Raw genomic sequence first — 115,034 nt, 5'->3', positions numbered from 1 at the left:
CCAATGCTACGGACGCGCAAACAGGCAAACAAACGATGGATTTAGCGCACAACTGATTAGAGGAACTTATCGATATGCTCAAGCACTGGCCGCCACTCAGCTCCCTGCGCGGTTTTGAAGCCGCCGCCCGGCTGGGCAGTTTTCACAAGGCTGCCGACGAGTTGAACCTCACTCAATCGGCGATCAGTCAGCAGATTCGCAGCCTTGAGGCTTACCTTGAGCAGCCGTTGTTTTTTCGCAGCGGTCGCAGCGTCGCGTTAACCGATGCCGGGCACGATTTGCTCAGCACCACGCAAGCGATGTTGCAGCAATTGGCAGTGGGGATTCGGCGCCTGGGGCAGTATCAGAAACCCAATCAACTGGTGCTCAACACGACGCCGGCGTTTGCCCGGCATTGGTTGTTGCCAAGATTGGCGGACTTTCGCGATCAGCATCCCGACGTGGATCTGTGGATCTACAGTACCGACGAGGTGCCGGATATGGCCACGCAGACCATCGACATCGCGATTCGCGACGATATCAGCGCGCAGGCTGAGTGCAGTTTCAAAGTGCTGCAAAGCGATCGACTTTATCCGGCGTGCCATCCGCGCCTGCTGAACACGCCGGCAGCGCAACGCAGCACCTTGCATGGCGAGCGGGAAATGGACTGGAGCCATTGGGCGGTCGAGGCCGGTATCGATGTCGGCCAGCAGGCTCAGGGGTTGAATTTTTCCGACCCGGGGCTGCTACTGGACGCGGCTTGCGCGGGGCTTGGGATTGCGCTGGTGAGTCAGTTGCTAAGCCGTCAGGCGCGAGCTGACGGCTTGTTGCAACCGCTGGTCGAGGCGACTATTCGCGGGCCAAACTGGGCACTGCTGACCCACCGCGACAGTGAAAATGACCCCATGGCCAGGTCTTTTATCGATTGGTTATCCGCCAACCTGAGCCTTGGCTCAAACAGCCGAGAAAACCCCGGCGCCTAAACGCCCCTCGAGACGCCCACACAGCACGTAGTGCTGATAACCGCTGGAGAACGATCCCTGGGAAATCGCGATCCTGACATCGTCATTCAATCGAAGGTACTGGGCTTCATCAAAGTTTTCTGCGCTGACTTCGCCCGCACGCCCGAGACGCTCGCTGTCCACCGTGAGACCCTGGCTGGCGAAGTGCTCGAAATCGATGATGCGATTCACCGCGTGCCGCTCCAGCACACCCTGATTGGGATGCATCGAGTAGATATGCAGGCCTTTATTGGCGCAGCGGTCGCACATGTCGACACAGTTTTTCTGCGTCGATTTACGCCGCGTCAGCTCTTCAAGCGGCATGTCGAGGTACTTGCCAACCTGATACTCGGTCTGATTGAAGATCGTGCAGCAAAGCACCGTGTTGCCATTGCAGTCGATGACCAGCCAGTCATCCTTGAGCGTGCACGCCATCTTGGGAAATTGCTGGATGACGTTGACGAGATCGTCGTACGGCGGCAATGCGAGGCGTTTCAGGGTGTCAATGTCCGTAGCCGTGACAGACGGGTCACGCTCGACAATGGCCAGTGTCTTCTCCAGCGGCATCATCACCGAATACCCGGTGGTGAAGATGAAGCCAAGACGCTCACTGAACGCGCGCATCAGTGATTCTTCTTCGATGTTATCCAGGTAGCGGTGATAGTAAACATCCACACGGGTTCTCAGACCCAGGCGCTGTTTGATCTCCTGCAGGGCGATCATGTTTTGTTTTACAACTTCGATATCGCCGCCGACATGGCCCTTTTCGTAGGTCTCCTGGTAAAAACCCGAGAGCGAAATACGGAAGTAACTCGGCTCGGCCATCAGGGCCTTTTCCATATTCTTGGCGAGATTAAGGTTGGTGCTGATACCGCTGCCCATGCCGGCAGCATTAATGATCTCGATAAATTCGCCAATTTTTGGATGAATCAGTGGCTCGGTCCAGTTATAGAGGTAGATCGTGTCGACGCCCTCTGTCTTGGCCTTATCGACAATCTGCTTGAACATGTCGAGCTGCATGGCTTTTTTGAAATTGAGATTTTCCGAGTTGCCCATTGGGCAAGACGGGCAGCTCAGATTGCACGCACCGACGATATCGATGTACATATTCATGCGGGTGAAGCTCCTAGAATTGAAAGCCATGCATCTCATCACTACGGGCTTTCAAGTCGCCTGATTGTGTTGGTATTTTGACGGCACTGGCACAGCAGCTAGCAATAACTGCACCACAATGCTTCTACGCCATTAGCTCAACGACCCAATCGATAAACACGCGCAATTTCAGGCTGACATGCCGGTTCGGCGGATAAGCAATGTAGAGCGGCATCGGCGCGAGTTTCCAGTCTTCGAACAGCGGCACCAGCTCGCCACGCGCTTGATGGGCGGCAGACATGTACTTGGGCAGCCACAGCACGCCCATGCCCGCCAGGCCTGCCGCGAGGTAGGCGTTGCCGTCATCGACTGCCAAAACGTGCCGTCCCTTGATTTGCAGGTTTTCGCTGGCGTTGTGCAAGGCATATGGCACCGGTTTGCCGGTGCGTGCCCAGAGAAAACCGACCACTCGATGGTGGCTGTCTTCCAGGTCTCTCGGGTGCGCGGGAATGCCCGCGCGCGCCAGGTATTGCGGTGCGGCAAACACCCCCAACTGCAGATCGGCGACCTTGCGTGCCATCAGCGACAGGTCCATGAGTTCGCCGCCGCGCACCACGCAATCGACGTTCTCATCAATGATGTCGACGATACGGTCACTGACGCCCATGTCGATCTGAATATCCGGATAACGCGCGTGAAACTCAGGCAGGGCCGGCACCAGAATCAACCGTGCGAGCGGACTCGGGACGTCCACTCGCAGCCGGCCCGAAGGTGATGCCGCCGCGCCGGGCAGGCTGGTTTCGGCATCATCGAGGTCGGCGAGCAAGCGGATCACGCGTTGGTAATACGCCGCGCCATCGGCGGTGACATTGACCTTGCGCGTGGTGCGATTGAGCAACTTGACCCGCAGGCGCGCCTCCAGTTGCTGAACCAGTTGGGTCACGGTGGTCTTGCTCATGTGCAAGGTTTCCGCCGCTTTGGTGAAACTCCCCGCCTCGACCACCCGGGCGAAGGCCTGCATTGCGTCAAAACGGTCCAAGGTCTGCCCTCGATTGTTTGGATTTCACAAACAGTGAACGCCAAGCTTGCGCGTTTATCGCTGGCCTGCAAATACCTACAGTGGCTCCATCAACTCAAATGAAGGAGACACTCCCATGACTCAGCGCGATGTTGTTTTTCCATCCGCACGCCGCACGCTTTACGAACGCCACCGTTACTCGCCAGCCATTCGCTCCAACGGTTTTCTGTTTGTTTCGGGACAGGTCGGCAGCACCGAGGACGGCACGCCAGAGCCGGACCTGAAAAATCAGGTGCGTCAGGCGTTCACTAACCTCAATGCAATCCTTGCAGAGGCCGGTGCCAGCTTCGATGACGTGGTCGATGTAACCGTATTCATCGTTGACCCCCAGTCGAAATTCGAGACGATCTGGGATGTGGTGCTGACCGAGTTCTGGGGCGAGGCGCCGCATCCGACGGTGACGGCGGTTGGTGTGACGTGGCTGTATGGGTTTGATTTCGAGATCAAGGTGATTGCCAGGTTGCCGTAAATATCCGGACACACCCATTCGTTTGCCATTTCAGAGGTCGTCTGTTTGCATGCTGCCCCACATCAGCATTCAGATCAGGGAGAGGATCGATGAACATTTTGGTGGTGGGTGCCAGTAAAGGCTTGGGCCGAGCTTTTATCGAAGGCTTGGGTAACGCGGGAGACACGCTGATTGGTGTGTCCCGCACGCGTCCCGAAGGTTTGGTGTGCGAGGCAGAGCATCCAGTACGCTGGGTGGAAGCCGATCTGATGAACCCGGCCAAATCCGCGCACGCCATCGAGCATGCGGTCGTCGACGATGGGCTGGATACGCTGATCTACAACCTCGGTATCTGGGAAGAGTCGGCTTTCGATCCAGCCTATGACTTTCTCGACAGTCCGGACGACGAATTGCAAGCCATCGTCAGTTGCAACATCAGCGCAACAATCCTGCTGATCAAACGCCTGCTTCCGCTTCTGCTGAAAAGCCCCCACCCCAGAATCATCCTCACCGGATCGACTTCAGGCCTGCCGCAAAGCGGGCGTCCGGAAGTCGCCTTCGGCGCCTCCAAATTCGCCCTGCGCGGGATTGCCGGTACGCTGCGCGAAGGCTACCGACAGCAGCGTCTGGCGGTGACTTGCCTGAATCTGGGGTATCTCAACACCGAGGATCGGCTGAGCACGCCGCGAGATCTGGCTGCGCAGCGTGGCGAGGGTCAGCTGATTCCAGTTCACGATGTCGTTCAGGTGGTGCGCATGATTCTGAGTCTGTCTTCGGCCAGCTACGTCAAGGAGCTCACCCTGCCGGCAATACTCGACGAACGCTTTTGACCATTCCTGCCCTGATGGCGCTGGCCTTTACGCGTGCGAATACGTATAACCTCGCCGATTCGTCTACCCTCACGTAGCGCCCTGGTTCAGCTCTTCACACTTTTTGACGCTCACGAAACGGAGAATTCCATGCTCAAACGAACACTGGCACTGACCGCCGGCCTGGCCCTGTCCTTTTCTGCATTCATGGCCCAAGCGGCCGACGTTTTGCGCGTCAGCGCGATTCCCGATGAAGCCCCGACCGAGTTGCTGCGCAAGTTCGAACCGCTGGGTGCTTATCTGGAACAACAACTGGGCATGAAAGTGCAGTTCGTCCCGGTGGCGGACTACCCGGCAGTGGTTGAAGCACTCGCGACCGATCGCCTCGACATGGCCTGGCTCGGCGGTTTCACTTTTGTGCAGGCACGTTTGAAAACTGACGCAACGACGCCAGTAATCCCGTTGGTACAACGCGAACAGGATGCACAGTTCACCAGCAAATTCATCACCGCTGACCCGAATGTGCATAGCCTCGCCGACTTGAAGGGCAAGACCTTCGCCTTCGGTTCGGTGTCGTCGACCTCCGGCAGCCTGATGCCGCGTTACTTCATGCTGAAAAACGACAACATCAAGCCTGAGGGCTATTTCAGCCGTGTCGCCTACTCCGGCGCCCACGACGCCACCGTGGCCTGGGTGCAGGCTGGCAAGGTTGACGCCGGTGTGCTGAACGCCAGTGTCTGGCAGAAACTGGTCGACGCCGGCAAGGTCGACACCAACAAAGTGAAAGTCTTCGCCACCACCCCGACCTACTTCGATTACAACTGGACCGTGCGCGGCACCCTCGACCCGGCGCTCGCGGCGAAGATCAAAAAAGCCTTCCTTGATCTGGACCCGGCCAACCCTGAGCAGAAGAAGATTCTTGATCTGCAAGCGGCCAGCCGCTTCATCGACACCAAGCCCGAGAACTACAAGGGCATCGAGGAAGCCGCCCGCGCCGCCGAACTGCTGAAATGACCCTACGCCTCAAACAAGGCAGCCTGCGCCACGCCAATGGAGTCGACGCCCTGCGCGGTGTCGACTTGCAGATTGGCGTTGGTGAACAGGTCGCCATCATTGGCCCGTCCGGGGCCGGTAAGTCGAGTTTGCTCAACCTGCTGGCCACCGCCCTGCGGCCCAGCAGCGGCGAGATTGAAGTGCTCGGCGAACGCGCCTGGCACTTGTCTGCCCGCCAGCGTCAGCGTCTGCGCGCGCGGATCGGCCTGGTGCATCAGGCGCCGCCGTTGCCGCCGCGTCAGCGCGTGGTCACCGCCGTGCTGGCCGGCAAGCTGGGGCAGTGGAGTCTGGGTAAAAGTCTTTTGAACCTGTTGCATCCGCTGGATGTGGCCGGTGCGCGCGCGGCGTTGGCGCGACTGGACCTGGGCGACAAACTGTTCGCCCATTGCCAGCAATTGTCTGGCGGCCAGTTGCAACGCGTCGGTATCGCCCGCGTGTTGTATCAGGCGCCGGAAATCCTCTTGGCCGACGAACCGGTGTCAGCCATGGACCCGGTCATGGCCGGGCACACGCTGTCGATCCTCTCGCGGCATGCTCGCGAACATAACGTAACGCTGGTGGCGAGCCTGCATGCGGTGGATCTGGCGCTGTCGCACTTCCCGCGAATCATCGGTCTGCGCGACGGGCAGATTCTGTTCGACAGCCCTTCTGATCGCGTCACCCCGGAAATGCTCGACGCGCTTTACGCCAATGAAAAACTGCAATCACCGACCATTGCGGTGGCGCCTCTGACTGTGCAGATTCCACGATGCTGAAAGCCGATTCACGCGATCCCGCCGCATGGCCGCGTCTGCTGCTGACGTTGCTGGCGATTGCTTTGCTGTGGCCGGGCATTCAGCTCAGCGAGCTGAATCTGGGCGTATTGCTCCCCGACAGCCAGAATGAAATGGGCCGTTTTGTCGCGCAATTCTGGCCACCGGCGCACGACGAAGCGTTTCTGCAGTTACTGTTCAAAGCCACCCTGCAAACTCTGGCCATCGCCACCGCCGGCATGGCTTTGGCGCTGGTGTTGGCGATACCGGCGGGCCTGGTCGCCAGTCGTGCGCTGTCGCTGTCTGCCGCGTCACGCGGTGGCGTGCCGAGCCGACTGGGGCGTCTGTTGCGCTGGCCGGTGCGCGGACTGTTGATTTTCCTGCGCAGCGTGCCGGAAATCGTCTGGGCGCTGCTGTTTGTGCGCGCCGTAGGGTTGGGGCCGGCGGCCGGTGTGCTGGCCATCGCCATCACCTACAGCGGCATGCTCGGCAAAGTCTATGCGGAGATTTTTGAATCGACCGATCAGCGTCCGGCGCACGCACTGTTGCAGGCTGGCAGCGGCCGTCTGGCGGCGTTTGCTTACGGCACGTTGCCCAACGTCGGGTCAGAACTGCTCTCGTACACGGTCTATCGCTGGGAATGCGCGATCCGCGCGTCAGTGGTGATGGGATTTGTCGGCGCCGGCGGCCTGGGTCAGCAGATCGACCTGTCGATCCGCATGTTCGCCGGCGGTGAGGTCGCCAGTATCCTGCTGTGCTTCCTGGTGTTGGTATTGGCCGCCGACCAACTCAGCCGCTTGCTGCGCTGGAGGCTGACATGAATCGTCTGATCAACTTGCTGCTGATCGCCGGCATCGCGCTGGCTGTCATCGCGTCCTTCACTTATCTGGGACTGGATCTGGGCGAGGTGGGCAGCGCCACCAGCCTCAAGCAGATGGGCGCGTATGTGCAGCGTTTTCTCAGCCCGGACTTGAGCGCGGATTACCTGAAAGCCATCTTGCATGGTTCGATGGAAACTCTGGCGATGTCGGCCCTCGGCACCCTGCTCGCCGCTGTGTTCGGCATCGTTCTCGCCCTGCCCGCCGCCGGACGGTTCGGCTGGCCGCTGCAAAGCGCCTCGCGCCTGCTGCTCAATGCCTTGCGGGCGATTCCGGAACTGGTCTGGGCCGCGCTGATGGTGCTCGCCGCCGGCCTCGGCCCGAACGCCGGCACCCTCGCCCTCGCCCTGCACACCACTGGCGTGCTCGGTCGCTTGTTCGCCGAAGCGCTGGAAAATACCCCGCCACAACCGGCCGAAGCCATTCGTTTACAGGGCGGCAATCCGCTCCTCGCCTTTTGCTACGGCACGCTGCCGAACCTTGCGCCGCAACTGCTCGCCTACGTTCTGTACCGCTGGGAAAACAACATCCGCATGGCCAGCGTGCTCGGCTTTGTCGGCGCTGGCGGATTGGGGCAGATGCTCTATGTGAGCCTCAGCCTGTTTCAGGAAGCGCAAGCCAGCACGGTGATTCTGGCGATGCTGGTGCTGGTGTTTGTGGTCGACTGGTTGAGTGCGTGGAGCCGGCAACGCTGGGTCAAAGCGTAGTGCGCAGGCTTGTGGGTGGATATCTGACAAAAGCTGATTATGCTTCAGGAAACCTTGCAGCGATGCGAGGCGGTCAGACTGTGCAAGTTTCACGCGGGAGCAATGGCGGCATATGCCACAAGGCCAGAGTGCGACAAGCAGTAACGAGGGACTCCGGCCTACAACAATAAGCACGACGGAGAACACCCATGGCCACAATCGACACAGCATCCACCGGCAGTCCACCGCGCAGCGGCGGCATCACCAAGGAGGAGCGCAAGGTTATCTTCGCTTCATCCTTGGGCACGGTTTTCGAGTGGTACGACTTTTACCTTTATGGCTCTCTGGCAGCGATCATCGCCAAGCACTTCTTCGCTGGCGTTAACGAAACCACCGCGTTTATCTTCGCCCTGCTTGCCTTCGCCGCCGGGTTCGCGGTGCGGCCGTTCGGAGCCATTGTGTTCGGCCGTCTCGGCGACATGATCGGGCGCAAACACACCTTCCTTATCACCATCGTCATCATGGGCGTCTCCACCGCAATTGTCGGCATATTGCCCGGTTACGCGACCATTGGTGTTGCCGCGCCGGTCATCCTCATCACTTTGCGCTTGCTCCAAGGCCTGGCGTTGGGCGGCGAGTATGGCGGCGCCGCGACCTACGTGGCCGAACACGCGCCGCGCAACAAGCGCGGCTTCTTCACCTCGTGGATTCAAACCACCGCGACCCTCGGCCTGTTTCTGTCGCTGCTGGTGATCCTCGCCTGCCGCACGGCGCTGGGCACTGAAGCCTTCGAAGCGTGGGGCTGGCGGATTCCGTTTCTGTTGTCGATCCTGCTGCTGATCGTCTCGGTGTACATCCGCCTGCAGCTGAGCGAGTCACCGGTGTTCCAGAAAATGAAAGCTGAAGGCAAGGCGTCGAAAGCGCCGCTGACCGAATCCTTCGCGCGCTGGGACAACCTCAAAGTGGTGATCATGTCATTGCTCGGCGGCACGGCCGGGCAAGCGGTGGTCTGGTACACCGGGCAGTTCTACGCGTTGTTCTTCCTGCTGCAGACGCTGAAGATCGACCCGCAAACCGCCAACCTGTTGATCGCCGGTTCGCTGCTGATCGGCACGCCGTTCTTCGTGATTTTCGGCAGCCTTTCCGACCGGATCGGGCGCAAGCCGATCATCATGGTCGGGTGCATGCTGGCGGCGCTGACGTACTTCCCGATCTTCCACGCGCTGACCCAGTACGGTAACCCTGATGTGTTTATCGCCCAGGAGAAGAACCCGGTCAAAGTGATCGCCAACCCGGATCAGTGCTCGTTCCAGTTCGACCCGGTGGGCAAGGCCAAATTCACCAGTTCCTGCGACCTGGCGAAGACCCTGCTGGCAAAACGGGCGATCCCGTATGAGAACGTGATTGCCGAGCCGGGCACCGTCGCACAAGTGCGCATCGGCGATAAAGTCGTCGAGAGTTTCGAAGGCAGCGCCCTGCCGGCCGCCGACTTCAAGACCCGCAACGATGCGTTCACCGCGACCCTCGGCACCGCGCTCAAGGAAGCCGGTTATCCGGAGAAAGCCGACCCGGCGAAAACCAACTACCCAATGGTGTTGCTCCTGCTGACCGTGCTGGTGATCTACGTGACCATGGTTTATGGCCCGATTGCCGCGTGGCTGGTCGAGCTGTTCCCGACCCGCATCCGCTATACCTCGATGTCGCTGCCGTATCACATCGGTAACGGCTGGTTTGGTGGCTTCCTGCCGACGGTGGCGTTTGCCATGGTCGCCGCGACCGGGGATATCTACTACGGCTTGTGGTATCCGATCGTGATTGCGGTGATGACAGCGATACTGGGCACGTTCTTCCTGCCGGAAACCAGGGATCGCGACATTCTCAAGGATTGAACCCGATGCGTCGCCCTCCCCGTCAGTGGAGGGCGACGCGCAGGTTTCAACGCAGCAACCAGCGCGCCGTCAGCCTAGCGCTCAACGGCAGCATCCAGTAGACCATGTTGAAAGAGATCAACCCGGCCACCACCACTTTGAACAGCCATGCTGGCCATTGCAGGTTCGCCACCTCCAGCAGCGCCGCCAATCCCCAGGGCATGCTCACCGACAGCGGCAAAACGATCAGCCATGACAATACCCACTGCTTCCAACGGGCCCCCGAAGGGCTGCTCATCGTTGCTGTCGCCGGAGTACCGCGCGCTGATAGATGCGATCCCGCGCCAGTGTCATTGGATCGGCACTGAGGCTGATGCCGTCAAGCAAACGTCCCGGACTGAAGGCCAACTGCTGCTGGGCGCCGAACTGCGCATCGGCCGGCGCCAGTGAGTCGAGGCTGAAAATGCCCAACTCGACCTCCTGATGCTGACGCGACCACGCAACGGAGCCGTCTTCGATAGCATCCTCCGCTGACGCCAATTGCAACACCAGACGCAGCGTCAGCGATCCTTTGGCCAGTTGCTCTGCCATTTCCGACTGCAAGTAATCCGCCGGCTTCGCCGCTGCCTCGGCGTCACTCAATAGCGGCTGCATGAGCAGTGGCTCGATACGGTAACGGCCGATTGTTTCAACGCCCCGATGATTACTGAATACCAGAGCATTGACCGCGAAGTACTCGAGCCCCGCATAACTGCGCGGCGCCGGTTTCGGTGCATCGAGGAAAGCCCGCGCCCGTGGATGACTCGCCAGAAAGCTGTGCAGGGGCAGCGGATCGGGAGGTGTGGCGACATTAGCGGCAATGCCTTGCAGGAAGATCAGAAAATCTTCGGGCGTGGCCACCGGAAAGCCGTCGAACGAGTGCGTCACGATATCGGTGACCTCGCCGCCGGCCAGGGTAAACCGAACTGCCAGACCACGCGGGCTGGCCAGCGGATCTCCGTCAGCGGTGGCGGGTACGCCACTGAAGTTGGAGAACCGCAGTACCACCGGCACCGTTTGCCCCTGCAAATGCGCAGCCCGGCTGAGGGTGCTGGCGTTCGGCGAAGCCTTGAATGTACCGTTTACCAACAGGCCTTTGGCATGGGTCGCACGAAACCCCGGATGACGGCCGAAGGTGGCATTGAGCGCATCAAGCAAAGCGTCGTACAACGGCTCTGGGGCCATCGTGTCATTCCTTGTGTCGTTGGCAGACAAGGCTGAGGAAGATGCCAGCGTCCCGGCCAGCACGGCGCCGATCAGCAAGCGTTGCAAGCACACGGCATTCATGCCTGACGCAGACCGGGATTGAGTGCGATGTGTTTGTACTCGATGAAATCATCCATGGCCGCCACACCGTTAAGCCTGCCCTGCCCCGATTGCTTACAGCCACCCTCTTCGAATTCGTCGAACACCATGGCCCAATCGTTGATCCAGACGGTACCGACCTCCAACTCGCGGGCAACGCGTAACGAGCGATCGACATCACGGGTCCAGACGCTGGCCGCCAGACCGAACTCACTGTTATTGGCCAACTCGATTGCCTCGGCTTCGCTGTCGAATACCTGCAAGGTCAGCACCGGCCCGAAGGTCTCTTGCTGGACAATAGCCATGTTTGGATCACTGACACGCAAGAATGTCGGTCGATAAAACGCGCCTTTAGCCAGTGGCCCTTCCACGACCGGCCCACCGCGCACAATCACTTGCGCTCCGTCGACAATTGCCTGCTCGACCACTTGATTGACCCGTTGCACATTGGCTTTGTCGATCAACGGCCCCATTTCACTGGCCGGATTTGCTGCGGGCCCCACGCGCACGGCCTCAAGAACGGCCGCCAGACGATCAGTCAGTGCCTTGGCAATATCGCGCTGCACCAGCAGTCGCGAACCGGTCATGCAGAACTGGCCGGCGAACACCGTCAAAGCTTTGAGCAGCACCGGAGCGGCCGCCTCGAGATCGGCATCGTTGAACACCAGCATCGGCGTTTTACCGCCCAGTTCCAGACCAAAACGCTTGAGGTGTTGCGCCCCTGCCGCCGAGATCGCCCGGCCAGTGCCGGTACTGCCGGTAAAACTGATCACCGGCACCTTTGGCGACTCGACCAGATGTATAGACCCCGCCGCACCCGCTTCGCTGAATAGATTGATCACACCGCGCGGCAGTGACCGCGCCTCGCTCATGATGCGTGCGACCAATGCATTGGTCTGGGCGGTCTGCCCCGGCATTTTGATCACAGTTGTACAACCGGCGGCCAACGCCGGTGCCAGCGAACGAATCATCAACACCACCGGTGAATTCCACGGCACGATGATGCCTGCCACACCGACAGCCTGGCGCAATACAAGGGAAATCCGCCCCGGTGTCGGCTCCGCTGCGCGCCCATACTCGGTACGCGCCAACGCCGCGTAATAACGCAACTTGGACGGCACCATGCGCACTTCAAATTCCGCTTGCGGACGGATCTTGCCGTTTTCCAGCGCCAGTGTGTCAATCAACGCTTCGGCGTTACGTTCGAAGGCCTCCGCCAGCTCCAGCAGCACCGTGCCACGCAGGGCGCGATCGTCTTTCCAAGAGGACTGCGCAAACGAACGCAGGGCAGCTTCAATGCCCCGTTGCGCGGTATCCGCGCTCCCCTCGGCATAACAACCAATCTGCTCATACGTCGCGGGGTCAATCGAGTCTTTGTAAATACCGGAATCGTGCCATTGGCCATCGATCCAATTCAAAACGGGAGTGTTGTTCATAGCAGCATCGTCCTGACAATTAGGCGTAAAGCGCGGCGATTTTTTCCGCAAAAGCAATCACAGTGATGTTGGTGGCTACCGACGGCACATCGGGGAAGATCGACGCATCGACCACGCGCAGCCCGTGCAGACCAAGGACCCGGGCCTGCAAATCCACCACGGCATGCTTGTCACCGTGCACGCCCATCGGAGCGGTTGAAGTTGGATGGTGATAGGTGTCCAGGCTCGCCCGGACGCTGGCCAACAGCGCTTCGTCCGACGCAACCCCCGCCCCCGGATTGAGTTCGCTGTGAATCAGGGCGTTCAACGGTGTTGTGCCACCGATCCTGCGGGCCAGGCGAATGCCGTCGAGCAGGCGCTGACGGTCCTCGGGTTCGGCGAGAAAATTCAGATCGATGATCGGCGCTGTAAGCGGATCGCGACTGGCCAGAGTGAGCGTGCCTCGGGACCGTGGCCGCGTGAGCGCAACCGCCAGCACGAAGCCGATGTTGGTCGGGCTCTGTTCGTGGGGAAACAGGTGCGTCGCAGTGATGTGCAGGTCCAGATCGCCGGACTCCGCGCTGCGGCTGTGGGACCAGAGTTTGGCGCCGATGGCCGGGGATTGACGGCCAATCAAGCGTGGATTGGCCGCGTAGGCGTTGTAGTAAAACGGATGATCCTGCAGTTGTTGGCCGACTGGCAGCGTTGCCACCACGGGAATCTGCAATGCCCGCAGATCGGCATCCGGACCAACGCCGGAACGCAGCAGAATCGCCGCACTGCCATAGCTGCCCGCGCTAAGAATGACCTCAGCGGCGCGCAGTTGCGTGCCGTCGCTCAATTGCACTCCGATCGCGCGTTGACCGTCGAACAAGACCTTATCCACCAGGCTGTCAGGGCGGATGTGTAAGTTGCCACGAGTGCGCACCTCATCGTTGAGGTAGGCCATACCGGTGTTGATGCGCACACCGTCGACGACGTTCATCGGGTACGGACCAACCCCGTTGGCATCGGCGCCATCAAAGTCGTCGATGATTTTATAGCCGTAGGAGAAAGTCGCCTGAATAAATGCCCGCTGCATTGGCGTGACATCCAGATGGCTCAGTTGCTGTACCGGAAGCGGCCCGGCATGCCCGTGCAAAGCACTGTCACCACGGCTGTGGCTTTCCAGTTTCCTGAAAAACGGCAGCAGGTCTTCATAGCCCCAGCCCGGCAGATTCCAGCGCGCGAAATCACTGGGCCGTGCCCGGATCGCCACGGCACCATTGATCGCAGAGCTGCCGCCTAACACTTTGCCGCGCACGGCGCCAATCGGATGCTCGATGTAGCCGGCCCGGGTTTTGTAACCCCACTCGAACTGCGGGTTGCCATTGGCACCGACAATGTCGCTGTTGGCGACAATGTCTGGATAGTCGTTCACGGCAAAACTGTTGCCTGCTTCCAGCAGCACGACCTGGCGCTGGCTGTTCTCGCTCAAACGCCGCGCCAACACTGCACCAGCCGAACCGCCACCGACGATCAGTACGTCGACGGTATCAAGGGTGTTCTTCATGCATTTCTTCCCTGTCAGACGCAGGAGTGGCGTCTGTTGGGAACAAGCATATGGAAGGACTCACACGCTCATAAGCAGGCAAAAACCGAATCGGGGTTTCGTTAATTCCGAACGACTCACTGCCTTTGGCGAGCATGCTCGGCAAGCTGCTTTTCCCACGCGGGTGGACTGCCGATCTGCTCACTGAGAAAGCTGATCAGCGCCTGCAGTTTCGGTGAAGCGCGCAGGGATTGCCGATACACCGCCGAGATATTTCCGCCGCGCGGTGCATACGCTGGCAACACCTCTTGCAGTTCGCCAGAGACCATCGGCTGCGCGGCAAGAAACGTCGGCAGAATCGCCAGGCCCATGCCGGCCTTGGCCGCTTCCATGAGTTGATGGGCATTGTTGGTGCGCAGGCGACAGCGCACGCGAAACGACTCCAGCGTGTTGTTCACCGGCAGCGTCCACATGCCATGGGGCTCGCGATTGACATAGAGCATGGCGAAATGGCGGGACAGTTCCTGCGGCGTCTGTGGTGTACCGTGAGCAGCAAGATAGTCGGGGCTGGCGCAAATGACGTGGCGGTTGGCGGTGATGTTTTTCGCCACCAATGAAGAATCAGGCAGCTCACCAATACGGATTGCGGCGTCGTAGCGCTCTTCGTGCAGATTGACATACCGATCGTCGAATTCGACATCCAGTTGCAATTGCGGGTAACGCACCGCGAATGACGACAGGATCGGCGTCAGATAGCGAATGCTGAACGCCATCGGTGCAGCCAGCCGCAGGTTGCCACGCAAGCTCGACTGGGAGGCTTGTACAGCGTCTTCGGCATTTTCGACTTCAGCCAGAATGCGCACGCAGTAGCGATAAAACACCTCGCCCGAATCAGTCAGGCGCGCCTGCCGTCCGCGTTCCAACAGAATACTGCCCAAGCGTTTTTCCAGGTTTTGCAGACGTTGGCTGACCATCGATTTAGCCATCCCTAAACGGCGTGCGGCTTCGGAAATACTTCCGGTGTCGACCACCATGACGAAAGCATGCATCTCACAGAGTTTGTTCACGTAGTTAATCCAAAGAAATCGCACAGGCCTGCGCAACCGGCGCGCAGATCTCGGGGGTGGTTCAGGCTATTACAAAGCGTGGTTTGAGAGTGTCAGCCAACTTGGCCATCATGCTGACGATCGGCTTGAAATTGATCAGCGGGGCCACGCCAGCCTGGACATTCAACGTCGGCAATCTAAAACCTCGCTGACCCATCGCGGTAGTCGCAAAAACGGACTGGTGTTTCCCATACAAGGGACGATCCGCCTTGTATAGTTAGCGCCTTCTGACTGAATGGATTTCGACCGTGCTGGATCTCAATGACCTTCAGTACTTCGTCATGGTGGTGGATCATGGCGGTTTCGCGCAGACCGCCCGCGCCTTGGGCATTCCCAAGTCCAATCTGAGCCGACGCATCGCCCAGCTCGAAGAGCGCCTCGGTGTGCGCCTGATCATCCGCAACACCCGCCACTTCACAGTCACGGAGCTGGGGCAAACCTATTACGAGCGTTGCCGTGCGATGCTCAAGGAAGCCGAAGCCGCAGAGGCCGCGATCGCCCTGACTCACGCCGAGCCGGGCGGCGTGCTGCGCGTTACCTGTCCATCCGTACTGCTGGAAGAGTGCGTGGGCGCAATCATCACGCGTTTCATGGCTATCCACCCGCGCATGGAGGTGCATCTGGAGGCGACTGATCGTCAGGTCGATGTGGTCGCCGAGGGTGTCGATCTGGCGTTACGGGTACGCCCGCCGCCCCTGCAGGACTCCGAGTTGGTCAGCCGCGTCATGTCCCAGCGGCCACAGTGTCTGGTTGCGAGCCCCGGACTGCTGAGTCGTCTGGGCACGCCGAGCGCACCAGAAGATCTGGCCCGGTTCCCCAGTGTTCATCATGGCAGTCCGCAACGCGATTACAGCTGGACTCTGTTTCATCAGGACGGTTCGGAATTCACCCTCCAGCATCGCCCGAACCTGATTACCAAAGGCCTGCCGATGCTGCGCTGCGCGGCGATCGACAGTGTTGGCGTTGCGCAGATGCCAATGTCGTTGGTACACGACTTCATTGAGCGAGGGGAACTGATCGTGGTCCTGCCTGACTGGGCGCCGAGAACTGAAATGATTCATGCAGTGTTTGCGACCCGGCACGGGATGCTGCCGTCTTCGCGCTTGCTGATTGATTTCATGCTGGAGCAATTCAGATTGCTCGATGATCCGCTGCGCGGCATGCGCAAGCCGCCATTGGTTTGATGCCCCGCAAAAATATCGAACGCCCACCGCAACGGCGCCTCCAATGTTTACATCACTGGAGGTCAGCACCATGAATAGCGATGACAGCAAAATCCAGAACGCCCCGCCCACCGACACCTCCGGCAAACCGGTGAATGTGGTCAAGCGCGATCTTGAAGACAGGGACGATGACACCGAAGCCGTTGATGAGGTCATCACGCCTTCGTCTAACCGCGTAAAGGAGCAGGACGCCGAGACGCTGCAACGCAAGATCGATGAGATCGAACGAAAAGTGGCCGATGGCAACTAGGCCGCGTTGGGAGCGGATGGAGTACATCCGCTCCCGCAGCGCATTGAGCTCACGCCGGTTGGAACGTCGATTCGAGCAGATGACCGTCGATGAACTGACCGTTCTGCACCTGAAGCAGTACCTGACGATCGGATTGATCGAACAGTGAGCGGTGCAGTTGCCTGGCGTTGATCGGGCCATTTTTCAGATCATTGTCGAGCGCCGCCAGTTGCGATTTGAAGCGTTGCAAGTTGTCGGCACTGCCACTGAAAAACAGCGTGTTGCTTAACTCCATCTGGGCACTGTAAATCTGCTGGTTCGCCGCAGCGGTCACGGTCAGGCGCTGCAGATTGTCCAGCACTTTCGCCGCTTCGGTGCGGTAGCGTGCCAATGGTTTTTCCATGTGCAGCAAGGCGTAAGCGACCACGCGCAACTGCGTGACTTGCAGATAGCTTTGAACCCAAATGTCCATCCGCGACAGACTTTCAAGCAAAGCCACCCGGGAGGAGTCGGCGTTGAACAGCTTGCCTGTTTCGACGGCCTTCGCCTTGTCCACCTCTTTGTTCATCTCCCGCTCGAAATACGTCTCCAAGGCCACCAGGTCGACCTGGCGGTTTTCCAGTTGCATCAGCGCAGCCGCATCAATGCCTTCCTGTGGATAGTGATCAAGCAGGCTTTGCACGTAACCCACCAGCCCGGTCAAATCATCACGGCGCAGGTTGATCAGGTCTTCTTGCACTTCATCCAGCTGGCGCTTGATGGCGGAAAGTTTCTCATTGATATCGTGCAGGTGTTTCTGCCCGACCGCCGACGAGACGGCATTCCATAGCGCACCACTGAGCATAATGTTTTGCAGGTTGTCGGGGCTGAACAAGTGCGCATTTTCCTTGATGCGCCCGCTTTCGGTGACGAAGGCACGCACCGCACCTTCTTGATCCTTGGCTTTGGTCAACGTCTCAAATGGCAGACTGCACACAACGTAGTTGCCGTTTTGCAACTCGGCCAGCGCCGCCAGGCCCGGGACATTGGACAGCAATGGGTTGAGTGCGCTGAGTTGCCCGGCGGGAATGGCACTGCCGGTGATGACCGGCGCGCGGTCGAACACACTGATCTTCATTAACGTACCGCCCGCCTCATCGGCCAGCACCATGTCCTGCAGCGCCGCGCCCTGCCCGGCCAGCGTTGCAGGATTGGCCAGTTTTGGCGCAACGGGCGCTTGTGCATCCGCTTCCTGACGCAAACGGATCCAGCCCATCTGCGCCACGAACGGCACGGTGACCCGATACGCCTCTGCCGCCGCGCTTTGCGCCCCGATGCCTGCCGTGACCAACAATCCCAGCGGGTTCAAACGCAGGCCGGTGGAAACAGCGGTGAACAACGCTGCACTACCGCCAGCCGACAAGCCCATGATCGTACCGCTCACACCAAGTCCCAAGGCCGATGCCAGCGAGAACGTACCGGACAAGACTTTGATGTGCGTGCTGCGTTCGTGCCGTTGCGCAGCAGGCATTTCACGCCATTCGGCACCAAACAGGGCCAGCGCAATTTCCCGCTCCTTCTGCGCCAGTGGCTTGTCCGCAGGGCTCTTGCCGTTCAGCTTCTTGTACACGTCGTCAACGATTTCGCTGTAGGCCACCGCAGTACGGCCGAGTGCGCGGCGCGCGAGGTTCATTGCCGAATTGCCGCCGAACTGCTGCAATTCATGGCCCAGCAGTGCAAGCAGTGGTGCGGAGTATCGATCGGCACGGGGATCATGTTTGGCCAGAATCAACTGTTTCTTGCACTCGGCGTCCAGACCCGCCCGGCCTCGGCCGAAATCGCTGATCACGTCCACCAATACATCGATTTCCTCGGCGCTGGCAGCCTGCATCTGCGCCAGTAACGTCTCATCGCACACCCATTGTTCCTTCAACATTGCCTCTCCTGCACTAAACAATCGGCTCGAATACCGGTAAATCATCGCTCAGAGCGAGCGCGCCATCAAAAAGATATCACAGTAGATATTGCAGAAAGGGTCTGACAGACCAAAGTCTTAACGTGCAGCACATCGCGCAGCCGCAATCAGGTAATCATGAATACGTTGGCCGTTTCGTCCTGCGACGCACCTTTGGCACACTGCCTATGAGCGGAGAAACTGTTGACTCATTCTGTCGTCAGCGTCGCCAGCGCCAGGGCATTGCCCAGTGCTGCGCCGCTGGCGGTGTTGTCGAAAATGCACCAGGTCGTGGCACCTGCAGCGGTCGCTGACAGCAAGGCGTGTGCGAGGTGTTGCAGATAAGGTGAATCGTAGGCGCTGTGGTAAATGCGCGGTGAGCCGTGCAGGCGCCAATACTGTGTTCCCGCCCAGCCGCCTGGCGAAATATCACGGCTGATGCGCGAAGGATCGACTGCTGCTTGGGCGATCCGGTGAGTCATTAATATAGGCTCGGCGCTGACCCACGATTCATGCCTTGGCTCAAGCACCACCGCGCCGGAGAAGCGCTCGCGCAATGTCGTGAAAAAGGTTTCGGCGCTGGCGGCGTCAAACGCCAGCGAAGGTGGTAACTGCACCAGCAAGCAGCCCAGGCGTTCGCCCAGACCGCCGCATTCAGCCAGAAACCTGTCCAGCGCCGCCTCGCAACCTGCCAGGCGTAATTCATGGGTGATGTGTTTGGGCATTTTCACCGAAAAACGGAAGGCCTCCGGTACGCCATCGGCCCAACGCTCATAGGTTTGCCGGCGATGCGGGCGGTAGAACGAGCTGTTGATTTCCACGCCGTTGAGTCGCGCGGCGTAGCGCTGCAAATGCGTGCCCTCTACCGGAAATACCGGCCAGTGCTCGCGTCCCAGACTCCAGCCTGCACAGCCGATGAAAATCAAAAGCACACCTGCGGGTTTCTCCTGCCTGATCGTTCCTACGCTCTGCGTGGGAATGCCTCAAGGGACGCTCCGTGTCCAGTGACGCGGAGCGTCACGGGCTGCATTACCACGCAGAGCGTGGGAACGATCAAACCTGTGCGTTAACCTGTTATTTTTTTGCCGGGCAGCATTGCGCCGAGCACCTGTTTGGCGGTTTGCACGATCACCCCGGCTTCATCCGGATCGCCCTTGAGCAACGTCGTGGCGAATTTCTTCGCCTGCTCAAGCTTGATGTGCGGCGGCAAGGGCGGCACGTTCGGGTCGGTCTTGAACTCGATCACCACCGGCACTTCCGAGGCCAATGCCTTTTCCCACGCAGCGGCGACGTCTTCTTCGCGATCGACAAAGATGCCTTTCAGGCCAATGGAAATGGCGAACAAGTGGTAAGGCACGTCCGGGATACTTTGCGACGCTTCGAACTTCGGATCGCCCTCCATCACCCGCTGCTCCCACGTGACCTGATTAAGATCCTCGTTGTTGAACACCGCGCAGATCCATTTCGGACTCGCCCATTGCCGCCAATATTTGGCGACGGTGATCAGTTCGGCCATGTTGTTCATCTGCATTGCGCCATCGCCCACCAGCGCAATCACTGAACGCTCGGGATAAGCAAACTTGGCGGCAATCGCGTAAGGCACTGCGGCGCCCATGGACGCGAGGCCACCGGACAACGAGCACTGCATGCCACGGCGGATTTTCAGGTCACGGGCGAACCAGTTGGCGCAGGAGCCAGAGTCGCTGGTGATGATGGCCTCATCGGGCAAGCGTGGCGACAGCTCATAGACCACCCGTTGCGGGTTGACCGGGTCGGCTTTGGCCATGGCGCGTCTTTCGAGGGTTTTCTCCCAACTGCTGCGCCAACCTTCGATTTTCTTGCGCCACTTGTTGGAGGTTTTCTGTTCGAGCAGTGGCAATAACGCGGCGAGGGTTTCCGCCGAGTCGCCGACCAGATTGACCTCCATCGGATAACGCAGGCTGAGCATGTCGGGCTGCAAATCGATCTGCACGCCGCGCGCCTGGCCTTCTTTGGGCAGAAACTCCGAATACGGAAAACCCGAACCGATCATCAGCAAAGTGTCGCATTCGCTCATCAGTTTGTAGCTCGGTTCGGTGCCGAGCAGGCCGATGCTACCGGTGACCCAAGGCAGATCATCGGGCAGCGCGGCTTTGCCCAATAATGCCTTGGCGACGCCGGCACCGAGTTTCTCCGCCACGGCGATGACTTGATCCGTCGCCTGCAATGCCCCGGCGCCAACCAGAATGGCGACCTTCTCGCCCGCATTCAAAACATCGGCGGCACGCTGCAGATCCTCGTCATAAGGCAGCACTTTGGGTTTCGTGTAACCCACCCCGGAATGCGCGGTGCCATGGGCGCGCGCCGGTGCTTCATACTTCAGTTCCTGCAAATCGTTGGGCAGAATCAGCGCGGTCACCCGGCGTTCTCCCACGGCCGTGCGCACGGCCCGATCGAGCAAATGCCGCACCTGCGAAGGCGCCGAGGCCTGCTGCACAAATGCCCCGGCGACATCCTTGAACATCGACACCAGATCCAGCTCTTGCTGATAGTGACTGCCCAATGCCGTGCGTGCCTGCTGGCCGACGATGGCGAGCACCGGCATGTGGTCCATGCGCGCGTCATAGAGGCCGGTGATCAGGTGCGAGGCGCCGGGGCCGGAAGTGGCGATGCACACACCCAGCTCGCCGGTGAACTTCGCGTGTGCCGAGGCCATGAACGCGGCCATTTCTTCATGCCGCGCCTGAACGAATTCGATTTTGCCCTTGGCCCGACTCAGCGCGCCGAACACGCCGTTGATCCCGTCGCCCGGATAACCAAAAATTCGCGTAACGCCCCATTCACTGAGCCGCTCAACCAGAAAATCTCCCACTGTCATCGTCATCTCGATCCTCGTCTTTCTCCGCTGCATGGAGCTGCCCCGGCAGAACATCCGCCGAGAGGTCTAAGGGTCTGGACAGTTGGGTTGTTGGCGAAGTTTCGATTGGTTTCCTCAGGCCAATCCTTGTTTGTTTTTCTGAGTCCCCCACAAGACCTGTCGATCGGTGGTGAGGCCATTCGCGAGCAGGCTCGCTCCCGCAGGGAATTGAGTTGCAAATGTGGGAGCGAGCCTGCTCGCGAAGGCGCCAGAACAGTCACTGCTGAGGCGGGGCCTTTCAACGATGCGGATGCACCGTGAACGCCACCAGTTTGATCACGATCGGCCGCACGACCAGGATGCACAGGAACGCCACCGGCATCGCCAACTTATAGGCGTGCAAGGCATTACTCAGGTAGTTGTTATCAATGCCCGAATTGGCAGCGGTGATCACCAACGACATCAGGAATGCCATGATCGTCGCCATGTACAACGCAAACACATACGGCGTGGCGCGCGGCGACAGCTTGCGTCGGCTAAGGATCAGGGCTTCGGAGCTTGTTGATTGATTCATAAGGCGTTTCCATCCATTGACAGGGAGACCGCACGTTAGCAAAGCCGGTCTGCCGCAACTAGACGCTCAGCCGCAGGTACTTTATAAAGCAGAACTTACGAATCAACCCACGACGGGACGATGAATGAATCTGTTAGCGGCGATTGCCAGTTTTATCAAAGTGGTCGAAGCCGGCTCGATTGTCGGCGCCGCCAAGACCCTCGGCGTCAGTGCGGCAGCGGTCAGCCAAACGCTCAATCGGCTAGAAGCACACCTCGGTGTACGGCTGTTGCAACGCACCACGCGCAGCATGGCACTGACCGAAAACGGCGCGGTGTACTACGAGAAAGTCCGCCGGATTGCGGCGGATCTGGAATCGGCGCAAAGCTTGATCAGCAGCGATGAAACCGAGTTGCAGGGCCGGCTGAGCATCGCCTCGACATCTGCTTTTGGCCGCCATGTGCTGGCGTCGCTGATTGCCGGCTTCACCGCACAGCACCCGCGCCTGCTCATCGAACTGTCGACCACCAATGGCAAGATCAACCACATTCAGGACGGTATCGACCTGAGCCTGCGGATCAAGCCGCAACTGGAGGACGGCATCGTCGCGCGCAAGATCGTTTCGCTGCCCTTCATCATGTGCGCCGCGCCGGCCTATCTTCAGCGCGCCGGGTGGCCGCAATCGCCGGATGATTTGCAAAACCATGCCTGCCTGGCCTTTCGTTATCCACTGGACGGGCGTTTTCTGCGCTGGAGCTTTATCCGCGACGGGCAGCGTTTCGACGCCAATATCAACGCCACCGCCATCAGTGATGACATTGATGCACTGGCGCAAATGGCGGTTCACGGCGCCGGGGTCACCCGGCTGGCGGAGTTTGTCGCAGCGCCTTATCTGGCGAGCGGGCAATTGGTGCCGCTGTTTGAACACAGCGACGCCACCCACTCCGTTGTCGAGCCGATGGACATCTACGCCTGCGTGCAGGAACGTGCGGCGATGACGCCGAAGGTCAAAGCCTTTCTGGATTATTTGACAGCGCATCTGGCCACGCGCTGGCCGATGGAAAATGTTTAAGATTCTGGGTTCAAAGAGGCTCGCTGAAGCGCGCGAAATCGGGCAAAGTCCACCTCGCCCAATCGGCCCATCACGGAAGATAACAACAATGAAAAAAACGCTCACTGCCCTGCTACTGATCTGCTTGAGCAGCCACGCCTTCGCTGACGCCCAACCCGTTGGTTTCCAGTACGCCACGCTGGCGGATCCGCGCAATGAGCGCCCGGTAGAAATGGTCGTCTGGTACCCGAGTGCGACCACCGCTGCGACGCCACAACTGTTCGGCGACAACCCGGTCTTCGTCGGTGCGCCTGCGGTGCTCGACGCCCCGGCCGCCAAGGGCGAGCATCCATTGGTAGTGCTGTCCCACGGCAATGGCGGTAGCTGGATCAACCAGACATGGCTGGCCAGTGCACTGGCCCATCAAGGTTACATCGTCGCGGCGGTCAACCACCCCGGCACCACCAGTCGCGACCGCAGCCCGCAAGCAGCGGCGCAGCTGTGGCAACGCCCCGTTGACCTCAGCCGCGCCATCGATGCCGTGACGGCTCAGCCAGAAAAATTCGGCGCAGTGACCAAGGATCGAATTGCTGTTGTGGGCCATTCTCTCGGCGGCTGGACAGTGCTCGAAACCGGCGGCGCGCGCTTCGACCCCGAACGATTTGCCGAAGACTGCAAGGTCCACACGCAACTCGCCAGTTGCACCGCCTACCAACAAATGAACACTGCAAACACTGCGCAAGCGAAAGCTCAATTGGCCGCCGACTGGCGTGACAAGCGCGTCACTGCCGTGGTTTCACTGGATCTGGGCCTGTCGCGCGGGATGACCGACGCCAGCCTCGCGGCCTACCCCGTGCCGATCCTGGTGATCGCTGCCGGCGTGCCGTCGAAAGAACTGCCCGCTGAACTGGAGTCCGTCGACCTCGCCAAACGTCTGCCAAAAACCTCATCGCATTTCGTCGAGATCAGCGACGCCAGTCACTTCAGTTTCATGGCAATCTGCAAACCTGGCGCCGTGGCCATGCTCGACGAGGATGTACCGGGCGACAGCATCATCTGCACCGATGGCGACGGTGGTCGTCCGCGTGCGGTCATTCAGCAACAGGTGATTTCCCTGATCAGCGGGTTTCTGGCGCCGTCACCTGCCCCCTTGAAACAAGCCATTACCTACAAGGATTCGCAATAACAATGCTCACGCCCTCCCCTCAGACCTTCCGGGGCAGTTGCCTGTGCGGAGCGGTGAAATACCAGATCCGTTCGCGGCCCAAGGCGCTTTCGCATTGCCATTGCAGCCAGTGCCGCAAAAGCCACGGCGCGGCGTTTGCCAGCTATGGCAGCGTGCAGCGCCAGAACCTGGAATTGCTGGAAGGTGCTGACCAGCTGAAGTCGTATCAATCGTCTGAATCGGTACAACGCCAGTTCTGCACGCACTGCGGCTCGTCGCTGTTCTGGGCAAGCAATCAAGGGGAATTCAACGGCTGGATCTCGGTTGCGCTGGGCACGCTCGACACGACGTTCACCACTGAAAAACAGCAACATGTGGAAGTCACTTCGAAGGCGCCGTGGTTTGAAATCAAGGATCAATGGCCGCAGCGCTGAGGCTGAAAGATTCATTTATCAGACGTTGCTTCACCCGTTGGAGATCAGATGAAACGCTCAAAAATTGCGGCGTTGGCTGCGCTGGTAATGGCCGCAATAACCGTCATTTCACTGCAGATGTTTCTGTACGACGCCGAGATAACCATGGCTCAGGCATCCATGGGCAGCGTGCCTGTCCAATTGGTCGCACAAATCCTGATCACCATCGCCACTCATCTGTTCGTCGTCCTGATGGTGCCAACGCTCTTGATCGCCTACAGGAAGTACCTCGCCGGCTATGCGGTGCTTGCCCTGTCCCTCGCGGCCTACGCCCAGATGACCACAGGGCTGGGCGTGATCGGGCCGATGATCGCGGTCATCGCCGTCTCGATCCTGGGTTTTTATGGCTTCAGAAAAGCCAGCGAATGGGTTCGCTACCTGCGCGCGAAATGACTGATGCGACCGATCAATCGCGCTCTGGTACAGGAAGCGGGTTCTGTGGTGTCCTGTCTATGATCAGCGAGGTATTTTTTCCACTTGCCAAGATGAGGCCCCTTAGATGAGCAAAGCGCCGTACGTTCCGCCCCAGGTCTGGAAAAACGAAGCCCCGTCCGGTGGCCAGTTCGCCAGCATCAATCGGCCGATTGCTGGCCCTACCCATGACAAAACGCTGCCAGTCGGCAAGCATCCATTGCAGCTGTACTCGCTGGCCACGCCCAACGGCGTCAAAGTGACGATTCTGCTGGAAGAGCTGCTGGCGTTGGGGCACAGCGCTGCCGAGTACGATGCGTGGCTGATCCGCATTGGCGAGGGCGATCAGTTCTCCAGCGGGTTTGTCGAGATCAACCCCAATTCGAAAATCCCGGCGCTGCTCGATCGCAGTGTCGAGCCGCCCATTCGCGTATTCGAATCGGGTTCGATCCTGCTGTACTTGGCGGAAAAATTCGGCGCATTCCTGCCGAAGGATCCGGCGGGCCGTACCGAAACCTTGAACTGGCTGTTCTGGCAAATGGGCTCGGCGCCCTACTTGGGCGGCGGTTTCGGGCACTTCTATGCCTATGCGCCGGAGAAGATGGAGTACCCGATCAACCGCTTCACCATGGAAGCCAAGCGGCAACTGGACGTGCTCGACCGGCGTCTGGCCGAAAGCGCCTATCTGGCCGGCGACAGCTACACCGTCGCTGACATCGCAGTCTGGCCGTGGTACGGGCAATTGGTGCGCAACAATGTCTACTCAGCCGCCGAGTTTCTAGCGGCCCACGAATACACGCACGTGCAGCGCTGGGCAGAGGAGATCGCCAAACGGCCGGCCGTCATTCGCGGACAACGCGTCAATCGCACTTGGGGCGATGAAGCGACTCAAGTGCCCGAGCGGCACCAGGCCGAAGATCTGAACTGAGCCCTCTTCGCCTCACGCTCATCCGCTGAGCGTGCCCCCATCAGCAGCGCCGGCGCAGTTTCTTGTGCCGGGCCGCTGCGCCCTGATTTGCCCCTCGCACGCCCCCGAAAACTCACACGTCCCTGCCAATCCCCCGCGGTAGAGCCTCCGGTCAATTGTGAAAAATTCGTTAACTAACTGAGCCGTACGGCTTTCTTCACCCGGAATGATCTGACACACTAATGCGAATAATTCCTACACGCACTCGCACTGGATTCGTTTTCGTATCATTTGGGGAAGCAGATTGATGTCGTTTCGCACTATTCACCGCCGCTCAAACCGTTCACCAAACCTGTTGGCACTCGCCATCTGCATGGCCAGCATCCCACCGGCGCTGGCCGACGAGGCAACACCTGCCACGTCTGAAACAGCCGCGCCGGCCACGCTAGAACTGGACGCGACTGAAATCGGCGCGACCCAGATGAGCAGCACCACCGAAGACACCCAGTCCTACACCACTGGCCCGATGCGGACGGCGACCAAGCTGTCGCTGACCATGCGCGAAACGCCCCAAGCGGTAACGGTGATCACCCGTCAGCGCATGGACGACCAGAATATGACCAGCATCAACGACGTGGTGAAAGGTACGCCGGGACTGTTCCTCAGTCAGGCCAGCGGCCCGGGTCGGCAGACTTACAGTTCGCGCGGTTTCGACATCGACACCATCATGTACGACGGCCTGCCGAGTTCCTACTCGCCGTTCTCGATGGCGGTGCAACCGAACCTGGCAATGTTCGACCGCGTCGAAATTGTCCGTGGCGCGACCGGCCTGGTCACCGGTGCCGGCAACCCTTCGGCGGCGATCAACCTGGTGCGCAAACGCCCGACGGCCGATCAGCGTGTAACCCTCACCGGCGCCGCCGGCAGTTGGGATGACTACCGTGGCGAGATCGACGCCTCCAGCCCGTTGAACGAAAGCGGCACCCTGCGTGGCCGGGTGGTCAGTTCCTATCAAGGCGCCGACAGCTTCCGCGACAAGGAAGAAAACGACCATGGCCTGTTCTACGCCATCGGTGAAGCCGACCTCAGCGACAGCACCACCGCGACCCTCGGCTTCTCGCGCCAGAACGAACAGACCAACTATTTCTGGGGCGGCCTGCCGATCGGCACCAACGGCCACCACCTCGACCTGCCCCGCTCCACCTACCCGGGCACCGACTGGGAAAACCGCAAGCTGCAGATCGATACTGTGTTCGGCGAGGTCGAGCATCGTTTCGACAACGACTGGAAACTGCACGTCGCCGGCTCTTCCTCGACCCTCGACGGCGAGTTCTCCGGGACTTACCTGTCGCGTTACGCCGGCCCGCTGGAAACCACGGCCTATCAATCCCATCACACCGACAAGCAGCGCTCGCTCGACGTGTTCGCCAGTGGTCCGTTCGAAGCGTTTGGCCGCAGCCACGAACTGGTGGTCGGGGCCAGCAACCGGGTGTATGACGCGACCACCAAGGAATACGATCCGTACACCACGGCCTGGCCGATTGGCGCACCCAAGCCTGATTTTGTACGGGACGGCAAAACCCGCAACGTCACCACCCAGGACGCGGTGTACCTGACCACTCGCCTGAGCCTGGCCGATCCGCTGACGCTGATCCTCGGCGGCCGTCTCGACTGGTACGACTACGATGACCGCACGGCCGATGGCGACTACAAAGTCACGCGCAACCTCACCCGTTATGCCGGCCTGATCTACAAACTTGACGACCATCACTCGGTGTACGCCAGCTACACCGACATCTTCACCCCGCAAACCCAGAAGGATCTCGGCGGCAAGGTGCTCGAACCGATCGTCGGCGAAAACTACGAGGTGGGCATCAAGGGCGAGTACTTTGACGGCGCCCTCAACGCCAGTCTGGCGGTGTTCCAGATGGACCAGACCGGCCGCGCCACCCAGGCCGACAATCAGTTCGGCTGCCCGGTCCTGACCTGCTACGGCTCATCGGGCAAGGTACGCAGCCAGGGCGTGGACATGGAACTGCAAGGCGCGCTGACCGACAACTGGCAGGTCGGCGCTGGCTATACCTATACCCGCGCGCACTACATCAAGGACGAAAACCCGGCCAACAACAATCAACGTTTCGAAACTGACACGCCGGAGCATCTGTTCAAGGTGTCCACCGTCTATCGCTTCCAGGGTCCGCTGCAACACTTGCGCGTGGGCGGCAACGTTTACTGGCAAAGCCGCATGTACAACGACGTCGCTCTGGCCAATAACGGTAGCTACCGCCTTGAACAGGGCGGCTATGCGGTCACCGACCTGATGGCCGGGTACGAGGTCAACAAACACCTGGATCTGCAGGTCAACGCGAACAATATCTTTGATCGCGTCTACTACTCCGCCATCGGCTCCAATGTTACGTGGGGCTCCAACGACAACTACGGCAACCCGCGCAGCTATATGCTGACGGCGAAGTACAAGTTCTGAGTCGCTGACCTTCTGATCAGCAACAAACAAGGGCGCCGGGGAAAGCCACGGCGCCCTTGTACTTTCTGGCCTCTTCATTAGTCATGAGCAGCAATAACCGTTAGTCTCTGAGCGAACTCTTCACGAAGCATCGCGCCATGACCAATCCGGCCTTTACCCCTGATATTGACGCGATCCGCAGCATTGACGCGGTGCCAGTCATCCTGAGCATGGTCAAACACCTCACGGGCATGCGGTTCGCTGCGGTCGCACGGGTCACCGAAAGCAACTGGGTGGCATGCGCTGTCGATGACTCCATTGATTTCGGGCTCAAACCCGGTGGCGAACTGGTACTTGAATCGACCATCTGCCACGAGATCCGCCAACATAAGCAGCCGGTGATCTTCGGGCACGCCAGCGCGCACCCGGTCTTTTCGTTGCACCACACGCCGAAAACCTATGGGCTGGAAAGCTACATCTCCATTCCCATCGTCAAAGCCAATGGCGACTTCTTCGGCACGCTGTGCGCCATCGACTCGGTCCCGGCCAATATCGACGAACCGGCCATCACCAAAACACTGACCCTGTTCGCTCAATTGATCGCCATGAACCTGGACACCCAACGCCATCTGGAAGCGACCCAGATCGAGCTGAACAACGCCAATGAACTCGGGCACCTGCGCGAGCAATTCATCGCCGTTCTCGGCCACGACTTGCGCACACCACTGAGCGCGGTGCGCATGAGCGCCGACTTGCTGGAAAGCAAAACCGAAGACAAGCGTTCGCTCAACCTGATTGCGGCGATTCGCAACAGCTCGGTGCGCATGGGCGTGTTGATCGAAAACATCCTCGACTTTGCCCGAGGACGTCTGGGTGGCGGGATTCCGGTGCAGCGCAAGTTGGTGGACGACTTGCAGCACACCCTGCAATTGACCCTCGCCGAGGTACAAGCATCCCATCCCCAAGCGGTGTTTATCCATGAACTGGATGTGCCGGCGGGCATTTATTGCGATGCGCTGCGCATCAGCCAATTGCTTTCCAATCTGCTGGGTAACGCGGCCACCCATGGCTCGAACAGCGCGCCAATCGTCCTCAAGGCGTATGCGGAAAATGACGAGATCGTGATCTCCCTGACCAACCAGGGCACACCGATTCCAGCGCAACTGATGCCACTGCTGTTTGAACCGTTCTCCCGGGCCGAGGCCGGGCAACGTTGCGAGGGTTTGGGGCTGGGGCTGTATATCGCCTCGCAGATCGCGATGGCGCACAACGGTACCTTGAGCGTGACCTCAAGCGCCGAGTCGGGAACCTGCTTCCTGGCGAGATTCCCGGCCCGGTACAAATGGCTTTAAGCCGCCTGCCGCCGCATTGTCAGAATCGCCGCGCCAAAACCGATAAAGGTCGAACCAACCACACGACTGACCCAACGGGACAACGCCGGACGGGTCAGCACGCCCTTCGCGCGCGAAGCCAGCGCGGCATAGACACTCAGTGACGACACCGACAACGCCATGAAGATCGAGGTCAGGATCAGAAACTGCGGCAGCAGCGTCGCGCCCTGATCAATGAACTGCGGAAACAACGCAGTAAAAAACATCGTCGCCTTGGGATTGGTCACCGCCGTCAGGAACGCCGACTTGTAAAGCTTGCCGCGAGTCGGTCGCACTCTGCCCGCCTCACCTTCAATCCCATCCGGCAGCATCGGCCCCTTTTTGAACAATTGCTTGACCCCGAGGTAGAACAGATACCCGGCCCCGATGATCTTCACCGCGTTAAACAACACTTCAGAACTAGCCAACAACGCCCCCAGCCCCAACATCGCCGCCGCCGACAGACAGAACAGACCGCTGGCATTACCCAGCGACGACCAGATCGTGCTGCGCTGCCCGTGAGCCAGACTGTTATTGATCGCCATCAACGTCGCAGGCCCCGGGCTGGCGATAGCAATCGCCGCGACCACAGTGAAGGTCAATATCGAGTGAGAATCCATTTTCGCTGCTCGCAAGGTTGAAGATGCCGCATCTTACAACAACCGGCTGCATAGCCCAGATCAAAAGCCCCTCACCCTAACCCTCCCGAAACGTCGGACCGCCCGTAGGGAGAGGGAACTGACGGTGGTGTTTGGGAGAGTTACACCGACGTGCGATACCGCGTTGAACTCAGGCTGTGAAAAGCCCACAGATCGGCCCCCTCTCCCTCGGGAGAGGGCTGGGGTGAGGGGAAGCACCACCACAAATCCAAAGCCGACCACGCCCCGCTCTTCACCACTCAATAGGCCGAGTGTCAGCTCGCCTGCTTTTGATCTTGATCTGTAAGGCGACGTCGGAAGGCTGAGTGGAGGGATTGATCCGGGGGTGGGAGCGCAGCGACCGTTTGGCGCAGCCAAACACAGCGAGAGGAGGTGCAGCGAAGCAAACCGTAGGCGCTGCGCCCGGATCGATCCCGCAGCGAAGGAACCCCGAGCCTCAGCGAGTGGGCCGCACGTAGGAGCAAGCGTTTTTTGCTTACTTTTTTTGGCGTTTGAAAAAAAGTGAGTCGCCGTAAGGGCGAAACCGTAATAAGCCATCACCGCAGCAACGGATATTCACAAAGAACACCCCGAGCATGGTCGGCCCAAAGGCCGCCAAGCCCAAACAAAAAAAAGCCCCGCAGCCACATAAGGGCGCGAGGCAAAAAATTGGTTGGTTGCGGCCAACCAAAGGAGCTCAGTCAATACGTAAAAAAGCCAAAATCAGATGCAATCCTGCGCCGCCCGCTCAAAACTCGAAGGCAAAAGATTCGAAGCCAACAAATGGCGCTCATAGATAAACACCTTGCCGCCATTACCGGCCTTATAAGCCTCCAGCACGTTGTCAGCAGAAATCTTGCTCGGCACCACAATCCGATAACTACGCTGAGTCTGCGAAACCGTCGGGTTCAACGCACTGCCCTGCAACTTCGGCACTACACAATCGGCGTACTGCGCAGGCGTCTTACTGGTCTGCAGCGTCAGGCTCGGATTGTTCGGCGCCGAAGCGCAACCGGCGAGCAGCAAAGAGGCAACGGCCAGAGCTGGCACAAATAAAAGACGCATCGGTGTCATCCTGAAAATAAAGGTTCGGTTCAACCGGCAACGGTTCAGCCTCACGGAGCCGCCGTTGCCATTTATGTTTTAAGTGATCAGCTCGACGCTACCAGCGCCTTGAGCGACACATCGAATTGCTTCAACGCGTTGAGTTGCAAGTCACGCTGTTTATCGATCTGCGCAGCGATGGCCGGTGCCGCCTGGTTATGCACCCAGACCGATGGCAACTGTTTCTCGACAGCACCTTCAGCCTTGCCGATGTATTGCAGGTCGGCGTCGTAGAAGCGTGCGGTAAAACGCGCTTCAACCAGATTGTTGCGCTGCGTCAGCAAGCGGTTGAAGGTGTCGAGCTTCACCACCACGTCCGGATGAGCCTGCACCAGGGCATCAAGGTTGTCGTAAACGGTTACCGACAAGAACTGCTGTTGCAGCGAACTCACCAGCCAGTCGATGGCCAGTTCCGGATCGGAACTGTCAACGAACGCTTCACGAATCCGCGAATCCAGCGCGTCTTTCGCGCCGTTGACCGCCATGTCGTGGTAACGCTCAAGGTATTGCAGGTTGTCCAGGGTGTTCTCGCTGAGCAACACACCCACGGTTTGCGAATGCTGCAACGTAGCGCTGCTGCCCGTGATGGTCTGGAAGTGACACGACCCGGCGTCGGCTGCGTAAGTCGGAGCTGTGAACAGTGCGCCGCCTGTCAGCAGGGCGACAAAAGCCAGTCGGGTCAGGGTGTTCATCGCGCAAATTCCTTGAGCTGCGTGTTCGATGGAAGCGATTTTCCGCCGAATACCGACAAAGCAGAACTTGCGTTTCGTGATGGTCACTATTACTTCTAGCAATAGTTGCGTGACGTGCAGACTGATACACACTCAACCAAAACGAGAAAAACAGCCCATAAGGAGTTCGCCTTGAGAACGTTTGACCTGATCCGTGACGCCGTTCTGCCCGATTTTCGCGAGCGTGTGGCCGAATATCTGGTTCAGTACGAAAGCGTATTGCTGGACAAAGGCATTACCGACCCGCAGCTCATCCAAGACACCGCCAACCAGTTGCGCGGTTACCTGCGCGGGCTTAACACCACCCGGGTGCTGGGCATGGCCTATTGGGAAGAGCTGGATCGCCGAGTCGTAGACACCTGGCTTGAGCCCAAGCCATGACCGATCGGCACGGCGGTCAGGGTGGCGGCGAGCGACCGCGCCTTCCCCGCTGCCAATGATCTGCGCGGCAACACGACCTCTGCGAAAAAGCCGCCCGAACGCTTACAATCGCCGGTCAAACTGCCACTCAGACAGGCTCATCAAGAAATGCCGCTCGACCCACCTACGATGCTGACCCTTTCCATCGCCCTCGCAGCCGCCGCAGCGCTGTACCTGGCGATCGAATGGCGCAGCATTCGTGAGCCTTCGCTGCTGTTCTGGAGCGCCGGTTTTGCCACCATCACCGTCGGCTCCACCCTGGCCCTGCTGCGCAGCAGCGGCTTTTTGCTGATCGGCATCTGGTTCGCCAACGGCCTGCTGGTGACCGCGCATTTCCTGTTTCTGCTCGGCGTGGCGCGCTTCACCCAGATACGCTTGTCGACGGCCTGGTACCTGATCTTTGTCACCTGGCTGGTCTTGCTGCTGTTGCCGGAGGGGCCGCTGTGGTCGAAGGTCATGCTGGCGGCCAATTCGTTGCTGGTGGCGCTGTCGACCCTCAAGGCCAGCTCGCTGCTGCGCCCCCATGGCAAATCGTTGAGTGTCGGCGCGGTGCAGTTGCGCTATGTGCTGCTCGGTCACGGGCTTTTCTACGTGGCCAAAGCCTTGACCGTGGTGATCCCCGGCACGCTGATCGATCTGGCGGCGTTTCGCGGCGAGATCATTCAGATTTCCCTGGTCGAGGGTGCGATGGCAATCATGTTGATCGCCCTGTCGATGACCGGCACCGAGCGTTATCGCCGGGAAAAACAGATCGCCCGCCTCGCCGAGCGCGACCCGCTGACCGCTTTGTATAACCGCCGCGCCCTGGAAAAACGCGCGCCGCGCCTGTTCGAACACGTTTCGCCGGCGCATCCCGGCGCCTTGCTGCTGATCGACATCGACAACTTCAAACTGGTCAACGACCAATACGGCCACACCGCCGGCGATCGTTTGCTGATCGCCTTGAGCGAGATGATCCGCTCGGTGCTGCCGCGCAATGCGCTGACCGCACGCCTGGGCGGTGACGAGTTTGTCATTTTGCTCAGCAGCACATCGGGTGAGTGCGTCATGGAACTGGGCAACGCGTTGCGTGAGCAGTTTCTGAGCATGACCTCCCAGACGTTCCCCACCACGGCTGCGGTGACCCTGAGCATCGGCGCCAGCCTGTTCGACAAGCCGCCCGCGCACCTGACGGCGCTGATCGAACAAGGCGACGCCGCTCTCTACGAATCGAAACGCGGCGGACGCAACCGCTTGCGCCTGACCGGACTCAACCCTCCAGGATAATAAAAACCATGTCCAGCCTCGTTACCCCTTTGCAAGACCTCGCCGCACCTGAAGGCGTCTGCTACGGCTGCGGTGGCCGTAACCCGCACGGTCTGCACGTCAAAAGCCGCTGGCACGAAGACGGCGTTCACGTGATCGCCGAACACCTGCCCGACGCCAAGTACTGCGGCTGGCCGGACCTGGTCTACGGCGGCCTGCTCGCGATGCTGGTCGACTGCCATTCCAACTGGACGGCCATGGCCTACCACTACCGCGCTGAAAACCGCGAACCCGGCAGCCTGCCGCGCATTGACTGCGTTACTGGCAACCTCGGCATCAAGTTCATCAAACCGACACCGATGGGCGTGACGTTGACTCTGCGCGCGAAAGTCGAGGGTGACGTCGGGCGCAAGACCCGGGTGATCTGTGAGGTGTTTGCCGGGGATGTGCTGACGGCCGTGGGCGATTCGGTGTTTGTGCGAGTGGATACCGGGCAACTGGCGAATGCGGCGCATGGGCGGAAAAACCAAAGCCCCTCACCCTAGCCCTCTCCCTGTATGTACCGGAGACATGGTGGACAGGTGTTCGGAGACATGGTGGACACATTTTAATAGACACATTGCTCATCGCGAAGGAGATGGCCTGTGTCTTGGGAAGAGGTGTCCACCGTGCAGCTTCGTTCAGAATTCGTGCTGTTGGCTCGGCAAGAAGGGGCCAATGTTCGGCAGCTTTGCCGTCGATTCAATATCAGCCCAAGCACTGCCTACAAATGGCTCAACAGGTTTGAGACCTCAGGTGCAGAGGGATTGATCGATCAGTCTCGACAACCAAAGACATCACCCAAACGTTGCGCTGACGATGTTGAGCAGCAGATTCTGACCGTGAGTCAGGAGTACGCCGCTTGGGGCGCTCGCAAGCTCAAGCGTGTGCTGGAAGACGACGGCAAAGTGATGCCTTCGGTCAGTACCGTGCATGCGGTTTTACAGCGTCATTCGCGCGTTGATCCAAAGGCCGCTGAGATCAAACCGTTTATCCGGTTCGAGCATGAAGCGCCCAACGATCTTTGGCAGATGGACTTCAAGGGACATATCAGCCTGGCTCAGGGGCGTTGCCATCCGTTGACGATATTGGACGATCATTCACGGTTTTCGCTGTGCATCGCGGCATGCATTAATGAGCAGCGCCAAACCGTTCAGGAGCATCTAATCAGGACCTTTCGGCGTTTCGGCCTGCCTTTACGCATGACGATGGACAACGGTTCGCCATGGGGTGATCAGACAGGTGTTTATACCGCACTGGAGGTCTGGCTGATGAGCCAGGGCATCAAGGTCGGCCACTCCCGACCTTATCACCCGCAAACCCAGGGAAAGCTGGAGCGCTTCCACCGCAGCCTGAAAAGGGAAGTCCTGCAAGGCCAGCTCTTCATCGATCTGGACGATGCGCAACGGGCGTTTGATATCTGGCGTGAGATTTACAACCAGAAGCGCCCGCATCAAGCACTGGGCATGCAGGTTCCTGCTACTCGCTACAGCAGTAGCCCGCGGGAATATCAGGAGCAACCGGCGGCGCCTGAGTACGATGATGGGGATGTGGTCAGGAAGGTTCAGGTGAAGGGCGAGATCTACTGGGGCAATCGTGAATACACAGTTGGAAAGGCATTTTACGGGAGGTCAGTGGCTATCAGGGAAACGACGGAGGACGGCATCCACGATGTCTACTGGAGTAGACATCGTATCGCCCGAATCGACTTGAACTTGCAGATCGTGACGGCAGGTAAGAAGATCTAAAACCGTCCACCATGTCTCCGAACATGTGTCCACCATGTCTCCGGTACATACACTCCCAGAGGGAGAGGGAACTGACCGAGGTGTCTGGTTGAAATACGCCGACCTGAGATATCGAGTCGAACTCTGGTGTTGAAAAGCCCACAGATCGGCTCCCTCTCCCTGGGGAGAGGGCTGGGCGGGCGGCGTTCCGATGAGGGGTGAATTCACCACCGAACCCGATGTGAAACCGGCTTAGACCTGTTTCACATTCGCCCGCGCCGTATGCAGCTTTTTATAGCTCTCAATCAAGCGCAAATGCCGATCCAGCCCTTCCAGCTTCATGCTGGTCGGCGTCAACCCGTAGAAACGCACGCTACCGTTGACCGAACCAATCGCCGCATCCATACGCTCGTCACCGAACATCCGGCGGAAGTTGGCTTCGTAGTCTTCCAGTTGCAGATCCTCGTCCAGCTCCATCTCCAACACCACGTTGACCGCTTGATAGAACAAGCCGCGCTCGACGGTGTTGTCGTTGTATTGCAGGAACGCTTCGACCAGGTCTTTAGCCTGTTCGTACTTCTGCAGCGCGAGGCAGATCAGCAGGCGCAGTTCCAGAATGGTCAACTTGCCCCACGGCGTGTTGTCGTCGAACTCGACGCCGATCAGTGTGGTGATCTCGGTGTAATCGTCCTGCTCGCTGTTTTCCAGGCCTTGGGCGAGGTTGCGCAGACCGACCTTGCTCAGGGTGTGCAGGTTGAGGATGTCGGCGCGGAATTGCAGGGCTTTGTTGGTGTTGTCCCAGATCAGGTCTTCGACCGGGTAGATCTCCGAGTAGTCCGGCACCAGGATGCGGCAAGCCTTGGCGCCGATGTGCTCGTAGACCGCCATGTAGACTTCTTTGCCCATGTCTTCGAGGATACCGAACAGCGTCGCAGCTTCTTCGACGTTAGAGTTTTCGCCTTGGCCTGAGAAGTCCCACTCGACGAATTCGAAGTCCGGTTTGGCACTGAAGAAGCGCCACGACACCACACCGCTGGAATCGATGAAGTGCTCGACAAAGTTGTTCGGCTCGGTCACGGCCTGGCCGGAGAACGTCGGCTGCGGCAAGTCGTTCAAACCTTCAAAACTGCGGCCCTGCAACAGCTCGGTGAGGCTGCGCTCCAGCGCCACTTCCAGGCTCGGGTGCGCGCCGAACGAGGCGAACACGCCGCCAGTGCGCGGATTCATCAGGGTCACGCACATCACCGGGAATTCACCACCCAGCGACGCATCCTTGACCAGAACCGGGAAGCCCTGCTCTTCCAGGCCTTTGATGCCGGCGAGGATGCTCGGGTATTTCTCCAGTACTTCTTGCGGCACGTCTGGCAGGGCCATTTCGCCTTCGAGGATTTCGCGCTTGACCGCGCGTTCGAAGATTTCTGACAGGCACTGCACCTGCGCTTCGGCCAGGGTATTGCCGGCGCTCATACCGTTGCTGAGGTAAAGGTTTTCGATCAGGTTGGACGGGAAGTACACCACTTCGTTGTCGGACTGGCGCACAAACGGCAGCGAGCAGATGCCACGCTGGGTGTTGCCGGAGTTGGTGTCGAACAGGTTCGAGCCACGCAATTCGCCGTCACGGTTGTAAATCTTCAGGGTGTATTCGTCGAGAATTTCGCTCGGCAACTCGTCCTTAGGGCCTGGCTTGAACCACTTCTCGTCCGGGTAATGCACGAACTCGGCGTTAGCGATTTCTTCGCCCCAGAACTGGTCGTTGTAGAAGAAATTGCAGTTCAGGCGCTCGATGAACTCGCCCAGCGCCGAGGCCAGTGCGCCTTCTTTGGTCGCGCCCTTGCCGTTGGTGAAGCACATCGGCGAATGCGCATCGCGAATGTGCAGCGACCAGACGTTGGGCACGATGTTGCGCCACGAGGCGATTTCAATCTTCATGCCGAGGTCGGCGAGGATGCCCGACATGTTGGCGATGGTCTGCTCCAGCGGCAGGTCTTTGCCGGCGATGAAGGTGCCTGCGTCCGAACCGCCCACCGGCATCAACAAGGCCTGGGCATCGGCGTCGAGGTTTTCGACTTCTTCGATGATGAATTCCGGCCCAGTCTGCACGACCTTCTTCACCGTGCAGCGATCGATGGAACGCAGGATGCCCAGGCGATCTTTCTCGGAGATGTCCGCCGGTAATTCCACCTGGATCTTGAAGATCTGGTTGTAGCGGTTTTCCGGGTCGACGATGTTGTTCTGCGACAGGCGAATGTTTTCCGTCGGGATGCTGCGCGTGTCGCAGTACAACTTCACAAAGTACGCCGCACACAACGCCGACGACGCCAGAAAGTAGTCGAACGGCCCCGGTGCCGAACCATCGCCCTTGTAGCGGATGGGCTGATCGGCGATCACCGTGAAGTCGTCGAACTTGGCTTCAAGTCGAAGGTTGTCGAGAAAGTTGACCTTGATTTCCATGCGGGATTACCAGAATACGGCTAAACGAATGGCCGCCATTATCCGGTTTTTGCGCGGGAAGTCTTGCCCTTTCGGGATTGGCCGCTGATCGGCGCGCTGCACTTGGGGAGGCAAATCACGCGGGTTTCACTACGCTTTCAATGCAGTCCCCCAGAAGAATCTGAACATTGCGCCCGCGCCGTGGTTCTAGATTCAGAAGACAGCGGATCAAGGACGAGCACATGGACCTTTCCAGCTTTGCAGCCCCGCTTCCACCGCGCCAGAGCGCCGTCACCCGCCGCCTGGCCTTCGCGGTCGGTGCGCTGTTTGTCAGTGGCGTGATTGCCGCCGCCGTGGCCTTGCTCGGCATTGCCGAACGCCTCGACAACGACGAGATCAACAAAACCCGCTTCTATTCCGCTCGCGCGCTGGAAAACCGCATCACCGCCTCGAAAAACTACATCACCAGCTACGCCTACTGGACCACGGCCTACGAGCATTTGAGCGGTCAGGTCGACACCGACTGGGCCTACACCGAGCAGAACCTCGGCAAGACCCTGTTCACCACCGACGGTTATGACGGCGTGTTCGTGCTCAACCGTGAAGGCACCCGCTACGCGGTGGTGCGCGGGCAAATGGTCGCTGCCGAGTTGTCCGCGTTCGTGCAGGTCAGCGCCACGGAGTTACTCGATCAAGCGTTGGGCCAAGGTGATCTGACCAAGCCGGTCAGCCGCTATTCACTGTTCGAAGGCTGGCCGGCGCTGGTCTCGGCGGCAGCGATTATTCCCAACGATGAGCGACCACTCGGCGACCCGCAGAAAACTTCGGTGCTGGTGTTCGTCGACAAACTCACGCCGACCAAATTGCGTCTGATCGGCAGCGGTTACGGCTTGAATAACCTGACCCTGGCGCCGGACGAGACCATCGACCCGCAGCGCCCTCGGGTGCCACTGGACAACACCGATTACAGCCTGATCGCCGATCTGGAGCGGCCCGGGCAACATTTATTGTGGTCACTGTTGCCACCACTCGGCGCGACGATAGTGGTGCTAATGCTGCTGACCGCGTACTTCTTCCGCCACGCGTTGCGGTCATCGCAGTACGTCGATCAGAGTTTTGCTGTCATGCAAACTTCCAATCACGCACTGGAGAACGCCAACCGCGAACTGGAAGCCAGCGAAGAACGCTTTCGCGCGGTGGCCGAAGCCGCGTCGGACTGGATCTGGGAAGTCGACCGCACCCTGGCACTGACCTACCTTTCGGCACGTTTTAGCGAGGTAACCGGTTACCCGCAAACCCTGTGGCTGGGGCAAGACATCGGTCAACTGCTGTTTTGCGACACCACGCCTCTGGAACTGTGGCTGAGGAATCTCACCGAGCAAGACAGCGCCAGTGACTTGCGTTGCACCTACCGTGACCACGCCGGCCAGCATCGCCACTGTCGGCTCTCCGCCCGGCCGATCTTCGACAAGCACGCGGTTATCGGCTATCGCGGCACCGCCAGCGACATCACCGACGAAGTCGCCGCCCATGCGCAGATCCAGCATTTGTCGATGCACGACGCCCTCACCGGCCTGCCCAATCGCAACAAACTCGCGCGTTATCTGGATGAAGCGCTGCTGCTCAAGGAGCACGCGCCGCCGCTGTCGCTGCTGATGATCGACCTCGACAACTTCAAACCGATCAACGATTCGCTCGGCCATCCGGCCGGTGATGCCGTGCTGCAGGAAGTTGCCGTACGCCTGCGTGAATGCACACGCGAACTGGACATCGTCGCGCGTCTGGGCGGCGATGAATTCATCGTGGTGCTTAATGGCATGGACAGCCATCACGAAATCGACAAGTTCTGCACCCGCCTGATCGGCAGCCTGCATCAACCGGTGGTCTTCGAGCAGCATCCGCTGCACATCGGCGCCAGCATTGGCATCGCGCTCAGCCGGCGCCACAGTTATGTGCCCAGCGACTTGATCCGTTACGCCGACATTGCCCTGTATCAGGCCAAATCCGAGGGCAAGAACACCTGGTGCTATTTCGAAGCGCACATGAGCGATCAGATTCAGACCCGCCGACAACTTGAGGATGACCTGCGCCACGCGCTCAAGCACAACGAATTCATCCTGCACTATCAGCCGCGCTACAAGATCGATGGCAAGCACATCGTTTCGGTCGAAGCGCTGGTGCGCTGGCAACATCCGACCAAGGGCCTGCTCGGCCCTGACCTGTTCATTCCGTTGGCGGAGCAAACCGATCTGATCGTCCCGCTGGGTCGCTGGGTATTGCGCGAAGCCTGCGAGACTGCCCTCGGCTGGCCGGAAGACATCCTGCTGTCGGTCAATCTGTCGCCGGCGCAATTTGCCCTCAGCGATGTGGTCGAGGATGTTCGCGAAGTGCTGGTGCAAACCCGTTTCCCGGCCAGTCGCCTGGAACTGGAGATCACCGAGAACGTGATGCTCAACGACACCGACTGCGCGCTGACCACCATGAATGCCCTGAAGGAGTTGGGTGTGCGCCTGAACATGGACGACTTCGGCACCGGTTACTCATCGCTCGGTTACCTGCGCGCTTACCCGTTTGACGGGATCAAGATCGACAAGCGCTTTATCGCCTCGATCAGCAGCGGCACTAACGATCGCGCGGTGGTGCAGGCGATCATCGGCCTGGGCAAGGCCATGGGCCTGACCGTGACTGCCGAAGGGGTCGAAACTGAAGAACAGCTGGATATTCTCGGGGTCGATCAATGCAATGAGGTGCAGGGTTACTTCATGAGCCGGCCGATCGACAAAGCAGCGTTTGCGCGGTTGCTGCAGGATTCCAGAGGTGCACAGTTGAAAGCCAAGACAGGTCGTGTGACCTGAACGGCTACAGGGCGGATCCATCGCTGTAGCCGTTTGCGGCGGGTTCAACCGTTTGATCGCCCCGTATCCCCGGTGAACACATTGCCCGCATCCCGCACCAATTGCCGCCACTCGGCGCCGGTGATCAGTCCCTGCTCCTCCATTTCATCGGCTGCCTTGAGCAGTTCGTCGTACTGTTCCTCTGGGTCCAGACGCATCTGCGATTGCGTCGCCAGCTTTCGCCATGCCGCCAGTTTTTCTTGTTTGCGCTGATCGAACATCGGGGATGATCTCGTGAGAGACTCCCTTGATAGAAAGAAAGATCATCGCAGTGGTTCAGCGCAGTCGACGGATGGACTGTTTGCTTTGGATACACCACCGAACCCTGTAGGAGTGAGCCTGCTAGCGATAGCGGATTGTCTGTGGCGGATGTGTTGGCTGAAACACCGCTATCGCGAGCCGGCTCACTCCTACAGGGATTGGGGCAGTTTGTCAGAACTTCTCGGCCACGCGCCGGTATGGATAATGCGGATCCCGGTACTTGCCCGGTTTCTGCCGTTTGGGCAGCTCGATTTTCTCGCGTTTCACATCCTCATACGGAATGCGGCTGAGCACATCGGTGATGATGTTCAGCCGTGCGCGGCGCTTGTCGTTGGAGTCAGCTACCAGCCACGGCGCGTGTTCGGTATCGGAGTGTTTAAACATTTCATCCCGTGCCCGTGAGTAGTCGTACCAGCGGCTGTAGGACTTCAAGTCCATGGGTGTCAGTTTCCAGGTCTTGCGACCATCGTTGATTCGCGCTTCGAGCCGGCGGGTCTGCTCTTCGGGGCTGACTTCCAGCCAGTACTTGAGCAGGATCACTCCGGATTGGACGATGGCGTGTTCAACCAAGGGAATCGATTTGAGAAATTTGTCAGCCTGCTCGTCGGTGCAAAAGCCCATCACCCGCTCGACACCGGCGCGGTTGTACCAACTGCGATCGAAGATCACCACTTCGCCCGCCGCCGGTAGATAAGGCAGATAACGCTGCACATGCATCTGGCTTTTCTCGCGATCAGTCGGTGCCGGCAACGCCACCACGCGAAAGACACGCGGGCTGACGCGCTCGGTCAACGCCTTGATCGTGCCGCCCTTGCCGGCGCCATCGCGCCCTTCAAAAACGATGCAGACCTTGACGCCCTTGGCGATCACCCATTCCTGCAACTTGACCAGTTCGACGTGCAGTTTGCGCAACTGGTCGAGGTAATCCTTGTTTTTCAGCTTCAGACTTTCAGGCGCTGTGGCGGCCTTCTTTTTGCCTTTTGCCATGACCTTGGCCCTCTCCAATAAATGCGGAAACAGAGTGTTGATTGACGGGATACACCAGACACGTGAGGTTAGTTCATGCCGTGCTGTTTGCCATTGCCGGGCAAAAAGCAAAATTGCCATGTGTTTCGTTCGTTCTTTGTTGCGTCGCACTGTTCATTGCCCTGCCCTTGTCTGCCTGGAGTTTTCTCGATGCCCGCGTCCAAATCCCTGCCCGCCGCCCTGCTCGGTCTGGCTCTCGCCGGCCCGGCAATGGCCGAGACTCAAGGTCTGGAACTGGGGCAAGTGCTGATTTCGGCCGAGGATCGCAACGGCAGTGATGTCTCTGTTGAGGAAGCCAAGGCCCGCCTCGATCAGGTGCCCGGCGGCACCAGCGTGGTCGACATGCGTCAGCCGTTGCAGGGCCGCGTGGCGAGTAATCAGGATGTACTGGCCTATCAGCCGGGCATTTATGCGCAGTCGGCGGGCAACGAAGGCGTGAAGATTTCAGTGCGTGGCTCGGGCATCAACCGCGCGCCGGGCGCTCATGCGTCGGGGCTGTACACGATGCTCGATGGCCTGCCGCTGACCGGCCCGGGCGGCACGCCGTATGAGTTGCTCGAACCGCTGTGGGTCGATCACGTCGAAGTGCTGCGCGGCGCCAACGGCTTTGATCGCGGCGCGCTGGCACTGGGCGGCGCCATCGATTACGTCAGCCACACCGGCTACAACGCGCCGAAACTGCAAGTGCGCTATGCCACCGGCAGCCACGGCTATCAGCAGCGCCAGGTCAGCTCCGGGCAAGTGCTCGGCGACTTCGATTACTACGTGTCGCTGACCGATGCCAACGCTGACGGCTATCAGGATCACACCCGCAGCGAGAGCAAAGGCCTGATCGCCAACTTCGGTTATCGCTTCAACCCGAACCTGGAAACCCGCTTCTATATCCGCTACCGCGAGACCGACAACGACCTCGCAGGGCGTGTGACCAAGCACTCCATCGAGCACTCGCCTCGCGCGGCCAATCCGTCCTATGTGGCACGCGATGACAGCCGCAAGCAACCGGGCAGCACCTTCATCGGCAACAAGACTACGTTCTATATCGACGACGACTCGAGCATCCAGACCGGCCTCGTCTATCACGATTACCCGATGGACCTGCGCGAAGGCCCGAACCGCTTGAAAGTCGCTTACACCGACGTCAGCGGCACCTTCGACTACAAACGCCGTGACACTATTTTCGGCATGGAAAGCCGCAGCAACGTCGGCCTGCGCGTGACCAAACACCTGCCCAACGACGGCGCCAGCGAGTTCGTGCGCATCCCCACCAGCAACACCGCCAGCTACGTGCCGGGCACGCGCATGCGCAACTTCACCTATCAGGGCTCGGACACCGTTCTGCATTTTGGCAACGATCTGGAAATCGCCGACGACCTGTGGCTGACCACCGGCCTCGCCGCCATTTACACCCGCCGCGAAAGCGCCGTGACCTACCCGCAAAGCGGCGGCAAAACCAGCATGAACGACTGGGATTACGCGCCACGCCTCGGCCTGCGCTACCAGATCACCCCGGATCTGCAAGTGTTCGGCAACCTCAGTCGTTCGGTCGAAGCGCCGCATCCGTGGTCGCTGATCTACAGCTCCAACGTGCGCTTTGCGCCCGGCAACGGCCCGGCGACCGGCACGCAAAAAGACCCGATCAAACTGCAAAACCAGACCGCGACCACACTGGAGCTGGGTGGCCGTGGCGACAGCGCCGTCGGCGAATGGAGTCTGGCGTGGTATTACGCGCAGGTGCGGCATGAATTGTTGTCGGTGTTGCCGGATGCCAACGCCGTTACACCTTATGAGTTGAACGCCAGCCCCACGGTGCACCAAGGCGTTGAAGCGAGCCTGAACAGCAAACTCTGGTCGGCGGCCGATGGCCGTCAGCTGAGTTTGCGTCAGGCGTATACCTTCAGCGATTTCCATTATCGCGATGACGATCGCTTCGGCGACAACCGCCTCCCCGGCCTGCCGATGCATTACTACCAGGGTGAGCTGCGTTACGACTGGCCGCAGGGGTTCTTTGCGGCAGTGAATACGCAACTGGTATCCAAAGTGGCGGTGGATTACGCCAACAGCTACTACGCCGATCCTTACGCATTGTTTGGCGCGACGCTGGGCTACAACGCGCCGAAGGGTGACTGGCAGACGTGGGTGGATATGCGCAACCTGACCAACAAGCACTACGCGGCCACGGTCACGCCGGGGTATGACGACAAAGGACTGGATGCCGCGCGGTCTACGCCGGGTGAAGGGATGGGGGTTTATGTCGGGGTGTCGTGGAGTCTGCTCTGACACCTGCCCCTGTGGGAGATTCTATGGTTGCGAAGAAACTAGCAGACCCACCGCCATCGCTTGTAGGCAAGCTCCCACAGTGATTTGTGCTGTACTGGGATTTCGCGGGCAACACAAAACCCTGTGGGAGCGGGCTTGCCCGCGAAGACGGTAATCCATTCAACATTTAAACAACTGAAAGAACGCCCATTTTCTCCAGATCCTCAACCCAGCCGCATCGACAACTCAATATCATCCGCAAACGGCACAGACAAATACCCGTTCTGCGGCGCCCGCACGTAAGCCAGATACTCCGGGCAATAGTCGGTGTTATCCGCCACCACAAGCGCGCCCGGTTTCAGGTGTTTTTCGACCAGACTCAACACGTCGCCATACAACGCCTTCGCGCCATCAAGCAGGAGCAGATCGATCGATTCCGGCAGATCCGAAGCCAGCGTCACCAACGCATCACCTTGGCGAATCGCTACGAGATCACTGACGCCACCTTCAACAAAATGATGCCGCGCCATTTCAACTTTCGACAGTTCGAACTCACTGCCGATCAGCACACCGCCACCGTTGTCGCGCAGCGCTGCCGCCAAGTGCAGTGCAGACATGCCGAATGAGGTGCCGAACTCGACAATGGCTTTGGCCTTGATATTTCGCGCCAGCATGTAGAGAAGTTTGCCGGTATCCCGGGAGACCGGCAGCCACAGGTCTTTGAGCATTTCATAGAGTTTCAGGTATTCGGTTTTGCTGTGCATCAGGCGTTCGCGCTCCTCGCCAGACACTGAATTGAGCATCGGACTGGTGGCAGCGCTGGCTTGGGTGTAGAGGCGTTCGATCAGGCTCGCCAAGGGTTCAGTGGTCAGGGTGGTCATGATTGCTTTCCGTCAGTGAGGAATTAAAATGCGAATGATTCGTCGCATTTAAATGATGCGAGCGATTCGCTTCTTGCGCTATTCGCATTCTCCCGGACGCCCGAGCTGCCCATGACCAACCGCCAGACCGCCCGTATTTCCTCACGCAAACAGCCGCAGCAGGCACGTTCCAGCGAACTAGTGGCGGCGATTCTGCAAGCGGCTGTTCAGGTTTTGAGCGAGCACGGCGCCACCCGCTTTACCACCGCACGGGTCGCGGAAAAGGCCGGCGTGAGCATTGGCTCGCTGTATCAGTACTTTCCCAACAAAGCCGCGATCCTGTTCCGTTTGCAGAGCGATGAGTGGCTGCACACCACGCAGATGTTGCAGCGGATTCTGCAAGACTTTGAGCAGCCGCCACTCACTCGCCTGCGCACGCTGGTGCAGGCATTCATTCGTTCAGAGTGCGACGAAGCGCAGATGCGCGGCGCACTGAACGACGCTGCTCCGCTCTACCGCAACGCTCCTGAGGCCCAACAAGTGCGCGCGGCCGGGCGGCAGATTTTCGCCACGTTCACGGAAGAATTGCTGCCCGAGGTCGGTGAGCAGATCCGTACAGCAGCGTGCGATCTGATCTTGACCACGCTGAGTTCGGTCGGAAAGGATTTTTCCGCCAGCCCGCGTACCGAGGAAGAAATCACGATATGCGCCGACGGGCTGGCGGATATGTTCAGTGCTTATGCGCTGGCGCTGAATAAGCGGCGTGCACCTCTCACCCGCGTTTCGGCAATTTCCAGTTCGGCCGAATGAAATGGCAGGTGTAGCCATTCGGAATACGCTCAAGGTAATCCTGATGCTCCGGCTCCGCTTCCCAGAACGGCCCCGCCGATTCGATTTCGGTCACCACCGGGCCCGGCCACAGTTTTGAGGCGTCGACGTCGGCCGCGGTGTCTTCAGCGACATCGCGCTGTTCTTCGCTGAGGTAGTAAATCGCCGAACGATAGCTGCGCCCGAGGTCATTGCCCTGCCGGTTGGCTGTGCTCGGGTCGTGGATCTGGAAGAAGAACTCGAGGATCTGCCGATAGCTGATCACCGCAGGATCGAAAACGATTTCGATAGCTTCGGCGTGGTCACCATGGTTGCGATAAGTAGCGTTCGGCACGTCGCCGCCGCTGTAACCGACGCGAGTCTGCAACACGCCGGGATAGCGCCGCAGCAGATCCTGCATGCCCCAGAAGCAGCCGCCGGCGAGGATGGCGGTTTCGGTTTGAGTGGTCATGGCGTGTCTTTCCTCTTCGGGGTGTTGGGTATAGCGATGGTTATGAGGGCGGGTTGGCGGATTCCAAGGGGCTGAGCCAATAGAACTATTCCTGCGCAGAAACCTGATTGGCTTCCTCAAGCAAAGAACCCGTAATCCTTCGGCCGCTGTAATCACTGACAAAGTAATTGATTCGGTTAGCCAGATACTGAATCGATAACCAGCCCAAACCGTGGTAGTCACGCATCTCCTCGGCGTTGAGCTTGATCATGGATTGGTACCCCACAAAAGACGCTTCACATTCAACGAGGATGTAGACAGAACCATCTTCAGCCTTGAAAAGTCGCCAATAGCTGTCGTCGGTGTGATATTGCGCGGGGGTGAGTCGAATCCGTTCCATGATTTTAATTCCGTGGATTTTCTCTTGGTTTTGAGACCTTAACATGGCTGCAAAGCCACAATTTAGATGAGGTGTTTCTGGCCGGTTGCCGGCGTTAACGACATTCAGCTTCGGGTCCAAAGCGCCAATCGCGGATTGAAGAGACAAAAGTTATGACAACAGCACATTCACCCGCTAAACACCATTAGACACGAGCTCCAGCAACCCGGTGAATTGAGCAATCGCCCGATGAATCTCATCCTGAGTATCACCATCCCAATCCTCAACGGTCGCCAACTCAGCCTTAAGCGCGTCAATTCGATCGCGAATTTCAGCAATCTCTTCATACCCACACTGGCGCGCAATTGCCGCCCACTTCTCATCCGAAATACGCTGCTGTACGGAAAGGCCCACACTCGCTTGCGCGATCATTGCTGACAGTTTGCTCATCAAATATCCCCCCTCTAATCCTTGCAGACAGTCGGCCCTATGCCCTCACCGGAAATGGGCATGATGTCATTGGCCGTGCTGAGCCTCAGCGCTTTATTACTGAACAGGCGCCCAAATCAGCGGGCTAAACGAGACCGAATCTATGCCGACATACGGTCCGGGGATACCTCAACGTAACTCGACTCCCCGCCTCCACTGGCACCGGACAACCACCCCCACACAAAGCTCAAAGTCGTTCGTCCCGCGTCATCCACCCCGACAATGCCACGGGACCAACCGGACAGAACCTCGTCCTCAGTCGTCAGGCAATGAAACAGCAACTCAATAGTGTCAGGGCCGGTCACGCGCCCCACTTGGCCGCCCTGGTAAGTGCTGGAAATGCCCGAACCCTCAACACAGTAATGAAACACCGTGCCGCGACTCGACAGTCCTTGCGTATTATTCGCTACCGCGAATCGGCGATCATGCAAACGTTCGCTGACTTGAGAAAAAAGGGTTCCCATAAATATCGCGTCCTTGATGTAGAAGGCTATTCCAGTGTGTGAGCATCCTACCCCATCGAATTTCGGATTTATCAGCCGGCTTTTCTGAACCTTTTCACAGGCGCGTAAAAAACTGCTCGGGGTTCTGCCGGGCAAGCCGTTACAACAAGGGAGGCGTATGAAAGTAAGTCGCGACGACAGGCCTGAAGCATTCCAACGTTTGGAACACCTTCTATACGGCTTCAACTATCAGGTATGGGTAAACGTCTATGGCCCGCTCGATTCGAGTCAGCCATTAGTTGATGCCCTTGAAAACGCAATCTCGCCGCGCAGTGTGGTCGCCAACATAACGACCACATCCATTGCCGAGGTGCAAAAGGACGTGATCGAGTTACTGCTATATCCCGGTGAACCAGGGATTGGTCCGATTGAGCTTGACGTTAAACGCGAAGAAATCACGCGACTTGCCAACGAGATGATGCAACTTGCACATGTCGATGAGGCTGACCAGATAAGCGCCTTCAGATACGTAAAGGGGCATCCGGGTTATCCGGTTTTCTGGGAGTTTGCCTACGACGTACACGCTCAAGGGAAACGCTGGATCCTGCTAGGGTGCAGCAGCGACTGATCTACTCTTTGCCATTCATTTTTTGTCTGTTTTTATGGAACGACCGATGGACATCAGCAATACCCAGGAAGAGAACACCCTAGAACAATCGCTCGAGTTGGCTGCGAAAGGACCTGCCCGCCGACCTGAATTTTTTAAGACGCTGTTGAACTCAATGGTTTATGTCCCGGGCTCGACCGGCGCGGGCAAGGGACACATTGACCTTGAGGCTGGCAGCCAAATCAGCATCGCACATTGGGAAAAGCAGGACGGCACGGCAGTCATCCCGTTTTTTACCTCGCTGCAAACGCTGGAACAGTCCATAGCTCGTGGCGAGTCTTACCTGGAAATTCCGGCCAGATCCTTGTTTGAAATGACATTGGGCACTCCGTTGTTCCTGGAACCGAAGTCGCCCTTTGGCAAAGAGTTTCTCCCGGAAGAAGTGCAAAATCTGCTGTCCGCCGAGATTGGCCGGACCACACAACGCACATTGGAAAAAGACGCCCACGTGCAACTCGGGCAGCCCGCGCAATATCCAACAAAAATGGTTAACGCGCTCACGCAGCTATTCGCCAAACATCGCAACATCAAACGCGGGTTTCTGGCGCTGATGTACAACGTAACGACGGATGAAAAACCTCACCTGGTGGTTGGCATCGAAGCGGACGGCGATATTGAATTGATCTTGCGCGAAGCCAGTCAAGTTGCCAGGGACACCGCACCCGATGGCGAAGACGTTGGCCTGTATCGCATTCAGGAAGGCGAACAGGACCTGAGCGATTACTTCTTTACACAAACCACTCCGTTCTATCAGCGGACGTTGGGCAGCAAACTGCGTTCGTTCTTTGGATTTGGTAAAGCATAGATGCGCCCAACGCCACGACACCCGATAGCCCGCTGAAGGGGGGGGCAAATTGAGCAACTTCCAATCGTCGCCACGGCTCTCTCAATGATCCTCGGGTTCTCCGGCACCCGCGTGCTGCTCCGCGCATTTACAGCATTCCGCATCCACCGTGTGACCGCGCCGGACTGGGTGGCGCCGGGCGGTGATGCTTTTCACGACGCAGCTGGAATTCCGGTAGGCCGTTAACGCACTCTCGACGGGGCAAACAGACCTTCCCATTCCTCGAATTTCTATTGCAGGTAATGAGGACGTCGCTGTTTGTCCCGGAGCCTTGCTGTTACTAAGCCGTAGCGAGGACGAGCAAAACGATTTGCACGTCTACTTCGAACAGGCCCGCGACGTGAAAAGTGCAGAACAGATGCAATAGGCGCTTGTCACTTTGCAACAAACTGTTCTTCTGTTTCCACAGTGAGAAACCCCTCAGGCATTTGAACATTAAACCCACTGGCTGTTTTGTTATATAGCGCAAATAAAGCACGCTCAACGTCTAGCGCACGCCAATGCTGTTTCTTGTCGTCGCCACAAGACCACTGCCAAGCTTTTCCTAGAGAGATACCGAGATTCAACTGTGAAGCAACCTGGCTTAAATAGAGACACCACGATTGATAACAGTTTTTCACCCTGGATGATTTCGTCTGACCTATGCCAACCGAGAGAGTTGTCGACCATGTTGACGACAATAGCCCATTCGCAATTCTATTATCGTAGACCCCTGCGACTGAAGGCGCCATGAAGGCGATTACCTTTGATGAAAAAGGCGTCTGCCCCAACTGACTTAGTCCATGCAGGGAGGATAATGCGTCTGCCATGCAGAGTCGATTCAGGTGAAAAATAGCAGAGGTAGTATGTGCGAACGCAGACTTCGATGTTGTCGCAGGAGAAGTTCGACTTCCATTTATTAGCCAGTCAACTTTATTTCTGGCATAGGCGTCACCGAACGTGAAATAACCCCAATAAACTACTGATGCCAGTCCGAGCAGCCTGTCAACGGGAATATCGGATCTCAGCAACTCATAGTGATATTGGTCTAGCAATAAATCCGTTCTTTGCGAAGTAGAGGGGGTAACAAATCGACAGAAGACCGAATCTGAGAGCTGAATATCGTGCAAGCCTGGACTTGTAATCTCAACAAAAGCCTTTGGATAATCGTATACAGACCGAGCCTTTATATACTCGTTCGCTTCATTGTCGGAAATCGGCACTGTAAATGCACCATCGGCTTTTTTGTATTTCATAGCACCTCTTTTGCCGCCTGTTATTTGCAACTTTATTAAACAACCAAGCCAGCCAACAGCAAAAAATCGAAACTGAACATCAACATTCTACTTTAGCTTTGATTTCAAAAGCGCCTTCATGGTTTTTTTGGCTCGTTCGATGAATTGATCTTCAGTCTCAAGTTCAGTCGGCTCTCCAATGTCATCGCTTAGCTTATCAACAAACGCTTTACTGCTCACAAGCTCCACAACTTCACTAGCAAACTCATTAGCTTTTGTTTTGCCTAGCGAGTCGATTCCTGCCAGCACCACCGCAGACTTGACACTAGTCAACGCAGTAGAGAGAACTGGGGCACTGGCTTTCGTAATCAAATAATCCTTTACACTCATACTTTTTCCGACTCCTTGCCTGAATCATTTTTTGATGCTTTATACTGCTGACGAAACACTTCCGAAAACATTTCAACTATCGAATCGATAATTTTTTCTTTTGTATTTTCAGGCAGCTTTGACCACATTTCAAATAGTGACAAGAAAAAACCTAGAATTTTCCCCCACATAGTATCAATCCTTATAGAAACCCAAAAAAGCATCATTTCCATAGATGATGCCTCTCAATCCTATCGGCAGCTCCCTCGAAAGCTTTAGCCAAATTTAAGAGTTTCATAAGGCTTTTCCTAACGTTCGGGGGCTTTCGGATGATCACGATACTCTGGCCAGGAACTGTATTGATCACCTGGAGAAACATGCCCTGAATCTCACCAGTGCCGAAACGCCCGCCACGCCTATCCAGCGCGACAGCAACCTCATCGACACCGACTTCGAGTCCTGCTCGCCCAACTTCGACTACGAAGACAGCCGCTTCACCGCCATCTACACCGCCAACCTCGACAAACTCCGCGTCGTCATGCCGCCGGAAGTCCTCGCCACCGTAACCCCCTGCAAATCTCGCTCGCTCGCGGCCTGATCGCATTCACCGCGTACACCTACGATTACTGCGCCAACGAGGCCGACAACAAAATCCCGTGTCGATCGTCACCAGCAACCCAGATCCCTTGCGTTGCTCGATGCGCGCTGACTCAAGGGATTGATCGAATCGACCGTCGGCTCTTGACTGGCAGAGGGAAACCTCTGGGAAATTTCCTACAAGCCAGCGGGAAGCCGTCTATTCAATGCGCGCCTCGTGATCCTGATAATTCAGCCCTTCGTTGGCCGACGCCAACAACGTCCAGATGCAGTCAGCCTGCATTGAATGGCCGTTTTCTTCTCAGGAGGGCACACACCATGAAGATCGGGTTACGGATGCTGGGCGGGCTTGGCGCATCGGCATTGATGCTGACGGCGGCGCCGGCGATGGCGGCTTGCACCTGGGCGACGGGCAACAATACGGTCAAGCAGTTGACGCTCACCGGCGGCGCGGTATTCGCGCCGCGAGACGTACCGATCGGCACCACGTTGAACACCAACGGCACCATGCGACAGCTGAATTTCGGTGACACCTTGCAGTGTTATGGCACCGCTTCCTATAACACGACACTGGTCGGTCCGGTGGCGGTGAACATTCCGGTGGACGTGCTGAATGTGCCAGCCAATGCCTTACTGCAGACCAACGTGCCCGGCATTGGCCTGGCCATCTACATGACGGGTTTCGCTGCAGCCTGGATTCCGCCGCCGGGTAACCCCAGCCGATTCATTCCCTTCAACATGAATCGTACCGCTCCAAGCCAGGCGAACATGAACCAGGCGATGATGCGTTATGCGCTGATCAAGACCGGTGACATCGCGCCCGGCACCCACACCATCAATCAACTGGTCGCCACTGGCACTTCGGACATGGGTCCAATGTTCGACCTGACCTTCACCGCCACCGTAACCCTGGCCGGTTGCTCTCTGCCGGCCGCACCCGGCAACCAGATCAACGTGCCGATGGGTACTTGGGAAAAACGCGTATTCAACGGCAAGAACTCCACCACCCAGGCCCAGCCGTTCGCCATTACCCTCAACGCCTGCATCGCCGGCAACAACTACCCGTCGAACACCAACGGCTACTTCAATGGCAACTTCGCCAACATTCAGATCGATGCCGACAAGACCTCAACCATCCTCGACGCGGCCAACGGTGTCCTGAGCCTGTCGAGCGATTCGACGGCGCAAGGCGTGGCCATTCAAGTGTTGCAGGACAACGGCACGCCGATGAATCTGGGTCAGCCCGTGCGCCTCAATCGGATCGTCAACGGCGTGACCTCAGTGCCGCTCCGAGCCCGTTACATCCAGACCGGCGATGGGCCGACGCCGCAGCCCGGCACCGCCAATGGCCATGCGAGTTTCACCGTGACTTACCGCTGAAATCCGCCAACAAAAGTCCACCTTTGTTTCCCGACGCTCCCCTTTGCCATCGCCTATTTCGCGCGGAGCCAAAGGCGGGGCGTTTTTTTTGGCGACGACTTATTGATCGCATAGCAGCGCTGGGAATTTTCCTACAAGCAAAGGGATTTTCCCTACATAGCGCCCTGATCCGCATCCCGATAATGAGCCTCAGACGCCACGCTCTGTCCCCCAACGGGATGGCGACGTCGATCCGTCTCAGGGCCTTCGGGCTTAAGGACATTTACTCAATATCTGGAAGTGATCATGAAAAATTTTGCGCTCAAAGGTTTGTCCCTGGCCCTGGTTCTGGCAGCCGCTTCGCAAGCCGCGATGGCCGCCGACGGTGAAATCAATTTTGTCGGCAGCGTGACCGACAACACCTGCCCGGTAGTGGTGTCCGACCTCAACGGTTCGGCCGGTGCCGGCGACGTTGGCCTCGGCAGCGTGCCGGCGACCTCCCTGGCCACGGCCGGCGCAGTAGCGGGTGGCGGCGCGTTCACCCTGACCATCGACACCACCGCACCGGGCTGCAACGTCACCGGCAAGAAAGCCGTGGTCAAGTTCCTTTCGCTGAGCGGCAACGCCGGCTCCAGCGGCCAGTGGATCGGCCTGCTGCCGGAAGCCGGCGTGGCCACCAACGTCGCCGTGCAGATCAAAGATGCGTCCGGCAAAGACGTGCAACTGGGCCTGGAATCCTCGCCTTATCTGGACCTGACCCAGCCGCTGCGCTTCACCGCCAACTACGTCGCCACCGGCGCAGCCACTTCCGGTCCGGCCAACGCCAAAGCCGCGTTTACCGTCGACTACCAGTAAGTCCGGTCAGCTTCCGGCGGCGATTGGCGCCGCCGGATGCCCTTCCCTTTGCCACGGTTTTTGTGGCCGTGCCGACAAGAGGATGAACGCAATGAACCCAGCAAAAACCCCCTTCAAAACCGCATCGGTATTGGCCGTGTTGTTGAGCGCAACGTTACTCAGCAGTTTCAGCCAGGCCGGTGTGATGCTCGGCGGCACGCGTATCGTGTACGACGGCAACAAACGCGATGCCTCGATCACCGTCAGCAACACCACGGCCGAACCCTACGCGGTGCAAGCCTGGATCAACACCGAGGCCGACGACAACACCACCGCGACCCCGTTCGTGGCCACTCCGCCGCTGTTTCGCCTCGATCCGCGCAAAGAGCAAATGGTGCGCATCCAGAAAGTCCCCGGCGATCTGCCGCAAGACCGCGAATCGGTCTTCTACTTCAACGCCCAGGAAATCCCGCTGGCTGGCAAGGCCGACGCCAACACCCTGAAAATCGCCATGCGCACGCGCATCAAAGTCTTCTATCGCCCGCCCACCCTCAAGGGCAGTGCGATGGATGCGCCGCCACAACTGCGCTGGAGCCTGCAACAGGAACAAGGCAAACCGGTGCTGGTGGTCAACAACCCGACAGCGTTTCACGTGTCCTTTATCGGCGTGAAAGTCGAGGCCGGTGCGCAAGTCGTTGAAGTCAATGAACCGAAAATGGTCGCGCCGATGAGCAGCCAGCGTTATGCGCTGCCGGGTTTCAGCGGCCGCAGCGGCGCGGTGGTGTTCTCCGCGATCAACGACTACGGCGGTTACAGCGAGCCGAAAAAAGTCGAGCTGAGCAGCGCCCCGTAACACCGTCACCCCTTTCCTTGCGAACCTGCCTGCACGCTGCCGATGCCGCGTGGCGGCCGAGTGTTGAGTATTGTCATGCGAATCGAAGCCCTGAACCGTCATCGTCAGTCCGCGCCTTTTGTTCCATTGCATCTGTCGGTCGCCATCCTCGCGGCGCTGATGGGCAGCTCGGCGAGCGCAGACGAGCCGGCGAAGTTTGATGCCAGCTTCATGCAACCCTTCGGTGGCGCCAGCGCCGGGCCCAACCTCGATCTGGACGCCATCGCCAACAGCGGCAGCATTGGCCCCGGCACGTATCCGGTGGTGATCCGGCTGAACCAGAGCTTTTTCGACCGCCGCGACATGACCTTCGCCAAGGACGCAAAAAGTGCTGAAGTGCGCGCCTGCCTGTCCGAGGCGTTTCTCAAGGAACTGGGGGTCAAGGTCGAGGCGTTCCTGACGCCGGGCGAAACATTCCCGGCGTGCATCGACCTTGCCGAACTGATCGAAGGCGCTTCGGTGAGCTTCGACGCCGGGCGCCTGGCCCTCGACATCAGCGTGCCGCAGATCGCTCTGCGCCGCGATGCCGCTGGTTATGTTGCCCCCGAAGAATGGGATCGCGGGATCAACGCGGCGATGCTCAACTATCAGTTCTCGGCGGCCAACACCCAGTCCGACGCCCGTGGCAACGGCACGCAATACAACCTCTACGCCAACGGCGGATTCAACCTCGGCGACTGGCGTTTTCGCTCCAGCTCCTCGTTCCGTCAGGACGAAGACGGCCAGCAGGACTGGCAGCGCAGCAACACCTACGCACAGCGCGATTTGACCGCGATCAAAGGCACTCTGACTTTGGGCGAAAGCTTCACTCCGGGCGACGTGTTCGACAGCATTCCGTTTCGCGGCGCCCAAGTGGCGTCCGACATGGGTATGTTGCCGGACTCGATGCAGGGTTATGCGCCGATCATTCGCGGCATCGCCGAAACCCAGGCCAAAGTCGAAGTGCGCCAGAACGGCTACTCGCTGTACACCACCTACGTGGCGCCGGGCGCATTCGAAATCGACGACCTCAACGCAGCGTCGGGCAGTGGCGACCTGGAAGTGATCATCACCGAAGCCGACGGCCGCGAACGGCGCTTCACCCAGCCGTACGCCACGCTGGCCAACATGCTGCGGGAAAAAACCTGGCGTTACAGCGCCACCGCCGGTGAGTACAACGCCGTCGACGGCGGCCAGCGTCCGGCCTTCGCCCAGGCGTCGCTGGCCTACGGTTTGCCGTTCGACCTGACGTTGTATGGCGGCCTGTTGGGCGCTGACTTCTATCGTGCCGGCGTCGTCGGCGTGGGCAAAAGCCTCGGCAGTCTGGGCGCCGTGTCGCTGGACGTGACCCAGGCCCAGACCGACGTGCCGAGCGGTTCCGGGGTCGCGGCCGGTAAAGAGAAAGGCCAGAGTTTTGGCGTGCGTTACGGCAAAGCCTTCGAGACTGGCACCTCGGTACGCTTCGCCGGGTATCGCTATTCCACCGAAGGCTATCGCGACTTTGATGAAGCGGTGCGTCTGCAAGAGCCGAACGAATTCAACACGTTCTCCAAGCGCAGCAAAGTCGAAGCCAGCATCAACCAGGCGCTCGACAGCTACGGCTCGTTCTACCTGAACATGAGCAAGCAGAACTATTGGGGCACCTCGCGCGAAGACAAACAGATGCAACTGGGTTTCAACACCCAACACAAAGGCGTGACCTACGGCGTTTACGCGAGCAAGACCCTGACCGACAACTTCGGCCAGAACAACCAAGTGGTGTTCAGCGTATCGATGCCCATCGGCCAGACGCGCAGCACCGGCACCTACACCGTCACCCGTAACAACGACGGCAGCCTCGACCAGCGCGCCGGCCTGAGCGGGCGCGACGGCAACCTCAACTACAACGTCAACGCCAACCGCTCCGACAACGGCGGCAACAACGGCTCGGCCCTGATCGGCTATCGCGCACCGTTCGCCCAACTCGGCGCGGGTGTCAGCGTCGGCAGCGGCTACCGCCAGACCTCGGTGAGCGCCGCAGGCTCCGTGCTCGGCCACAGCGACGGCCTCGAATTCGGCCAGACCCTCGGCGAAACCGTGGCCCTGGTCGAAGTCAAAGACACCCCGGACGTCGGCGTCCTCAACGCCCCCGGCACCCTCACCAACGCCAAGGGTTACGCCCTCGTGCCGTACGTCACGCCATACCGCAAAAACCGCGTGGCCCTCGACACTGGCGAACTGGACAACAACATCGACATTGAAGAAGGCGTGACCAACGTCGTGCCCCGTCGCGGCGCCGTGGTCAAAGCCAGCTTCGCCGCCAGCCGCTCGGAAAAAGCCCTGCTCAACGTACGCCTCAAGGACGGCAAACAACCGCCGTTCGGCACCCCCATCACCAACGAAAAAGGCGCCAGCGCTGGCGTCGTCGGCCAGGCCGGTCAAGTGTTGCTGTCGGTGGGTGAAGGCAAGGTCTACCAAATGAAATGGGGCGAAAAAGCCGAACAGAGCTGCCGCATCGAACTGGACGTGAGCAAAGCACCGCTGGTGGATGGTTATCGCGTGGCGGACGCCGTGTGTAAGTAAAACCGGGGCTTGATACGCGTTGATGATCGACGCTGTTTAAGGATGCCAGGCCTCACACGCCTGGCATTTCAACGACCGGTTTAAAAACGTTCCGAGATACGTCCGACAGGCTACAACGCCTTGCGCCGTTGCCTACGACTACGCCAGAATCCGCCGGCTTGTGCGCCGGGTGCGCGGGTTCTATCGTGGGTCGGTCACTGAATAGCAGTGATCGGGTTTGGTAGCCCGTGTATACAAGGTGCGCAATTTCACTATTGGCGAAAGTCTTCGCCTGGCTTTTATGGTGGTCATGCGCAGGGCGCTTTCGAGCGCGCCGGTTTTCCTTGTGTCCCGGTCTACCAACCTGTGCATGGCCGCCACCCATCGTTTGGTAGCGAGTGGGTGATGGCTCCTTTTAAGCGACACAAGGGAGTTACATCATGTTCAAGATCACACCGAATCCACCAGAAACCGATCCAATCGCAGGCGACGAATCCCCCGACGCCAAGAAATTCAACGAAGCCGTCGACCGCGCCCTCTCCCATTACCTCGGCCCTGCCCCGGAAATCATGCTCACCCCGTACCAAACCAACAAGATGTTTATCGCCAACCCGAACACCAAGACTGAGGAATTGCTGGTGAATGCCAGTGAATCACTCGGCTCTGCGTCGGTGATGCTTGGGGATGTTATCGGGCTGGTGCAGGGACCGGCACGCAAGACGCTGCAAGGCATTGCGCAGGTGGTGATGCTGGGGGAGTTGGCGGTGAATCGGGCGTTGGATAACGTGGTGCCGGTGGAATAAGCGGCGCTCTAACCATGGCGGCGGTTAGGCTGCCGCCATGCCGGAATCAACCTGAAAAAATGAGCTAACGGCAGGTTTCAGCCGAAAGCGGCCGTCCGTGAGCCGCAGCTTTCGGCCAGAAACAGACGTTCAACGCTAGAATTAAGCGGATGGTAAGCCGTCCAACTGGATGAATGATTAGGGCGCATTCCAGTCAGTTGTGATGTCACCTGTGTTAACGAAGAGAGCGACCTCCGCAATCGAAAACTGGATGCCTCCCATTGCGGTCACTGCATGCCAGTAGCTGTATTGCCAGATTTCTGGCGATACGTGGACGCAGCGTCCATGAGCAGACACAAAATATTTTCCCGTCTGAATATATCCGTTGAGCGCATCGCCCCCAAAGATACTGGCTGACCGCTACGAAGGTGAAAAAGTTAAGCAAGGCAAGCACTAGCGTTGGGTACAAAACCCACCGTGCTCGATTCGACAAACTCTTGAAAGTGAGATGCGATTTCATAAGCCCGAATTACTGAACACACGAACCCTTGGGTCCGGTTATACGACCCTGATTGCGTCAAAAAACCTAGACGCCCCCTATTCTGGTTGGAACTTATCTTCTCTTGAGACTGGGGACTGCTTTTTTCTGAGAAATAAATCAGTCTCCTTTTTCAATGACAAAAGCTACCGTTACAGTAGCTTCCGCCAGCGACAACTTATTTTTTTGAAGATTTGCTAGGTTTCAAGTCGGGATTGTTTCCTTGTGTGTCTTTATTATCACGACGACGCTTGTCAACTTCACCGGTTGATTTAGCGATTGGTTTTGGGCCTGGTTTAAGCGCCATAAGCTTTCTCCTTAACGTTGATATTGATTGTGGGTTTTGCACTTATCAATTTCTCATAAAGTAAATTTCCCTTTTGCCCTCCTACCAAGGTTGGTTTCTTAATTCTATGGCCAGCGCACCAAATTCAATTCCTTGATTCGAACCGCCATGGCACTGTCAGATACTCTGAATTGCTGAGCCAAAGAATTGATTGCCTTGCCGTTGAATCTGGTACAGCGAGCCAAAGCTATTTCTCGGTCGAGTGAATTTTGCGAGGCATAAAGAAGGGAATTTGGATCGTTAGCGTTCAGGTGAAAACAACTGACGTCGTTAAAATGAAACTGCCCCTTGCATCCAAACTGGCTTTCAAACCGAGCAATCACAAGCTTAGGGGGCATAAGGAAACACGCTGCGAAATAATCCGCTTCGCGCTCAATCAGAGGTTTAGTCGATAGTGAGTGATAGCCGCCTATCGGCCGGTCCCTATGCATAATTTCTTGCTCATGAAGCAGGAAATGGCCTATCTCATGAGCAGCTGTGAAACGGCGTTCATGTAATGGGAATTCGGTAGAGACTGCGATTTTTCCGGAGCGCCGATCAAATATCCCAGCTGCTTGGAATTTCTGACCTTGTGGAGCAAATCTTGTGGAACCAAGGGTCGGGAGTTCCAGATACGTCAGTCCCAACAGTGAAGCCGCAACTGCGGGATCGAGCATGCTTAATAGTGGAGGTTGTCCGCCAGGCCACAGAGCTTCCTTGTGTGCCCAAAGGCCTTCGTGAACCCAATGCGCTGCTTCTTGGATATATTCTCGATCCATTTCGCCACCACCACATATTGTGCTAGAAACAAAAATAACCACAATATGTAGGATATTCAACCATCTCGCCGTCAGATTTGGATCCAGCTGACGAACGGCGTTGAGTAGGTCAAGCTCATGAGCAAACCACCATGCAGACGGTTTCAGGGATCGAGCCTTCCGGAAATAATCAAAATGGAAATCAAAATGAGCACGGATTTATTTTTTCGCTGATTTTGGTATTGGGAGTGGAATGGTTGAGTGGGTGGGTGGAGCCGGGGCCGGTGAGTTAAAGCGTAGGTTGGGAAGCCTCTGAAACCGGATACGGGCAAGTTTCCACAAGTCCGCTTTCGGCCAATATCAGTCGTTCTGGGCTGCAAAAATGAATCTGTCTCCGTTTTCTCTCTTGATTGTTGTAGGCTCCTAGCTACATTGATAGCAAATTGATATTCCTCAGGCTTTCAAGGACGACCCATGCGCATCCAGCACGTAGAGATATCGAACTTCCGAAAGCTGCTTTCTGTGCGAATTGACTTCGCTAACGAGACCACACTGCTCGTAGGTGCAAACAACAGCGGAAAATCCTCCGCCATGCTGGCACTACGGAGATTTTTGATTTCGAAGGCTTCTGCTTTTCGGCTCCAGGATCTGACTCTTTGTCATCTCGCCAAGCTGGACGAGATTGGGAAGGAGTGGGAAAACCCGCCAGCAGACTTTGAAATTCCTGCAGCCAAGGACTGGGCCGACTGGCTCCCCAGTCTGGATATCTGGGTCTCGGCAGATCAAGGAGAGTTTCACTTCATCCGCGATCTCATTCCCAGCTTTGAGTGGCGCGGGGGGCTTGTGGGAATGCGCTTTCTGCTTGAACCAGAAGATATGAGTACGTTGTACACGGACTATCGCAAGGAGCGCGCGAGGGTTGCAGAGCTTGAGGACGCTTTAGGGAAGGAAGACCCGCCTGGTAGCCCGCTGACACTATGGCCGCAGAGCCTTCATGATTATTTGAACCGTCGACTGGGAGATAAATTCAAGATTCGGTGGTACCGCCTAGATCCAAAACAACTTGAGAAACCTGACAAGTCGACTCGAATGGCGCAAATGCAGCAACTGAGCCCTACTGCCCTGCCCTTGGAAAGTAATCCTCTTAGCGGATTAATTCGAGTACATGAAATTAATGCACAGCGGGGATTCGGCGACCATTCGGACGACAATCAAGGCGATAGCACTAGACCCAGTGGCGCTCGAAAACTCTCGGAACAGCTCAGATCCTATTACTCCCGACACCTTGATCCAGGTGACAGCCCCGATATCTCAGATCTCGAAGCTTTGCGAGCGATAGAAGCAGCCCAGTCGGCATTCGATACGAAACTAGGTAGCAGCTTCGAACCCGCTATTAGAGAGGTCGAGGGATTGGGCTACCCAGGCCGAAATGACCCACGTATCAAAGTCGCAAGTCGCTTGGCAACAACTGACGGCATGAACCATGAAGCGGCCGTCCTGTTTGAGTTGGATTCAATCCAGGGCGCCCCTGGAGCACCTCCTCTTCACTTGCCAGAGACCGCTAACGGGTTGGGATATCAAAACCTGATATCCATGATTTTCCGGCTGATGAGCTTCAGGGACGAATGGCTGAGAAAAACCAGGGCCGCCAGCACGGAAGTAATAGACCGCGTCGAGCCCATCCACCTCGTACTTATTGAAGAGCCTGAAGCCCATCTTCATGTTCAAGTGCAACAAGTGTTCGTGCGGCACGCCTACCAAGTTCTTTGTCGAGACGCTTTGCTTGAACGCTACCCAAATCTGAAAACTCAGCTTTTGGTGAGCACGCACTCCAGCCATGTAACACATGAAGTGGAGTACCAGAACCTTAGGTATTTCAGGCGACTCCCAGCTGGGATGTATGACATCGGTGTACCGGTGTCGACGGTGTCTAATCTCTCTAACGTGTTCGGCGAGGGAACAAAGACGAAGGAGTTCGTAACCAGGTATCTGCGGGCACAGCATGCAGACATATTCTTCGCCGATGCCGTCATCTTGGTAGAGGGTTCAGCAGAGCGAATGATGCTGCCGCATTTTTTGCGAAATAAGTTTCCATTCCTTGACCGCTGCTACATCACAACCCTCGATATCGGTGGCAGCCACGCGCACCGGCTAAGGCCTTTAATTGACGCCCTGGGCATCCTCACGCTGGTTATTACAGACCTCGATGCAGGGCTAAAAAAAGCTGCAGTACCGGTGCAAAGAAACGCAGATCAGATTACGAACAATCCGACATTGCGGAGCTGGATGAAGCTGATGCATCTGGGCAGCACAGTGGATGAGCTTCTTGAGCTGCCAGCGAACAAAAAAGAGCACCAAATCGACGACCTGTACTCGGTACGCGTTGCCTATCAAACTCCTATTTCTACTCACCTTCCCGCTACTGGTGAAGCAATACAAGTTCTTCCAAATACCTTTGAAGACAGCTTTGTGCTTAGCAACGTCCGTCACTTTGCGGAAAAGACAGGGAGCACTGGTCTGATGAAGGCTTTCTTCAAAGTTTTAAATGAATCGCAAACATCTGAAGCCGTCGGGAAAGGGTTTTTCAACGAACTACGCGAAGGAAAGAAGGCAGAGTTTGTCCTGCTCGTGTTGGGGGATAAAAACTTTTCCAACCTCGAAATCCCTGTATACATCAGTGACGGCCTCAACTGGCTTGAGTCCAAATTGCGAAGCAAACAAAAAGAGCTGCTGGTAATTCCGCCCGAGGGCGCGGAGGTGACGCCATGAGCGAAGCAACTGCAGCAGATGCCGACACCATTATGCAGGCTTGCCTGAATCTGGCAGACCCAAAGAGTTTTTTTCTTTACGCAGGTGCTGGCTCAGGAAAAACCCATTCACTCGTCGAGGCTATCCGCGAACTCAAAAGTCGAGAGCGAGAACGCCTGACGTTCGAAGGCCGGCGCATTGCGGTGATCACTTACACAAACGCAGCCTGCGACGAGATTCTTCGGAGGTTAGAGTTTGACCCACTAGTGGAAGTCTCGACTATTCACGCGTTCGCATGGTGCTTAATCCAAGGATTCGACAACGAGATCAGAGAGTGGCTAAGGATCAAACTTCCCCAAGACATCGAAAAGATCGAGGGTGAGCTAGCACGCTCAAGAGGCGACAACAAAACCTCTCGAGCAAACAGACGGAAGCTACAAAGCAAGATACGCAGACTTGAGAATCTCGACGAGATTACGAAGTTCATCTACAGCCCCACTGGCGACAACAGAGAGCGACAAGCACTCAATCACGATGAAGTCATCAAGTTAACTGCGGCATTCGTTTCTGAACGCCCGTTGCTGGATGTTCTCGTAGACCGTTACCCAGTTGTATTGATCGACGAAAGTCAGGATACCCACGCTCCAGTAATGGAGGCTTTTCTGAAAGTCCAGCAATTGGCGAAGACTCGCTTCTGCTTGGGGCTACTGGGCGACACTATGCAACAGATTTATGGCCATGGAGTAACGCGCCTTGATAAAGCGATACCGGGTGATTGGCTGAAACCTGAAAAGGTCGTTAATCGCCGCTGCCCTCGTAGGGTTGTAGAACTTATCAACGTGATTCGAAGCACTGCAGACACTCATCAGCAGACCCCCATGCCTGATGCCATTGAAGGTTTAGTGCGCATGTACTGCATTAGCGAAAGCCAACAGGCACCGAATCTTGAGGAAGGAATCGCTCATTCAATGGCTGCACTCACCGGCGACGGAGAATGGGCTTCCGGCCCTGAAGGCCGGAAGACCTTGATCCTCGAACATAAGATGGCTGGACGGCGAATGGGGTTCGAGAAACTGTTCACGTCCTTACATGCGGTTGAGCACCTTCAAACAGGCTTGCTGGATGGAACCCTGCCTGCACTTCGCGTTTTCAGCGAAGGCGTTCTTCCCATCCTCAATGCTAAGAATGATCACTTCCTCCTGCTTGAAGCCGTACGCTCTCGTTCTCCCTTGTTGAGCAAGGATGTTATGCAATCAACAGGAGATCAATCGGCACACATGCAGCGCGTAGAGAACGCGACACGAGCTCTGCTCTCTCTTTACGAAAGAAGCGATCCAACACTGAGCGAGGTCGCAACGCTTCTGCTGCAAACCCAACTGCTTGATGTCCCTGAAAACCTGGTTGGGGCAATGGTGTTAGGAGCTCCTGGTGAGGCTCCAGATCCTGAAGATACGAACGCGATGACCAACTACGCCTACCAGCAATTTCTGGAGCGTCCATTTTCGGAGCTGGCAGCCTTTGCGAGTTATGCGGATGGCCTTTCAGCCTACGGCACACACCAAGGGGTGAAGGGGCTGGAGTTTCCACGAGTCATGGTTGTCATCAACGATGAGGAGGCAGGCGGCTTCTTATTCAGCTACGACAAATTGCTGGGTGTAAAAGAACCAACAAAGACTGACCGGGACAACGAGCGTGACGGCAAGGACAACGCACTAGCACGTACGCGTAGGCTGCTTTACGTGACATGTAGTCGGGCTGAAAAGAGCCTGGCGATTGTCGTATACACACCCCAGCCTGCACTCGCCAAGCAAAACGTTGTCGCTGCTGGCTGGCTTAAGGAGAGCGAGGTCGAAATCCTGTGAGACCTTCTTAGGATTGAATCGCCCGAGTTGCGTAGACGCTTCCGGGTCTCACAGTGAGGCTATATGAGCGAGCCACTTTGTGTGAGCAGGCCTTCCGCCAAGGTCTGCTTTTGGCCGGTAGCGGTCGCATGCAAATGTCCTCTTCTGGCCGAAAGCTGAACCAGCATCATCTGCTCACCACCCAGTCCAAAAAACGGCTGCTTCCCTGATTACGCAACCTCCTCACCCCTTCTTCTTAAAAAATTTATTCACGTAGTACTTCAGGCTCAACCGATCCTTCGGCCGCGGCTTATAGTGCGTTTTATTCCTCTGCCCCGGCTCAACCCCCACCCCACTCGCCGTGTAGTAATAAAGCGCAATCGACCGCCGAGTGATGTGCTCCGGCGTAGTCAACGGCTCCGGATGCCCATGGTTACTGTCCTTATCCGTATTGAAAATCACACACCGGTTATAAATCGGTAGCACCTTCTTCAGGCACTTCTTCATCCCCACATCCCAAAGCTCCAGGTTGCCGCCGTACGCCTCCTGCCAATCCTCGGTCAGGTAAATAATCACGTTCAGCCGTCGCTCGACATTGAGCTTTTTGTTCAGCCGAAAATCAGAGTGCACGCCGAGGAAGCCGCCGGTTTTGGTTTCGTGCAGGCCGCCGCCCGCGAAGTAAGGGTCAGGAATCAGGCCTTGTATGCCGGTGAGTTTTTCGAGGAATTCCAGCATGGGTGCGGAGTTGAAGGTGTTGAACACGTTCTTCAGGTAAGGGCTGCAGGCGTTGGGGCTGATCTGGCGTTTGAGTTGGCCTTTGTAGCCGCGCTCGTAGGTTTGTTCGTTGTTGGTCGGTTCGACCGGGAAGTGTTCGCGGATGCTGGCGATGACGTCTGCTTGCAGGAAGTTGTCGATGACGATGTGCGGGAATGGTGTGGCCTGGGTGTATTCGTGGGTCAGCGATTCGCCGAAAGCGCTGGCGGCGGTTTGGTCGAAGTCGAGTTCGGGGGACAGGCTGATGGGGAGTGTTTGCGTGTTGGCTTGCATTGCCGCTCCAATTGACTTGAATGCTTTCAGGTCTCGGTAAACAAGGCTGGGCGCTCGGCGCGATGCCTTGGTTTTTTTGCTGAGTACAGTTGCGAGCAGGTTGCCATGTCGGCCATGGCCTGCCGAGTGTCCTTTTCTTAAACACGGCGCTGCGCTGTAACGACATGTTTCTGACTGTCACAAACGCGTCATATTGCCTCTGCTAATCTCCTCGGCGCCCCGCCCTACACCCCAGTCCTAGAGCCCCCAACCGAAGGTGCCGCCAAGGTGTTTCCGACTCCCGTTCGCCAGCCAATCATCCTGCGCTCCGACAATCTCCGTTCCGATGACTTCGGCGCGCTGTTCTCCCGATTCTTCGGCAACCGATATTCCGACTCCCCGCCGCTGCCGTCGAACATCATTATCGGCGGGGTTTACGGGCGGCACGATGGCGTCAGTTTCCGGCGCATGCATTACCACGGCGATTTCAGTGTTTCGTTTCCCGATCCGCAGGATGAGATCACGTTTGTGATCCCCACGGCGGGCAAGATTGTTTTCAATCACGCGACCGAGTCCATCGGTGTGACGCATGTGGGCCTGGCGGTTGATAAGGCCGATATTCGTTCGATGCGCTTTGTTGATGATCATGCGCATCACGGCATGTCGATCAATCGTCATCAGCTTACCGAGCGGTTGTCGATGCTGTTGGATAAACCGATTCTGCAGAAGATCGTTTTTGCACCCAGCGTGGACCTGAACACTGCAGCGTTTCAGGGGATTCGGGCGTTGATTGATCTGGCGACGGGGGCGGAGTTTGATCTGTTGCTCAACAGCGGGACGTTGATGCCGTCGCGGTTGCGCGAGATGTTGATTGATGCGGTGCTGGAGGCGTGGCCGCATAATTTTTCCGAGGCATTGCGGCGGCCGACGGCGATGGTTGCGCCAAGGCATGTGAAGTTGGCGGTGGAGTTTATTCAGGCGCATCCGGAGCAGTTGGTCAGTGGTGTGGATCTGGCGCGGTTGAGCCATGTCAGTCAGCGCGCGTTGCAGGAGGGATTTCGGCGGTTTGTCGGGATGTCGATTGTGGCGTATCAGCGGCAGGTGCGGCTGGAGCGGGCTTATGATGCTTTGAAGCGGCGGGGTTCGGGGTCGGTGACGGAGGTGGCGTTGCGGTTTGGGTTTAGTAATGTGGGGCGGTTTTGTCAGTATTTTCAGAGGGCTTTTGGGGTGAGTCCGGCGGAGTTTCGGACTCGGGGGTGATTGGGTAACAGGTTTGCTAGGTAACTTGTGGTGAGAAGATTTAGCTAAACGTCGCACCACGCCGATGGGTCGCTAAGCGTGGGGATGGCACGCCGGCGCGGTTGATCGAGGAGTGGGCGCGGAGGCGTTTGACCGAGTTGGCCAGTTGATTTTGCGGTAACTGCTTTCCCCTCATCGGAACGCCGCCCGCCTATCCCTCTCCCCAAGGAGAGGGAACCGAGCCGGGGATATTGAAGATCTACACCGACCTGAGAGTCTTGCTTTGAATCCATAATCGCCTTGATCTTTCAGGTCGATGAATGACGCAAGACGCCTCGGTCAGTCCCCTCTCCCACAACTTCATATACAAGCGCAAGGGACACTTGCAGGTTTTGTGGTGGGGCCGCCCCTCATCGGAACGCCGCCCGCCCATCCCTCTCCCGAGGGAGAGGGAGCCGATTGGTGGGCTTTTCAAAATTTGAGTTCGACTCGGTATGCCACGTCGGTGTAGCTCTTCCAATCCACGCGGTCAGTCCCCTCTCCCTTCGGGAGAGGGTTAGGGTGAGGGGCTTTTGATTGGCTGCTATTGGATGGAATCAAATTTGTGGGAGCGAGCTTGCTCGCGAAGGCGCTGGGTCAGTTGATGTTGATGTTGACTGGTCTGGCGCTTTCGCGAGCAGGCTCGCTCCCACATTGGGTTTTTTGGGGGGGGTTATTGGGGTCATCCTTGATCCCGTGTGTCTTTTAGAAGGCGTAGCTGGCCTTGAGGCCGCCGTTGAAGCCGTGGCTGTCGCCGCCGCCATTGGCGCCGATTTCTGCGCCTAGGCTCAGGGCGCCGAGGCTGGCCATCACATTCACACCGCCGCTGAACTGGTCGCGGTTGTCGAAGGCGGCGCGTTGTTCGATGTCGAGGCCCAGCAGGTGGCTTTGGCTGTCGACCTGGTTGTCGCCCAGTGTGCGTTCGTAACCCACTTGCACGCTCGGCACCAGTTGCCATGCGCCCATCGCCACCGGGGCGAAGGCGACGTTGAGGTTGGCGACAGCGCTGCGGCGGGTGGAGGTGTTGTCGTCGACGTCGAGTGACAGTTCGCTGCCCTTCTCTTTGAAGCCGTTGAGGTCGAGGTGGCTGATGCGCAAACCGAGACTCGGTTCGAAGGTCATGCCGTTGACCGGGGCGCGGTAACCGAGCGCGACTGTGGCGCCGCTGAGGTTACCGTGGGTATCGCCCTTCGCGGTGCCGAGGCCGCCGCCGAGGTCGCGTTTGCTGTCGTAGTCGACGTAGCCGGCGCTGGCGTTGGCATCGACGAACACGCCTTGTTCGAGGCTGGTGAAGCCGTAGCGAGCGCCGACGTTGACGAAGGTGAAGTCAGTGTCGGCTTCCCCACCCGCGCCGCCGACCGTGCCTTTGCTGTAGCCGAAGCCGCCGCGTGCGCTGAGTTGTTCGCTGAAGCGTTGAGTGATGCCGACCATCAGGCCTTGGCTGTGTTCGTTGCTGCTCTCGGCGTGGGCCGAGCCGTCGGTGCCGAGGTAGCCGGCGAGCGCGGTGGTCCAGAGGCGATATTGGCCGACCTTGAGGTCAGTGCCGCTGGCGAATGGTGCAGCGGCTTGTTCGATCATTGCGTTTTGGCGCAGCAGGTAGCTGGCGGCGTCGGCGTGAACCTGGCCGCCGACCTGGGATTCGACACCGCCGAGGGTGCCGGCATCAATGGCCGATTGCAGGTAGTAGTTGTAGGCGCTGTAGGTGCCGGACAGGTTGGTGTTCTGCAATTGGCGAAGCAGTTCGGCGCCAGCGGCGGCGTTGCCGATCAGCCCGGCCTGACCCGGCAGGCTGTTGTATTCGACGAGTTTGCCGCGCAGGACGTAAATGGTTTCCTGCGACAGACCGAGACCTTGTTTGAGGTAGTTGTCCATGCTGCCGTATTCGGCGGTGACTTCGTCGAGGCCGGCCTGGAGGTAACTAGCCTGCACGCCGAGCAGAGGTTCGTAAATGGCGGCCATGCTCGGCGGCAGCGCTTTGAGCGTGGCGGCGACGCGGGCGGCGGTGTAGTCGTTGGTCGCGAGGTAGTTGGCCATGATGGTCGCATCGTCGACACCGGCGATGCTCTGCAACACAGCGGCGGTCCAGCCGGTGCGATCCTTGCCGGCGGTGCAGTGGAACAGTTGCGCGGCATCGACGCTGGCGAGTTCATTGAACAGCTTGCCGAACTGGCCGCGCATGCCGGCGTCACTGACAAAGGCGCGGTTGGTCTGTTCCATCATGGCGATGGCGTCGGCGGCGCTTTTAAAGGAGATGTTAGTGATGTTCGCGCCGGAGGTGGTGCTGCCGATGATGTCGATGTTCTGGTAGGTCGCACCGCTCAGCATTGTGTCAGGGGTCGCGGCGATTTCGCTGGGGGTACGCAGGTCGTAGACGGCTTTGATGCCGAGGCTGTTGAGGGTCGCCAGGTCAGAGGCCGTTGGGGTTACGGCGTTGGCGCGGTAGAACACGCCAGCGCGCATCGTGCCATCGTGTGCGGTGGAATACGCGGTGGTGGTGCCGGCAACATCGCGGAAATTGTCCATGCCTTGCAGGCGCGGCGTGTCGAGCAACACGGACTCGGCAGCATGGGCGGCGGCGATGGACAGGCTCAGTAAGGACAGCGAACACAGAAGACGTTGAAACACAGTGCAGCCTCATTTCGGTTAGCGTAGGGCTGCCTACTATCTGCACTGAACTGACACGAAATATGACAAATTCGCGTAGCACGAAAATGCCTGCGCGAATGGGCCGTGGGGTGCGTGAATTGTCCATCGGGTCGGATGGTGGAGTTTGAGCGGCGACACTCTAGGAGCTCGGGATTGCTGGATATCCTGAATTTGACACAAATTTTGTAGGAGTGAGCCTGCTCGCGATAGCGGTGGGTCATTTAGCAATGATGTGGCAGATAGACCGCGATCGCGAGCAGGCTCACTCCTACAGGGTTCTTTGGGCTACTGGAGATCTGTGGTTTGCCACAAACCTGTGGGAGCAAGCCACAGGGATTGAAGGCCGGCATTGGAATAGTTGATCTACAACAATATCCGCCGATCCCGGCGGCGGTATTCTGAATGGGCTGAAAACAGCCGTGCTGTGCGCACGTCACAGGCCTTGTGGCCAAGGTGGCGCTAAATGAACAAAAAACGCATTGTCTGGGGGAGCATTCTCCTGGGCCTTCCGTGTGTCTTGCTTCCGGTACTTTTGATGGGTTATGTCGCCTGGATGTTGAATCTGGTGGCTGCGCAGCAACGTCTGGAAACCCTCGCGGCGGTGGCCTCCAGCCGCGCCAATGGCACCTTCAGCGAAGCGGCCGGTGCGCTGAAGAGCGTCGCCGGCTCGAACCTCGCCCCCTGCACGCCCGAGAGCATCGACGAGATGCGACTGCTGACCATCAACACCCTGTCAGTGAAGTCGATCGGTTACGTCGAAGAAGAGATTTACGCCTGCGGTTCGTGGGGTACGGTCGGCCAGCATGCGACGCCGTGGCAGGAAGACTTCATCACCTCCGACGGCGTGCGCGTATCCCTCGGTGTGCAGTCGCGCATCGTCGCGGCCAAGCCGATGATGGCGCTGCAATACGCCGCGTTCAATGTGCTGGTCGATCCCCAGCAGTTCCTGCATGTAACGCTCGATGAGGATCTGCATCTGGCCGTCGGCACCGCTGCCGGGCAACTGGTCAGCGCCTCGCGCCCCGGCGCGGAACACTTTCTCGCTCGGGTGCATTCGGGTCCGCACTCGGGGCTCGACGACGGCTACCTCTACACCCTCGTGCACAGCGGCGACTGGGTCGCCATCGCCGCGCTGTCACGCCATGAGTTGATGCAGGGCTTGGTTCGCCGGGAAATGCTGATGCTGCCCATCGGCGGTTTACTCGCCGGCCTGCTGGTGTTGCTGATCGTGCGCCGCACTCGCCAACGCCTGTCGCCGCTGGCCGAATTGCAACTGGCGGTGCGTAATCGCGAGTTCGTCGTTCACTATCAACCGATTATTCGCTTGGACGACGGCGCCTGCGTTGGCGCTGAGGCACTGGTGCGTTGGCAGCACCCGGACGGTACGCGGGTCTGCCCCGATGCGTTTATCCCACTGGCCGAGCACAGCGGTTTGATTCTGCCGATCACCGATCAAGTGATTGACCACGTGATGGACGACCTCGGTCCGCTGCTGGTCAAGGAACGCAGTCTGCACGTGGCAATCAACCTGGCGGCGAAAGACGTCAGCAGCGGCCGCTTCCTGCCGAAACTGGAGGCCGCGCTGGACCGGGCCAACGTGCAGCAGCATCAGATTTGGCTGGAGGCAACAGAGCGCGGTTTTGTAGAGATCGACGCCGCTCGGGCCACGGTCAACCATGCCCGCGAGCTGGGTTATTTAGCGGCCATCGACGATTTCGGCACCGGGTTTTCCAGCCTGCAGCATTTGCAGCAACTGCCGCTGGATGTGCTGAAGATCGACAAGTCGTTCGTCGACAATATCGATCAGGATGCCGCGACCGGCACCGTGACCGGCCACATCATCGAAATGGCCAAGAGTTTACGTTTGCAGATCGTTGCTGAAGGTATCGAGACCGAAGCGCAGCGCGATTACTTGCGCCGTCAGGGTGTGCAGTTTGGGCAGGGTTGGCTTTTTGCCAAGGCGATGCCGGCGGAGGAGTTTTTACGGTTCTATCGAGAGTGCGCGCAAGTAGAGCACGATGCGCAGGAAGCAGCGATGCCGGTTTAAGCGCGCATAAACACGCGGGCAAACCCATCTTCGGTCGCGCGATGGGTTTGCCGTCAGCCTGCTTCATTTGGTCTGGCTGAAAACCTCAATCGCCGTAATCCCTACTCGCTCGGCGTGTTCAAGAATCTGCTCGGGCGTTGAATCCGCTGTAGGCATGATCAAGCCGTTTTCCGCATCGCCCAGATGCAATTCCAGCAGATGCATCGCAGCCTCATGCTCGGGCAACTGCTGCTCCTTGAGTTCAAGCAGAAAAGTCCGAGGCTCGCCGTTGAATAGATATTTGATGTGATAGGTGTACATGATGTCATCCACGTCAGTAGGAAAAGGCACTGATTATCCTGACGTGACGGTCAGTTTTTAGTTCAAATTGAATCGCCTCTCTGACCAATCTGGAATTCATGGCAAACTTTTTCCTTGCCGAGGCGTCCCTTTCTTAAACCCCCAACCGGCTGATTTCAGCCAAGGACTGGCGATGACCTTTTTCATTTTTCTTCTGGCCTGCGCTGCGGCGGCAGCCACCGGCGTGATGTTCAAACCAGGGCCGTGGTACGAAGGGCTGAACAAACCCGGTTTCACTCCGCCCAATTGGGCGTTCCCGGTGGCCTGGACGATTATCTATCTGCTGCTGGCCTGGGCCGGTTACCGTTTGAGCCTGATCCCCGGCAGCCAGACCGTGCTGGCGCTATGGGCGGCGCAGATTGCGCTGAACACACTGTGGACGCCGGTGTTCTTCGGCGCGCATCAGGTGTTGGCGGCGATGGTGATTCTCACCGTGTTGTGGCTGGTGGTCGCGGCGATGGTGGTGCTGGCGATACAACTGGACCTGATCACTGGCTTGATCCTGTTTCCTTATCTGGCGTGGCTGTGTGTGGCGGCGGCGTTGAATTTTTCCATCCTGATCAAGAACCGCTGATGAGCAGTGCCAATCGGGGCAGTGCAACGCCATGGCCGCAGGGCGAGCGCGAGTTGGCGCAGGTGCGCGCCTTCAACAGGAAGCTGGCCTGGCTGCCGCGGTTCAAGATCCGCAACCGCCTGACGCCACGCTTGATTCAAGCGCTGTTGCGCGCGAGTCAGATTGGCGGCTCGGGCGCGTTGCGCAAGCTTGGCCTGACCGCTGAGCGTAAGCTGATTGATAACGTACCGGTGCGCATCATCCGCCCTAAAGGCCCGGCGAAAGGCGTGGTGCTGGATTTTCACGGTGGCGGCTGGGTGATCGGCAATGCGCAGATGGACGACAACTTCAACGCGGCCATTGTTGAGACCTGCGAAGTGACTGTGGTTTCGGTCGACTATCGATTAGCGGTTTCGACGCCGATTGAGGGTCTGCTGCAAGACTGCCTCAACGCTACGCGCGGAGTATTGAGTGATGCCGAATTTGCCGGTCTGCCCGTCGTGGTGGTCGGTGAATCGGCGGGCGGTCATCTGGCGGCGGCGACCCTGTTGGCGCTGAAGCAATGGCCCGATTTACTGCAACGTATCAACGGCGCACTGCTGTATTACGGCGTCTACGACCTCACCGGAACGCCAAGCGTACGCAACGCGCCTGCGGACACACTGGTGCTGGACGGCCCCGGCATGGTCGAGGCGTTGCGCTTGCTCACACCCGAACTGACCGACGAGCAGCGCCGTCAGCCATCGCTGTCTCCGCTGTACGGCGACTTCTGCGGCCTCCCGCCCGCGCTGCTGTTTGCCGGTGAACTCGATCCGCTACGCGACGACACACTCGACATCGCCAAACGTTGGGCGCAAGCGGCCCCGGTCGAAATGTACATGCTGCCCTCCTCGCCTCACGGTTTCATTCACTTCCCCACGGCAATCGCTCAAGGCGTGCTGGCCTACAGCCGGAAATGGATTTCGGCGCGCGTCGAGGCCGTTGGTTCGCCACAAACGCCAGCAGCGGCACCGTCTCATTGAGTCCACCGACTTAGCTCTAGAGTCGGGGTTAAAGTAAGATCTGTCCGCAACTCCTTGGTTGAGGAGACAGGCTAATGAATACGAAGGGACAACGTGAACCTACGAGATGAAATCGAGAGGACTTTTCAAGGCAAAGCCTTTGCCCGACCTCTTTTCTATTCCTGCCCTGGAGGACTGCGTTTTGAGCTCTCCGAAACGGGTGGGATCATTGAGCAGTTCCTGACCGCCCTACGAAAATCGACAACGATCTGCAGCGATATCTTTTCTGACGCGGCAACGTTTGTGGCGTGTCTGCGCACTCACTCAGGCAACCATGGCTTTACTCATCGGGCCGCGATTCGGGCATTTCGATCTGCCGGCATTGATATTCCTCCTGAACGCTCAATCTGGAGCGAGGAGATAGATGTCGAAGAATGGTATTGCGAAGAAGAGCCTGAGTACTGGATCAACATCGCGTTCGAAGCGCCGATCACAAGCCTTCAAGCATTTCTCTGGTGCGCGTTGACTAAAGATTTTGGCGCTATTGAGCCCAATCCCCACTGTGATGTGTATCTGTTCAATCTGCCGAAACAGGTCATGGTTTTTCCCTACGACGACAGAGGCATGGATGTCGTCGGCCCTAATGCACCGCTGCTTTCGCAACTATACGAGCGGCACAATCAATACCTGCTTGACTATGACCGCTCGGCCATGGACGCCACGTTCGCAGGGGCGCGTTAGTCGCTACACCGGACGCTGGCATCAGCGACGAATCCAAAAAGGGAGCTTTTGGGCGTGAGCAATACTGGGGGCGCAATATGGAAATAGATCGTCTGCTCAAGAAGCGGCAACTCAATGTGCAGGAACAGAATACGGTGACTGCCCATCGCCTGAAGGAAACCGCTCGATTCTGGCGTGATACCAATATTCCCGAGGCCTTGACACGTTTCGGCGAGCGCCAAGGTGTTGATTGGTCAGAAACCGTCGTACTTGATCTTGAAGTCGACTTTCCCGGAATGCCACGCCTGTATGGCTTGATCCTCGATCAAGCGGAACGGTTCATAGCGTTTCAAATTGACACCGACAGTGATCATCTACACGTAGAGTTCGTAAGCCAATGGGAGGATGTCTCGGCGCATCAGAACTATTCGGCTTCCGAGCGCGGCACTGGCAAAGGCTTTGCTGTGCTTGCGTTGCAGGTCAGGCGGGAAGTGCTTGCACAACGATAGGTGTCGGTTTTCAGGCATAGGTTTCCTCTCCCTGGAAGGCCGACAACCGCCGCGCTCAGGCGATGTAGAAAAAGTACAGCGCCAAACCCAGCAACTGCATGAGCAACAGGATGGAGAGCAAATGATTGCAGCCCTTCCACGCCTTGCTCACCGGTTGGTTTTTTGCCACTCGGTAGCGAAGATAACTGTCGAGCGAAAGCGACGCCGTGGGGATCAACACGAACAAAAACGTCAAAAAGAAATTAAACATTTACTTTGTCCATCGACTCCCAACATGAAACCGGATTTGTTCGCTGCATCGCGCGCTGCTCAAGTCGTCTGAGCAAACAGCTTAGCTGATCGGCATGCCCCCGGAATCCGTGGGGTTCTCCGCCGCAGTGATCCCGGGCAACGACACTCGATGGGGACAAGTCGGTGACATGCAAACCCGCAACACCGCGATTCAATGGCAGAATCCCCTGACCCTGATGATTTCGGAGACCACAATGCTGCGCGTGTTTGAACAACGGCTCGACCCATTTCCTCCCGACGAAGCACCGCCTCCGCCCGTCGGCCTGATGCGGTTCCTGTGGGCCTGCACGCGCGGTGCACGCGGTTATATCCTCGCGCTGGCGCTGCTCAGTGCCGGCGTGTCGATCTACGAAGCCTGGCTGTTTTCCTTTCTCGGCCAGGTCGTCGATCTGCTCTCGACGTGGCAGGCCGGCGGTGGAGTCAACGCGCAGGAAAGTCGTGTGCTGTGGGGCATCGGTATTGTGCTGTTTATCAGCATCGGGCTGGTGGCGCTGCGCACCATGGTTCAGCACCAGATCCTGGCAATCAATTTGCCGTTGCGGCTACGCTGGGACTTCCATCGGTTGATGCTGCGGCAAAGCCTTTCGTTCTTTTCCGATGAGTTCTCCGGACGGGTCACGACCAAGGTCATGCAGACCGCACTGGCCGTGCGCGAAGTGTTGTTCACCCTCATCGAAATCGCACCGGGCATCGGCGTTTACTTCATTGCGATCATCGCCCTGGCCGGCGGCTTTGCCCTGAAACTGATGCTGCCGTTCATTATCTGGGTCGCGTTGTTCGGGCTGGCCATGGTGTACTTTGTGCCGCGTCTGGGTCAGGTCGGTCAGGAACAGGCCGATGCACGATCATCGATGACCGGGCGGATTGCCGACGCCTACACCAACATCACCACGGTAAAACTGTTCTCGCACTCCAAGCGTGAAGCGCACTTCGCACGCGCGGCGATGGAGGATTTCAAGCTCACCGGTTTTCGCCAGATGCGTCTGGTCAGCCAGTTCGAGATCGTCAATCAGGCGCTGGTGGTCGGGCTGATTATCGGTGCCGGCGGCTATGCCCTGTGGCTGTGGCATCTGGGCCAGGTCGGGACCGGTGCAGTGGCGGCGATCACCGCCATGGCGCTGCGCATCAACGGCATGTCGCACTGGATCATGTGGCAGATGACGTCGCTGTTCGAAAACATCGGCACCGTGCAGGACGGCATGGCCACCCTCACCCGTGGCCCCAAAGTGCAAGACGCGCCGAACGCCGGCGTGCTGGTGCCGGCGGGCGGCGCGGTGACGTTCGACAAGGTGAACTTCAACTACAACGGCGAACGTCAGGTCCTCGACAACTTGAGCCTGAGCATCCGCGCTGGCGAGAAAATCGGCCTGGTCGGCCGCTCCGGTGCGGGCAAATCGACGCTGATCAATCTGCTGCTGCGCTTTTATGATGTCGACAGCGGTGAGATCCGCATCGACGGGCAAAACATCGCGCACGTGACGCAAGACAGTCTGCGCAGCGCCATCGGCATGGTCACCCAAGACACGTCGCTGCTGCACCGGTCGATTCGCGACAACATCGCCTACGGCCGCCCGGACGCCACCGACGAAGATATCCGCCGCGCCGCCGCCAATGCGCAGGCCGACGGCTTCATCAGCCAACTGAGCGACAAGCAGGGCCACAGCGGCTACGACACGCTGGTCGGCGAGCGCGGCATCAAACTCTCCGGCGGCCAGCGCCAACGCATCGCCATCGCCCGAGTGATGCTGAAGAACGCGCCGATCCTGCTGCTCGACGAAGCCACCAGTGCGCTGGACTCGGAAGTCGAAGTCGCCATCCAGGAAAGCCTTGATGAAATGATGCAGGGTAAGACCGTCATCGCTATTGCCCATCGCTTGTCGACGATTGCCGCGATGGATCGACTGATTGTCATGGATGAGGGGCGGATTATCGAGCAAGGGACGCACACTGAGTTGCTGAGCAGAAACGGTATTTATGCGCGGCTCTGGCAGCATCAGAGTGGCGGGTTTCTGGGTGAGGATCAGGGCGTGGCGGCGGCGATGGATCAGGCTTGAGGGTGTGGGGCTGGTTGGAAGCAGTCGCTTGTGGGTGACTGCTATCGGCCAGAAGCGGACCTCCAAATGTCTATACGAAACTAGGAGGGGCTCAGGTTATGCTGCATCAAGGCCGACTTCCTAAAAAGAAGCCCGCTTATGCAGGCTTCTTTTTCCGGGGGTATCCTCTCAACGGGTTACCCTCTGAGTTATTCAGAAACCGGGCTTGATCTCGAAGCCGCAATACAGACCTGCAAAAACGCCAATGCCCAGCGTGACTCCAAGAGAAAGGGTGGCTCCACCGATTGCTCCACTTTGTTCATTTGGCAACTGCATGGTGAGCGAAAAGATGGGCGCTACGATCATAACTTGGCGAACACACGACACAGTGCTTGGTGTCTGAGGCGAAGTGCTATCGACTCCATCAATCGTGAGATCGAAGGATGCTCCTAGTTTTGCTACTGCGAGGCCGATACCGGAGATCGGTACAAACAAACCTGCTCCAAGCCCTCCGCGGCCATCAACAACAGAAGCATTTCCGCCTACCTGCCCGCCAATACCCGCAGCTAGACCAAATGCAGCAAGAGCATTTCCCCCCATAGAAGCCCCGACCTTTACACGTGAAGACAATCTGTTTTCAATGTAGGGGCGGCTTTTTCCAGTATCCGATCTGATTGATGGTCCATCGTTCCTATCAGGACGGTCTGCCCCTAGGTGCTCTCCCGAATTCATTCCGGGTCGATCGAAACGATCCGCTTTTTCAGATATTGTCGTTGTTTCTCTTGAGGGCCCTTCACGCAAACTGAGCCTGCTTTCCCCGTGAAAATCCGGACGCTCTCTTCCGGAATCGCGTCCCGATCCGTGATCGGAATCTGGCGGTCCATCCCCACCTCCGCCACCGCCTGGTTCAGGCGTATTGGCCACACCTTTCCCGTTCATTGACAGTAAGAAAATAGGATGTCGAGAGAGATATCCTTGACCGATGACATAGTGATTCCTCCTGAAGATGTGGCGGCTATGGATATCTCGTACAGCGACTGGGGGGTGTTCTGAGGATCGCTAATGGGGCTCAAATTTCGCAGCTGAGCGCTCCCGACAACATCTGAAGGTTTGGGATTTTCCCTGGTTAGTATGCGACCAAGATCCGTCATAAGCCGTGGTTGGTTAATAGCGACGGTCTTACCATTGGAATCTATTACTACTGCATTTTGTGGCAGGGATATATTACCTCGCCATACCCCAGCAGCCTGGTCTGAAACTCCGTTTGTGTAGGCCGAGAGTCCGCGAAAACGTACACCGATATATGGCTCAAATAGATGTGATCGGACTTGAAATGAAACTTTGAACGGTTTTCCACCTTGAGTTGCGGTCAGCGCTTTCTTCCAGGCAGTCTCTCCTACAAGACTGCGTAGAGATACCGACATAACACCAGCTGACTCGCGGTGCAGCTGTGACACTATTGAGCGCTCCGCCTGTGCTTGCCACTTCAACAACTCATCTAGGAAGGATCCAATCTGATCATTCCAAGTTGACGGAACCGGTGGTGATGCACCCGTGGTCCAAGTCCAGCATGTGGCAAATCCCCGCTGTATCACTTCCGCCATCGCGAGGGCGTCAGCAAGTTGGTCAACGAAACGGGTACGCATGCCGGACAAGTGCGGGACCAAGTTTAGCGGCCCATCTAGATCACTGAGTGCTTTGCGTTTCAGAGCGTTCGTCGTTCGGTTAAGTTCTGCACGACGCCTGCGAAAGTCGATGTCTTTTTGGCTCCAATCGGTTGCGATACTTTTGGCCTCTGCCAGGAGAGCAGAACTTGAGGCAGAAGCTCTCGCAAGTCGATTCTGGGTTTTGAAACTGATCTGGTAGCTAACGATTTCTGGTGCTGCAGCTGTCTTGGTGAAGAGATAGACCCAATTATGAAGAGGTCTTGCATCTGAGATATTTCCAGCAGGTGTTGGCTGCGAAATAAGAGGAGGGCCTGGATTAAGTATGGGGTCGCGAGCATACAGATAGTTCGCAGGGGCGTTAGAAGCGGCGTATTGATTGTGTACCGTTAGGTAGGGTGAATACATACTTGCTTGAGCGAGCCAGGCGCGCTGTGAAACAGCTTTCTCAAAGTTTTCCAGCACCTCTGTAAACGCAGCTTTTCCAATGACCTCATCATAGAAGTAAACTACCTCGCCAGATGCCGTCGCCCACTCTTTCTGAGCTGCGAGCTCCTTAGCTGAAATTTTATAAGGAAAGTCATACCAGCCCGCCGAAATTTCATCGTCTTGAATTTTCTCAGATTCGTCCAGTTCGTACTGTTCGAGGAGAAATCCGGTTAATCGAGCATTAAGTTCCAAGTATTGGCGCCGATCATTGTCCAAGCTCGCAAGCTTCTGCCGCAGGTCGTTGAGGTACACATCGGCCCAACGTGGAGAAAGGGTATCGGCACGCTTGCGAATCGCGGGCACTGCAAGAACAGCTTCGCTAGGTAGGTTTTGGTCAATACCGCTTTGCCAGCCGCCTCCGTTAATAGGCAACCCGCTTATCGCAGTAAGCCTCTCAGCGAGCTTTTGTAGCTGCACCGATGACAGATTCGTCAGAGGGAGCTTTGCATCATCCTTTAAGCCTGCCATACCTTTCCCTCGTTTGGTGCAGACCGCGGGAGCGTCGTGTATGTAGCATAGAGCGTCTAGAAAAAAGCGGTACCCAACACACAACTTTTCTCTCGTCGTGGCGCATTGGAGCATGTCACCTGCCTACCAGTGATTCTGGGGTTTCGATCACCAAGCAGTGGCAGGCCAGCTCGCCAGGTTTGATCAAGCTACCGTAGCCGTTGATCAGCCGCTGGCAACCCGTGCGCATGGTGCCGCAGTTCAAATGGTGGATACGTATGCTCATCTGAGTTCCAGGGCTGCGGTAGATAGCGCTGGTATGTTGGACTTCCAGTTCTGCAGGTTAACCAGGCTTTCGCGATAGGGACGCAATCCCTTGCTGAGCAGCATGCTCGAGAACACCAGAGCTGCAGAAGTGACAATCAGGAGCGAGTAACGAAGAGCCTTGTCGTCACTGAAGCCAAAGTCAGTGACCAAAGCCACTGGCGTAGGTGCGACGCCCAGCCCAAGCAAACTGATCACCAAGCTGTACACGGCAGTGGTTTGCCCGCGCATGGAGTTGGGCATGATTTCCTGAACGGCAGCAACTGCGATGCCGAAAGGCATGCTTAGGAAGAACGTCGAAGGTACAAGCACCGCAATTGCCCCACCATGCAGTGGGCATCAGTGGATAGACCCTAACTTAGTAGCTACTCAATGGCTGCTTATGGCCGATTGGTGCCTGTCGAGATGAGCAGTTATCGACCCATGACAGACATGAACTCACAGGCCACTGGTATAGATGAGCAAGGTTATAAACGCTGCGAATGGAGATAGCAGAATCAGCCCGCCGACGACGACTGCCCAGCCCCAGGCAAAACCACTCTCACCCTTGAAACGGCCGCCACTCAGCAAGCCCAGAACAAACACGCCAATGCGATGCGCTATCAAATCGATAATGAAGTCCATTAACCCTTTCTCGTTGTCGGTTTTCCTAGGAGCGTCAGAACGTCCGCTTCTGGCCGACAACAGTCTTTCGTGTGCGGATATCGCCCAAAAGCAATCATCCAAGACATTCACCCGCCGTACCCCAAGACGCAGTCCATCGATGACCTACCTTTTGATGGACACTCACTTTTAACTCACCGGCACCGCAAACACCGCACTGGCCCGCGCCACCGTGCGTTCCCCAACATGCAAACTAACAGCAGCAAACGCCAGTTGCCGGCCTTTTTTCGAATACTCCAAACGCACTTCCAGCCACTCGTTCATCTGCACCGCGCCGAGATAATCCAGGGTCATGCTCGCCGTGATCAATGGCTGTGGAGGGTCGCTGGAAAACGCCATGGCGTAACCCATCCCGACATCGGCCAACGTCGCCAATACCCCGCCATGCAAGGTGCCACGGCCATTCGCATGGCGTGAGTCGGTCAATAAACCCAGTTCCAGTTGCAGCCCGCTGCCCCTCGCGTAGATCGGGCCCAGCAAATCAAGCAACGGGCTGCTGCGGGTAAACGCGGTGAAACCTTCGGGAATTGCGATGGCGTCCATGGTCCCTCCTGGTGCCGGTGACTCACCGGCTTCATTGACCTTAATGGGAGGGTTTATTGGCAATCGCCTGATGGAGCAAGAACTATACGGATGTGGAATCTCCAGTGATCAACTGTCGAAGCAGGACCGACCGATCATCCCGTGGACGCCAGATCGCCACGTTCCATCATTCGAACACTGGCAAACGTCGATTCGTTGCGCGCTTGGTCGAGCGTCGTCAGCGGCTTGATTGTTGACGGCTGCGCTACCGGTTTGCGACTCATCTCAGAGCCGGAGCGCTCATCACTCGGCGGCACGCCAAAGTGCTCGCGGTAGCATTTGGAGAAATGCGGCGTTGAGACGAACCCACACACGTACGCCAGCTCAACGATCGACAAGGACGTCTGCTTGAGCAGTTGTCGTGCGCGAATCAGCCGCAACCGCAAGTAGTAGCGCGACGGTGTGCATTGCAGGTATTTCTGAAACAACCGCTCCAGCTGTCGCCGTGACAGGTCGACGTATTCGGCCAGATTATCCAGATCGATCGGTTCCTCGAGATTGGCCTCCATCAACGCCACCACTTCTTGCAGCTTGGGCTGGTGCGTGCCGACCACATGCTTGAGCGGTACGCGTTGGTGATCCTGCTCATTGCGGATGCGCTCGTAGACGAACATCTCGGAGATGGCGGTGGCCAGTTCACGACCATGATCGCGCGCAATCAGGTGCAGCATCATGTCCAGCGGCGCGGTGCCGCCGGAGCTGGTGAAGCGGTTGCGGTCGAGGGTAAACAGACTGGTGCTGACGCTCACACGCGGAAAAGCTTCCTGCATCGCCGCCAGAAATTCCCAGTGCACGCTGCACTCATAGCCGTCGAGCAACCCGGCTTTGGCGAGCGCCCAGCTACCGGTGCAGACCCCGCCCAAGCGCTTGGACTGTCGCGCCAAAGCTTGCAGCCACGTCGTGTGCTCGCGGGTAATTGCGCTCTGGATGCCGACGCCACCGCAGACGATAACCGTGTCCGCCACGGAGGGATTGCTCCACGACCCATCCGGGGTGATCGGCACGCCATCGCTGGCCCAGACCGCCGCGCCATTGGGGCTGAAGGTATGCCAGCGATACAACGTTCGCCCCGTCAGTTGATTGGCCATGCGCAAGGGCTCGACGGCGGACGCCAATGACATCAGGGTAAATTTGTCCAACAGCAGAAACCCGACGGATTGGGTTGCACCGTCGGCTACGGAGGGGGTCGATGACATCATGGCCTCATAAAAATCGGTCGCGACGCAGGCGTCTGCCATTCCCTCCGACATACGTGGAGGGAGTAATCAGGTTCGGCGCAAACGCCTACCCCACCGATGTGACCCTCGCCGTCGGCGCGGGATGACGCGACGTCAACAGGCCAATAAAGGAAATCGCCAGCGCCAGGCCAATGGTTGTCGTGACTTCAGTGCGGTGTTGCGGGGTGATCATCATCACCGCCAGCGCGGCGCAGATGAACACAATCACCAGCCACGTCAACCAGGGAAACAGCCACATGCGGAAGGTCAGTTCGACGTTGCGCTGTTGCAATATCCGCCGCATGCGCAACTGCGACACCGCGATGGCGAGGTACACCAACAGGGCAATCGCTCCGGAGCTGGCCAGCAGGAATTCAAACAGCCCGGCAGGCATGAAGTAGCTCCACACAGTGATCGACGCACCGAGCACGGTGCTGGCGATAACCGCTGCGCGCGGCACACCTTCGGAAGAGGTCGCCTTCAGCGCTTTCGGCGCATCGCCACGCCGGCCCAGCGAGTACAGCATCCGCGAAGCAATGTAGATCGAGGAGTTCATGCAACTGGCCACGGCAATCAGCACGACGACGTCGACCATGAACTTGGCGTGGGGAATGTTCATGATTTCCAGAGCGCGCTGATAAGAGCCGACCGAGGCCAGCAACGGATCATTCCAGGGCACCACGGAGATCACCACGAAGATCGACAGCAGGTAAAACACGCCAATGCGCCAGATTACCGAACGCGTGGCCTTGGCAATGTTTCGCGACGGGTCGTTGGATTCGGCGGCGGCGATGGTCACCGCTTCGGTACCGATGAAGCTGAACATGATGGTGATGAAAGCGCCGACCACCGCCGACAAGCCATTGGGCGCAAACCCACCGTGCTCGGCCATCAACCCACTCAAGCCGCTGACTTCACGATCCGGCACCCAGCCCATCAACACGGCAAAACCGACGCCGATAAAACCGATGATCGCCACGACCTTGGCCATGGCGAACCAGAACTCGAATTCACCGTACTTGGACACGCTGAACAGGTTGGTCACCACCAGCGCAATGATTGAGCCCAACGCGAACAGCCAGGCATCGACCTGCGGAAACCATTGGTTCAGCACATGCCCGGCGGCGAGCGCTTCGATGGGAATCACCAAAACCCAGAACCACCAGTAGAGCCAACCGATGGTGAAACCGGCCCAGCGTCCGATGGCCTGGTCGGCATAGGTCGAGAACGAGCCAGTGTCGGGGTTAGCCACCGCCATCTCACCGAGCATGCGCATGACCAGCACGACGAGCAAACCGGAGAACAGATAAGCCAGCAGAACCGCCGGCCCCGCCGCCGCAATGGCATGTCCTGAACCTACGAACAATCCGGCGCCGATAATCCCGGCAATGGACAACATAGTGACGTGACGAGGCTTGAAGCCCTGCGCCAATTGGCTACTCGAATCCGTTGAGTTCGGGCTGATCATTGGTTTTTTTATTCTCTGCTGAACGACATTCAAGCGAGTTGACCAAGGCAATCGAGCACTGTCGTTGCCTGCCGAGCCCCCGAAAGAAGCCCCCTTCAACCGCCGCAGTTCTTATCAACCCCATGATCTGGATGGGATTATTTTGATGTGAAGACGCGTCACCTTACCCGGCCTGTCAGATGATTCAGTAGCCTGATTGCGTCATGGTTGTGTCTGATATCGACATATCGAAACCAATCGGTCTCAATGAATACCGATAAGTCACCCAGTATCTGACGACAGATACCCTCATCTCGCCCTCACCTCCCCGCACACCCCGGCAATGTAAACACCACACGCGCCCCACACGGCGCGTTCGCCTCCGCCCACAAGTGACCGTCATGGGCTTCGATGATCGACCGGCAGATCGACAACCCCATCCCCAACCCGGTGACTTTGGTGGTGTAGAACGCGGTGAAAACCTCCTCCACCTGATCGCAGGCAAATCCCGGTCCCGAGTCGCTTACGACAATCCGCACGTCTTTCCCGACAGACTCGCTGACAATGATTAACCGACGCTCGCCCTCCTCGATCACCGCCATGGCCTCCAGACCGTTGATGATCAGATTGAGCAGCACCTGTTGCAGCTCGACGCGGTCAACCAGCACGGCAGGCAAATCGTTGACAAGGCGCGTGGTGACCGCCGCGCCATAGCGGGCCGCTTCACCCCGGGTAAACCCGACCATCTCGCCCACTACCGCGTTGAGGTCCACCGGATGTCGTTGCGGCGGTGTTTTGCGGATCAATGCGCGGATACGTCCGAGCACGTCGGCCGCGCGGTTACCGTCGTTGATGATGCGTCTGAGGCCCTGTTCAACTTCATCGGTGTTCGGCGGTTGCGCGCCGAGCCAGCGCAACGCCGCGTTGGCATTGATCACGGTGGCGGCGATTGGCTGGTTGACTTCATGGGCAATGGACGCTGCCAACTGGCCCATGGTCGCCACGCGATTAGCGTGGGCCAGTTCCGCTTGTACCTGGCGATATCGGCGCTCGCCTTCGCGCACTTGCTCTTCGGCCTGTTTGCGTTCGCTCAGGTCAAGCACGAAGGCCACGCCCTGCTGCTGACTGGCTTCGAATGCGGCCAGACCGACGATCACCGGCAGGCGAGTGCCGTCCTTGCGGATGTATTCCTTCTCGAACGGCTGGGCGCGCCCGGTGCGGATTGCCGTCGCCAGCGCGACTTCACTTTTCATGCGCAGTGGCGGCGGTGTCATGTCGCGCCAATGCACCCTGCCTGACAGCAGATCGTCGCGCTCGTAACCGACCATGCGCAGGAACGCGTCGTTGGCCTCAATGATTTCACCGTCGACACTCCAGACGATGATGCCGATGATATTGGCGTCGACCAACCGGCGAATCCTCGCCTCGCGCTCGGCGACGTCTCGATACAGCCGCGCGTTGTCCAGCGAGATCGCCGCCTGCGAAGCCACCAGTCGCAGTACGGCAATGCGCGCCGGACTGAACACACCCGCAGATAGATTGTTCTCCAGGTACAGCGCCCCGGCAATCCGGCCCTGATTCATCAACGGCAGGCACAGGATCGAGCGAGCGCCGCGTTGATGAATGTACAGATCAGCGGCAAATGCCGGATCGGCGACGGCATCGTCCAGACACAGGTTTTCACCGGTGCGCAGGGTCTGGTAGAGCACCGATTCGGCCAGCATCGATGAACTTACCGGCTCATGGCAAAGCAGCGCGCTGTCGTCACCGACACTGGTTTTCGCGGCGATATACGGCGCCTCGCCTTCGGTCAGAATCAGCCGGCCATGCTCGGCGCCAGCCTGTTCGATAGCGGTGCGCATGACCATTTCGATCAGTCGATCCAGCACGATCTCGCCTGAAACGGCCTGGGACACCTTGAGAACCGTGGCCAGATCCAGATGCTCGACCGGGGTGGCGATGGTCGCAGTCGGACCGGGCGCCGTATCTTCATTGCGCAGATAGCGGTGCTGTAGCTCCAGTTGCCGCACCTTGCCCTCTGCCCCCCAGCGCAAGTAACCGTAGCGCGCATCTTGCAGGTACAGGCGGGCGATTTTGCTCAGACCACGGGCACTGTAGAACCGCGCTGCGAGTTCGTTGGCCAAGGCTTCGACATGCACAAAGCCGTTGTCCCTGGCCAACTGAATCGCTTGCTCGTACAGCATCTCGGCTTCGATCAACTGCCCGGTGACCCGAGCGATTTCGGCTGCGACCAGCGCCGTCTGACTGGCGAAGGTTTCCGCACACTGTTGCGCCCAGGTTTGCAGTTGATCGTGGTGCTCGCCCAAGCGTTGCAATCGGTCGGTATCGGCTTCGCCGTGGGCAGCCAACGTTAACGCTGCGTAAAAGTGAAATTCGGCCTCTTCAAAAAACGAGGAGATCACCCACAACAGCTCCCGGGCCTGCGCCGCGCAATCGGCGGCCGCTGCGTAATCCCCGGCCAGATAACGCGCCTGCAACTTGCGCACCCAGTACTTGCCCCGAGCCAAGGCCAGGTCCGGAGCAGCGAGGTTCGCCTCAAAGCGTGTCTCATCGAATTCTTCATTATTGAAACTGCCAAACACCGGGGTCTGCCCTCGCAACATGCGGATCAGTGCCCGTTGGCAACTCATGAAACTGATCACCAGACCGAAGCGGATTCTTTGCGAGTAAGCCAGACCCGTTTCAGCCTGCACCTGCACTTCCGCCAGCGGCTCGCCAATGAACAGCAAGTCGGAAATCAGGCTATTGCCAGCGTAGGCTGCATAGGGCAAATCGCCGGTGCGGTTGCCGGCGCTGAGCGCACGCCGCAGCAATTCGCGGCACTCGCGCACCGGGCGCATCCAGCGCACCACGAAGATCGAAAAGCACAGGTAGGTACGCGCTTCGTATTGCGCAAGGCCACGGCGGTCGACCAGATCGCAGCCCAAGCGGCCAAAGCGGTAACCGCTGGCATAATCGCCAAAGCGCCGCCCGGCAACCCGCACAACATTGGCGTAGAGCATGCAGGAGGCGTCGCAATTACCGTGCTCCAGGCTCAGGTTAACGGCTTTGCATATGGTCAGGCAGGCGAGGTTCGCATCCGACTGCAACGCAGGGGCCAACAGTTTGCTCAACGCATCCAGTGTCACCAGCGTGGCCGGATCCTCCATCAGTGGCAGGTCGATCAACTGCTCGATGCTGCGCTCACCCAGTTGCCTCCAGATCTGTTGGTATTCGGCGCGCACCTGCTGATCGTCCGGATGCGCCGTCCAGTCGATGCCGACCTGACGTAAATACGTCAGGCACACATTCACCGCGCGGTCACTGCGGTCGAGCAGCAGGCAGACATCCATCAACAAACAGGTGACTGCCGCCCGCTCTACCGTGGTCTCGACGCGCTCGGCCAGGGCAGTCAGGCGCGCATCGGCCAGTGCCAGTTGCCCAGTGAGAAATTCGCACTCGGCGCGGTTCAGCTCCAGAGCAAACCCCAGTTCATGGCGACGGTCATCACCGTGCTCGCCGAGCAACGCCGCACCCGTGCCCAAGTAGCTCAATGCTGAGGTGTAAGCGGTCGAAGCCTTGGCACGCTGACCTGCGAGCAGGTTGAATTCGGCCAGCTGTTCGCGTTCGGCCCGCGCGCTGATCAGACTGGCGCCGCGATTGAGTTGCCCGACGATTTCGAAGATCGCGTCTTCACGCCCCTCCGCTGGCGTCTGCAGGGCGAGCAAACGGCCGATACGCAGATGAGTTTGCGCACGTTCGGTTTCCGCGGTTAGTGAGTATGCCGCCTCGTGGATACGGTCATGGACAAACGCACAAGTACCGTCGTGAAACTCCACCAGTTCCTGGCGCACCGCCGGCCAGAGCGCCGCGTGCACCCGCGCCGTCGGCAGGTCGAGCACGGTGGCCAGCGTGTCAATGCGCGCTACGTTGCCCAGGCAGGCCAATTGTTGCAGGGCCTGACGCGTGTCCAACGGCAGACGCGCCAGTTTGCCAACCATCAGATCGACCACGTTATCGGTGTAGCCCTTGGCGTTGATGAGTGCCAGATCCCAGCGCCAACGGTTGAATTGGTGGTCGTAGATCAGCAGCTGTTCTTCGGCCAACGCGTGAAGAAACTGGATGACGAAAAACGGATTGCCGCCGGTCTTTTCCAGCACCAGGCGCGCCAGGGCAACGATGCTCGCGGGTGGGCAGCGCAGGGATTCTGCGATCAGTTGCTCGATGTGCACGCTGGCCAGCGAGGTCAGGCAGATCTCGTCGATATGCACGCCGCCATTACGCAGCACTTTGAGTTTGCCGCTGAGCGGGTGGTCGGCATCGACCTCGTTATTGCGGTACGCGCCCACCAGCAGCAAATGCCCAAGCTCCGAGCGGGTCAGCAGATCTTCGAGCAGATCGAGGGTCGCTGCGTCGAGCCATTGCAGATCATCGAGAAACAGCGTCAACGGATGTTCCGGCCGAGCAAACACGCCGATGAAACGCTGCAACACCGCCATGAAGCGCTGCTGCGCCTGCTGCGGTTCAAGCTCCGGCACCGCTGGCGGTTCACCGATAATCAACTTGAGTTCCGGGATCAGCTCGGTCATCAACCGTGCACTCGGTGACAGTGCCTGCAACAACGCCGCACGCCAGTCAGCGAGCACCTCGCGACGCTTGCCCAGCAGCGTTCGCACCAATCCTTGAAAGGCCTTGACCAGCGTCGCATAGGGGATGTCGCGCTTGTACTGATCGAACTTGCCAGCGGCGAACAATCCCCGCGACGGCACCAGCACTTTGTGCAGTTCACTGACCACCGAGGATTTACCAATGCCGGAGTAACCGGACACCAGCACCAGCTTCGGCGAAGGAGCCTGCACCACCTGGGCGAAAGCATCGATCAGGGTTTGCACTTCGCGTTCACGACCGTAGAGCTTTTCCGGGATCAGCAAGCGATCGATCGCGCCCTGCTCGTTCAACGTGAACACATCGATCCGCCGCGCCCGACGCCAGTCGTCCAGACAACGACGCAAGTCATGTTCGACGCCGGCGGCGGTTTGGTAGCGCGCTTCGGCGGTCTTGGCGAGCAGTTTCATGACTACCCGCGAGAGCATCAACGGCACCGTGGCCACGCGTTCGCATGCAGGCATCGGTTGCCGCGCAATGTGGCAATGCACCCACTCCATCGGGTCGTTGGCGTTGAACGGCAGCGAGCCGGTAAGCATCTGGTACAGCGTCACACCAAAGGCATACAAATCGCTGCGCGAATCGATCGAACGATTCATTCGACCGGTTTGTTCCGGCGCCATGTAGGCCAGGGTCCCGGCAATGGTTTCTGGCGGCGCGGGTGCCTGACGTTCGCGCGGCAGTCGCGAGGCCAGACCGAACCCCATCAACCGGGCTTGTCCGTCGTGGCAGTTGACAAGGATGTGCTGCGGTTTGAGATCCTTGTGCACCAGCCCACACAGGTGCAAACGGCCAAGCGCTACGGCTATGTTGATTGCGTGCAACAGGCAGGTTTCAGTGTCCAGCGGCGTGATCAGCAGACGCGACAGCGGCTCGCCGCCGGGGTCGTCGAATAACAAGTGCGTGGTTCCGCCCGCGCGTTCAAGGGCTTGCGGTTGCAGCGCCCATTCATTGTGCAGAGCGTCTTTGAGGCCGTATTCATGCGCCAGCCGGTCGAGGGTTGCGGGCAAAGGCTGAGCGATTGCCGGACGCACTATCAGCACGCTGGCGCTCTCCCCCTGTCCTCGTTTGCGGGAGAACACCCGCTCGCCGTCGTCCCACAAAATCTGTTGTTTGCTGGCCATCGGAGTCGACACCGTCAAAGGGGTTTCTGTCACGCGCTGAAGCTCGGTTCAGCTTGTCCGCCGCGCCGGCTCGATGCCCAGCGATTCGGCAATACGCACCAGATCGGCGACCGAACGTGCAGCGAGTTTCCTCATGACCTGCCCGCGATGGACTTTCACCGTCACTTCGCTGAGGTTGAGTTGCGCGGCGATCTGCTTGTTCATCAGCCCGCCAATGACGAAACCGAGCACTTCGCGCTCACGTGCCGTCAATGTTTCGTAGGCTTGACGCAACGCCGCGCCGGATTGTTCGGCGAGCAGTCGCGCACTGTCGCGGGCCAAAGCACTGGCCACCGCATCGAGCATGTCCTGATCACGAAAAGGCTTGGCCAGGAAATCCACCGCGCCGGCCTTCATCGCCTTCACGCTCATGGCGATATCGCCGTGACCGGTCATGAATACGACGGGAATGCGCAGGCCGTTTTTTTCCATCTGCTCCTGAAAGGTCAGGCCACTTTCGCCGCGCAAACGCACATCGAGCACCAGACAACCGGGCACGTCGCGTTTGGCCGAAGCGAGGAAGTCACGGGACGTTTCGAAGGTCTGCACCTGCAGGCCGATCGAACGCAGCAAACCGTCGAGGGCCTGACGCATGGAGGCGTCGTCGTCGACCACATAAACCACCGGTTCCCTCAGCACGGACGGGGCTGCGCTGGGGCTGGAATGCGACCACAGGGTCATCGTGAGTCCTCGGCGAGATCGCAACGCGTGCGATGTGCAGGTGAATAAATCTAGTCCATGATGGCGAACGCAGCCAGAGGCCAGCCAAACGGTCGCGCAGCAGGCTAGCAGTCGACGCGCATTGCCGACAGGCCAGAAACCCCTGAAAATCGGCCATGCCCTTTCCCCTCCTTCTTCAGCCGTTTGAACAGGCAGGATTTCAATGTCCAGCATTCCCTTCACCGCTACGCCCGAACCGCGCGACGTGGTGTTTATTGCCTACCCGCGAATGAGCCTGCTCGACCTCAGTGGCGCGCAAACGGTGTTCTGGGCCGCGAGCAAAGCCTTGGCCGAAAGATGCCAACCCGGTTATCAGTTGCACACCGCCAGCCTTGAGGGTGGTTTGGTCAATACCGTTGAAGGTTTGGCCGTGGACACCCGAGCGCTGCGCGAATTGGACATTGCCGCGCTGCACACCCTCGTCGTACCCGGCGCACCCGATATCTGCCAGACCCTCGACGAGCACGCCGAACTTACCGCGTGGTTGCGGCGTAATGCCCCTGTCGCGAGGCGAGTGGTGTCGGTGTGCAGCGGCGCTTTCCTGCTGGCCCAGTCCGGTTTGCTCGACGGCTGCCGCACCGCCACGCACTGGGCCATGTGCGACAACCTGCGCGAGCGCTTCCCGGCGATCGACGTGGATGCCGATGCGATCTTCATCCAGCAGGGCAAGGTCTGGACCTCGGCGGGGGTCACGGCCGGTATCGATCTGGCCTTAGCGCTGGTCGAGGCCGATTACGGCCGCGAAGTGGCGTTGCAGGTTGCCCGCGAGCTAGTGGTGTACCTCAAGCGCCCCGGTGGTCAGGCGCAATACAGCACATTGCTGCAAGCGCAGGTGCAGGACAGCCCGCAGTTCGACCCGTTGCACTTGTGGCTGATCGATCACCTGGACGATCCGAAGTTGACTGTAGAGCGACTCGCCGAACAGGCGAAAATGAGCCTGCGCAATTTCACCCGCGTCTACAAGCAGAGCACCGGGCGCACGCCGTCCAAAGCCATCGAACTGTTCCGCCTCGAAGCGGCCAGGCGCATGCTGGAGAACTCGGCGCACACCATCGACAAGGTTGCGCGTCTTTGCGGCTTCGGTGATGAAGAGCGGCTGCGCGCCTGCTTCCAGCGTCACCTGTCGATTTCACCGCGCGACTACCGCAGCCGCTTCAGCCGCGAAGGTTGATGCCGAAAACCGCTGACGCTCAAAAAGTCTCCACGGACTATACCTAGGTATAGTTTTGCGCCGGTGCCGACGGCGTATGGTGCAAGAACGACAGGAGTCGCCATACGTGCCCGTCCGGCCAGGGAGCCCTATGCAGCACAAGGTTGTCATTGCGGTGGTTGACGACGACGAGGCCATTCGCGATGCACTCGCAGGTTTGCTTCGCGCCTTCGGTTATCAGGTGTTCACCTATCCGGGCGCGCAGGCATTCCTTGAGTCAAAAAGCCCGGCGCAGACACACTGCCTGATCTCCGATATCCAGATGCCTGGCATGAGCGGCCCGCAACTGCACGAAGCATTACGCGCACAAGGCTGGCGCATTCCGGTGATTTTCGTCACCGCCCATCCCGAAGAATTCCACACCCGCGCGCCCGGCGTCATCGCTTGTCTGCCCAAACCCTTCCCGCCCGACACCCTTCTCAACCACATCGACTTTGCCCTGAACCGTCCTCTGTAGCGTGTTCGATACCTTCGTATACCGCCCTTCGACCCATGCGTAATCCGCACACACCGATGGACAACTGCGCCCGCAGCGCCCACGCCATAGCATTGATTTCGACAGCGGACGATTAAGCGCCAAGCAGTACGGCAAGCAGTTTGCGGCGGCCAGTGATCATCACGCCAGTGTCGGAAAAAACTCGGGTTATCCATCCATCAGCATCAGGGAGCACATTATGAAACAACAATTATTGGTGATCGGTGCGGGGTTCGGCGGGCTGTGGAGCACGTTGAGCGCCGCGCGTTTGCTGGATATGCATGACCGCCACGATGTGGAGATCACACTGCTCGCCCCGCAAGCCGAACTGCGCATCCGTCCGCGCTTCTACGAACCCGATGTCCACAGCATGTACGCGCCGCTGGATGCGCTGCTCGCTGCCGTGGGTGTGCGTTTCGTCAAAGGCACCGCCGAGAGCCTTGACAGCCAGGCACGCCGTGTCGGTTATCGCGATGAGGCCGGTCGCCCGGGTGAGCTGACTTACGATCGCCTGGTGCTGGCCAGCGGCAGCCAACTGGCGCGTCCGCCGGTGCCGGGCCTGAAAGAGAATGCGTTCGACGTCGACCAGATCGAGTCGGCGGCACGCCTGGAGCGCCACCTGCACGCGCTGGCCAGCCAACCGGCCAGCGCCGCGCGCAACACCGTGGTCATCGCCGGTGGTGGCTTCACCGGTATCGAAACCGCGACCGAAATGCCGAACCGTCTGCGCGCCATTCTCGGCGAGCTGCAAGACATTCGAGTGATCATCGTTGATCGCAGCAAAGACATCGCCGCGACCATGGGCGACGGCATCCGTCCGTCCATCATCGAAGCGTCAAAAGAACTGGGCATCGAGTGGATCATCGACGCCACGGTCGCCGCCGTGGATGCCAACGGCGTCACCCTCGCCGACGGTCGCCACATCGAGAGCAATACCGTGATCTGGACCGTGGGTTTCCGCGCCAGTCCACTGACCGAACAGCTCAATGCCGAACGCGATGGCCAGGGGCGTCTGCACGTCGACGGCAATCTCAAAGTGCAAGGTCTTGAGCACGTGTTCGCCGCCGGCGATGTCGCCCGTGCTGCCACCGACGACGTCGGCAATATCTCGGTGATGTCCTGCCAGCACGCGATCAGCCTTGGTCGTCATGCCGGCAACAACGCCATTGCTGATCTGCTTGGCGTGACGCCGACCACCTACCGTCAGCCGAAGTACGTGACCTGCCTCGATTTGGGTGCTTGGGGCGCGGTGTACACCGAAGGCTGGGATCGCCAACTGAAGCTGGTGAAAGCCGAAGCCAAGGAACTGAAGACGCAAATCAACAGTGTGTGGATCTACCCGCCGGCCGCTGACCGTCGCACCGCCCTCGCCGCTGCCGACCCGATGATTCCGGTGGCCTGATCTCGCCCCAATTGTCCAAGAACCGATGTCTTGCCTGATAAAAAGGAGAACACCATGACCATGCATCTGGATTCCTTCACCGCCCACAACGCCACCCTGCAAACCCCGACCGAAGAGCTGGTGCCATCGCGCTACGCGCTGCGCCTCGGCAACATCGACGTGATGGTAATCAGCGACGGCGTCCTGCCGCTGCCGACCCAAACCATGTCGACCAACGCCGATCCCGCCGAGCGCGCTGCGTGGTTCAAAGAGATGTATCTGGGTCCCGACGCGTTCGACTGGGCACTCAATGTCCTGGTGGTGCGCAGCGGCGAGCAGGTCATCCTCGTCGACGCCGGCCTCGGCGGACAATTTCCCGGTTTCCCTCGCGCCGGGCAGTTTCCCAAACGCCTCGCGGCGGCCGGGATCGACCTCGCGGACGTCACCGATATTGTCATCACGCACATGCACATGGACCACATCGGCGGCTTACTCGTCGAGACGGTAAAAAATCGTCTGCACGACGACGTGCGCATCCACGTCACCGCCACCGAAGTCGACTTCTGGACCTCGCCGGATTTCACCAGCACCGACATGCCCGCGCCTGTGCCGGACGTGCTGCGCTCCACCGCCAACGCCTTCATCCAGCAATACCAAAGCAAACTGCATATCTTCGAGGACGCGTTCGAAGTCGCCCCCGGCGTGGTCGCAAAACTCACTGGCGGCCACACCCCGGGCCACTGCGTGGTTTACGTGAACTCCGGCGACGAACGCCTGACCTTTGCCGGCGACGCCCTGTTCCCGGTTGCCTTCGACCATCCGGACTGGCACAACGGCTTCGAGCACGATCCTGATGAAGCGGTGCGCGTGCGCGTGCGCCTGCTGCAGGAAGCAGCGGCCAGTGGCGAACTGTTTGTCGCCACACATCTGCCCTTCCCGTCGGTCGGCCGCGTTGCCGTCAATGGCGAGGCGTTCCGCTGGATTCCGGCGATCTGGGATTACTGATTGAGCTAGCGCCACACCGCTTCGCCCGGCCTTGGTCGGGCGAAGTTGTTTTCGCCTGTTACAGATCCGTTCCGGGACAACCGCTACCTTTCCTCCTTTACATGGAACGACGGTCGATCCTTGTTCTCTACCACTGAACCTACAGTGGAGGGATTGACCATGATTGCCCCTGAAACCGGTATGAAACCGGGTGAGCGTTACTGCATTGAAAGCGTCGAGCGCGCGCCGCAATTTCCTGGATTTTTCCTCGATGGCAAGTATTACCTGGGCCCCGAGTTGCAGACGGCCGTCGGCTGGCTTGAAGGACAGAATTTCCTGTATGACCAACTCGATCCCAATGGCGAGCCGGTTTATCCGGGCAGAATCGTTGGCACGATTACCGCGCGAACACTGGAACTGGCGGATGGGTTGCGTCTGAGCATCGAGGAAATGCCGTTTCAGGCAGAAGCCGTTTCACCATTGCGGACGTTTGACGAAGTGACCGTTAAAACCCGACCTCTGACGATATCGCAGCGGCACACGACAGCCGGCCGCCAGCCGATGCAACCTTCTGCGCTGTTGGTTGCAGGCGCGGCATTGCTGGTAGGGCTGTGCTTGTTGGCGATCAATCGTTCTGGCCGTCGAGTCAAATAGGCTTTGCACGACGCGGGCGGTGACCGTTTTTTACGGCCGCGATCAAAGGCTGATTACAGCGCTGGCTTCGCGCATGAAGATCTCCACGGTCTTCGGACCGATACCATCGAACTCCGCCAGTCGCCTCTCGAATGCCTGGCGATCAGGGCTTGCCTCGACCATGTGGCTGACCTTGCCCGCGTACTCGTCGTTAAGCTTGCGTGCCAAGGCGTGCAGCCGCACGGCAGTGGTCTCGTCGTAACGCACGTAATGCGCCTCCCCTAGCATCGCGACCAGTTCACGATGGCTGCACGCAGCCAGTTTGCGCGGCGTATCGCGCCCGTGTTTATCGGCAATCACCCGATACGCTTCGGCAGCGATTTCAGCCTGTATCCGCTTGCCCATCAAGAAGCTCGCGAGCAGCCATTTGAACAAGCCACCGTCATCGTTGTGCTTAAGCTGAATGTTCAAATCCCTGGCGCTGATGGTCTTGTTCACCGCTAACCTCCGGAGTTGAAATCGTGGGGATTTTTCGTCCTCTGCCTGCCTGGTAAGTACTTGATCGTTAGGCTGCCGCCGGTTCCAACCGTTCAAAGCAAAACACCTACCAGCGGCCTGAAACGAACTCCCGAAAATCCTTTGAATTTTTTTCGTCGGCAAAACTCATTTGCGTATGAGCGTAAGGAGGAGCGCATGAGTAACGTCGACATCTTCGTCATCGAATACAAACTTCACGGCCAGCCAAAGTCATTCGTCATCCGCGCAAAAACCATGCGCAACGCTGACGCATGGCATTGGGCGAGTTGCGACGCCGGCATTGCGCCGATTCCAAAACCCGGCAAGCCTCCGTTGAAAGTCATCTCCAAACCCCAAGCCGAGCGGTTCGGTATCACCGAGGTGAAATGGCGCGAAACGGCGACGGTGGACTGGACGGAGGCTTAGTCATGTTCAAACAGATCGGTAAGATGATCTGGGTGAGGGTGCCGGTGGCTGACGGCGGCGTTTGGCAGTCACCGTGAGCAAATCATCGCTGGCGAGCACTTAAAGGCTCGTCAGCGGCTCAATGAGCAAAATCAGCATTCCGAAAGAGGCCTGCCCTACTGCACATTCAGTTGAAGCAACTCACCACCCTCTTCACTCAGACGCTGCAGATATGCACCGGCGTCAAGCAACTGATAAGGAAAGTAAAGACCTGCCGGAGTCGGCGGCTGACCATCCAGCCCAAGCAATCGCTCCAGCAGCATGGCGACGCTCAGACCCGTCAACGCTGCAGCGCCTGCCGGGTGAACGAGAGCATGCCGGGTGTGCAACGGGCGCCCTTGATGATCCTCACCCAGCAGTTCGATGAGAATCTCGGTCGACATCGGCCGACCGGCGCGCCGCGATGAACTCACTCCGCTGGCGAGATTGAACTGAACATTTGGCGCATCGGTGGCCGCCGCCAGCCCGGTGACATCGATGGACGAGAAGCCGCTGGCTTGCATCGGCGTGCCGTCCAGCGCTCTGAAGCTGACGTTCTTGTCCGCCCCTTCGCGCCAGAGGTAATCGCCCTCGCGCCGAGTCAGGGCGGCGGGCAGCAGCTTGTTCAGGTGTTCGAAATCCTTAGCCACGGTCGGCCCGCCGCCATCCTGCTCGTCGACCAACGCATCGATACGAATATCGCGCACCCGGGCAAAGGCCTCGGCGAGGTGCAGCGTCGCAACGGTCGTCGCGCCTACCATCCACTCGTAACCCAGCACGATGGGCGCCGCATCAGGGCGGTGGATGTAGCTCGCGATTTGCGGCGCCATCTCGAAAATGCCAGAAGAAATGCTCAGGTGCGGGACCTTGCGCCTCTGCGCGAAACGCAACCCGGCAAGGGAATGATCCATATAGAAAACCGCCACGGCACTGACCGGGCGATCACCCAGCCCCAGGTCATCGGCCGCAGGGTCAATAATCACGCCCTGCGCCCCGCCCATTTCCTCGGCGGCTTGCTCAGCCTTGGCCAGGTCTCGGCCGCCGATCAGCAACGGGACGCCGGGATAAGCAGCACGCAACGCTTCGGCAGAACGGTGGCCAATGGCGCCGGAACCGCCCAGGAACAAAATCGGGTGAACTGACATGGGTATCCTTCCTCGTCTTTTGGGGTTGCAACCTAGTGTTGGTGCGTGCCCTGTCGTGAGGGTTCCCCGCCATTGCCTGAGCTGGAGAGTGGACCGACGAATGCGATTTTGAACGGAGTGTTGATGAGCCGTGTTTAGGCGTTTTTCATGGTTGTTTAAAAGACACGTCGCGTTACCTGCTTAAGGCTACAACGTCTTGCGCCATTGCCTACGACTACGCCAGAATCCGCCGGCTTGTGCGTCTGCGGCGCGGGTTTTATCGTTCCTGGGTCACTGAAAAACAGTGATGGGGTTTGGTAGCCCGCTCTCATATGACGCATAACGTCACCGTGCGCAGATGCTTTTCAGCATTTGTCTTATGGTGGCCATGCGCAGGGCGCCCTCGGGCGCGCCGGATTTTCCATATGGGCCGGTCTACCAACCTTCGTATGGCCACCACCTTTCGTTTGGTAGCGAAGGTGATGGCTCCTTAAGTCCCATATGGAGCTTCATCTATGTTCAAACCAACGCCGAATCCCCCAGAAACCGATCCAGTCTCACCCTACAAATTTCCAGACTCGCGAACACTCAACGACGCCGCCGAACGCGCCCTCGATTACTACCTCACGCCAACACAACGCATCATGGGCAGCGACCAGAAACACGCTCCCATGTTTCTGGCCAACTCCGATTACGACAGCGAGTCCCTGCTCGTTAACGCCAGCGAATCTCTCAGTTCAGCCACCGAAATGCTCTGCAACTTCGCCGCCCTCCTCGACCCAGGCCACCGCAAAACTGCGCTGGGCATTGCGCAAGTGGTAATGCTGGGCGAATTGGCGGTAAATCAAGCGCTGGATAAAGTTGTGCCGGTGGATTGATGAGTAATCCCTTTGTGGCGGCGTTCTGGCTGCTGTCACAAAGGGATAAAGATTGCATTGGGTGGCCGCTCTCGGCCAAAAGCCGTCAGTTGCAATTAAAACTAAACGGCTACGTGTTTACCCAACTCAATTTTACTGAAGCAGCTTCAAGGCGCGATCAAAGTCGAACAGCTCCACCTGCGCCGCGGCAAGTGCCAGACGTTCTGCCAGCGCTTGATCGAGTGGCCTGTTGCGCAGGGCCGCCAGCACGTCCAAAGCCGCCGTATCACCTTCGTCGAGAAGAACAATAAGCCGGTTCAGTTGCTCGCTGATTGCCGCGTCGTCCAGCAGGTCACCCTCCGTGGAGGCCAGTGTGTCCGCCTCAAGGTTCGCCAGACTCGCGAGGGTCGGGAGCAAGTAATGCTCGACCTGCATCGCTAGCGCTTGCACGACCTCAACCGGCTCGTCGTCCTGACAGGCCTGTTCTAACAACGTGCAAGCCTGCGCCACGGCCTTGGCGCCGATATTGCCGGCGGTGCCGCGCAAGCTGTGCGCCAGTCGTGCGGCAGCAGCAGAATCCGGATCGATTCGTGCGGCCTGGAATTGCTCGGAAAAATCTGTCTGAGTGTCGCGAAACTTGCAGAGTAGACGTAAGTAGAGATCCCGCCGCCCCATGCAGGTGGCGAGTCCCGCAGCCAGATCAATGCCCTCAAGACGATCTGGCAATCCATCGACCAAACCTGCGTTCAGCGAAGCTTGAGCGACTCGTGGTTTGATCCATTTTGCCATTGTGGCGAACATGGTTTCGACGTTGAGTGGCTTGGAGATATGGTCGTTCATACCGCATTCGAGCGCGCGCTCGCGGTCACCGTCCATGGCGTTGGCGGTCATGGCGATCACTGGCAGAGTGCGGAAGCGCGGTTGCTGACGAATTTTCCGGGTGGCTGTGTAGCCATCCATCACCGGCATCTGGCAATCCATCAGCACGCCATCGAAGTCGTCATCCTCGCCGAGAATATCCAGGGCCTCTTGGCCGTGCGTGGCGAGTCGCAAGCGTATTCCGACACTCTCCAGTAGCTCGCTGGCCAGTTCCTGATTCAGATCGTTGTCTTCGACCAGAAGCAGTCGCGCTCCATTGAGGCTGGCGACGGTGTTGGCATTGTGCAGGGAGCGTTCGCCAGCCCGAGTATCGCTGTGGGTGTCTCTGCCCAGCACGACACCGATGGCTTCAAGTAACGAGGACGGCGTGACAGGTTTGGTCAGTACCACCGGCAACTGGATGCCCTGGCGCTCGGCTTCTTCGCGGGCTTCTTCGCGGCCAAAAGCGGTCACCATGATCACCGATGGCGTGCGCATCAGGCTGGCGGAATGCATTCTGCTCACAGCTTCCATGCCATCCATGCCGGGCATCCGCCAGTCCATCAAGACCAGATCGTAAGGCAGCACCTTGTGCTCGGCGTCGGTCAACATGCGCAGCGCCAGACTACCGCTCTGCGCGACATCCACTTCCAGACCAAAGCTGCGCGCCATGCCCGAAAGGATTTCACGGGCACTGGCGTTGTCATCCACGACAAGCACGCGCATGCCCAACAGCTCGCCAGCCTTGAACATGCGACGCGGCGGAACATTTTGCTGTACGCCGAGTTGTACCTGGAAGTGAAACGTGGAGCCGACTCCCGGTTGGCTTTCAACCCAGATTCGACCGGCCATCAGCTCCACCAGCTTCTTCGAGATGGACAATCCCAGCCCGGTGCCCCCGTACTTGCGAGTGATCGAACTGTCAGCCTGACTGAACGACTGGAACAGACGTGAACACTGCTCGACGGTCATGCCGATGCCCGTGTCGCGCACCCAGAAATGCAGTTGCACGTGTTCGTTGTGAGAAGCAACTTCTTCAACGCCGACCACGATGTCACCGTGTTCGGTGAACTTGGCCGCGTTGTTGCCGAGGTTGATCAGCACTTGCCCCAGTCGCAGGGGGTCGCCGAGCAAGGCTGTGGGCAGGTCAGGCGGAATCTGAAACAACAACTCCAGCCCCTTGTCCTCGGTCTTCAAGCCGATCATGGCAGCGAAGCTGTCGAGTACATCTTCCAGACGGAACGGGATCTGTTCGAGACTCATCCTGCCGGCTTCGATCTTTGAGAAGTCGAGAATGTCGTTGATGATTCCCAGCAGGTTCTCCGCTGATCGGTGGACTTTTTCAATGTAGTTGCGCTGGCGTTTATCCAGTTCGGTACGCAGCGCCAGGTGGCTCATGCCGATGATGGCGTTCATCGGTGTTCGGATCTCATGGCTCATGTTGGCGAGAAACTCGCTCTTGGCCTGCGTGGCCTCCTCGGCCGCAGCCCTTGCCTCTGCCAGTGCGGTTACATCGATGTTGATGCCGGTTGCGCGCAATGGCTTGCCGTCAGGCGTGCGTGAGAAGCGATTCAGCGACCGGAACGTGCGCACCTGCCCATCGTTTTTACGCACAATCCGGAAGTCGAACTCGGCGCGATCATCGCCACTCTGGACGGCACTCTCGAACGTGCTGCTGACCCGCGCCAGATCGTCGGGATGCACCAGTGCCTTCCAGTGCGCCAGCGTACCGCCGAAGCCGCCTGGCTCCAGACCAAACAGGGTTTCGAGTTGGGGTGTCCAATAGTTTGTGCCACTGACCAGGTCGACGTCGAACAGCCCGATGTCACCGGACTCCTGCGCCAGATTCAGACGATCGCTGGCCGTGCGCAGCCTGGCTTCCATCGCCCTGCGCTCACTGACATCGCGCACCGAGGCGCACACACAGACGCCACGCCCCTCCAGGCGCGGTAGATGGGAAAGGCCAATTTCTACGGAGAACAAACTGCCGTCTTTGCGTACACCGCTCAGATCGTCAAGATCGCCGCCCATCTGCCGGGTTCCGCCGCTGGCAATGAACCCGTCGCGTAACCTGACATGGCGCTCGCGGGCAGCCTGCGGTACCAGACGCTCGATGCTGGCGCCAATCAGCTCGCCGGGGGCGTAGCCAAACAGGGTATCCATCTGCGGGTTGGTCATCAGGATGCGACCGTCGGCGCCCAGCACCAGCATGCCGTCCGGTGCTGCCTCGATGATGCCGCGGTACCAGGCTTCGGTGGCGCGCAATGCGGCCTGCTGGGCCTCCAGCTCGCTGGCCTGGTGCTCCAGTTGCAAAGCCTGCGCGCCCATTTCGTCTGCCTGACGGCGAGTTTCCAAGAGCAGCGCCTGAGCTGCCTCACTGCGTTCCATAATGGCCATGGCGCCGGCCAGCCGGGGCAGGACTTCTTGCAGCAGCAGCGCTTCGTTCTCTTCCAGTTGGCGAAAACCGGCCATTTCCATCACCCCGAGCAGGCGTTCGCCACGCATCACGGGCTGAACCAACAGGACGCTGGCCGGGGCTGCGCCCAATGGCGTACGTACATGCCAAAACGGTTCCGGTAGATCCTGAAGCTGGCGGGGCTGGCGATCCAGTGCGCACTGGCCAAGCAACCCTTCACCGAGATCAAGTTCAGCGGGTAGCGGGTGAACACTGTCCACCGCATAACCGCCAACCAGGCGCAGGCGTGCCGCGCCTTCATAGAGAACGTAAAGCGCTCCCTGGCACATGCCCAACTGCGGCGCGATGTGGCTGAAAAAAGCCTGGGCCAACTGCTGCGGTGTCTCCGCCTGTTGCAGATCCACTTGCAGGAGCGACGTGTGGTTTTTGATCCAGCGCTGTCGCTCAAGCTGACAAGCTTCCAGCTGCAGCGTGGCGATGGCACGCGCCAGGTCGCCGGTTTCGTTGCGAAGATCGGTGTGCGGGATCTGACCGTCCAGCTTGCCGGACGCCAATTCGTCCACCGCCACGCGGACGCGATTCAACGGCACGCGTATGGAATAGCTGACCAGCCAAGTCAACAGCAAGGCCAGCGTCGACCCACCCAGCAGCAAGATGGACGTGATCGCAGTACTACGCTCTGCGTACTCCGCCAGGTTCTTCGCTGTATCGTGGATGTCGGCTTCCTTGTTTTTCTCGATCTGGTTGAGCAGCCCATCGCCGCCCTGTTCCAGCGCAAGAAAATCCTTACTGTTGAGCAACATCAAGGCCTGACCCAAGGAACCCTTGCCGGCCAGCTCCAGTGCCTCATCGCCGTCTTTTTGCAGACGCTTTAATACCATTTCGAATTCCAGCAGGCTGCTGACGCTGCTCTGCCTGCGCAGCGTTGGACGAACCTGCTCCAGCGCTTCGTGGAGTCGCGCCTGGGCGACATCCATCTGGGCTCTGGCGCTGATACGGATGTCTGCGTTGTTGGTCGCGATTGCACGTTGCATGGCGAGCAACAGATGCGGCAACTGCACCCGAACCTCCTGCACATGCTGGATACCTACCAGATCCTGTTGGTACAACTGCTGCATTTCAGTTCTTAGCGAATACTGCGTGCGCAGGCTTTGCACGCCCAATATCAGGATCAATATCAGCAGCGCAGCGAAGCCGATGATCAATTTACTGCGCAGAGACAGGCGCTCGAGCATCTCGAACAGTCTGTTCATAAACGGCCTCTTTCAGCTGGATGTGCAGAGTAATGCGCGTGATTCAGGGACGTTCGGCAATCTGCTCAAGCAGTGCTAACTGCCTGGCCATGTCCTGGTCGCTGTCGGCAAATCGCTCGGCAATTGCGCGGAACTGCTCGGCATTGGCGAGAAACGCGTCACAGATGTCCGGATCAAAATGCGAGCCCCGGCCTTCGCCGATGATTTTCACCGCCTGCTCGTGAGGCATGCCGGGCTTGTACACGCGGCGGCTGATCAGCGCATCGTAGACATCTGCCACGGCCATTAACCTGGCGCTGATCGGGATATCGTCGGCGGCCACGCCTTGCGGATAGCCACTGCCATCCCACTTTTCCTGATGGCCGTAGGCGATTTCCTTGGCCAAATGAAGGAAATCGACGTTTATGCCTAATTGATCCTCCGCGTGCTGAATGGCGTCCCGCCCCAATGTGGTGTGGGTCTTCATGATCTCGAACTCTTCAGCGGTGAGCCGTCCCGGTTTGAGCAGGATGCGATCGGGAATGCCAATCTTGCCGATATCGTGCAGCGGTGCCGATTTGAAGAGCAGCTTAATGCTGTCCTCGTCGAGAAAGTGCCGGAAACGCGGGTGGTTGCGCAACAGTTCAGCCAGGTGTTTGATGTAGTGCTGGGTACGGCGAATGTGGTTGCCGGTTTCGTTGTCACGGGTTTCGGCCAGCGAAGCCATGGCGTGGATGGTGACATCCTGGATGGCGATCACCTCCCGGGTGCGGCGCTGCACTTCCCGCTCCAGAAATTCGTTTTGATTGCGCAGGAAATCGGCAAGGGACTTGAGCTTGATTTGGGTCTCGACCCTGGCCATGAGCACCGGGGGGATGATCGGCTTGGTGATGTAATCCGCAGCCCCGAGGCTCAAGCCGCGAATCTCGTCCTCCGTGGCAGTCATGGAGGTGAGGAAAATGATCGGTATATGGCGAATGCGAACGTCAAGCTTGAGCTGCTCGGCAACGTCATAACCGGACAGGCCCGGCATCATGATGTCCAGCAGGATCAAATCGGGAAGCGGGTCGGCCTGCAGAAGGCGTAGGGCCTTTTCGCCGCTGTTGGCGGCCTTGACCCGATATTTGTCCTTCAGCAACTCGGCGATCAACATCAGGTTGTCGGGGGTATCGTCGACCACCAGAACGGTCGCTGATGGATAAACGCCCTGAGTGCTATCCATGGTTGTTGGCTCCCTTGCCAGACAATTAAGGAGTTGGCGCACTTGCACCAGTCTCTTGCTGGCAAGCGTAGCTATAAAAGCTGCAATCGCTAGGCGGAGATCTGTAGGTTGGATCGTAGAGGCACTAGATCGAATGTCTGCTACTGGCCGGAAGCAGACAATAGTCAATGTCCACGCTGGCTCCCAAGCAGTGACTGGATGTAATAGAGGACACGCGATGAAGCACGTAGCACAACTAAAGGCCCTGCTTACTCACGACCCTGCAAGGATGAAAATCCTGCGTATGGCTCGCGATCTGAACTTGCCCGACTGCTGGATTGCCGCCGGCTTCGTGCGCAGTCTGGTATGGGATCACCTGCATCAACGCAAGCCTTCAGCGCTGCCAGATGATATCGATGTCATCTGGTTCGACCCGGCACGTGCCAATACAGAAGCGGATTCCGCTTTGGTCAGAACGCTGTCGAGCCGGTGTAGTGAAGTGAACTGGTCTGTAAAAAATCAGGCGCGAATGCACCTGCGCAATGCCGATACCCCTTATCAATCGACGACCGATGCAATGACCTGCTGGCCCGAGACTGCCACGGCCGTCGCTGTCAGGCTTGATCATCACGGTGAAGTGGAAGTTTCAGCACCGCTGGGGCTGGAAGACCTGTTCTCAGGAGTGGTGCGGCCGACTGATCGATTCAAATCCGAAAAGTACCCCCTGTTCCTGGACCGCATTAGATCCAAAGCGTGGCGTGAGATTTGGCCTGAGCTGATATTCGTCACGCAACGATAAGGTCAATGGCGACTGGCCTAGCCTCCTGAGGTGATCAGCCGCTGAAATCCTTTAACCCCGAACGCAGAGAAAAACCTGTTATCCACCCATAAACCATCGTAATTTACCCGCCATAACTACAAGGTCGTTTTGGGGATACACGTGGGAGCCTATCGTCTGCTGTTGGCCGTCCTGGTCGCTGTTTCGCATATGGGCAAGATGTTCATGGGGTTCAACCCGGGCGTGGTGGCGGTGATTTCTTTCCTGCTCATCAGTGGTTTTGTGATGACCTCACTGATCGAGCGCAATTACCAGGCGCCCGAGAAAGTTGGCCGGTTCTACCTGGACCGCGCCCTGCGCCTTTACCCGCAATTCCTGTTCTACTTCATCCTCTCTTGTGCGGTGATCTATTTCCTCCTGCCTGGCACGCCGCAATGGGCTGAACTGAACGTCAAAAACATCGCCGCGAGCCTTGCAATAGTGCCCCTCGGTTTCTATATGTTCGGCGTGACCGGAGCGGGAATCGTGCCACCGGCCTGGTCGCTAGGACTGGAGATGTGTTTCTACCTGGTGATCCCGTTCCTGCTCATCTACAGACTACGGGGCGCGGCCTTCGCCTTGTCGGTTGCGGTCTTCATCCCCGCCTGCCTTGGATTCATCAACACCGACTACTACGGCTACCGTCTGTTGCCGGGTGTCCTGTTCATCTTCCTGTGCGGCAGCTACCTCTACAAACCGCAGGCGAAGGGTTTCGCGATTGCTGGCGGTACCGCTGTGGCAGCGGCATTGATCTTTGCGGCGATCATGATGGGCTGGATCGAACGTCGGCCGTCCAACGCCGAAGTGGCCGCCGGCATTGCCCTGGGCATCCCTGCGGTGTACGGGCTGACAACACTCAAATTTCACCGGATTGACGAGTTTCTCGGGAACATCAGCTATGGCGTATTCCTCAATCACTTCCTGGTGATTTACTTCCTGCACGGCCTCTGGCCGATCACCTCATTCGATTGGTCCAAGGTTGCAACGGTGTTGGTGCTGTCGTTCTTGCTCAGTGGTGTTTCGTATTACTGCGTCGAGCGGCCAGCGTTGAAGTTTCGGCATAAACTTCGGGCCGGCTCCAAGGATCGAGTGGGGGCCGTTCGGGCAAGTGAGGCAACGGCTTGACGGCGACAGGCGACAGATCGCGCTGCTGAACGTGGCCTGTCTCTCACATTCATGTGCCTAAGCGAGCGCAGTCATTCGCGAACCACTGCTGGCGGCGCTATGATCGCAACACCCGACGTCTTGAACACAAAACCCATGCCCACCCCGAAAACCCGCCCTACCCCCGCCCCGTTCCTCAACCCCGGCGAATCCGTGGTCCTGTTCGATGGCGTGTGCAAACTCTGCAACGGCTGGGCGCGTTTTTTGATTCGCCATGATCATCAACGTCGCGTGCGTCTGGCAGCGGTGCAGTCGCCGGAGGGACAAGCCTTGCTCGCGTGGGCCGGCCTGCCAGTCGATCAATTCGACACCATGGCGGTAATCCGTGACCGTCACTATTGGGAACGTTCAGACGCGTTCTTCGAAGTCATCAGCCAACTACCCGCCCGCTGGCAGCCATTGCGGCTGCTACGCGTATTCCCGCGCGGCCTGCGCGACTGGGCCTACGACCGCATCGCGCTGAACCGCTACCGACTGTTCGGCAAGTACGACACCTGCCTGCTGCCAACCCCGGATCATCAACAGCGCTTTCTGAAAACAACTACGCCAGAAAGCTAATCAACTGCACCGGCGTCATCTTCGTCACCATCATCAGCACGATGACAAACATCCCGGCAAACCCGAGCACGCCCATCCAGAACCACTTCCGGTAAACGGCTTGATACTGCTCATCAAGCCCCGCCCCCGCCTCGCTCGCACTCGACGCCATCACATACAGGCGCTTCTGCAGGAGCAACACCGGCAGCCACAGCGAGCCGACGCAGAAGAAGACGATCAGCGAGGTCAGCACCCACTCGGCGCTCATCGACAACCCCGAAAGCCGCATCAGCAGATAACCTGTGATGATCTGCACAAACCCGGCCGGCGTGGTGATCCAGGTGTCGAAGCGCACCACCATGCGCGCGACGTGCGCTATCACGTGCGGATTGCCGGTGCGGCTGGCGGCGATCAGGTAGAGGTAGGAGCCCATGCCGAAACCGAACAGGAAGATCGCGGCGATGATGTGCAGGTACTTGAGGCACAGATAGAGCATGTCAGCGCTGCCCGTCCGAGAAATGCACGGCCAGGCTCAGGTTGTCCGGGTCGTTGATCGCGGCCATGTACTCGGCGACGCTGATTTCGCCCACGCACGGTCTGGCGCCGGCGGTTGGCACGTGGCCCTGGGCCATTTTCGTGGCCAGGGCCACGGCGGCGCAGCTGGGGATTTCCGGGCCTTTGTCGTTCAAAGCCGTGAGTTGTGCGGTCATCGACAGCGGCTTGCCGTCAACACCAAGGCCCTGCACGTCGATGTACATCGCACTTTTGCCATCGCCGAATCGCTCGAATCGCATGCCCAGCCGATGCAGTCTTCCGGCCCACAAGGCATGGTCGCGCACCAGCCCGACTTTCAGCGCCTGAGCCAGCAAGCCGTTGGCGAAACCGCCGAGCTTGAGACCGGCGCCCGCCTTGAAGCTCAGGGTTTGCGCACCATAACGACCGGCGAAGATGTCCATGTCCGGGACATCGACGTTGGCCAGCAATCGGGTGCCCATCTGCGGCATCTTGCGCAGGGTCAGGTCCAGCCAGCCCGACACTTCATGGACTTTGCCGTTCTTGAGTTGCTTGATCGGTTTGCCGGCATAAGCCAGGACACCTTCGATGGTCGACAACCCGGGCATTTTCGCCGAGGAAGAAATGCCATGCTCGATCGAGTCAATGCGCGAAAAGCGCTGGCGCTGCTCATCGATGATCGCTGAAGACAGTGTCGGCACCGAGCTGCAACCACTGAGGATCGCCACGCCCGCTTGTTTCGCCCGCGCATCGAGCACGTCGATGCCGTTGACGAAGGTGCGGCAGTCCGCGAGGTCGCAATAGTTCACGCCGGCATCGATGCAACTCTGTGCAACGGCATAGGATTGCCCCTGAAACGGCCCGCCGGTATGGACGACCAACTGAATGTTCAGCGCACGCAAAGCGGCTTCGAACTCCGCGCCCATGGCATCGCCGCACCAGCCTTCGCAGACGTTTCCCGAATGGCTGTTGAGCTCATCGAGTTTGCGCTGCAACTTGCGCGGGTCACGACCCGACAGCACCAGCCCGATGTCCGGCATCAGCGCCAGATGTCTGCACACGATGCTGCCGAAATTTCCGTAGCCCCCGACCACCATCACCCTGAACGGCATGCAATTCTTCCCTAAGTCATTTCATCAAACAGGCGGGAAGGATATAGGGCCGAACGTCAGCAGGCCATTCAGATCAGTTGTTCGCCAGCCGACGAGATCCATTTGCGCAGCAGGCAGCCAGAGTGTGCCGTCGCGATTGTTGGTTGATGAAAGAAGGGACACACGACGTGAAGGCTCAGCAGTTCCAGGGGGCTTCGGCGTCGGCGTCGATAGCGTATTTCGCCCGAGCCTGGGCATGTGCCCGCGGATCGACCGAAGCCAGCGCCGCCAAAACGATGTGATAGCGATCCACTTCAAAGAAGCTGCGCAACGCCGAGCGTGTGTCGCTGCGTCCAAATCCGTCGGTGCCCAGGCAGATGCACGGTGCCTGTAAATACGGCACCACCAATTGTGCATAGGCGCGCACGTAATCACTGGCCGCCACGACTGGAGCGTTACCGGGCAGACAATGCAGCAGGTGACTCTGGCACTCGACATCGCCGCCGAACACTTGCTGACGCTGCACCTCGCGGGCATCCCGGGCGAGTTCGGAGAAGCTGGTCACACTCCACACTTCGCTGCTGACTTGCCACTCTTGATCCAGCATATGTGCGGCGGCAATCACCTCGCGCAGAATCGCTCCCGAACCCAGTAAACGAACCGCCGGTACCTCCTCGCCATAGCGCGCATAGAGGCGCATGCCGCGAATCACGTCCGCGTGTTCGTCTGGTTCAAGTGAGGCCTGAACGTAGTTCTCGTTGGTTACCGTCAGGTAATAGAACTCATCCTCTTGCTGCTCCAGCATGCGCCGGGCGCCATGGTCGATGATGACCGCCGCCTCGCTGGCAAATGCCGGGTCGTAGGCGCGGCAGTTGGGCACAGTGGCTGCGATCAATTGACTGGAGCCGTCCTGATGCTGCAGTCCTTCACCGGCCAGCGTTGTGCGCCCCGATGTGGCGCCGATCAAAAAGCCTCTGGCGCGCTGGTCGGCGGCAGCCCAGATCAGGTCGCCAATGCGCTGAAAGCCGAACATCGAGTAGTAAATGTAGAACGGCAGCATCGGCTCGCCATTGACGCTGTAGGACGTCGCCGCAGCGATCCAGGAAGAAATCGCGCCGGCTTCGGTGATGCCTTCTTCGAGCAGTTGCCCGTCGGTCGATTCCTTGTAATAGAGCAGCGCGCCGGCATCTTCTGGCTCGTACAACTGGCCGACGGATGAATAAATCCCGATTTGCCGGAACAGATTCGCCATGCCGAATGTGCGCGCTTCATCGGCGACAATCGGCACAATGCGTGGCCCCAATTGTTTGTCCCGGATCAGATGGGTGAACAGTCGCACCACCGCCATGGTCGTCGAGTTTTCACGCTCATCGGCCTTCAGCGCAAAACGGCCATAGCTGTCGAGCGGTGGCACTGTTATTGGTGCTGACACACCGTTGCGCTTGGGCAAGTAACCGCCGAGCGCCCGTCGCTGCTGATGCAGGTATCGCAACTCGGGGCTGTCGTCAGCCGGTTTGTAGAAGCGCATTTCTGCCACGGCCTCATCATCCAGCGGCAAGGCGAAACGATCACGGAATGCCTTGAGCACCTCGATATCGAGTTTTTTCTGCTGGTGCGAGGTGTTGCGCGACTCGCCGATCTGGCCCATGCCGAAACCTTTCTTGGTTTTGGCGAGCACCACGGTCGGCCTGCCCTTGTGCTTGCGCGCGGCCTCGAACGCGGCATGCAACTTACGAAAGTCGTGACCGCCCCGGCGCAACGCGTCGATCTGCTCCGGGCTCATGTCTGCAACCAACGCCTGCAACTGCGGGTCCTGGTCGAAGAAATGGCTGCGGTTATACGCACCGTCATTGGCCCCCAGATTCTGGTACTCGCCATCCACCATCCCGGCGAAGTGGCGCAACAGTGCATGGCCGTCATCGCGGGCAAACAATGGGTCCCAGTCCGAACCCCACAACACCTTGATCACATTCCAGCCGGCGCCGCTGAACAGTGACTCCAGCTCTTGAACGATTTGCCCGTTGCCGCGCACGGGGCCGTCGAGACGCTGCAGATTGCAGTTGATCACGAAGGTGACGTTGTCAAGATTCTCCCGCGCTGCCAGCGAAAGCGCGGCGATGGACTCCGGCTCGTCCATCTCGCCATCACCAAAAACGCCCCAGACATGCCGCCCCTCCGTCGAGGCAATCCCACGGTGCTGCAAATACCGCAGGAACCGTGCCTGGTAAATCGCATTGATCGGGCCAATACCCATTGAGCCCGTGGGAAACTGCCAGAAGTCGGGCATCAACCAAGGATGCGGATAGGAACACAATCCGCCGCCCTTCACTTCTTGCCGGTAACGCTCCAGTTGCGACGCCTGCAAACGCCCTTCAAGAAAGGCCCGCGCGTACACCCCGGGGGCAGAGTGCGCCTGGAAGTAAACCAGATCACCGCGCCCGGCTTCGCTGTCCGCACGGAAAAAGTGATTGAAGCCGACCTCGAAAATTTCCGCCGCCGAGGCGTAACTGGCGATGTGACCGCCCAATTCGCCATAGGCCTTGTTCGCCTTCGCCACCATGGCCAGGGCGTTCCAGCGAATGATCGAGGTGATGCGCTCCTCCATCACCAGATCCCCGGGATAAACCGGCTGCTGTTCGAGCGCGATGGTGTTCTGGTACAGCGAATACGCACTCGCCGTCGTTTGCACGCCGAGACGGCTGGCCTGCTCGGCCAGTCGCAGCAGCAAGAACCGCACGCGCGGTCTGCCGCCGACTTTCGCGACACCTGCCAGGGCTTCCAGCCACTCGTTGGTTTCAATGGCATCGATGTCTTCGTGAACCGGCGTTCCGTGGGTTGGCCGTTGCGCGGTATCTTTCATGGCAGAACACCCTGACAGGTTGAATGGACGACTGGATCAGTTCGACACGTGCTCAAGAAATATCAGTTGCAGCGGCTCCTCCAGCAGGTCATCCGCCGCGGCGGCAAAGCGCTTGAAGTAAGGCATGGCGAAATGCGCATCCAGTGCCGCCTGATCCTTGAAGGCCTCGCGCATGTAGAACGTGCCGCGCTGGTCGCGCAGTTCAAACAACACATAGTCGAGATTGCCCGGCTCTGCGCGTGTCGGCTCAACCAGCGCCAGCAAGCCTTCTTTCAAGGCCTGTTCCTGGCCTGACCTGGCCTTGAGCACGGCAATCGAGATCAATGTTTCTGTGGACTGGTTCATCTTCAATACTCCTGGGACCGGCTGCATTCAGAGAAAGGTAAACAGCGACTGGGACGGCAAGCGGGACTTGGGCAGGCCTGCGTTGAAGTCTTCGCTGCTGTGATAGCCCAGGCTCACCACGACCAGACTGGTGAAGCCCTGTTCGCGCAGGCCCAGTTCACTGTCGAGGACTTTGCTGTCGAAACCTTCCATCGGCGTCGCGTCGATACCCAGCGAGGCGGCACCCAGCAGCAATGTGCCCAGCGCGAGGTAGGTCTGCTTTTCCATCCAGTGCTGCAGGTCTTTCTGATCGAAGCGATGCAGATCGACAAAACCGCGCCGTCCACGCTCCTGCCCTGCTCGCGCCTCGGCATTGTGAAAACGCCCGTCCATGGCTTCCTGAGCCAGCAACGCCTGCAGGTATTCCTCCGGCAGATGCGTGCGAGTGCAGAAGACGATGACGTGCGACGCGTTGAGTATTTTCGGCTGGTTGAAGCTGAACGGCCCCTGAGTACTGTGGGCGATTCGCGCCCGGCTCTGATCACTCTCGGCAACCACGAAATGCCAAGGCTGAGAGTTGACCGACGACGGACTGTTGCGCAGTTGTTCCAGCAGCAACTCCAGTGTGTGCCTGGGAATCTTGCGGTCGGCATCGAAAACTTTTGTGGTGAAACGGCGCTTGGCCAGAGAAACGAGATCCATGATTGAACTCCTGATCTGAAAAGTGAAAACGTAAAACTCAATGCCGCTTGGAAATCAGCGCGTCGGCGCCGGCGCTGCGTCGATCTTCAGACGCATCAGGCTGTAAGGTTTTTGCCGCTGATCCTGCCCGGAACGGAATGCCGCCTGGCGGTGCAACTGGTTGGCGATGAAATACAGATAGCCGTCGGGGCCAATGGACAATGTGTCTGGCCAGAGCAGACGCGGGTCGTGTACCAGCGTTTGCCATTGGCCGTCCGGCAGACGCTTGCGGATCGAGTTGTGCTCGTAATCGCCGGCATAGACGGCGCCGGCGGCGTCAGCCTCCAGACCATCGGACGCGCCCTTCTCCCCCAGATCCTGCACGGCAGCCGTCAGTTGCTGTTCACTGAAGTTGGCATCACGCAGCAACGCGGTGGACACCGAATACAGGTGCCGACTCGACAGCGGAGTGAAATACAGTGTCTTGCCGTCCGCCGACAGCGCGATGCCGTCCGAGGCCACGCCCAGCGGTTTGCGCTTGCCGTCCGGAGCTTCAACGGTGAGTGGCAGGCCTTCAACCACCGGGACAAAGGTCGGGTCAACCGAGGTCGCCGGCACACCGCTCAAACGGCGCATGGCACTGCCGCTGGCGATGTCCATGACGATGATCGCGCCCGGTCCACGCAGGGACGAGTCAGTGAGATAGACCGTTCCCTCCGGGCCTGTGCGAAAGTCGAAACGCATGTCGTTAACGTAGGTGCTCGGCAACATGACGTTGTCCGGGAACACCAGACGCTTCACGATCTTGTTGCTGACCAGATCCACCGCGATCAGCTTCGCGCCTTTAGGTTTTGGGTCTGCGAAACCCGGCGCGGCGGTATCGAGCAACCAGACACGGCCCCGCCCGTCGGCCACCACGCTCTGTACGCTGATCAGACCATCACTGGGATCGTTGAGGTTTTCCTGGTTGATCGCCGCGTTCGGGTAAGCCACGACTTTACCGTCGCGGATCTCGCCCACGGTGAACGGCACGTTGTCGCCCCAACGCGGGAAGTTGACGAAGATGCGCCCGGTCTCGGTGACGGTCACGCCGGTGGGCATCGCGTCGTAGAACGCATGGACCTGTTCGAGCTTGCCGAAGGATCGGTCGGCGGGGGCATTGGCCGGCAACGCGACGGCGCTGATTGCATGGGCGAACGGCGCCGCCATGACCATGACCAATGCAGCAGAAAGCTTTTTCATACGCATGAGCTGCTCCTGACCGGCCCGCTTGCAGGCCCGTCTGAATGAGTGAAATCAGAAACCTTCAAGCACCAGTTTGCCTCGGGCCTTGCCGCTCTCGACCAAGGCATGGGCACGGCGCATGTTTGCCGCGTTGATCGCGCCAAAATGTTCACCGACAGTCGTTTTCAAAATGCCCTGGTCAATCAGATCGCTGACGCGATTGAGCAGGTGATGCTGCTCAATCATGTCCGGGGTTTCGTACAGCGAACGGGTGAACATCAGCTCCCAGTGCAGCGACAGCGACTTGCGCTTGAGCGGCATCACGTCGAGGCTTTCAGGATCGTCGATCACGCCCAGACGCCCTTGTGGTTGAAGCACTTCGATCAGCTGCGCAAAATGCTGCTCGGTATGGGTCAGGCTGGCGACATGGCTGACCTCGTCGATGCCCAGTGCCTGCAACTGTGCGAGCAGCGGCTGACTGTGATCGATGACGTGATGCGCGCCCAATTGCCGGACCCAGTCAGCCGTTTCCTGCCGTGAGGCGGTGCCGATGACAGTCAGCTGCGTCAACTGTCGGGCCAATTGCACCAGCATCGAACCGACGCCGCCCGCTGCCCCCGTGATCAACAGGCACTTGCCCTGCCCTGAACCTTCGGTGACACCGAGACGGTCAAACAACAGCTCCCAGGCGGTGATCGAGGTCAACGGCAATGCCGCGGCATCCGCAGCACTTAACGAACGCGGTTTGTGCCCGACGATTCGCTCGTCCACCAAATGAAATTCGCTATAACTGCCGGTGCGGGCAAGGGAGCCTGCGTAGAACACTTCGTCGCCAGGCTGAAACAGCGTCACTTCAGCCCCGACCTCGCGGACAATACCGGCGGCATCCCAGCCGAGGATTTTCGGTTCTTTGGTGAAAGTTCCGGCGCGTACTTTGGTATCGACCGGATTGACCGACACCGCACGAACTTCTACGAGCAAATCCCGGGGGCCGGGAGTTGGCACCGGAAGGTCGATGTCCTGCAACGATTGCGGATCTTCAATGGGCAAAGCGTGTTGGGTGAAGGTGATGGCTTTCATGGAAACTCGCTGTCTGAAGAGCTGATGTGCTCGCTTGCCGCCATCTTCGACTTCCCAAGCACAAAGAAAAACCAGCAGAATGCGCCAACACTTTCACTGCAGGAGTGAAAATGATCCGCATCGATGATCTTGGTTTGTTCACCCGCAGCGCCGCGCTGGGCAGCTTCACCGCTGCCGCCCATGAGGCGGATTTATTGCCCGGTCAGGTTGCCGCGGCGATCAAGCGTCTGGAGCGTGAGCTGGACGTGCGCCTGTTTGCGCGCACCACCCGCAGCCTGCGATTAACCGCCGAGGGCGAGCAATACTTGCCCACCGCCCACTCGGTGCTGGAGGCGCTCAAGCAAGGCAAGGAAAACCTGCGCGGTGAAAGCGCCACGTTGCGCGGCGTGTTGCAAGTGACGGCGCCGTCCGATCTGGGGCGCAACATTTTGCTGCCGTGGCTCACACTGTTTCGCCGCCAGCACCCGGAACTGACCTTGCGCTTTTCCCTGTCGGACCAGATGGCCGACTTGTTTCGTGACCCGGTAGACGTGGCGATTCGATACGGCTCGAATGAAGATGCCAACTACGTGGCGCTGCCGCTGGCACCGTGGAACCGGCGGGTGCTGGTCGCCGCACCGGAATACGTGGAGCGCCACGGATACCCGCAAACGCCGGACGATCTGCACAACCACGCTTGCCTGCTCTACCAGCAAGGCGGCCGGATCTACGACAAGTGGAGCCTGGGCAGTGAAACGATCCAGGTCTCGGGACCGATGTTCAGCGACGACGCCGACATCGTGCGCCGCTGGGCGTTGAGCGGCGAAGGCATCGCCAACAAATCCTGGCTGGACGTCAGTGCAGACGTGATCGCAGGGCGACTGGTCGTGCTACTGAAGGATTTTCCCGGCAATGCCTCACCGTTGAGTCTGGTGTGCCCGCATCGCAAGCAGATCACCCCGGCGGTGTCTCAGCTTTATGCGTGGTTGAGTGGCCAGTTTGTCGCTCTGGAACGCATCCAATAGCTCCCCCCCGTTGGTTGCCACATTGACGAGACGCTCCTCGAATGTTCAGATGCCGGCCAGTTTCAGGTGTCCCATGCCGCCGTGCATGGGGTGAAACGGGAAACCGGTACGTTCTTTTCGAACAAGTCCGGTGCTGCCCCCGCAACGGTATGCGCGTGATGTTTTCAATACACCACTGTGGCCAGACGGCCATGGGAAGGTGAAAACCTCGATACGCGCGAGCCCGGAGACCGGCCTGGAATTTCGTTTGGCAAAATCCTGCGGTGGGCGGGCATGGGCCGGTATTGGCTGCGCGCGATGCCTTCTCTTGCATGCTCTTCTGCGAAGATCCTTTTCGAGAAGACAATGATTCGACCTTTCAACACTTCTGCTCCAACCCTGTTCCTTGGCTGCCTGTTCAGCCCGCTGCTACTGGCCGACGACGCGCCGCTGGAACTCAAT

Annotated in this window: 104 protein-coding genes, 1 pseudogene and 1 riboswitch (1 of these 106 cut by a window edge); of the genes and pseudogenes, 52 read left to right on the top strand and 53 right to left on the bottom strand. The window is 58.6% G+C overall.

Annotated features, from left to right (window positions below):
- Positions 1-74 precede the first annotated feature (74 nt).
- Entirely contained in the window at positions 75-962 is an 888-nt protein-coding gene (locus J0G10_RS14735; RefSeq protein ID WP_099759002.1) for a LysR substrate-binding domain-containing protein, read from the top strand.
- Here J0G10_RS14735 and J0G10_RS14730 read toward each other — a convergent pair.
- Together J0G10_RS14730 and J0G10_RS14725 are read right to left on the bottom strand one after the other, a co-directional pair.
- Complete coding sequence (locus J0G10_RS14730) at positions 933-2,093, bottom strand: radical SAM/SPASM domain-containing protein (protein WP_093433127.1); 1,161 nt, start codon at positions 2,091-2,093, stop codon at positions 933-935. The two genes, J0G10_RS14735 and J0G10_RS14730, sit on opposite strands and share 30 nt — an antisense overlap.
- A gap of 124 nt (positions 2,094-2,217) precedes the next feature.
- Positions 2,218-3,111, bottom strand: coding sequence for a LysR family transcriptional regulator (locus tag J0G10_RS14725; protein WP_123464320.1), 894 nt, complete (start codon positions 3,109-3,111; stop codon positions 2,218-2,220).
- 115 nt (positions 3,112-3,226) lie between these two features.
- Between J0G10_RS14725 and J0G10_RS14720 the strand changes: the two genes are divergently transcribed.
- From J0G10_RS14720 to J0G10_RS14690, 7 genes are all read left to right on the top strand, one after another.
- Entirely contained in the window at positions 3,227-3,619 is a 393-nt protein-coding gene (locus J0G10_RS14720) for a RidA family protein (protein WP_095126556.1), read from the top strand.
- Positions 3,620-3,708: 89 nt separating this feature from the next.
- Positions 3,709-4,428 (top strand): SDR family oxidoreductase, encoded by a 720-nt coding sequence (locus J0G10_RS14715; protein WP_220558789.1) that lies wholly within the window; start codon positions 3,709-3,711, stop codon positions 4,426-4,428.
- Between the two features lie 129 nt (positions 4,429-4,557).
- Entirely contained in the window at positions 4,558-5,421 is an 864-nt protein-coding gene (locus tag J0G10_RS14710; RefSeq protein ID WP_220558788.1) for a putative selenate ABC transporter substrate-binding protein, read from the top strand.
- Positions 5,418-6,215, top strand: a complete 798-nt coding sequence (locus tag J0G10_RS14705) for a phosphonate ABC transporter ATP-binding protein (protein ID WP_095049979.1) — start codon at positions 5,418-5,420, stop codon at positions 6,213-6,215. Before J0G10_RS14710 ends, J0G10_RS14705 begins: the two co-directional genes overlap by 4 nt.
- Entirely contained in the window at positions 6,209-7,033 is an 825-nt protein-coding gene (locus J0G10_RS14700; protein WP_095049978.1) for a PhnE/PtxC family ABC transporter permease, read from the top strand. Before J0G10_RS14705 ends, J0G10_RS14700 begins: the two co-directional genes overlap by 7 nt.
- Positions 7,030-7,797 (top strand): phosphonate ABC transporter, permease protein PhnE, encoded by a 768-nt coding sequence (gene phnE, locus J0G10_RS14695; RefSeq protein WP_220558787.1) that lies wholly within the window; start codon positions 7,030-7,032, stop codon positions 7,795-7,797. The genes J0G10_RS14700 and phnE overlap by 4 nt, the downstream gene beginning before the upstream one ends.
- A gap of 188 nt (positions 7,798-7,985) precedes the next feature.
- Positions 7,986-9,665: an MFS transporter gene (locus J0G10_RS14690; protein WP_220558786.1), complete on the top strand. Its 1,680-nt coding sequence runs from the start codon at positions 7,986-7,988 to the stop codon at positions 9,663-9,665.
- Positions 9,666-9,711: 46 nt separating this feature from the next.
- Here J0G10_RS14690 and J0G10_RS14685 read toward each other — a convergent pair whose 3' ends face one another.
- From J0G10_RS14685 to J0G10_RS14665, 5 genes are all read right to left on the bottom strand, one after another.
- The gene (locus J0G10_RS14685) at positions 9,712-9,942 is read right to left on the bottom strand and encodes a hypothetical protein (RefSeq protein ID WP_095049973.1); all 231 of its coding nucleotides are present in this window, start codon (positions 9,940-9,942) and stop codon (positions 9,712-9,714) included.
- Positions 9,939-10,970, bottom strand: a complete 1,032-nt coding sequence (locus J0G10_RS14680; protein ID WP_245398052.1) for a catalase family peroxidase — start codon at positions 10,968-10,970, stop codon at positions 9,939-9,941. Before J0G10_RS14680 ends, J0G10_RS14685 begins: the two co-directional genes overlap by 4 nt.
- The gene (locus J0G10_RS14675; protein ID WP_220558785.1) at positions 10,967-12,424 is read right to left on the bottom strand and encodes an aldehyde dehydrogenase family protein; all 1,458 of its coding nucleotides are present in this window, start codon (positions 12,422-12,424) and stop codon (positions 10,967-10,969) included. The genes J0G10_RS14680 and J0G10_RS14675 overlap by 4 nt, the downstream gene beginning before the upstream one ends.
- A gap of 19 nt (positions 12,425-12,443) precedes the next feature.
- On the bottom strand, positions 12,444-13,955 hold the full coding sequence (locus J0G10_RS14670) for a GMC family oxidoreductase (protein ID WP_220558784.1): 1,512 nt from the start codon (positions 13,953-13,955) through the stop codon (positions 12,444-12,446).
- A 116-nt stretch (positions 13,956-14,071) separates the two neighbouring features.
- On the bottom strand, positions 14,072-15,001 hold the full coding sequence (locus J0G10_RS14665) for a LysR family transcriptional regulator (protein WP_220558783.1): 930 nt from the start codon (positions 14,999-15,001) through the stop codon (positions 14,072-14,074).
- A gap of 287 nt (positions 15,002-15,288) precedes the next feature.
- Here J0G10_RS14665 and J0G10_RS14660 point away from each other — a divergent pair, with 287 nt between their 5' ends.
- Entirely contained in the window at positions 15,289-16,224 is a 936-nt protein-coding gene (locus tag J0G10_RS14660; RefSeq protein WP_095049968.1) for a LysR substrate-binding domain-containing protein, read from the top strand.
- A gap of 70 nt (positions 16,225-16,294) precedes the next feature.
- Positions 16,295-16,513, top strand: coding sequence for a hypothetical protein (locus tag J0G10_RS14655; RefSeq protein ID WP_095049967.1), 219 nt, complete (start codon positions 16,295-16,297; stop codon positions 16,511-16,513).
- Positions 16,514-16,562: 49 nt separating this feature from the next.
- Here J0G10_RS14655 and J0G10_RS14650 read toward each other — a convergent pair whose 3' ends face one another.
- From J0G10_RS14650 to J0G10_RS14635, 4 genes are all read right to left on the bottom strand, one after another.
- Complete coding sequence (locus tag J0G10_RS14650) at positions 16,563-18,407, bottom strand: hypothetical protein (RefSeq protein WP_095126548.1); 1,845 nt, start codon at positions 18,405-18,407, stop codon at positions 16,563-16,565.
- A 227-nt stretch (positions 18,408-18,634) separates the two neighbouring features.
- Positions 18,635-19,351 (bottom strand): DUF72 domain-containing protein, encoded by a 717-nt coding sequence (locus J0G10_RS14645; protein WP_220558863.1) that lies wholly within the window; start codon positions 19,349-19,351, stop codon positions 18,635-18,637.
- Positions 19,352-19,491: 140 nt separating this feature from the next.
- Positions 19,492-21,288, bottom strand: a complete 1,797-nt coding sequence (locus tag J0G10_RS14640) for a thiamine pyrophosphate-requiring protein (protein WP_220558782.1) — start codon at positions 21,286-21,288, stop codon at positions 19,492-19,494.
- 271 nt (positions 21,289-21,559) lie between these two features.
- Entirely contained in the window at positions 21,560-21,835 is a 276-nt protein-coding gene (locus J0G10_RS14635) for a DUF2798 domain-containing protein (protein ID WP_220558781.1), read from the bottom strand.
- 124 nt (positions 21,836-21,959) lie between these two features.
- Between J0G10_RS14635 and J0G10_RS14630 the strand changes: the two genes are divergently transcribed.
- From J0G10_RS14630 to J0G10_RS14600, 7 genes are all read left to right on the top strand, one after another.
- A complete protein-coding gene (locus J0G10_RS14630; protein ID WP_095049962.1) occupies positions 21,960-22,886 on the top strand; it encodes a LysR family transcriptional regulator in 927 nt (308 codons plus the stop codon).
- A gap of 88 nt (positions 22,887-22,974) precedes the next feature.
- Positions 22,975-24,051 (top strand): alpha/beta hydrolase family protein, encoded by a 1,077-nt coding sequence (locus J0G10_RS14625; RefSeq protein WP_095049961.1) that lies wholly within the window; start codon positions 22,975-22,977, stop codon positions 24,049-24,051.
- A 2-nt stretch (positions 24,052-24,053) separates the two neighbouring features.
- Positions 24,054-24,464 (top strand): GFA family protein, encoded by a 411-nt coding sequence (locus J0G10_RS14620; RefSeq protein WP_095049960.1) that lies wholly within the window; start codon positions 24,054-24,056, stop codon positions 24,462-24,464.
- Positions 24,465-24,512: 48 nt separating this feature from the next.
- A complete protein-coding gene (locus J0G10_RS14615; protein ID WP_095049959.1) occupies positions 24,513-24,896 on the top strand; it encodes a hypothetical protein in 384 nt (127 codons plus the stop codon).
- Positions 24,897-25,002: 106 nt separating this feature from the next.
- Entirely contained in the window at positions 25,003-25,842 is an 840-nt protein-coding gene (gene yghU, locus J0G10_RS14610) for a glutathione-dependent disulfide-bond oxidoreductase (RefSeq protein ID WP_220558780.1), read from the top strand.
- Positions 25,843-26,128: 286 nt separating this feature from the next.
- Positions 26,129-28,306, top strand: a complete 2,178-nt coding sequence (locus J0G10_RS14605) for a TonB-dependent siderophore receptor (RefSeq protein ID WP_220558779.1) — start codon at positions 26,129-26,131, stop codon at positions 28,304-28,306.
- A gap of 137 nt (positions 28,307-28,443) precedes the next feature.
- Positions 28,444-29,637 (top strand): GAF domain-containing sensor histidine kinase, encoded by a 1,194-nt coding sequence (locus J0G10_RS14600; RefSeq protein WP_220558778.1) that lies wholly within the window; start codon positions 28,444-28,446, stop codon positions 29,635-29,637.
- On the opposite strand, the gene J0G10_RS14595 is transcribed toward J0G10_RS14600, so the two are convergent.
- The 3 genes from J0G10_RS14595 to J0G10_RS14585 all read right to left on the bottom strand — a co-directional run bounded on the left by J0G10_RS14595 (position 29,634) and on the right by J0G10_RS14585 (position 32,089).
- Positions 29,634-30,275: a LysE family translocator gene (locus J0G10_RS14595; protein ID WP_095049955.1), complete on the bottom strand. Its 642-nt coding sequence runs from the start codon at positions 30,273-30,275 to the stop codon at positions 29,634-29,636. The two genes, J0G10_RS14600 and J0G10_RS14595, sit on opposite strands and share 4 nt — an antisense overlap.
- 741 nt (positions 30,276-31,016) lie before the next feature.
- Complete coding sequence (locus tag J0G10_RS14590) at positions 31,017-31,358, bottom strand: hypothetical protein (protein WP_095126388.1); 342 nt, start codon at positions 31,356-31,358, stop codon at positions 31,017-31,019.
- Positions 31,359-31,444: 86 nt separating this feature from the next.
- Positions 31,445-32,089 carry an ATPase gene (locus J0G10_RS14585; protein WP_220558777.1) on the bottom strand — a complete coding sequence of 215 codons (645 nt, stop codon included), beginning with the start codon at positions 32,087-32,089 and terminating at the stop codon, positions 31,445-31,447.
- 171 nt (positions 32,090-32,260) lie between these two features.
- On the opposite strand from J0G10_RS14585, the gene J0G10_RS14580 reads away from it, so the two are divergent.
- The 4 genes from J0G10_RS14580 to J0G10_RS14565 all read left to right on the top strand — a co-directional run bounded on the left by J0G10_RS14580 (position 32,261) and on the right by J0G10_RS14565 (position 35,580).
- A complete protein-coding gene (locus J0G10_RS14580) occupies positions 32,261-32,509 on the top strand; it encodes a hypothetical protein (protein WP_093433206.1) in 249 nt (82 codons plus the stop codon).
- Positions 32,510-32,656: 147 nt separating this feature from the next.
- Positions 32,657-33,814, top strand: a complete 1,158-nt coding sequence (locus J0G10_RS14575; RefSeq protein WP_220558776.1) for a GGDEF domain-containing protein — start codon at positions 32,657-32,659, stop codon at positions 33,812-33,814.
- Between the two features lie 8 nt (positions 33,815-33,822).
- Positions 33,823-34,338, top strand: coding sequence for a PaaI family thioesterase (locus J0G10_RS14570; RefSeq protein WP_220558775.1), 516 nt, complete (start codon positions 33,823-33,825; stop codon positions 34,336-34,338).
- Positions 34,339-34,437: 99 nt separating this feature from the next.
- Positions 34,438-35,580 (top strand): IS481 family transposase, encoded by a 1,143-nt coding sequence (locus J0G10_RS14565; RefSeq protein WP_220556126.1) that lies wholly within the window; start codon positions 34,438-34,440, stop codon positions 35,578-35,580.
- Positions 35,581-35,811: 231 nt separating this feature from the next.
- On the opposite strand, the gene J0G10_RS14560 is transcribed toward J0G10_RS14565, so the two are convergent.
- Positions 35,812-38,010, bottom strand: coding sequence for an OsmC domain/YcaO domain-containing protein (locus tag J0G10_RS14560; protein WP_220558774.1), 2,199 nt, complete (start codon positions 38,008-38,010; stop codon positions 35,812-35,814).
- A 221-nt stretch (positions 38,011-38,231) separates the two neighbouring features.
- Here J0G10_RS14560 and J0G10_RS14555 point away from each other — a divergent pair, with 221 nt between their 5' ends.
- Entirely contained in the window at positions 38,232-40,844 is a 2,613-nt protein-coding gene (locus J0G10_RS14555; protein ID WP_220558773.1) for a bifunctional diguanylate cyclase/phosphodiesterase, read from the top strand.
- Positions 40,845-40,888: 44 nt separating this feature from the next.
- Here the strand turns inward: J0G10_RS14555 and J0G10_RS14550 are convergent, their stop codons facing one another.
- Positions 40,889-41,104 carry a hypothetical protein gene (locus tag J0G10_RS14550; protein ID WP_220558772.1) on the bottom strand — a complete coding sequence of 72 codons (216 nt, stop codon included), beginning with the start codon at positions 41,102-41,104 and terminating at the stop codon, positions 40,889-40,891.
- 211 nt (positions 41,105-41,315) lie between these two features.
- Positions 41,316-42,131, bottom strand: coding sequence for a polyphosphate kinase 2 (ppk2, locus tag J0G10_RS14545; protein WP_093433236.1), 816 nt, complete (start codon positions 42,129-42,131; stop codon positions 41,316-41,318).
- Positions 42,132-42,320: 189 nt separating this feature from the next.
- Between ppk2 and J0G10_RS14540 the strand changes: the two genes are divergently transcribed.
- On the top strand, positions 42,321-44,447 hold the full coding sequence (locus J0G10_RS14540; RefSeq protein WP_220558771.1) for a TonB-dependent receptor family protein: 2,127 nt from the start codon (positions 42,321-42,323) through the stop codon (positions 44,445-44,447).
- A gap of 203 nt (positions 44,448-44,650) precedes the next feature.
- Here the strand turns inward: J0G10_RS14540 and J0G10_RS14535 are convergent, their stop codons facing one another.
- Complete coding sequence (locus J0G10_RS14535; RefSeq protein ID WP_220558770.1) at positions 44,651-45,307, bottom strand: O-methyltransferase; 657 nt, start codon at positions 45,305-45,307, stop codon at positions 44,651-44,653.
- A gap of 111 nt (positions 45,308-45,418) precedes the next feature.
- Here J0G10_RS14535 and J0G10_RS14530 point away from each other — a divergent pair, with 111 nt between their 5' ends.
- A complete protein-coding gene (locus tag J0G10_RS14530) occupies positions 45,419-46,096 on the top strand; it encodes a TetR family transcriptional regulator (protein WP_220558769.1) in 678 nt (225 codons plus the stop codon).
- On the opposite strand, the gene msrA is transcribed toward J0G10_RS14530, so the two are convergent.
- The 4 genes from msrA to J0G10_RS29980 all read right to left on the bottom strand — a co-directional run bounded on the left by msrA (position 46,059) and on the right by J0G10_RS29980 (position 47,876).
- Entirely contained in the window at positions 46,059-46,565 is a 507-nt protein-coding gene (gene msrA / locus J0G10_RS14525; protein WP_220558768.1) for a peptide-methionine (S)-S-oxide reductase MsrA, read from the bottom strand. The genes J0G10_RS14530 and msrA overlap by 38 nt on opposite strands.
- 85 nt (positions 46,566-46,650) lie before the next feature.
- Positions 46,651-46,944, bottom strand: a complete 294-nt coding sequence (locus J0G10_RS14520; protein WP_095126398.1) for a hypothetical protein — start codon at positions 46,942-46,944, stop codon at positions 46,651-46,653.
- 174 nt (positions 46,945-47,118) lie between these two features.
- On the bottom strand, positions 47,119-47,373 hold the full coding sequence (locus J0G10_RS14515; protein WP_220558767.1) for a hypothetical protein: 255 nt from the start codon (positions 47,371-47,373) through the stop codon (positions 47,119-47,121).
- A gap of 140 nt (positions 47,374-47,513) precedes the next feature.
- A complete protein-coding gene (locus tag J0G10_RS29980; RefSeq protein WP_245398051.1) occupies positions 47,514-47,876 on the bottom strand; it encodes a hypothetical protein in 363 nt (120 codons plus the stop codon).
- Between the two features lie 157 nt (positions 47,877-48,033).
- Here J0G10_RS29980 and J0G10_RS14510 point away from each other — a divergent pair, with 157 nt between their 5' ends.
- Both J0G10_RS14510 and J0G10_RS14505 read left to right on the top strand, forming a co-directional pair.
- A complete protein-coding gene (locus J0G10_RS14510) occupies positions 48,034-48,483 on the top strand; it encodes a hypothetical protein (RefSeq protein WP_220558766.1) in 450 nt (149 codons plus the stop codon).
- 46 nt (positions 48,484-48,529) lie between these two features.
- Positions 48,530-49,327 carry an enhanced serine sensitivity protein SseB C-terminal domain-containing protein gene (locus tag J0G10_RS14505; protein WP_116255612.1) on the top strand — a complete coding sequence of 266 codons (798 nt, stop codon included), beginning with the start codon at positions 48,530-48,532 and terminating at the stop codon, positions 49,325-49,327.
- A 413-nt stretch (positions 49,328-49,740) separates the two neighbouring features.
- Here the strand turns inward: J0G10_RS14505 and J0G10_RS14500 are convergent, their stop codons facing one another.
- The 3 genes from J0G10_RS14500 to J0G10_RS14490 form a co-directional block, all read right to left on the bottom strand.
- The gene (locus J0G10_RS14500) at positions 49,741-50,601 is read right to left on the bottom strand and encodes a hypothetical protein (protein ID WP_220558765.1); all 861 of its coding nucleotides are present in this window, start codon (positions 50,599-50,601) and stop codon (positions 49,741-49,743) included.
- A gap of 87 nt (positions 50,602-50,688) precedes the next feature.
- Complete coding sequence (locus tag J0G10_RS14495; protein WP_116255613.1) at positions 50,689-50,970, bottom strand: hypothetical protein; 282 nt, start codon at positions 50,968-50,970, stop codon at positions 50,689-50,691.
- Positions 50,967-51,182: a hypothetical protein gene (locus tag J0G10_RS14490; protein WP_116255614.1), complete on the bottom strand. Its 216-nt coding sequence runs from the start codon at positions 51,180-51,182 to the stop codon at positions 50,967-50,969. Before J0G10_RS14490 ends, J0G10_RS14495 begins: the two co-directional genes overlap by 4 nt.
- Before the next feature lie 682 nt (positions 51,183-51,864).
- On the opposite strand from J0G10_RS14490, the gene J0G10_RS14485 reads away from it, so the two are divergent.
- The 5 genes from J0G10_RS14485 (at position 51,865) to J0G10_RS14465 (ending at position 57,954) form a co-directional block, all read left to right on the top strand.
- On the top strand, positions 51,865-52,926 hold the full coding sequence (locus J0G10_RS14485; protein ID WP_220558764.1) for a fimbrial protein: 1,062 nt from the start codon (positions 51,865-51,867) through the stop codon (positions 52,924-52,926).
- A gap of 285 nt (positions 52,927-53,211) precedes the next feature.
- Positions 53,212-53,760, top strand: a complete 549-nt coding sequence (locus tag J0G10_RS14480; protein WP_093433268.1) for a fimbrial protein — start codon at positions 53,212-53,214, stop codon at positions 53,758-53,760.
- A 91-nt stretch (positions 53,761-53,851) separates the two neighbouring features.
- A complete protein-coding gene (locus J0G10_RS14475; protein WP_220558763.1) occupies positions 53,852-54,592 on the top strand; it encodes a fimbrial biogenesis chaperone in 741 nt (246 codons plus the stop codon).
- A gap of 75 nt (positions 54,593-54,667) precedes the next feature.
- Entirely contained in the window at positions 54,668-57,172 is a 2,505-nt protein-coding gene (locus J0G10_RS14470) for a fimbria/pilus outer membrane usher protein (protein WP_220558762.1), read from the top strand.
- A gap of 419 nt (positions 57,173-57,591) precedes the next feature.
- Complete coding sequence (locus tag J0G10_RS14465; RefSeq protein ID WP_186625717.1) at positions 57,592-57,954, top strand: DUF6124 family protein; 363 nt, start codon at positions 57,592-57,594, stop codon at positions 57,952-57,954.
- Positions 57,955-58,649: 695 nt separating this feature from the next.
- On the opposite strand, the gene J0G10_RS30140 is transcribed toward J0G10_RS14465, so the two are convergent.
- A complete protein-coding gene (locus tag J0G10_RS30140) occupies positions 58,650-58,778 on the bottom strand; it encodes a hypothetical protein (protein WP_256214295.1) in 129 nt (42 codons plus the stop codon).
- A 104-nt stretch (positions 58,779-58,882) separates the two neighbouring features.
- Positions 58,883-59,635, bottom strand: coding sequence for an ImmA/IrrE family metallo-endopeptidase (locus J0G10_RS14460; protein ID WP_245398050.1), 753 nt, complete (start codon positions 59,633-59,635; stop codon positions 58,883-58,885).
- Positions 59,636-60,028: 393 nt separating this feature from the next.
- On the opposite strand from J0G10_RS14460, the gene J0G10_RS14455 reads away from it, so the two are divergent.
- Positions 60,029-62,323, top strand: a complete 2,295-nt coding sequence (locus J0G10_RS14455) for an AAA family ATPase (RefSeq protein WP_220558761.1) — start codon at positions 60,029-60,031, stop codon at positions 62,321-62,323.
- Entirely contained in the window at positions 62,320-64,164 is a 1,845-nt protein-coding gene (locus tag J0G10_RS14450) for a UvrD-helicase domain-containing protein (protein WP_220558760.1), read from the top strand. The genes J0G10_RS14455 and J0G10_RS14450 overlap by 4 nt, the downstream gene beginning before the upstream one ends.
- Before the next feature lie 222 nt (positions 64,165-64,386).
- Here the strand turns inward: J0G10_RS14450 and J0G10_RS14445 are convergent, their stop codons facing one another.
- Positions 64,387-65,190, bottom strand: coding sequence for a 2OG-Fe(II) oxygenase (locus J0G10_RS14445; RefSeq protein ID WP_220558759.1), 804 nt, complete (start codon positions 65,188-65,190; stop codon positions 64,387-64,389).
- Positions 65,191-65,457: 267 nt separating this feature from the next.
- Here J0G10_RS14445 and J0G10_RS14440 point away from each other — a divergent pair, with 267 nt between their 5' ends.
- On the top strand, positions 65,458-66,429 hold the full coding sequence (locus J0G10_RS14440) for a helix-turn-helix transcriptional regulator (RefSeq protein WP_220558758.1): 972 nt from the start codon (positions 65,458-65,460) through the stop codon (positions 66,427-66,429).
- A 723-nt stretch (positions 66,430-67,152) separates the two neighbouring features.
- On the opposite strand, the gene J0G10_RS14435 is transcribed toward J0G10_RS14440, so the two are convergent.
- A complete protein-coding gene (locus tag J0G10_RS14435) occupies positions 67,153-69,072 on the bottom strand; it encodes a tyrosine-protein phosphatase (RefSeq protein ID WP_220558757.1) in 1,920 nt (639 codons plus the stop codon).
- Positions 69,073-69,628: 556 nt separating this feature from the next.
- On the opposite strand from J0G10_RS14435, the gene J0G10_RS14430 reads away from it, so the two are divergent.
- The gene (locus J0G10_RS14430) at positions 69,629-71,140 is read left to right on the top strand and encodes an EAL domain-containing protein (RefSeq protein ID WP_245398049.1); all 1,512 of its coding nucleotides are present in this window, start codon (positions 69,629-69,631) and stop codon (positions 71,138-71,140) included.
- Between the two features lie 63 nt (positions 71,141-71,203).
- On the opposite strand, the gene J0G10_RS14425 is transcribed toward J0G10_RS14430, so the two are convergent.
- Positions 71,204-71,470, bottom strand: coding sequence for a hypothetical protein (locus J0G10_RS14425; protein WP_245398048.1), 267 nt, complete (start codon positions 71,468-71,470; stop codon positions 71,204-71,206).
- 142 nt (positions 71,471-71,612) lie between these two features.
- Between J0G10_RS14425 and tspO the strand changes: the two genes are divergently transcribed.
- The 4 genes from tspO to J0G10_RS14405 all read left to right on the top strand — a co-directional run bounded on the left by tspO (position 71,613) and on the right by J0G10_RS14405 (position 74,262).
- Positions 71,613-72,053: a tryptophan-rich sensory protein TspO gene (tspO, locus tag J0G10_RS14420; RefSeq protein ID WP_095049923.1), complete on the top strand. Its 441-nt coding sequence runs from the start codon at positions 71,613-71,615 to the stop codon at positions 72,051-72,053.
- On the top strand, positions 72,053-73,054 hold the full coding sequence (locus tag J0G10_RS14415) for an alpha/beta hydrolase (protein ID WP_220558755.1): 1,002 nt from the start codon (positions 72,053-72,055) through the stop codon (positions 73,052-73,054). The genes tspO and J0G10_RS14415 overlap by 1 nt, the downstream gene beginning before the upstream one ends.
- Before the next feature lie 93 nt (positions 73,055-73,147).
- Positions 73,148-73,774 (top strand): DUF3885 domain-containing protein, encoded by a 627-nt coding sequence (locus J0G10_RS14410; protein ID WP_095049921.1) that lies wholly within the window; start codon positions 73,148-73,150, stop codon positions 73,772-73,774.
- 77 nt (positions 73,775-73,851) lie between these two features.
- Complete coding sequence (locus J0G10_RS14405) at positions 73,852-74,262, top strand: hypothetical protein (RefSeq protein WP_095049920.1); 411 nt, start codon at positions 73,852-73,854, stop codon at positions 74,260-74,262.
- Positions 74,263-74,317: 55 nt separating this feature from the next.
- Here the strand turns inward: J0G10_RS14405 and J0G10_RS14400 are convergent, their stop codons facing one another.
- Positions 74,318-74,512, bottom strand: a complete 195-nt coding sequence (locus J0G10_RS14400) for a hypothetical protein (RefSeq protein WP_095049919.1) — start codon at positions 74,510-74,512, stop codon at positions 74,318-74,320.
- Positions 74,513-74,747: 235 nt separating this feature from the next.
- On the opposite strand from J0G10_RS14400, the gene J0G10_RS14395 reads away from it, so the two are divergent.
- Positions 74,748-76,607 (top strand): ABC transporter ATP-binding protein, encoded by a 1,860-nt coding sequence (locus tag J0G10_RS14395; protein ID WP_220558860.1) that lies wholly within the window; start codon positions 74,748-74,750, stop codon positions 76,605-76,607.
- Positions 76,608-76,799: 192 nt separating this feature from the next.
- Here J0G10_RS14395 and J0G10_RS14390 read toward each other — a convergent pair whose 3' ends face one another.
- The 11 genes and pseudogenes from J0G10_RS14390 to J0G10_RS14340 form a co-directional block, all read right to left on the bottom strand.
- Complete coding sequence (locus J0G10_RS14390; RefSeq protein WP_220558754.1) at positions 76,800-77,216, bottom strand: hypothetical protein; 417 nt, start codon at positions 77,214-77,216, stop codon at positions 76,800-76,802.
- Positions 77,217-77,314: 98 nt separating this feature from the next.
- Positions 77,315-77,470, bottom strand: coding sequence for a hypothetical protein (locus J0G10_RS14385; protein ID WP_220558753.1), 156 nt, complete (start codon positions 77,468-77,470; stop codon positions 77,315-77,317).
- A 51-nt stretch (positions 77,471-77,521) separates the two neighbouring features.
- Positions 77,522-79,207, bottom strand: coding sequence for a hypothetical protein (locus J0G10_RS14380; RefSeq protein ID WP_220558752.1), 1,686 nt, complete (start codon positions 79,205-79,207; stop codon positions 77,522-77,524).
- Between the two features lie 115 nt (positions 79,208-79,322).
- Positions 79,323-79,472, bottom strand: a complete 150-nt coding sequence (locus J0G10_RS14375) for a hypothetical protein (protein ID WP_220558751.1) — start codon at positions 79,470-79,472, stop codon at positions 79,323-79,325.
- A pseudogene (locus tag J0G10_RS14370) lies at positions 79,469-79,862 on the bottom strand (MFS transporter); the annotation flags it as partial. The pseudogene J0G10_RS14370 and the gene J0G10_RS14375, both read right to left, overlap by 4 nt.
- An 86-nt stretch (positions 79,863-79,948) precedes the next feature.
- Positions 79,949-80,134 (bottom strand): hypothetical protein, encoded by a 186-nt coding sequence (locus tag J0G10_RS14365; protein ID WP_122707898.1) that lies wholly within the window; start codon positions 80,132-80,134, stop codon positions 79,949-79,951.
- Between the two features lie 168 nt (positions 80,135-80,302).
- Positions 80,303-80,716: a PaaI family thioesterase gene (locus J0G10_RS14360; RefSeq protein WP_220558749.1), complete on the bottom strand. Its 414-nt coding sequence runs from the start codon at positions 80,714-80,716 to the stop codon at positions 80,303-80,305.
- A 134-nt stretch (positions 80,717-80,850) separates the two neighbouring features.
- Positions 80,851-81,951 (bottom strand): choline metabolism transcriptional regulator GbdR, encoded by a 1,101-nt coding sequence (gbdR, locus tag J0G10_RS14355; protein ID WP_095049986.1) that lies wholly within the window; start codon positions 81,949-81,951, stop codon positions 80,851-80,853.
- A gap of 88 nt (positions 81,952-82,039) precedes the next feature.
- Complete coding sequence (gene gabP, locus J0G10_RS14350; RefSeq protein WP_220558748.1) at positions 82,040-83,440, bottom strand: GABA permease; 1,401 nt, start codon at positions 83,438-83,440, stop codon at positions 82,040-82,042.
- A gap of 299 nt (positions 83,441-83,739) precedes the next feature.
- The gene (locus J0G10_RS14345; RefSeq protein ID WP_220558747.1) at positions 83,740-89,208 is read right to left on the bottom strand and encodes a trifunctional serine/threonine-protein kinase/ATP-binding protein/sensor histidine kinase; all 5,469 of its coding nucleotides are present in this window, start codon (positions 89,206-89,208) and stop codon (positions 83,740-83,742) included.
- A gap of 48 nt (positions 89,209-89,256) precedes the next feature.
- A complete protein-coding gene (locus J0G10_RS14340; RefSeq protein WP_220558746.1) occupies positions 89,257-89,928 on the bottom strand; it encodes a response regulator transcription factor in 672 nt (223 codons plus the stop codon).
- Positions 89,929-90,130: 202 nt separating this feature from the next.
- Between J0G10_RS14340 and J0G10_RS14335 the strand changes: the two genes are divergently transcribed.
- The 5 genes from J0G10_RS14335 (at position 90,131) to J0G10_RS14315 (ending at position 94,671) form a co-directional block, all read left to right on the top strand.
- Complete coding sequence (locus tag J0G10_RS14335; protein ID WP_186624206.1) at positions 90,131-91,138, top strand: GlxA family transcriptional regulator; 1,008 nt, start codon at positions 90,131-90,133, stop codon at positions 91,136-91,138.
- Positions 91,139-91,268: 130 nt separating this feature from the next.
- Positions 91,269-91,634, top strand: coding sequence for a response regulator transcription factor (locus J0G10_RS14330; RefSeq protein WP_093433326.1), 366 nt, complete (start codon positions 91,269-91,271; stop codon positions 91,632-91,634).
- A 217-nt stretch (positions 91,635-91,851) separates the two neighbouring features.
- Positions 91,852-93,054 (top strand): NAD(P)/FAD-dependent oxidoreductase, encoded by a 1,203-nt coding sequence (locus J0G10_RS14325; RefSeq protein ID WP_220558745.1) that lies wholly within the window; start codon positions 91,852-91,854, stop codon positions 93,052-93,054.
- A 54-nt stretch (positions 93,055-93,108) separates the two neighbouring features.
- On the top strand, positions 93,109-94,038 hold the full coding sequence (locus J0G10_RS14320) for an MBL fold metallo-hydrolase (protein WP_220558744.1): 930 nt from the start codon (positions 93,109-93,111) through the stop codon (positions 94,036-94,038).
- Positions 94,039-94,197: 159 nt separating this feature from the next.
- Positions 94,198-94,671 carry a short chain dehydrogenase gene (locus J0G10_RS14315; protein WP_220558743.1) on the top strand — a complete coding sequence of 158 codons (474 nt, stop codon included), beginning with the start codon at positions 94,198-94,200 and terminating at the stop codon, positions 94,669-94,671.
- A gap of 42 nt (positions 94,672-94,713) precedes the next feature.
- Here the strand turns inward: J0G10_RS14315 and J0G10_RS14310 are convergent, their stop codons facing one another.
- Entirely contained in the window at positions 94,714-95,148 is a 435-nt protein-coding gene (locus J0G10_RS14310; RefSeq protein ID WP_116255646.1) for an HhH-GDP family DNA glycosylase, read from the bottom strand.
- Positions 95,149-95,343: 195 nt separating this feature from the next.
- On the opposite strand from J0G10_RS14310, the gene J0G10_RS14305 reads away from it, so the two are divergent.
- Positions 95,344-95,592 carry a DUF6555 family protein gene (locus J0G10_RS14305; RefSeq protein WP_077572547.1) on the top strand — a complete coding sequence of 83 codons (249 nt, stop codon included), beginning with the start codon at positions 95,344-95,346 and terminating at the stop codon, positions 95,590-95,592.
- 155 nt (positions 95,593-95,747) lie between these two features.
- Here the strand turns inward: J0G10_RS14305 and J0G10_RS14300 are convergent, their stop codons facing one another.
- Positions 95,748-96,755, bottom strand: coding sequence for a Rossmann-fold NAD(P)-binding domain-containing protein (locus tag J0G10_RS14300; RefSeq protein ID WP_220558742.1), 1,008 nt, complete (start codon positions 96,753-96,755; stop codon positions 95,748-95,750).
- A 494-nt stretch (positions 96,756-97,249) separates the two neighbouring features.
- On the opposite strand from J0G10_RS14300, the gene J0G10_RS14295 reads away from it, so the two are divergent.
- Positions 97,250-97,612, top strand: a complete 363-nt coding sequence (locus tag J0G10_RS14295; protein ID WP_220558741.1) for a DUF6124 family protein — start codon at positions 97,250-97,252, stop codon at positions 97,610-97,612.
- Positions 97,613-97,744: 132 nt separating this feature from the next.
- Here J0G10_RS14295 and J0G10_RS14290 read toward each other — a convergent pair whose 3' ends face one another.
- Positions 97,745-102,118 carry a response regulator gene (locus J0G10_RS14290; RefSeq protein ID WP_220558740.1) on the bottom strand — a complete coding sequence of 1,458 codons (4,374 nt, stop codon included), beginning with the start codon at positions 102,116-102,118 and terminating at the stop codon, positions 97,745-97,747.
- A gap of 43 nt (positions 102,119-102,161) precedes the next feature.
- Positions 102,162-103,319 (bottom strand): response regulator, encoded by a 1,158-nt coding sequence (locus tag J0G10_RS14285; RefSeq protein WP_220558739.1) that lies wholly within the window; start codon positions 103,317-103,319, stop codon positions 102,162-102,164.
- A 217-nt stretch (positions 103,320-103,536) separates the two neighbouring features.
- Here J0G10_RS14285 and J0G10_RS14280 point away from each other — a divergent pair, with 217 nt between their 5' ends.
- From J0G10_RS14280 to J0G10_RS14270, 3 genes are all read left to right on the top strand, one after another.
- The gene (locus tag J0G10_RS14280; RefSeq protein ID WP_095049906.1) at positions 103,537-104,097 is read left to right on the top strand and encodes a nucleotidyltransferase family protein; all 561 of its coding nucleotides are present in this window, start codon (positions 103,537-103,539) and stop codon (positions 104,095-104,097) included.
- A 141-nt stretch (positions 104,098-104,238) separates the two neighbouring features.
- Positions 104,239-105,240 carry an acyltransferase family protein gene (locus J0G10_RS14275; protein ID WP_220558738.1) on the top strand — a complete coding sequence of 334 codons (1,002 nt, stop codon included), beginning with the start codon at positions 104,239-104,241 and terminating at the stop codon, positions 105,238-105,240.
- 135 nt (positions 105,241-105,375) lie between these two features.
- Entirely contained in the window at positions 105,376-105,837 is a 462-nt protein-coding gene (locus J0G10_RS14270; RefSeq protein ID WP_095126423.1) for a thiol-disulfide oxidoreductase DCC family protein, read from the top strand.
- Here J0G10_RS14270 and J0G10_RS14265 read toward each other — a convergent pair.
- The 7 genes from J0G10_RS14265 to J0G10_RS14235 form a co-directional block, all read right to left on the bottom strand.
- A complete protein-coding gene (locus J0G10_RS14265) occupies positions 105,821-106,312 on the bottom strand; it encodes a DUF2269 family protein (protein ID WP_095126424.1) in 492 nt (163 codons plus the stop codon). The two genes, J0G10_RS14270 and J0G10_RS14265, sit on opposite strands and share 17 nt — an antisense overlap.
- Before the next feature lies 1 nt (position 106,313).
- Positions 106,314-107,441 carry a saccharopine dehydrogenase family protein gene (locus tag J0G10_RS14260; RefSeq protein ID WP_095049903.1) on the bottom strand — a complete coding sequence of 376 codons (1,128 nt, stop codon included), beginning with the start codon at positions 107,439-107,441 and terminating at the stop codon, positions 106,314-106,316.
- A 175-nt stretch (positions 107,442-107,616) separates the two neighbouring features.
- Entirely contained in the window at positions 107,617-110,280 is a 2,664-nt protein-coding gene (gene mdeB / locus J0G10_RS14255; RefSeq protein ID WP_095126426.1) for an alpha-ketoglutarate dehydrogenase, read from the bottom strand.
- Positions 110,281-110,316: 36 nt separating this feature from the next.
- A complete protein-coding gene (locus J0G10_RS14250; RefSeq protein ID WP_095126427.1) occupies positions 110,317-110,625 on the bottom strand; it encodes a putative quinol monooxygenase in 309 nt (102 codons plus the stop codon).
- A gap of 27 nt (positions 110,626-110,652) precedes the next feature.
- Positions 110,653-111,306 (bottom strand): oxygen-insensitive NAD(P)H nitroreductase, encoded by a 654-nt coding sequence (nfsB, locus tag J0G10_RS14245; RefSeq protein ID WP_095049900.1) that lies wholly within the window; start codon positions 111,304-111,306, stop codon positions 110,653-110,655.
- Positions 111,307-111,360: 54 nt separating this feature from the next.
- Positions 111,361-112,533, bottom strand: coding sequence for an L-dopachrome tautomerase-related protein (locus J0G10_RS14240; protein ID WP_220558737.1), 1,173 nt, complete (start codon positions 112,531-112,533; stop codon positions 111,361-111,363).
- Positions 112,534-112,581: 48 nt separating this feature from the next.
- A complete protein-coding gene (locus J0G10_RS14235; protein ID WP_095049898.1) occupies positions 112,582-113,589 on the bottom strand; it encodes a zinc-binding alcohol dehydrogenase family protein in 1,008 nt (335 codons plus the stop codon).
- 110 nt (positions 113,590-113,699) lie between these two features.
- Between J0G10_RS14235 and J0G10_RS14230 the strand changes: the two genes are divergently transcribed.
- Positions 113,700-114,593: a LysR family transcriptional regulator gene (locus tag J0G10_RS14230; RefSeq protein ID WP_220558736.1), complete on the top strand. Its 894-nt coding sequence runs from the start codon at positions 113,700-113,702 to the stop codon at positions 114,591-114,593.
- A 47-nt stretch (positions 114,594-114,640) separates the two neighbouring features.
- A riboswitch (cobalamin riboswitch) is annotated at positions 114,641-114,846 on the top strand.
- Positions 114,847-114,938: 92 nt separating this feature from the next.
- Positions 114,939-115,034: the 5' portion of a TonB-dependent receptor plug domain-containing protein gene (locus J0G10_RS14225; RefSeq protein WP_220558735.1), read on the top strand. It continues 1,842 nt past the right edge of the window; the window shows 96 of its 1,938 coding nt (coding positions 1-96); its start codon is at positions 114,939-114,941; its stop codon lies beyond the right edge, outside the window.

Origin of the sequence: Pseudomonas germanica (assembly GCF_019614655.1) — a bacterium.
In the GTDB taxonomy this organism is placed as follows: domain Bacteria; phylum Pseudomonadota; class Gammaproteobacteria; order Pseudomonadales; family Pseudomonadaceae; genus Aquipseudomonas; species Aquipseudomonas neuropathica.
This window is presented reverse-complemented; position numbering and strand designations above follow the sequence as displayed.

Bases quoted from the DNA above. Each gene is read 5' to 3' on its own strand.
- J0G10_RS14625 (WP_095049961.1), top strand. From the start codon at position 22,975: ATGAAAAAAACGCTCACTGCCCTGCTACTGATCTGCTTGAGCAGCCAC.
- J0G10_RS14235 (WP_095049898.1), bottom strand. From the start codon at position 113,589: ATGAAAGCCATCACCTTCACCCAACACGCTTTGCCCATTGAAGATCCG.
- J0G10_RS14385 (WP_220558753.1), bottom strand. From the start codon at position 77,470: ATGGACCGCCAGATTCCGATCACGGATCGGGACGCGATTCCGGAAGAG.
- J0G10_RS14670 (WP_220558784.1), bottom strand. From the start codon at position 13,955: ATGAAGAACACCCTTGATACCGTCGACGTACTGATCGTCGGTGGCGGT.
- J0G10_RS14595 (WP_095049955.1), bottom strand. From the start codon at position 30,275: ATGGATTCTCACTCGATATTGACCTTCACTGTGGTCGCGGCGATTGCT.
- J0G10_RS14360 (WP_220558749.1), bottom strand. From the start codon at position 80,716: ATGGACGCCATCGCAATTCCCGAAGGTTTCACCGCGTTTACCCGCAGC.
- J0G10_RS14640 (WP_220558782.1), bottom strand. From the start codon at position 21,288: ATGACGATGACAGTGGGAGATTTTCTGGTTGAGCGGCTCAGTGAATGG.
- J0G10_RS14500 (WP_220558765.1), bottom strand. From the start codon at position 50,601: ATGAAATACAAAAAAGCCGATGGTGCATTTACAGTGCCGATTTCCGAC.
- J0G10_RS14530 (WP_220558769.1), top strand. From the start codon at position 45,419: ATGACCAACCGCCAGACCGCCCGTATTTCCTCACGCAAACAGCCGCAG.
- J0G10_RS14605 (WP_220558779.1), top strand. From the start codon at position 26,129: ATGTCGTTTCGCACTATTCACCGCCGCTCAAACCGTTCACCAAACCTG.
- J0G10_RS14570 (WP_220558775.1), top strand. From the start codon at position 33,823: ATGTCCAGCCTCGTTACCCCTTTGCAAGACCTCGCCGCACCTGAAGGC.
- J0G10_RS14270 (WP_095126423.1), top strand. From the start codon at position 105,376: ATGCCCACCCCGAAAACCCGCCCTACCCCCGCCCCGTTCCTCAACCCC.
- J0G10_RS14285 (WP_220558739.1), bottom strand. From the start codon at position 103,319: ATGGATAGCACTCAGGGCGTTTATCCATCAGCGACCGTTCTGGTGGTC.
- J0G10_RS14550 (WP_220558772.1), bottom strand. From the start codon at position 41,104: ATGTTCGATCAGCGCAAACAAGAAAAACTGGCGGCATGGCGAAAGCTG.
- J0G10_RS14325 (WP_220558745.1), top strand. From the start codon at position 91,852: ATGAAACAACAATTATTGGTGATCGGTGCGGGGTTCGGCGGGCTGTGG.
- J0G10_RS14445 (WP_220558759.1), bottom strand. From the start codon at position 65,190: ATGCAAGCCAACACGCAAACACTCCCCATCAGCCTGTCCCCCGAACTC.
- J0G10_RS14505 (WP_116255612.1), top strand. From the start codon at position 48,530: ATGGACATCAGCAATACCCAGGAAGAGAACACCCTAGAACAATCGCTC.
- J0G10_RS14300 (WP_220558742.1), bottom strand. From the start codon at position 96,755: ATGTCAGTTCACCCGATTTTGTTCCTGGGCGGTTCCGGCGCCATTGGC.
- J0G10_RS14520 (WP_095126398.1), bottom strand. From the start codon at position 46,944: ATGGAACGGATTCGACTCACCCCCGCGCAATATCACACCGACGACAGC.
- J0G10_RS14465 (WP_186625717.1), top strand. From the start codon at position 57,592: ATGTTCAAGATCACACCGAATCCACCAGAAACCGATCCAATCGCAGGC.
- J0G10_RS14635 (WP_220558781.1), bottom strand. From the start codon at position 21,835: ATGAATCAATCAACAAGCTCCGAAGCCCTGATCCTTAGCCGACGCAAG.
- J0G10_RS14335 (WP_186624206.1), top strand. From the start codon at position 90,131: ATGTCCAGCATTCCCTTCACCGCTACGCCCGAACCGCGCGACGTGGTG.
- J0G10_RS14365 (WP_122707898.1), bottom strand. From the start codon at position 80,134: ATGGACTTCATTATCGATTTGATAGCGCATCGCATTGGCGTGTTTGTT.
- J0G10_RS14710 (WP_220558788.1), top strand. From the start codon at position 4,558: ATGCTCAAACGAACACTGGCACTGACCGCCGGCCTGGCCCTGTCCTTT.
- J0G10_RS14495 (WP_116255613.1), bottom strand. From the start codon at position 50,970: ATGAGTGTAAAGGATTATTTGATTACGAAAGCCAGTGCCCCAGTTCTC.
- J0G10_RS14430 (WP_245398049.1), top strand. From the start codon at position 69,629: ATGGGTTATGTCGCCTGGATGTTGAATCTGGTGGCTGCGCAGCAACGT.
- J0G10_RS14230 (WP_220558736.1), top strand. From the start codon at position 113,700: ATGATCCGCATCGATGATCTTGGTTTGTTCACCCGCAGCGCCGCGCTG.
- J0G10_RS14240 (WP_220558737.1), bottom strand. From the start codon at position 112,533: ATGCGTATGAAAAAGCTTTCTGCTGCATTGGTCATGGTCATGGCGGCG.
- phnE (WP_220558787.1), top strand. From the start codon at position 7,030: ATGAATCGTCTGATCAACTTGCTGCTGATCGCCGGCATCGCGCTGGCT.
- J0G10_RS14315 (WP_220558743.1), top strand. From the start codon at position 94,198: ATGATTGCCCCTGAAACCGGTATGAAACCGGGTGAGCGTTACTGCATT.
- J0G10_RS14685 (WP_095049973.1), bottom strand. From the start codon at position 9,942: ATGAGCAGCCCTTCGGGGGCCCGTTGGAAGCAGTGGGTATTGTCATGG.
- J0G10_RS30140 (WP_256214295.1), bottom strand. From the start codon at position 58,778: ATGGCGCTTAAACCAGGCCCAAAACCAATCGCTAAATCAACCGGTGAA.
- J0G10_RS14705 (WP_095049979.1), top strand. From the start codon at position 5,418: ATGACCCTACGCCTCAAACAAGGCAGCCTGCGCCACGCCAATGGAGTC.
- J0G10_RS14600 (WP_220558778.1), top strand. From the start codon at position 28,444: ATGACCAATCCGGCCTTTACCCCTGATATTGACGCGATCCGCAGCATT.
- J0G10_RS14555 (WP_220558773.1), top strand. From the start codon at position 38,232: ATGGACCTTTCCAGCTTTGCAGCCCCGCTTCCACCGCGCCAGAGCGCC.
- J0G10_RS14450 (WP_220558760.1), top strand. From the start codon at position 62,320: ATGAGCGAAGCAACTGCAGCAGATGCCGACACCATTATGCAGGCTTGC.
- gabP (WP_220558748.1), bottom strand. From the start codon at position 83,440: ATGATCAGCCCGAACTCAACGGATTCGAGTAGCCAATTGGCGCAGGGC.
- J0G10_RS14680 (WP_245398052.1), bottom strand. From the start codon at position 10,970: ATGAATGCCGTGTGCTTGCAACGCTTGCTGATCGGCGCCGTGCTGGCC.
- J0G10_RS14590 (WP_095126388.1), bottom strand. From the start codon at position 31,358: ATGCGTCTTTTATTTGTGCCAGCTCTGGCCGTTGCCTCTTTGCTGCTC.
- msrA (WP_220558768.1), bottom strand. From the start codon at position 46,565: ATGACCACTCAAACCGAAACCGCCATCCTCGCCGGCGGCTGCTTCTGG.
- J0G10_RS14615 (WP_095049959.1), top strand. From the start codon at position 24,513: ATGAAACGCTCAAAAATTGCGGCGTTGGCTGCGCTGGTAATGGCCGCA.
- J0G10_RS14510 (WP_220558766.1), top strand. From the start codon at position 48,034: ATGAAAGTAAGTCGCGACGACAGGCCTGAAGCATTCCAACGTTTGGAA.
- J0G10_RS14540 (WP_220558771.1), top strand. From the start codon at position 42,321: ATGCCCGCGTCCAAATCCCTGCCCGCCGCCCTGCTCGGTCTGGCTCTC.
- J0G10_RS14690 (WP_220558786.1), top strand. From the start codon at position 7,986: ATGGCCACAATCGACACAGCATCCACCGGCAGTCCACCGCGCAGCGGC.
- J0G10_RS29980 (WP_245398051.1), bottom strand. From the start codon at position 47,876: ATGGGAACCCTTTTTTCTCAAGTCAGCGAACGTTTGCATGATCGCCGA.
- J0G10_RS14475 (WP_220558763.1), top strand. From the start codon at position 53,852: ATGAACCCAGCAAAAACCCCCTTCAAAACCGCATCGGTATTGGCCGTG.
- J0G10_RS14720 (WP_095126556.1), top strand. From the start codon at position 3,227: ATGACTCAGCGCGATGTTGTTTTTCCATCCGCACGCCGCACGCTTTAC.
- J0G10_RS14650 (WP_095126548.1), bottom strand. From the start codon at position 18,407: ATGTTGAAGGAACAATGGGTGTGCGATGAGACGTTACTGGCGCAGATG.
- J0G10_RS14490 (WP_116255614.1), bottom strand. From the start codon at position 51,182: ATGGAAATGATGCTTTTTTGGGTTTCTATAAGGATTGATACTATGTGG.
- J0G10_RS14305 (WP_077572547.1), top strand. From the start codon at position 95,344: ATGAGTAACGTCGACATCTTCGTCATCGAATACAAACTTCACGGCCAG.
- J0G10_RS14515 (WP_220558767.1), bottom strand. From the start codon at position 47,373: ATGAGCAAACTGTCAGCAATGATCGCGCAAGCGAGTGTGGGCCTTTCC.
- J0G10_RS14485 (WP_220558764.1), top strand. From the start codon at position 51,865: ATGAAGATCGGGTTACGGATGCTGGGCGGGCTTGGCGCATCGGCATTG.
- J0G10_RS14340 (WP_220558746.1), bottom strand. From the start codon at position 89,928: ATGACCCTGTGGTCGCATTCCAGCCCCAGCGCAGCCCCGTCCGTGCTG.
- J0G10_RS14735 (WP_099759002.1), top strand. From the start codon at position 75: ATGCTCAAGCACTGGCCGCCACTCAGCTCCCTGCGCGGTTTTGAAGCC.
- J0G10_RS14295 (WP_220558741.1), top strand. From the start codon at position 97,250: ATGTTCAAACCAACGCCGAATCCCCCAGAAACCGATCCAGTCTCACCC.
- J0G10_RS14715 (WP_220558789.1), top strand. From the start codon at position 3,709: ATGAACATTTTGGTGGTGGGTGCCAGTAAAGGCTTGGGCCGAGCTTTT.
- J0G10_RS14480 (WP_093433268.1), top strand. From the start codon at position 53,212: ATGAAAAATTTTGCGCTCAAAGGTTTGTCCCTGGCCCTGGTTCTGGCA.
- J0G10_RS14470 (WP_220558762.1), top strand. From the start codon at position 54,668: ATGCGAATCGAAGCCCTGAACCGTCATCGTCAGTCCGCGCCTTTTGTT.
- tspO (WP_095049923.1), top strand. From the start codon at position 71,613: ATGACCTTTTTCATTTTTCTTCTGGCCTGCGCTGCGGCGGCAGCCACC.
- J0G10_RS14265 (WP_095126424.1), bottom strand. From the start codon at position 106,312: ATGCTCTATCTGTGCCTCAAGTACCTGCACATCATCGCCGCGATCTTC.
- J0G10_RS14380 (WP_220558752.1), bottom strand. From the start codon at position 79,207: ATGGCAGGCTTAAAGGATGATGCAAAGCTCCCTCTGACGAATCTGTCA.
- J0G10_RS14330 (WP_093433326.1), top strand. From the start codon at position 91,269: ATGCAGCACAAGGTTGTCATTGCGGTGGTTGACGACGACGAGGCCATT.
- J0G10_RS14345 (WP_220558747.1), bottom strand. From the start codon at position 89,208: ATGGCCAGCAAACAACAGATTTTGTGGGACGACGGCGAGCGGGTGTTC.
- nfsB (WP_095049900.1), bottom strand. From the start codon at position 111,306: ATGGATCTCGTTTCTCTGGCCAAGCGCCGTTTCACCACAAAAGTTTTC.
- J0G10_RS14395 (WP_220558860.1), top strand. From the start codon at position 74,748: ATGCTGCGCGTGTTTGAACAACGGCTCGACCCATTTCCTCCCGACGAA.
- J0G10_RS14415 (WP_220558755.1), top strand. From the start codon at position 72,053: ATGAGCAGTGCCAATCGGGGCAGTGCAACGCCATGGCCGCAGGGCGAG.
- J0G10_RS14535 (WP_220558770.1), bottom strand. From the start codon at position 45,307: ATGACCACCCTGACCACTGAACCCTTGGCGAGCCTGATCGAACGCCTC.
- mdeB (WP_095126426.1), bottom strand. From the start codon at position 110,280: ATGAAAGATACCGCGCAACGGCCAACCCACGGAACGCCGGTTCACGAA.
- J0G10_RS14585 (WP_220558777.1), bottom strand. From the start codon at position 32,089: ATGAACACCCTGACCCGACTGGCTTTTGTCGCCCTGCTGACAGGCGGC.
- J0G10_RS14575 (WP_220558776.1), top strand. From the start codon at position 32,657: ATGCCGCTCGACCCACCTACGATGCTGACCCTTTCCATCGCCCTCGCA.
- J0G10_RS14290 (WP_220558740.1), bottom strand. From the start codon at position 102,118: ATGAACAGACTGTTCGAGATGCTCGAGCGCCTGTCTCTGCGCAGTAAA.
- J0G10_RS14400 (WP_095049919.1), bottom strand. From the start codon at position 74,512: ATGTTTAATTTCTTTTTGACGTTTTTGTTCGTGTTGATCCCCACGGCG.
- J0G10_RS14675 (WP_220558785.1), bottom strand. From the start codon at position 12,424: ATGAACAACACTCCCGTTTTGAATTGGATCGATGGCCAATGGCACGAT.
- ppk2 (WP_093433236.1), bottom strand. From the start codon at position 42,131: ATGGCAAAAGGCAAAAAGAAGGCCGCCACAGCGCCTGAAAGTCTGAAG.
- J0G10_RS14630 (WP_095049962.1), top strand. From the start codon at position 21,960: ATGAATCTGTTAGCGGCGATTGCCAGTTTTATCAAAGTGGTCGAAGCC.
- J0G10_RS14700 (WP_095049978.1), top strand. From the start codon at position 6,209: ATGCTGAAAGCCGATTCACGCGATCCCGCCGCATGGCCGCGTCTGCTG.
- J0G10_RS14375 (WP_220558751.1), bottom strand. From the start codon at position 79,472: ATGAGCATACGTATCCACCATTTGAACTGCGGCACCATGCGCACGGGT.
- J0G10_RS14455 (WP_220558761.1), top strand. From the start codon at position 60,029: ATGCGCATCCAGCACGTAGAGATATCGAACTTCCGAAAGCTGCTTTCT.
- gbdR (WP_095049986.1), bottom strand. From the start codon at position 81,951: ATGTCATCGACCCCCTCCGTAGCCGACGGTGCAACCCAATCCGTCGGG.
- J0G10_RS14730 (WP_093433127.1), bottom strand. From the start codon at position 2,093: ATGAATATGTACATCGATATCGTCGGTGCGTGCAATCTGAGCTGCCCG.
- yghU (WP_220558780.1), top strand. From the start codon at position 25,003: ATGAGCAAAGCGCCGTACGTTCCGCCCCAGGTCTGGAAAAACGAAGCC.
- J0G10_RS14620 (WP_095049960.1), top strand. From the start codon at position 24,054: ATGCTCACGCCCTCCCCTCAGACCTTCCGGGGCAGTTGCCTGTGCGGA.
- J0G10_RS14320 (WP_220558744.1), top strand. From the start codon at position 93,109: ATGACCATGCATCTGGATTCCTTCACCGCCCACAACGCCACCCTGCAA.
- J0G10_RS14405 (WP_095049920.1), top strand. From the start codon at position 73,852: ATGGAAATAGATCGTCTGCTCAAGAAGCGGCAACTCAATGTGCAGGAA.
- J0G10_RS14260 (WP_095049903.1), bottom strand. From the start codon at position 107,441: ATGCCGTTCAGGGTGATGGTGGTCGGGGGCTACGGAAATTTCGGCAGC.
- J0G10_RS14280 (WP_095049906.1), top strand. From the start codon at position 103,537: ATGAAGCACGTAGCACAACTAAAGGCCCTGCTTACTCACGACCCTGCA.
- J0G10_RS14250 (WP_095126427.1), bottom strand. From the start codon at position 110,625: ATGAACCAGTCCACAGAAACATTGATCTCGATTGCCGTGCTCAAGGCC.
- J0G10_RS14560 (WP_220558774.1), bottom strand. From the start codon at position 38,010: ATGGAAATCAAGGTCAACTTTCTCGACAACCTTCGACTTGAAGCCAAG.
- J0G10_RS14655 (WP_095049967.1), top strand. From the start codon at position 16,295: ATGAATAGCGATGACAGCAAAATCCAGAACGCCCCGCCCACCGACACC.